We start from the raw sequence: 110,627 nt of genomic DNA on the forward strand, positions 1-110,627 counted from the left end.
CTTCCGTGTGTGGTGCTTCTCTGGCGCTGATGGATGCAGGCGTGCCAATCAAAGCCGCCGTTGCGGGTATCGCAATGGGCCTGGTGAAAGAAGGCGACAACTTCGTTGTTCTGTCTGACATTCTGGGTGACGAAGACCACCTGGGCGATATGGACTTCAAAGTAGCGGGTTCCCGCGAAGGTATCTCTGCGCTGCAGATGGATATCAAAATTGAAGGTATCACCAAAGAGATCATGCAGGTTGCTCTGAACCAGGCTAAAGGTGCGCGTCTGCACATCCTGGGCGTGATGGAACAGGCGATTAACGCGCCGCGTGGCGACATTTCTCAGTTCGCTCCACGTATCCACACCATCAAGATCAACCCAGACAAGATCAAAGATGTTATCGGTAAGGGCGGTTCCGTAATCCGTGCGCTGACCGAAGAGACTGGCACCACGATCGAAATCGAAGATGACGGTACTGTGAAGATCGCAGCAACCGACGGCGAGAAAGCGAAATTCGCGATCCGTCGCATCGAAGAAATCACGGCAGAGATCGAAGTGGGCCGCGTCTACGCAGGTAAAGTGACCCGTATCGTTGACTTTGGCGCGTTCGTTGCCATCGGTGGCGGTAAAGAAGGCCTGGTTCATATCTCTCAGATCGCTGACAAGCGCGTTGAGAAAGTGACCGATTACCTGCAGATGGGTCAGGAAGTACCGGTGAAAGTTCTGGAAGTTGATCGCCAGGGCCGTATCCGTCTGAGCATTAAAGAAGCAACCGAGCAGTCTCAGCCAGCTGCTGCGCCAGAAGCACAGGCAGCAGAACAGCAAGGCGAATAAGTTGCCATTTGCCCTCCGCTTTGCGGAGGGCCTATTATCAGGCAGGACGCCTTGTTAAGCCGCCGGGGGACAGGACGTTCATCCAATAGTTGTCTTCGGGAGTGGGAAATGAAGCCTTTTTTGCGCTGGTGTTTCGTTGCGACAGCTTTAACGCTGGCAGGATGCAGCAACTCTGCCTGGCGTAAGAGCGAAGTCCTCGCAGTGCCATTGCAACCGACTTTGCAGCAGGAAGTGATTCTGGCACGCATGGAACAAATACTTGCCAGTCGGGCTTTAACCGATGAAGAACGCGCACAGCTTTTATATGAGCGCGGAGTGTTGTATGATAGTCTCGGTCTGAGGGCATTGGCGCGAAATGATTTTTCACAAGCGCTGGCTATCCGACCTGATATGCCTGAAGTATTCAATTACTTAGGCATTTATTTAACGCAGGCAGGCAATTTTGATGCTGCCTATGAAGCGTTTGATTCTGTACTTGAGCTTGATCCAACTTACAACTACGCGCACTTGAATCGCGGTATCGCATTGTATTACGGCGGTCGTGATAAGTTAGCGCAAGATGATCTGCTGGCGTTTTATCAAGACGATCCTAATGATCCTTTCCGTAGCCTGTGGCTTTACATCGTTGAGCGGAAGCTCGATCAGAAGCAGGCAAAAGAGGCACTGAAACAGCGCTTCGATAAATCGGACAAGGAACAGTGGGGATGGAACATTGTCGAGTTCTACCTGGGCAACATTAGCGAAGCAACGCTGATGGAACGCCTCAAGGCGGACGCAACGGATAACACCTCGCTCGCTGAGCATCTCAGTGAAACCAACTTCTATTTAGGTAAGTACTACCTAAGTCTGGGGGATATGGACAGCGCTACGGCACTGTTCAAATTAGCGGTTGCTAACAACGTACACAACTTCGTTGAGCACCGTTATGCATTGTTGGAATTATCGCTCTTGGGCCAGGAGCATGACGACCTGGCAGAATCGGACCAGCAATAGCTGACGACATAAACATCAGCCCGTAATCTTTTGATTGCCATCACCTTAACTGGTGAGGGCGTTGTTGTTCGTCAATACACCTACTTTGAGCCGGTTCACACTTTTCAATGAAAATTGCTAATCATTTTCACGATGAGCTAAGTAGACTGGCCGCCATTAATATCGAGGCACTTGTACTACATGGCTGAATTCGAAACCACTTTTGCAGATCTGGGCCTGAAGGCTCCTATCCTTGAAGCCCTTAACGATCTGGGTTACGAAAAACCATCTCCGATCCAGGCTGAGTGTATCCCACACCTGCTTTCTGGTCGTGACGTGCTGGGCATGGCCCAGACTGGTAGCGGTAAAACTGCAGCATTCTCGCTGCCGCTGCTGAACAACATTGATCCGGACCTGCGTGCACCGCAGATCCTCGTCCTGGCTCCAACCCGTGAACTGGCTGTTCAGGTTGCAGAAGCCATGACGGAATTCTCTAAACATATGCGCGGCGTAAACGTGGTAGCCCTGTACGGCGGCCAGCGTTATGACGTGCAGTTACGCGCCCTGCGCCAGGGCCCACAGATTGTTGTCGGTACGCCGGGCCGTCTGCTGGATCACCTGAAGCGCGGTACTCTGGACCTCTCTAAACTGAGCGGCCTGGTACTGGATGAAGCAGATGAAATGCTGCGTATGGGCTTCATCGAAGACGTCGAAACCATCATGGCGCAGATCCCGGACGGTCATCAGACCGCGCTGTTCTCTGCCACCATGCCAGAAGCGATCCGTCGTATCACCAAGCGCTTCATGAAAGATCCTCAGGAAGTGCGTATTCAGTCCAGCGTAACCACTCGCCCGGACATCAGCCAGAGCTACTGGTCTGTGTACGGCATGCGCAAAAACGAAGCGCTGGTACGTTTCCTGGAAGCGGAAGATTTTGATGCGGCGATTATCTTCGTGCGTACCAAAAACGCGACTCTGGAAGTGGCTGAAGCCCTGGAGCGTAGCGGCTATAACAGCGCAGCGCTGAACGGCGACATGAACCAGGCCCTGCGTGAGCAGACTCTGGAGCGTCTGAAAGACGGTCGTCTGGATATCCTGATTGCAACCGACGTGGCAGCACGTGGTCTGGACGTTGAACGTATCAGCCTGGTTGTAAACTACGACATCCCGATGGATTCCGAGTCTTACGTTCACCGTATCGGCCGTACCGGCCGTGCGGGTCGCGCGGGTCGTGCGCTGCTGTTCGTTGAGAACCGCGAGCGTCGTCTGCTGCGTAACATTGAACGCACCATGAAGCTGACCATTCCAGAAGCTGACCTGCCAAACGCAGATCTGCTGGGCAAACGCCGCCTGGAAAAATTCGCCGCGAAAGTACAGCAGCAGCTGGAAAGCAGCGATCTGGACCAGTACCGTGCGCTGCTGTCGCAGATTCAGCCTGTTGCTGAAGGCGAAGAGCTGGACATGGAAACCCTGGCTGCAGCACTGCTGAAAATGGCTCAGGGCGAACGTAGCCTGATCGTGCCACCAGATGCGCCGATGCGTCCTAAGCGTGAATTCCGTGACCGTGACGATCGCTTCGAACGTCGTGGCGACCGTAATGACCGCAATGACCGTGGCCCACGTGGTGACCGTCCAGAGCGTGGTGGTGAAGACCGTCCACGTCGTGAACGTCGTGACGCGGGTGATATGGAACTGTACCGCATTGAAGTGGGCCGTGATGACGGCGTTGAAGTTCGTCACATCGTTGGCGCGATCGCTAACGAAGGCGACATCAGCAGCCGTTACATCGGTAACATCAAGCTGTTCGCATCCCACTCTACCATCGAGCTGCCAAAAGGCATGCCGGGCGAAGTGCTGCAGCACTTTACGCGTACCCGCATCCTGAACAAACCGATGAACATGCAGCTGATGGGCGATGCACAGCCACGTCCAGACCGCGGTGGTGAACGTCGTGGCGGTGGTCGCAGCTTCGGTGGCGAGCGTCGTGAAGGCGGCCGCAGCGAAGGTCGCGGTGGTGAAGGTCGTCGTTTCTCCGGCGAGCGTCGCGAAAACCGCGGCCCACGTCGTGAAGAAGGCACCAGCCGTCGCCGTTTCGGTGACGCGTAAGCCTCACTCTTCTGACGTAAAGTAAAATATACAGCCCCGATACACGCTATCGGGGCTTTTTTTATTCCTTTTGTACTCTTGTACTGGTACAGTGCGTCACATTAAAATGCAGAACCGCATGATTGACTGGAGAAAAGGCTGTATGGCGACACTAACCACCACCCAAACGTCACCTTCGCTGCTTGGCGGCGTGGTGATCATCGGCGGAACCATCATTGGTGCCGGGATGTTTTCCCTGCCAGTGGTCATGTCCGGTGCGTGGTTCTTCTGGTCGCTGGCGGCGCTGGTCTTTACCTGGTTCTGCATGCTCCATTCCGGGCTGATGATCCTTGAAGCAAACCTGAACTACCGCATTGGCTCCAGCTTCGACACCATCACCAAAGATCTGCTGGGCAAAGGCTGGAACCTGGTGAACGGCCTGTCCATCGCGTTTGTGCTCTATATCCTGACCTACGCGTATATTTCGGCGAGCGGCTCGATTCTGCATCACACCTTCTCGGAGATGTCGCTGAACGTTCCGGCGCGTCTGGCAGGGTTATGTTTTGCGCTGGCTGTGGCGTTTATCGTCTGGATGAGTACCAAAGCGGTGAGCCGCATGACGGCGATCGTATTAGGCGCGAAGGTCATCACTTTCTTCCTGACCTTCGGCAGCCTGCTGGGGCACGTGACGCCCGCCACGCTGTTTAACGTCGCCGAAGTGAACACCTCCTACACGCCGTACCTGCTGATGACGCTGCCGTTCTGTCTGGCGTCGTTTGGCTACCACGGTAACGTGCCGAGCCTGATGAAGTACTACGGCAAAGATCCCCGCACCATTGTGAAGTGTCTGGTCTACGGCACGCTGCTGGCGCTGGGTCTGTATGTGATTTGGCTGCTGGGGACGATGGGCAACATCCCGCGTCCGGAATTTATCGGCATTGCCCAGAAGGGCGGAAACATCGACGTGCTGGTGCAGGCGCTGAGCGGCGTGCTGAACAGCCGCAGTCTGGACCTACTGCTGGTTATCTTCTCTAACTTTGCGGTGGCAAGCTCTTTCCTGGGCGTGACGCTGGGCCTGTTTGACTATCTGGCGGATCTGTTCGGCTTTGATGATTCTGCGATGGGGCGTTTAAAAACCGCGCTGCTGACCTTCCTGCCGCCGATTGTGGGCGGCCTGCTGTGGCCGAACGGCTTCCTGTACGCCATCGGCTATGCAGGGCTGGCGGCTACTATCTGGGCGGCAATTGTGCCGGCGCTGCTGGCGCGCAAATCACGTAAACGCTTCGGTAGCCCAAAATTCCGCGTCTGGGGCGGCAAGCCGATGATTGCGCTGATTCTGGTATTCGGCGTTGGTAACGCACTGGTACACGTGCTGTCGAGTTTTAACCTGTTGCCCGTTTATCAGTAAAACGAGGGGTTGAACCCCTCACGCCGGCCCTCTCCCATAGGGAGAGGGAGAAAAGCAAAAAACTACCCCACCAGCTCCTCTTTCACCTGCATCGCCAGTTCAAACGAATGCAAACGCGCCTGGTGATCGAAAATCTGGCCGTTAACCATAATCTCATCCGCCTGCGTTTCGCGCAGCACCGCGTCCAGCCCGTGGCGCACTTTCGCCTTATCGCCTACCAGCGACATGCTCAGCGCCTGCTGCACGCCATACTGTTCGGAGGCGGACCACAGCTGATGCATATTCTCCACCGGTGGTGGAAGCTGGCCCGTCTCACCGCGGCGCAGCTTCACAAACGCCTGCTGCATTGAGGTAAACAGGAATTCCGCGTCGCGATTGCTGTCGGCGGCAATGATGTTAATGCACACCATCGCGTACGGCTTCTCCAGACGCTCGGACGGTTTAAAGTTCGTGCGGTAAAGATGCAGCGCCTGATGCAGCATATCCGGCGCGAAGTGCGAGGCGAAGGCAAACGGCAGCCCCAGCTGTGCGGCGAGCTGTGCGCTGTAGAGGCTTGAGCCTAACAGCCACACCGGGATCTTCTCACCGTAGCCCGGTACCGGGCGCACGTGCGGGTTCGGATCGCGCGCGTCGAACCAGTCCACCAGCTCGGCCACGTCGCGCGGGAAGTTGTCGATATCACCGCTCATATGGCGGCGCAGGGCGCGCATGGTCGGCTGATCGCTGCCGGGCGCACGACCAAGCCCTAAATCTATACGGCCCGGGTAGAGCGTATTCAGGGTGCCAAACTGCTCGGCAATCACCAGCGGGGCGTGGTTCGGCAGCATTACGCCACCGGAGCCCAGGTGCAGGGTGGTGGTATTTGCTGCCAGATAGCCAATCAGTACCGAGGTCGCGGCGCTGGCGATGCCCACCATGTTGTGGTGTTCGGCCAGCCAGTAGCGGTGATAGCCACGCTTCTCGGCCAGCTGAGCCAGATCCAGAGAGTGCGAAAAGGCTTCTCTTGCCGAGGAGCCTTGTGGGATCGGCGCCAGATCCAGCACCGAAAACGGAATGGTTTTGTCAGTCATAACAGCTCACTTTGTCGACGGTCAATCTTTAATACTGCATTAAATAATGATAACCGTTGTTAACAAAGTGAGCCTTTTTTACGCCTGCAGCTCCAGCCCGGCGAGCCGTCTCCAGTAGCCGTTGCAGTCGCTGTTTGCCGTCAGCGGCAGCGGCGCGGCGCCGTCTTCATTGGCGCGGAAGGCGTCCAGCATCGCGAACACGCCGGTATCCAGCGGCGACAGCCGAACCATATCCACCAGCCCGTCCATCGACGCCAGCTCGTTGCCGAGGTTATAGACATAGCCGCTCATGGTCTGAATACCGTTGAGGACAAACACCTGCTGATTCTCCTGCGACAGCATGCTGCGTCCGTTCGGGTACTTGATGCAGCAGGTTTCGCATTCGTCTTTCGGGCGGTCTTCCGAGCGCGCGGTGAAGCAGCGGGCGGAGTAGGCCAGCGGCAGATGGCCGTAGCTCAGCACTTCCACTTCAAACTGATTGCGAATGCCCAGCTCGTCGCACTGGTTAAGCAGGTTTGCCAGCCAGTCGCGCGAGAGTTCCACCGGCATGCACCAGCGCGTCATTCCCTGTTTGAGCAGCAGGCGCAGGGTGACGGCGTTGTAGCAGTTGAGGGCATGACCCGCGACGAACGGCAGCCTGCGTTCAGCGCACATGTTCACCACGCCCAGATCGCTCGCTTCCAGCAGGAACTCACCGTTTTCAACGTAGCGCTTCAGCTCGCCCAGTTCGGAAGACGCCTGCACCAGCGCGAGCGTGGAGAGCACCACCTGCTTGCCGCTGCCGGCAAGGCTCTTTGCCATATCCAGCCAGTCGCCCACTTTGGTGGCGCGGCGCTTGCTGCACACCGCTTCGCCGAGGTAAATCACGTCGGCGCTGCTGGTCGCGGCCTGTTGGTAAAAATCTTCCAGCGTCTCTTTTGGCCAGTAGTAGAGCACCGGTCCTAATGAATATTTCATGATTTTCTCACTGCCATTTACGGTGATACGCGCCAAGCGTGGTTTGCGTGCCTTCGGACATCGAACCGAGCGTTTCCATCCAGGCCTGCTGTGGAGCGTAGTTCTGCGGGTCCGCCATGCAGCGGTCGATGGCCTGACGCCACACTTTCGCTACCTGGCTCACATAGGCCGGGCTGCGCTGACGTCCTTCAATTTTCACCGAGGCAATATTGGCCGCCAGCAGTTCCGGCAGCAGCTCCAGCGTGTTGAGGCTGGTCGGCTCCTCCAGCGCGTGATAGCGCTCGCCGTCGACCAGATAGCGGCCTTTACACAGGGTGGGATAACCGGCGTTTTCCCCGTCCTGGTAGCGGTCAATCAGCACCTCATTCAGGCGAGACTCCAGCCCCTGCGGGGTCTGCTGCCAGCGAACAAAGCGGGCAGGGGAACAGGCCCCGACGGTATTCGGCGATTCTCCGGTTAAATAAGAGGAAAGATAGCAGCGGCCTTCGGCCATGATGCACAGGCTGCCAAAGGCAAAAACTTCCAGCGGCACTGGCGTGACGCGCGCGAGTTGCTTAACCTGATGAATAGAGAGCACGCGCGGCAGCACCACGCGGGCCACGTCAAAGTGTTGATGATAAAAACGCACCGCCTCTTCGTTGGTGGCAGATGCCTGAACAGAGACGTGGCGCTCAATATGGGGATAGCGTTCTGCCGCATACTCAAGCATGGCGAGGTCGGCCAGGATCAGCGCATCGGCCCCCAGCTGTGCCGCCATATCCACCGCGCGCTGCCAGCGGGCGTAGCCGTCAGGATGAGCAAAGGTATTGATGGCGATATGCAGCTTGCGGCGGTGCTGGTGAACGAAGTTAACGGCTTCCTGAAGCTTTTTCTCCGTAAAGTTGAGGCCAGCAAAATGGCGGGCGTTGGTGTCATCTTTCAGCCCGATATAGACCGCATCGGCCCCATTTTCGATGGCCGCCTTAAGCGCCGGAAGGTTTCCGGCAGGGCAGAGCAGCTCCATAATTTATCCTGATGTAGTCGATCGCAAAATTGTTAACGAGCTGGGATTTTAATTAACCCATACGCGACAATTTTTGATTTAAGGCAGCTAATGGCGTATTGATGACACCAATAATGAGGTACGGCTGACGACGGTTTGTTGATTTACGCCGCTATGTTGCGCTTCGGATATGGCAAAATAGCAGGACTATAGATATCAGGGAGTAAAGCTCGTGCTGGATAAACTGCGTTCACGTCTCGTACAATTTGGTCCATCAATGCTGAGCGTGCCGGTCAAGCTGGCACCGTTCGCGCTTAAACGCCAGGTGCTGGAGCAGGTCCTGAGCTGGCAGTTCCGCCAGGCGCTGCAGGACGGCGAGCTGGAGTTCCTGGAAGGCCGCTGGTTAAGCATTGAGGTGCGTGACATCGGGCTGCGCTGGTTTACCTCCGTTGAGAATGACCAGCTGATCGTACGCGAATCCGCCGACGCGGATGTGAGCTTTAGCGCCAACGCCAGCGATCTGCTGATGATCGCCGCGCGCAAGCAGGATCCGGATACGCTCTTCTTCCAGCGCCGTCTGGTAATTGAAGGCGACACGGAGCTGGGCCTGTACGTGAAGAATTTAATGGATGCCATTGAGCTGGAGCAGATGCCAAAAGCGCTGCGCGTGATGTTAATGCAAATGGCAGATTTCGTTGAGGCCGGGCTGAAAACCCCGCCGGACGGTAAACACACTTCAGTAGGTGAGCCATGCTGATTCGAGTCGAAATTGGGATTGATGCGCCGGGGATCGATGCGTTGTTACGCCGCGCCTTTGCGAGCGATGCCGAAGCCCAACTGGTCCACGACCTCCGCGAAGACGGCCTGATTACGCTGGGGCTGGTTGCCACCGATGACGAAGGTCAGGTGGTGGGCTATGTTGCCTTCAGTCCGGTCATCGTCCAGGGCGAAGAGCTGCAGTGGGTAGGCATGGCGCCGCTGGCGGTAGATGAAAGCTATCGCGGGCAAGGTCTGGCGCGCCAGCTGGTCTATGAAGGGCTGGACTCGCTCAACGAGTTTGGCTATGCCGCCGTGGTCACGCTGGGCGATCCGGCGTTCTATGGCCGTTTAGGCTTTGAGCAGGCCGCGCATTACGATCTGCGCTGTCGCTGGCCGGGTACGGAATCTGCTTTCCAGGTCCATCGACTGGCGGACGACGCGCTCAACGGCGTCAATGGCCTGGTCGAGTATCACGACCATTTCAATCGCTTTTAATCAGGCTCTCGCGCAGCGCCTCAAAGGAGCCGTCTCCGTTCACGAGGCGCTCTTTCTGGCGCTTCGTCAGCTGCTTGATACGGTATTCCAGCCTGAGCGCCAGCGATCGGTCGCCGACGGCCGCTGAGAAGGCGAGCTGTAATTCCCCTTTCCCCCGCAGCGCTTTTGCCCCTTTCCCCGTTTGATGTTGTAAAAAACGCCGCGCCACATCGGTGGTGATCCCGGTGTAGAGGGCGTTATCAGCGGTTCGGACAAGATAGAGAAACCAGCACACGGTAAACGGATTCAGTATGTTAAGGTGAACGCACCATAGCATGAGAGAGAACGAAAATGGAAACACTGGCCGCCATTAACCGCTGGCTGGCGAAGCAGCATGTTGTCACCTGGTGCGTCTGTGACGAGGGTGAGATGTGGTGCGCAAATGCGTTTTACTACTATGACCCTGAGCGCGTGGCTTTTTATGTCATGAGTGAAGACAAAACGCGTCATGCGCAGATGACCGGCCAGCAGGCAAAGGTGGCAGGCACGGTAAACGGCCAGCCGAAAACGGTCGCGCTGATCCGCGGCGTGCAGTTTAAAGGGGAGATCCGTCGTCTGGATGGTGAAGAGAGCGACGCGCGCCGTAAGCTCTACACGCGCCGCTTTCCCGTTGCCGCTGCGCTAAAAGCCCCGGTGTGGGAAATCCGCCTCGATGAGCTGAAATTTACCGACAACACCCTGGGCTTTGGCAAGAAGCTGCACTGGTTACGCGCCGAGGAGGCGTAGCGCTTCGCGGTTAAACGCCGGGAGATCGTCCGGGGTTCGGCTGGTGATCAGCTGGTCTTTGTCGTTGACCACCTCCTGATCGTAAAACTCGGCCCCCGCGTTTTTCAGATCGATAACGATCGGTTTCACGGCGGTAAGCTTTCGCCCGCGGACCACTTCTGCGCTGATGAGCAGCTGCGGGCCGTGGCAGATGGCAAAGACCGGTTTGCCGGTCGAGACAAAATCCCGCGTGAAGGTCACGAAGCGCTCGTCCCCGCGCAGGGAATCCGGGGAATGGCCGCCGGGTAACAGCAGAGCGTCGAAATCTGAGGGGCTAACGTTATCGATGGTTTCATCGATGGTCACGGTCGCTTCGCCCTTATGGCCTGTCACCGTTTTGCCCGCCTCTTTCTCAATGGTGATGACCTCATGTCCCGCCTTGCGGAACGCCTCTGCTGGAGAGGTGAATTCTGAATCTTCAAACTCGTCGGTAATCAAGACTGCGATTTTCTTGCCCATGCTTCCTCCGTTGTTTTGGCTTCAGACTGATTTTTCTCCGCTTGTGGTAAATACTTACCTGTAACAGACTTCTAAGTGTGGTCGACGACGCTGAGTTCGCAAACGGACAATTCTGTAAAGGGGAAAAGATGAGTCAGGTATTGATTACGGGTGCTACCGGGTTAGTGGGCGATCATCTGCTGCGGCTGCTGATTCAGGATCGCCGCGTGAACTATATCGCCGCCCCGACGCGTCGACCGCTGGCGGACTTATCCGGCGTCTTTAATCCGCACGATCCTCAGCTGACCGACGCGCTGGCGCAGGTGCAGGATCCCATTGATATCGCCTTTTGCTGTCTGGGCACCACGCGGCGGGAGGCGGGCAGCAAAGAGGCCTTTATCCACGCCGACTATACGCTGGTGGTGGATACCGCACTCACGGCGAAAAAGCTGGGCGCCAAACATTTTCTGGTGGTCAGCGCGCTGGGCGCCAGTGCCGGATCGCCTTTCTTCTACAACAAGGTGAAGGGCAAGATGGAGGATGCGCTGATAGCGCAGAAATGGGAACAGCTGACGATTGTGCGCCCTTCGATGCTGATCGGCCACCGGGATGAACGCCGGTTTAACGAGTCGATATTTGCCCCGCTGTTTCGCATTCTTCCCGGCAACTGGAAATCCATCGAGGCGCGGGACGTCGCGCGCGCGATGCTAAAAGAGGGGCTGGCCCCGTCGAAAGCGGGTGTTAACATTATCCCTTCGGCAAAACTGCGTGAAATCGCGCAGGGCGAGGCGTAAACTCCCCCGGCTAATAACCTAATACTCTCCGGGGAATGCTATGACTGGTCAGTCTTCATCTCAGGCGGCAACACCTGTCCAATGGTGGAAGCCCGCACTCTTCTTTCTCGTGGTCATTGTTGGCCTCTGGTACGTGAAATGGCAGCCGTACTACGGCAAAGCCTTCACTGCCGCCGAAACGCACAGCATCGGTAAATCTATTCTCGCACAGGCTGATTCCAGCCCGCTGCAGGCGGCGTGGGACTATGCCATGGTCTACTTCCTTGCCGTCTGGAAGGCCGCCGTTTTAGGCGTCATTCTGGGCTCGCTGATTCAGGTGCTTATCCCTCGTAACTGGCTGGTGAAAACCCTTGGGCAGCCGCGCTTTCAGGGCACGCTGCTGGGGACGATTTTCTCCCTGCCGGGCATGATGTGTTCCTGCTGCGCCGCGCCCGTGGCCGCAGGGATGCGTCGTCAGCGCGTATCGATGGGCGGCGCGCTGGCGTTCTGGATGGGGAACCCGCTGCTCAACCCGGCAACGCTGGTATTTATGGGCTTTGTGCTGGGCTGGCATTTCGCGTTCATCCGCCTGGTCGCCGGGCTGCTGACCGTGCTGGTGGTGGCGACGCTGGTGCAAAAACTGGTGAAGGATACTGCCGCAGAACCCGCAGCCGTTGAGCTGGACGTCAGCGAGCCGCAGGGGGGCTTCTTTGCGCGCTGGGGCAGGGCGCTATGGCAGCTTTTCTGGAGCACCATCCCGGTCTATATCCTGGCGGTACTGGTGCTGGGGGCGGCGCGCGTCTGGCTCTTCCCGCATGCGGATGGCGCTATCGACAACACGCTGATGTGGGTCATTGCGATGGCCGTTGCGGGCTGCCTGTTTGTGATCCCAACGGCGGCGGAAATCCCGATTGTTCAGACCATGATGCTGGCCGGTATGGGCACCGCGCCGGCGCTGGCGCTGCTGATTACGCTGCCGGCGATAAGCCTGCCGTCGCTTATCATGCTGCGTAAGTCGTTCCCGGCGAAAGCGCTGTGGCTGACCGCAGGGCTGGTGGCGTTGAGCGGGGTGATTGTGGGCAGTATTGCGTTGATGTAAAAAAAGCCCGGTGGTGCTGGCGCTTACCGGGCCTACAAAAAAATCCCCTCAAGCGAGGGGATTTTTTTTATTTGATGTAAGTAAACGCGGTGGTGACGTGCTTCACGCCGCTCACACGGCTGGCGATATCCGCCGCCGCTTTCCCTTCACGGTCGGTCACCAGACCCAGCAGGAACACTTCGCCGTTTTCAGTCGTCACTTTCACGTTGGAGGATTTCACCTGGTCCGAGCCCAGCAGCTGGGAACGCACTTTGGTGGTGATCCAGGTATCGGAAGAGGCGTCACCCAGGCCAATTGGCTTGCCCTGGCGCACTTCGTTAAACACCTCTGTGGTCCCTTCGACGCCCATCGCAATCTGTTTCGCGCGAGAGGCGAGCTCCAGATTCGGCGCCTGGCCTGCCAGCAGCACTTTGCCCTGATAAGCCGTCACGTTGATACGCGCTTCTTTCTTGATTTGTTCGTCTTTCGACAGCGCACTGTTGACGCGCAGCTCCAGCGTACCGTCATCCACCTGTGTCCCCACGGTGCGTGGATCGGTTGCCGCTTTGGTGCCTACCGCGGCGGTACCCACAACGGCCGCAGCGATACATCCCTGAAGCAGTAATGCAGACATAAGGACTGCGAGGGTCGATAAAGCCTTCATAAGAACTCCTTAATCATCCTGGTGAGGGAAAAGCGTGTTATCGATCAAATCACATAAGCAGTTCACCGTAAGCATATGCATCTCCTGAATACGCGCGCTTCGGTGAGAAGGAATGCGGATTTCCACATCCTGCGGCCCAAGCAGACCCGCCAGCTCACCACCGTCATAGCCGGTTAAGGCCACGATTGTCATGTCGCGGGTGACGGCGGCTTCAACGGCTTTGACAATGTCCCGGCTGTTGCCGCGCGTGGAGATGGCCAGCAGCACATCTCCCGCATGACCCAGGGCTCGCACCTGCTTTGCGTAAATTTCGTCATGCAGACGATCGTTAGCAATCGCCGTTAAGACCACATTATCGGTATTAAGTGCAATGGCGGGTAAACTCGGGCGTTCTGTTTCAAAGCGATTGATCATGCTGGCAGCAAAATGCTGTGCGTTGGCGGCTGACGTGCCGTTGCCACAACAGAGGATTTTGTTGCCATTAAGCAGGGATTGCACCAGCGTCATTGCGGCACGCGAGATAGCATCCGGAAGGGCTTCCGCCGCGGCAATCTGAGTCTGGATGCTTTCTGTGAAGCACACTTTAATTCTTTCGAGCACGTTATCCCTTTTAAATCTTAATTATGCGTCTTCGCCAAAAGCGTTTTTAAGCCATTCGATCTCATTTCCGGTGAAGGCTATCACATCGAACCGGCAATCCACAGTATCAAAGCTCCCATTATGGCGGGCAAGCCACAAGTGGGCAGTCTGTAATAATTTATGTTGTTTGGCGAGCGTCACGCTGGCGGCAGCACCGCCAAAACGGGAGGACTGTCGAAAACGGACTTCTACAAACACGATGACCTGACCCTCTTTCATGATCAGATCAATTTCGCCGCTGCGCCCGCGGACGTTAGCGGCGATAAAGCGCAGTCCTTTGCCTTCGAGCCAGCGACGCGCCTTTAACTCCCACGCATCGCCGGTCTCTTTACGGCTTAACTGGCCGGGACGATTTGCCCCTGCTGGTATTTGAGCCATGATAACTTCCTGTTGATCACGCAATCCTGAGTCGCGGTCAGATCGCCGGTGTTGCCGTTAAGCTCAAAGCCCGGCACCTGACGCATCTGGGTAAAGTGGTTCGCCAGCGCCCATGCATCGACACCCATCGCATACAGACGCGCCAGCGAATAATCGTTACGTACGGTACTCAGCGCCTGCTGCATCAGCGCCGGGTTGCTGCCTGCCAGCATCGGAATTTCGCTGTACTGCAGACCGTCCATTTCCAGACGGAAATCCGGGCCTGCGGTGCCCTGCGCGCTGCGCGAGCTGGCGTAGAGCGTTGCGCCGCTCTGGCTGCCGTTACGCATCGCGATCATCGGTTTGATAAAGGCGATCTCCTGCGGCGTGGCAACGATATAGGCCGCATCCACTTTACCGCCACCGCTAATCTGCGCGTCGGTAGGCGGGGCAGGGATCGTCAGGCCGCCAATCGTCACGCCCTGCTGCTGCGGCATGCTCGCGGTGACAGGACTGCCGTTAAGCGCGATACCCGCTCCACCGTTTACGCCCGCGCGCAGTTCAGAGACGGAACCGAATTTCTGCTGCAGCACCACGCCGCCGCCCAGCTTCTGCCACTCATCGGCAAAGGCGTTAGCCACGCGATCGCCCAGCGCGCTGCGTGGGATGAGCAGCAGCGGAGCCTGCTTACCCTGCTCGTGAATATGGCGCGCCGCATCGCGGGCTTCATCTTCAGGGGAAAGCGCGAAGTAGCAAATATTGGCCCGGTTCTGAACCTGCTCAGGCTGGTTGAGCGCCAGCACGTTCAGCGTGGTATTGCTCTTCATCAGCTCTTCCACGTTGTTTTTCAGCAGCGGACCGACAACGATGCTCGCCCCGTCCTGCTGAACCTGCGCCAGAACCTGGTCAAGCGGCTGCGAGCTGGTGTCGTAAATTTTCACCTCAGCGCCCGGGTTGGCGCTGGTGGTTGCCACGGTCTGCGGCTGCGCAGCAGGCTGGGCCGCGGGTTGTGCAGGCTGCGGTTGAGGCTGTTCTGCTGTCGCTTCAGGTGCTGGTGCCGCTTGCGTCTCGGCCGGAGCCTGAGTAGCTGGGGCTGCCGCAGCAGGTGCTGCTGTAGCCGGAGGCGTCGTCGGGGCCGTCACCGGGTTTTGCATCGTACCCTGCGCCGGCGCTTGCGCCGTGGTCAGATCGCTGGTCTCCGCTGCGGACGGGCTGACCACATCATTCACGTTAGCCGCCTGGGCCGCCTGCGCGGGAACCGCGCTGCCGGTTACCGAAGTGGTACCGTTTTTCGCGGCTTCAAAGCCCTGCTGAATGGTACGGCCAAACACCGCCGCCTGGCCGTTGAGCGGCAGAAGCAGGGCGATTTTGCTGGTGGACGCTGGCTTAAAGTTCTGCACGTTTACCAGCTGGGTTGGCAGCATTTTCGCCCCCGGGTTTTGCGGGTAGCGCGTCTGCCAGTCCGTAATACCGGCTTTCAGCATCTTTGGATCGCTGCGGTTGTTAAACCACATCTGCTGCAGATCCAACCAGCCCTGAAGGACGTTTTCATCGGCGTTGATGACCAGCGCCTGCGCCTGTTCCTGGGTCATCGAGGCAAGCGCTTGCCAGGTGGCATCAATATTTTTTTGCTTATCGGCACCGCCGAGCAGCGGCTCTTGCGCGACGAGGGCGCGGAGCAGCGTGAGAGAAGGGCGCCCCTGCTCAGCGGTAATGCCCGCCTGCCAGAAGCGAGCCTGCTGATTTTTATCCAGCGCGCTCACGTCAATGTCACCGAGGATCTTCTTCGCGGCGGCGTAATCTTTCAGCGCGACCTTCAGCTCGGCAGAGAGCAGGCTCTGCTCACGACGCTGGGCGTCGTTAAGATCTTTTGGCAACTGGTTAAACAGTTCGGCTGCCTGCTGGGTTTTACCCTCTTTCAGCAGTGCACGAATGGCGAGTAATTGCCAGTTGGTCTTGGTATCATTTGAACTCTGCGACATTTGTTGCAGATAAAAGCCAGAATCAGCCTGAGCAGACCCCTGAAGATGGGTGGTGCTCTGGTCAGGTGCCTGGGTGCCACAGCCTGCAAAGATCAGGGCTGCCAGCAGAAGCGGCACGCTGCGCGTGGCTTTTTTTCGAAGAAACGTTAACGGTACCATACTGTATCCAGTGATTTTTTTTACGCAATGCTCAATATTAAATCGGCAATACGGACGAAACAATGAAACAACACGAAACGGCAGATAATTCTCAAGGCCAGCTTTATATTGTACCTACTCCTATCGGGAATTTGTCTGATATTACCCAACGTGCGCTCACTGTACTGCAAGCTGTTGATTTAATTGCTGCTGAAGATACCCGCCACACCGGCCTGCTGCTGCAACATTTCGCGATTAACGCCCGTCTGTTTGCTCTGCACGATCACAATGAGCAACAAAAAGCCGAAACGCTGGTGGCGAAGCTGAAAGAGGGGCAGAACATTGCCCTGGTCTCCGACGCCGGTACGCCGCTGATCAACGATCCCGGCTATCACCTGGTGCGTACCTGTCGTGAAGCCGGTATTCGCGTTGTGCCGCTGCCGGGGCCGTGCGCTGCCATTGCTGCGCTGAGCGCCGCGGGTCTGCCGTCTGACCGTTTCTGCTATGAAGGCTTCCTGCCTGCCAAATCCAAAGGCCGCCGTGACGTGTTAAAAGATCTGGAAGCGGAACCGCGCACCCTGATTTTCTACGAATCCACGCACCGCCTGCTGGAAAGCCTGGAAGATATGGTGACCGTCTGGGGAGAAGCCCGCTACGTGGTGCTGGCGCGCGAGCTGACCAAAACCTGGGAAACGATCCACGGCGCGCCGGTGGGTGAACTGCTGGCGTGGGTGAAGGAAGACGAAAACCGCCGCAAGGGTGAAATGGTGCTGATTGTCGAAGGGCATAAGGCGCAGGAAGACGCGCTCCCTGCCGATGCGCTGCGCACGCTGGCGCTGCTGCAGGCGGAACTACCGCTGAAGAAGGCCGCTGCGCTGGCGGCGGAGATTCACGGCGTGAAGAAAAATGCGCTGTACAAGCATGCGCTGGAGCAGCAGGGGGAGTAAGCCCCTGCCGCCTGTTTTGCCGGGTGGCGGCTGAGCCTAACCCGGCCTGCAGATCGTTATGCGTCATTTAGCCAACAGGTATCGCCTCAACCTGGAAGGTTTGCGGCGTGTCCGGCGGGTTACCTAAATGCGGGATAGATGTGGTGCGAAAAATCACGTCACCGGTGCCGGGTTAAACACCGCCAGCTGATTATGCAGCCCCCACTGGTCGGAGAAGGTTTTCTTCCGCCCGCTTGCGACATCCAGAATGAAGTGGAACAGTTTCCAGCCCACGTCCTCAATGCTCTCTTCTCCGGTGGCGATGGTGCCCGCGTTGATGTCCATTAAGTCATACCAGCGGTTTGCCAGCTCGGTACGGGTCGCCATCTTGATCACCGGCACCGCCATCAGGCCGTACGGCGTGCCGCGCCCGGTGGTAAAGACCTGTACCGTAATGCCGGACGCCACCTGCTGCGTGCCGCAGACGAAATCGCTGGCCGGCGTTGCCGCGTAGATCAGGCCGCGTTTGGTCGGGCGCTGGCCCGGAGAGAGCACTTCCACAATCGCGCTCTGGCCGGATTTGGCAATCGAACCAAGGGCTTTTTCCACCACGTTCGCGAGGCCGCCTTTTTTGTTCCCCGGAGACGGGTTGGCGCTGCGGTCGGTTTTGCCCATATCGAGATAGCTATCGTACCAGGCCATTTCCTCAAGCAGGCGCTTGCCGACCTCTTCATTAACGGTGCGTGGCGTGAGCAGATGGATGGCGTCACGCACTTCGGTCACCTCGGAGAACATCACCGTGGCGCCGCAGCGAACAAGCAGATCGGACGCATAGCCCACCGCCGGGTTGGCCGTCACGCCGGAGAAGGCATCGCTGCCGCCGCACTGTGTTCCCACTACCAAATCAGACGCCGGGCAGGTTTCGCGCTGGCGCTTGTTGAGCTTGTCCAGATGGCGTTCAGCCACCTGCAGGATATCGTCGACCATTGAGCGGAAACCCACGTGGCGTTCGTCCTGCAGGCGCACGATGCTGGCCTCGTCTGCCGGAATGGCTTTCACATCTTCGGTGCCCTGCAGCAGGCGCTCTGGCTGCAATTTTTCACACCCCAGACCAATTACCATCACCTCGCCGCCAAAGTTCGGGTTGAGGGCAATATTGTGAATGGTGCGGATCGGCACTACCGCAGCGGGTGCGTTAATCGCCACGCCGCAGCCGTAGAGGTGGTTCAGGCCCACCACGCCGTCGACGTTCGGGTATTTCGGCAGCAGATCGCGTTCGATGATTTTCACCACGTAATCCACTACGCCCGCCACGCAGTGCACGCTGGTGGTAATGCCGAGCAGATTCTTGGTGCCGACGCTGCCGTCCGCGTTGCGGTAGCCTTCGAAGGTATAGCCCTCCAGCGGAGGAAGCGGTTCCGGCACGCGGGTCGCCAGCGGAAGCGTGTTCAGCGGCGGCGCTTCCGGCAGCGCCACCAGCGACTCCTCAACCCAGCTGCCCTGCGGTATAGAGCGAACGGCATAGCCGATGACTTCACCGTAACGTACGATTTCGCTGTTAGCAGGGATATCCACCAGGGCGACCTTATGTCCCTGCGGAATATGCTCAATCAGTTCCAGCCCGTCCGGAAAGCGGGTGCCCGCTTTTAAGCCATTGTCGTTGACAATTATCGCCACATTATCGGTGTCGTGGACTTTTATATAAAACGCCGTCGGCGATGCCTGTCGAATTTCAATGTCGGCCATTGTTCAGTATTCTCCAGCAAAGTGTCTGATAATAAATTCAGCCAATTTTCTAATGGTAGAAATAAATACGCGGCTTTCAGAATTAAAGCATGTCAGCATAGGGGATATGAAAATGTGATCGCGATCGCTCCAGAACCGGTAATGCCTGATTCTGTGCATTAGCGCCCAGCGCCTTGTGCATATGCAAAAAAATTCTTTGAAATGTTACGCAATGCTTGAGCATTAAAACAATGTGCGGTCGTGGGTTGCGTTTTATACTGAATGACGATTTTATAACGCCAAAATACGTCAGAATAATAAATATAATGCTGGTGCGGTGTCTGGATAAATAAAATGATGCTGATATAGGCTGCGAATTAAAAAGGTAAATACGATGAGTAACGATATCTTCCCGAATAAGTTTAAAGCGGCCCTCGCGGCACACCAGATTCAGATTGGCTGCTGGTCCGCGCTGGCAAACCCTATCAGCACCGAAGTGCTGGGCCTGGCCGGTTTTGACTGGCTGGTGCTGGACGGCGAACATGCGCCGAACGATATCAGCACCTTTATTCCGCAGCTGATGGCGCTGAAAGGCAGCCCCAGCGCCCCGATAGTGCGCGTGCCAACTAACGAGCCGGTAATTATCAAGCGCCTGCTGGATATCGGTTTCTACAACTTCCTGATCCCGTTTGTGGAGACGAAAGAACAAGCGGCCCTGGCCGTAGCCTCAACGCGCTATCCGCCAGAAGGGATCCGCGGCGTTTCCGTTTCGCATCGCGCCAATATGTTTGGCACCGTGCCGGACTACTTCACGCAGTCGAATAACAACATCACTATTCTGGTTCAGATCGAGAGCCAGCAGGGCGTTGATAACGTTGACGCGATTGCAGCCACAAACGGCGTGGACGGTATCTTCGTCGGCCCGAGCGATCTGGCGGCCGCCTTTGGCCATCTGGGTAATGCCAGCCGCCCTGACGTGCAGCGCGCGATCCAGCACATCTTTGCCCGCGCTAAAGCTCACGGCAAACCGTGCGGCATTCTGGCGCCGGTTGAGGCTGACGCCCGTCGCTATCTGGAGTGGGGAGCCACGTTTGTTGCCGTCGGCAGCGACCTCGGGGTCTTCCGCTCGGCCACGCAGAAATTAGCCGACGCTTTTAAAAAATAACCATCATTGAGGAAACAGATTATGACGCTGAAAGTGGGTTTTATTGGCCTGGGGATCATGGGTAAACCAATGAGTAAGAACCTCATCAAAGCGGGTTACTCACTGGTGGTATCCGATCACAATCCGCAGGCCGTGGCAGAGGTGATAGCGGCGGGCGCTGAAACGGCCACCACCGCGAAGGCCATTGCCGAGCAGTGCGATGTCATCATCACCATGCTGCCCAACTCCCCGCATGTTAAAGAGGTTGCGCTGGGTGAGAACGGCATTATCGACGGTGCGAAGCCGGGCCTGGTGCTGATTGATATGAGTTCTATTGCGCCGCTTGCAAGCCGTGAAATCAGCGAGGCGTTAAAAGCGAAGGGCGTCGATATGCTGGATGCGCCGGTCAGCGGCGGTGAGCCGAAAGCGATCGACGGCACGCTGTCGGTGATGGTCGGCGGAGATAAAGCCGTTTTCGATAGATACTACGACCTGATGAAAGCCATGGCGGGCTCGGTGGTGCATACCGGAGACATCGGGGCGGGTAACGTGACCAAGCTGGCCAACCAGGTGATTGTGGCGCTGAACATTGCCGCCATGTCCGAAGCGCTGACGCTGGCAACCAAAGCGGGCGTTAATCCGGACCTGGTCTATCAGGCCATTCGCGGCGGTCTGGCGGGCAGTACCGTACTGGATGCCAAAGCGCCGATGGTGATGGATCGTAATTTCAAACCCGGTTTCCGCATCGACCTGCACATTAAAGATCTGGCGAACGCGCTGGATACGTCACACGGCGTAGGCGCGCAGCTGCCGCTGACCGCGGCGGTCATGGAGATGATGCAGGCGCTGCGTGCGGATGGCCTGGGCACGGCCGATCACAGCGCGATTGCGTGCTACTACGAAAAACTGGCAAAGGTGGAAGTGGCGCGTTAATCACGCCTTGCCCACACCTGAGGGTGACAGCGGCGCGCAAACCCTCTATACTGCGCGCCGAAGCTGACCAGACAGTCGCCGCTTCGTCGTCGTCCCTTTCGGGGGAGACGGGCGGAGGGGAGGAAAGTCCGGGCTCCATAGGGCAGGGTGCCAGGTAACGCCTGGGGGGGAAACCCACGACCAGTGCAACAGAGAGCAAACCGCCGATGGCCCGCGCAAGCGGGATCAGGTAAGGGTGAAAGGGTGCGGTAAGAGCGCACCGCGCGGCTGGTAACAGTCCGTGGCACGGTAAACTCCACCCGGAGCAAGGCCAAATAGGGGTTCACATGGTACGGCCCGTACTGAACCCGGGTAGGCTGCTTGAGCCAGTGAGCGATTGCTGGCCTAGATGAATGACTGTCCACGACAGAACCCGGCTTATCGGTCAGCTTCAACTTCTTAAAAAAACCCGCCTCGGCGGGTTTTTTGCTTTCCGGGTGTTGCTGACCGGGTAAGCGCAGCGCCGGACAAACGACATCAATTCTCATATTTGCGACATTAAGCACATTTCACTGCTTTTATACCTTTCGTATCGTTCCTGTACCTGTAGACGATCGCCATCACAAAATTTCGCGCTAAAAAACACACGATTTTTAGTATTGATAATTTGTTATGTTTGTTACCTATATGATCGAGAATCTTTTCTCGTTTGATATGCATATATTGAAATCAAATACATTTCTCCCGTGAATATGTGACGCATTCCACTCTTTTCCGCAAACCTGAAAATTCGCATCGGAAAAATTTAATAAACTGAAAGAATGTTTCAAACAAATAGCGGTTATTTATTGGTCTTTAATTGCCTGAAAGATCGTCTTTATTGATTTTTTTAACGCAGGAAAATTTATCAAGGTTATCGCCATAAAATAAATTTATTACTACTGATTTTATTGATCGATATCAGCGTAATGGTGTGGCCTTACTTATTCATCTTATTGATAATAAATATGTTTTTTGGTTGTCATTGTTCCTGTAAAACGTGCGGAAAAGCAAATTGTGAGTGACAGCACATACCCCCTTAAACACTATTAGGTAGAATTCTCTCCGTCATAGGGAAATAAGCGCAGAATATTATGAACACTATTATTCTACCGAAAACACAGCACCTCGTGGTATTTCAGGAAGTCATTAAAAGTGGCTCCATAGGTTCTGCAGCAAGACAGCTTGGCCTGACGCAACCCGCCGTCAGCAAAATCATCAGCGATATTGAATCCTACTTCGGCGTGGAAGTGATGGTGCGTAAAAACACCGGCGTAAAACTCACTGCCGCGGGCCAGGTCCTGCTCTCGTACTCAGAGTCGATCACCCGCGAAATGAAAAACATGGTGAGTGAGATTAACAGCCTGAGCTTCAGTACCGTCATGGACGTCTCCTTTGGCTACCCGTCGCTGATCGGCTTTACCTTCCTGTCCGAGATGATCAAAAAATTCAAGGAAGTGTTCCCGAAAGCACGCGTCTCGATGTATGAAGCCCAGCTCTCCTCTTTCCTTCCGGCTATTCGCGACGGTCGTCTGGATTTCGCTATCGGCACGCTGAGTGATGAAATGCTGCTGCAGGATCTGCACGTCGAACCGCTGTTTGAGTCCGAGTTTGTGCTGGTCGCCAGCAAAACGCGAACGTGCACCGGCCCGACGACACTGGCATCGCTCACGCACGAGCAGTGGGTGATGCCGCAAACCGATATGGGCTACTACAAAGAACTTCTGACCACCCTGCAAGACAACCACATCAGCATCGAAAACATCGTCCAGACCGATTCTGTCGTCACCATTTATAACCTTGTCCTGAATGCCGATTATCTGACGGTGATTCCCCGCGACATGATTGCACCGTTCGGTTCTGACCAGTTTATTGTGCTGCCCGTAGAAGATGAATTACCCGTGGCACGTTATGCCGCCGTGTGGTCAAAAAATTACAGGATTAAAAAATCGGCGTCAGTATTAGTTGAGCTGGCAAAACAGTATTCGTCGATGAATATCGAAAGACGACGATGAATAATAAGTAATCATTTTAAAAACACCCAGAGCTTATCTCTGTAACGCTCTGATACCCTGACTTTGCCTGAAAAGAATGAATTATTATAACGAGGATATTATGCATATTACCTACGATCTCCCGGTAACGATTGAAGATATTCAGGACGCCAGAAAACGACTGGCAGGAAAAATATATAAAACAGGTATGCCGCGCTCTAATTATCTTAGCGAACGCTGCAAGGGCGAAATATTCCTGAAGTTTGAGAACATGCAGCGTACCGGCTCGTTTAAGATCCGCGGCGCGTTTAACAAATTAAGCTCGCTGACCGACGCTGAAAAACGCAAAGGCGTTGTCGCCTGCTCCGCGGGAAACCACGCGCAGGGTGTGTCCCTCTCCTGCGCGATGCTTGGCATCGACGGCAAAGTGGTGATGCCGATGGGCGCGCCGAAGTCTAAAGTGGCCGCGACGCGGGACTACTCGGCGGAAGTTGTGCTGCACGGCGAGAACTTCAACGACACCATCGCTAAAGTCAGCGAAATCGTCGAGATGGAAGGGCGTATTTTTATTCCGCCGTACGATGACGCCAAAGTGATTGCCGGGCAGGGCACCATCGGTCTGGAAATTCTCGAAGATTTATACGACGTGGATAACGTTATTGTGCCTATCGGCGGCGGCGGTTTAATTGCCGGGATTGCGACGGCAATTAAATCCATCAACCCCACCATTAATATCATCGGCGTGCAGTCAGAAAATGTTCACGGCATGGCGGCATCGTACCAGGCCGGGGAAATAATGAGCCATCGCGTTACCGGCACGCTGGCCGACGGCTGTGATGTTTCTCGTCCCGGTAATTTACCGTTCGAAATTGTTCGCGAACTGGTTGATGACATTGTGCTGGTCAGCGAAGACAACATTCGCGACAGCATGATTGCGCTTATTCAGCGAAATAAAGTGGTGACGGAAGGCGCCGGCGCGCTGGCCTGTGCCGCGTTATTAAGCGGCAAGCTTGACCACTATATTCAGGGTCGTAAAACCGTCTGCATTATTTCCGGCGGCAATATCGATCTCTCCCGTGTTTCCCAAATTACCGGCTTCGTTGACGCATAAAGGTGACCTATGAGCAACACTGAAAGCATTATCGTTGGCCAGACAAAAACGTCCTCCTGGCGTAAGTCTGATACCACATGGACGCTCGGCCTGTTTGGTACCGCCATTGGCGCAGGCGTGCTGTTCTTCCCCATTCGTGCAGGCTTTGGTGGATTGATCCCTATCCTGCTGATGCTGGTTCTCGCGTTCCCGATTGCGTTTTACTGCCACCGCGCGCTGGCGCGTTTGTGCCTCTCCGGCAGCAACGTCTCCGGCAACATCACCGAAACGGTGGAAGAGCACTTTGGCAAAACCGGTGGGGTGGTGATCACCTTCCTCTACTTCTTCGCCATTTGCCCGCTGCTTTGGATTTACGGCGTCACCATTACCAACACCTTTATGACCTTCTGGGAAAACCAGCTCCAGCTGCCTGCGCTGAACCGCGGCGTGGTGGCGCTGTTCCTGCTGCTGCTGATGGCCTTTGTTATCTGGTTTGGTAAAGACCTGATGGTGAAGGTCATGAGCTTCCTGGTGTTCCCGTTTATCGCCAGCCTGGTGCTGATTTCCCTGTCGCTGATCCCTTACTGGAACTCGGCGGTGATCGACCAGGTCAACCTGAGCGATATCGCCTTTACCGGTCATGACGGCATTCTGGTAACGGTGTGGCTGGGTATCTCCATCATGGTCTTCTCCTTCAACTTCTCGCCTATCGTCTCCTCGTTTGTGGTCTCCAAGCGCGAAGAGTACGAGCCGGAGTTCGGGAAAGCGTTCACCGAGCAGAAATGTTCCAAAATCATCGGTCGCGCCAGCATGCTGATGGTGGCCGTGGTGATGTTCTTCGCCTTTAGCTGCCTGTTTACGCTCTCTCCGCAGAACATGGCGGACGCCAAGGCGCAGAACATTCCGGTGCTCTCCTACCTGGCGAACCACTTTGCGTCAATGTCAGGAACCAAATCGACGTTCGCAACGGTACTGGAATACGGTGCCTCCATCATCGCGCTGGTGGCTATCTTCAAATCCTTCTTCGGTCACTACCTGGGCACGCTGGAAGGGCTGAACGGCCTGATCCTTAAGTTCGGCTACAAGGGCGATAAGAAGAAAGTTTCTGTTGGCAAACTGAACACCATCAGCATGGTGTTCATCATGGGCTCCACCTGGGTTGTGGCCTATGCCAACCCGAACATTCTGGACCTTATTGAAGCCATGGGGGCGCCAATCATTGCCTCTCTGCTGTGCCTGCTGCCGATGTATGCCATCCGCAAAGCACCGGCGCTGGCGAAGTACAAAGGGCGTACCGAGAACATCTTCGTTATCGCGGTCGGCCTGCTGACCATTCTGAATATCGTTTACAAACTGTTCTAACCCATTGCTCAGGAAGAGCGGAGTCACATGATGATTGAGTTTCCGGTTGTACTGGTTATTAACTGCGGATCGTCCTCTGTTAAGTTTTCGGTGCTCGACGCCAGCAGCTGCGATGCCCTGATGACGGGCATTGCAGACGGGATCAACACCGAGAAGGCCTTTATTTCCGTGAACGGGGGTGAGCCAGCCAGACTGGCTCACCAGGACTACGAAGGGGCGCTGGCTGCCATCGCCCTGGAGCTGGAGAAGCGTAACCTGATGAGCAGCGTGGCCTTAATTGGCCACCGCATTGCGCATGGGGGAAATCTCTTCAGCGAGTCGACCCTGATCACGGAAGAGGCGATCGCGCAGATTCGCCAGGTCTCCCCGCTGGCACCGCTGCATAACTACGCCAACCTGAGCGGCGTGGAAGCGGCAGAGCGCCTGTTCCCGGGCGTGCAGCAGGTCGCGGTATTTGATACCAGCTTCCACCAGACGCTGCCGCCGCAGGCGTATCTGTACGGATTGCCGTACCGCTATTTTGAAGAGCTGGGCGTGCGCCGCTACGGCTTCCACGGCACCTCTCACCGCTACGTGGCCGCACAGGCGCATACGCTTCTCGGGCTGTCCCCCGACGACAGCGGCCTGGTGATTGCCCATCTCGGCAACGGGGCGTCCATCTGCGCGGTGCGCAACGGCGAAAGCGTCGACACCTCGATGGGGATGACGCCGCTGGAAGGGCTGGTGATGGGTACGCGTTGCGGCGACGTGGACTTCGGCGCGATGGCGTGGATTGCCCAGCAGACCGGCCAGTCGTTCGAGGATCTGGAGCGCGTGGTCAATAAAGAGTCCGGGCTGCTGGGGATCTCCGGCATCTCCTCCGATTTACGCGCGCTGGAGAAAGCCTGGCACGAAGGCAATGAGCGGGCACAGCTGGCAATACACACCTTTGTTCACCGCATTGCGCGACATATCGCCGGGCACGCGGCGTCGCTGCACCGCCTGGATGGGGTGGTCTTTACCGGCGGCATTGGCGAAAACTCGAAGCTTGTCCGCGCGCTGGTGGCGGAACATCTGAAAGTGTTCGGCATCCGCCTCGACGACGCCAAAAATGCCCTGCCTGGCAGCGCGGGTGAGCGCGTGATCTCCACCGAGTCGTCCCGCGTGGCCTGCGCGGTTATCCCTACCAACGAAGAAAAAATGATCGCGCTGGACGCCCTCCGTCTTGGAAAGGTTACCCCGGCCGCGGCTTACGCCTGATAAAGCGAGAAACACATGAAAGTAACTATCGATACGGGCGTCGCGCCCTACAGCGACGCATGGGCCGGGTTTCGCGGTGAAGAATGGAAAAACGCCGTCAACGTCCGCGATTTTATTCAGCATAACTACACCCCTTATGAAGGCGATGAAGCTTTCCTCGCGCAGGCGACGCCAGCAACGACGGCGCTGTGGCAGAAGGTAATGGTCGGCATTCGCCAGGAGAATGCCACCCACGCCCCGGTGGATTTCGACACCAACATCGCCACCACGATTACGGCCCACGGGCCGGGCTATATCGACCAGGATCTGGAGACGATCGTCGGCCTGCAAACCGATAAGCCGCTCAAGCGCGCGCTGCATCCTTATGGCGGGATCAACATGATCCGCAGCTCGTTCGAAGCCTATGGCCGGGAGATGGATCCGCAGTTCGAATACCTGTTTACCGACCTGCGCAAAACCCACAACCAGGGCGTGTTTGACGTCTACTCCCCGGAGATGATGCGCTGCCGTAAATCCGGCGTGCTGACCGGTTTGCCGGACGGCTACGGGCGCGGACGCATCATCGGTGACTATCGCCGCGTGGCGCTATACGGGATCGCTTATCTGGTGCGCGAGCGCGAACTGCAGTTTGCCGATCTGCAGGGCAGGCTGGAGCGCGGTGAAGATCTGGAGGCGACGATCCGCCTGCGTGAAGAGCTGGCGGAGCACAGGCGCGCGCTGCTGCAGATCCAGCAGATGGCGGCGAACTATGGCTTTGATATTTCACGTCCGGCGATGAACGCCCAGGAAGCGGTGCAGTGGGTCTATTTTGCCTATCTTGCAGCGGTGAAATCCCAGAACGGCGGGGCGATGTCGCTGGGGCGCACGGCCTCGTTCCTCGATATCTACATTGAACGCGACATGCAGGCAGGAAGGCTGAATGAAGTCCAGGCGCAGGAGCTGATTGACCACTTCATCATGAAGATCCGCATGGTGCGCTTCCTGCGCACGCCGGAGTTCGACACGCTCTTCTCCGGCGATCCAATCTGGGCGACGGAAGTGATCGGCGGCATGGGGCTGGACGGGCGCACGCTGGTGACCAAAAACAGCTTCCGCTATCTGCATACCCTGCACACCATGGGGCCTGCGCCGGAGCCGAACCTGACGATCCTCTGGTCTGAACAACTGCCGATCGCGTTCAAGAAATACGCCGCGCAGGTGTCGATCGTCACCTCTTCGCTGCAGTATGAGAACGACGATCTGATGCGTGCGGACTTCAACAGCGACGACTACGCCATTGCCTGCTGCGTCAGCCCGATGGTGATCGGCAAGCAGATGCAGTTCTTTGGCGCGCGCGCCAACCTCGCCAAAACGCTGCTGTACGCGATCAACGGCGGGGTGGACGAGAAGCTGAAGATCCAGGTCGGCCCGAAAACCGAGCCGCTGCTGGACGACGTGCTGGATTACGATACCGTGATGGCGAGCCTCGATCACTTTATGGACTGGCTGGCGGTGCAGTACATCAGCGCCCTGAACCTCATTCACTACATGCATGATAAGTACAGCTACGAAGCCTCGCTGATGGCGCTGCACGACCGCGACGTCTATCGCACCATGGCCTGCGGCATTGCCGGGCTGTCGGTGGCGGCGGATTCCCTGTCGGCCATTAAATACGCCACGGTGAAGCCGGTGCGCGACCACACCGGTCTGGCGGTCGATTTCGTGATTGAAGGGGACTATCCGCAGTACGGCAATAACGACGACCGCGTGGACAGCATCGCCTGCGACCTGGTGGAGCGCTTTATGAAGAAAATTCAGGCGCTGCCAACCTACCGCAACGCGGTGCCAACCCAGTCGATTCTGACTATCACCTCCAACGTGGTTTACGGCCAGAAGACCGGGAACACGCCGGACGGACGCCGCGGCGGCACGCCGTTTGCCCCTGGTGCGAACCCGATGCACGGCCGCGACAGAAAAGGGGCCGTGGCCTCGCTAACGTCGGTGGCCAAGCTGCCGTTCACCTACGCGAAAGACGGGATCTCCTACACCTTCTCCATCGTGCCGCAGGCGCTGGGCAAGGACGAGCTGGTGCGCAAAACCAACCTGGTGGGGCTGCTGGACGGGTACTTCCATCACGAAGCGTCCATTGAGGGCGGGCAGCATCTGAACGTCAACGTCATGAACCGGGAAATGCTCCTCGATGCCATCGCGCATCCCGAGAATTACCCGAACCTGACGATCCGCGTTTCAGGCTATGCGGTGCGTTTTAACGCCCTGACGCGCGAGCAGCAGCAGGATGTGATTTCGAGGACGTTTACCCACTCTATCTAATCGCGAGTGCTCATGCCCCCTCACCCTGGGGGCATTTTTTTGCCCGCTAAACATACAAAATTGTTTATATAATTACTCACACATATTCATCCGCTCTTGAAAAACAATACGCCTGCTTTTCCCTATCACAGCATGTAAGGACAGTAAGATGATGAAAATGACCCGTATTGCGCTGGTCGCCGCCTCGCTGGCAGCGTGCAGTTTTACGGCACAGGCCGCGAACGTTGAGGCTGCCCCGTCTCCCTCGCAGGATCCGCTGGTACAGCACCTGAAGCTCAGCAATGAGCAGGTTAAAAAGATTGAAGATCTGCATAAGCAGCTGGAACAAAATGTCAGCAAGATCCCGATGACGGGGGTGAAGGACGGCGCGCTGATCGACATGTTCCAGGCGGATAAATGGGACGAAAGCACGGTGAAAAGCCAGCTTACCGCCTTTAGCAAAATTGAAGAGCAGACCCGTTATTACCGCGTGAAATATTACTTCGACGTCAGCCAGGTGTTGACGCCGGAACAGCGTAAGCAGATTAGAACCGATATGGCTAACGCGCTGGCAGAGTGATTTCGTACGTCGCGAACGGCGCCGGATGATTCTGGCGTGGATCGATCGGTTCCCTCTCCCATTGGGAGAGGGTTAGGGTGAGAGCATTCTCTAAACCGGCAAATCAATCAGCAGCGCGCGAAGCGGCGTATCTGCCACCAGGGTGATGTTCGCTTCATCACGAATAAACGCCCCGTCGCCGCAGGTGAGCGCTTCTTTCTCTTCCGTGTGCGTCACCGCATGTACCGTACCGTGAATAGACTGTAAATAGGCGCGCGGACCATGAAGCTGGAAGCTCGCCTGTTCACCTTTCTTCAGTTCGATATGGTGCAGCCACACCTGCTGGCGCAGCTGCAGGCTACCTTTACTGCCGTCCGGCGATGCAATCAGCTGCTGCTTATCGCCCGTTAAATCTAACTTCTGTACCAGCGGATTTTCCCGCTCGGGGCAGGCGTCCAGCCACAGCTGCATACGGGTCAGCGTTTTGTCTTTGCTGAGGTTATGCTCGCTGTAGCTGATGCCCGGCTGAGTGGAAATTAACAACGCTTCGCCAGCCTTTGCCTGGACATGATTGCCCTCGCTATCGCGGTATTCTGCCTCGCCTTCCAGGATCAGGTTCAGGATATCGACTTTCGGGTACGTACGCGGCTGGAAGGAGGCGCCCGGGGCGAGCACTTCCTGGTTTAGCACGCGCAGTGAAGCGTAACCGAGGAGTTTAGGGTCAAAGTAGTGTCCAAAGGAAAAGGTGTAGCGGGCCTGCAGCCAACCGAAATCGGCTTGTCCGCACTGTTTAGCTGTTCTTGTCGTAATCATAAACTTGACCTCTCTTTACACTAAAACAATGGTAAAGGTATGGACGCTGCATTGTTAGCCAGATATTCTGCCCGGTATGTTCAAATTTCCTGAATGAGAACGAGATGGCTAAAGAGAGAGCATTGACGCTTGAGGCGCTTCGCGTCATGGACGCGATTGACCGGCGCGGCAGTTTTGCGGCGGCGGCAGATGAGCTGGGGCGCGTTCCGTCTGCGCTAAGCTACACCATGCAGAAGCTGGAGGAAGAGCTGGACGTGGTGCTGTTTGACCGCTCCGGTCATCGAACAAAATTCACCAACGTGGGGCGAATGCTGCTGGAGCGCGGCCGCGTGCTGCTGGAAGCGGCGGACAAGCTCACGACGGACGCCGAAGCGCTGGCGCGCGGCTGGGAAACCCATCTGACGTTAGTTACCGAAGCGCTGGTGCCGACTGAAGCGCTGTTCCCGCTGGTGGACCGCCTGGCGGCAAAGGCCAATACGCAGCTGTCAATCATCACCGAAGTGCTGGCAGGCGCGTGGGAACGTCTGGAAACGGGCAGGGCGGATATTGTGATTGCGCCGGACATGCACTTCCGTTCCTCATCGGAAATCAACTCGCGCAAGCTCTACAGCGTGATGAACGTCTATGTTGCCGCACCCAATCACCCGATTCACCATGAGCCGGAGCCGCTCTCTGAAGTGACGCGCGTGAAGTATCGCGGCGTGGCGGTAGCGGATACCGCGCGCGAGCGTCCGGTGCTGACGGTGCAGCTGCTGGATAAACAGCCTCGTCTGACGGTGACCTCGCTGGAAGACAAACGGCAGGCGCTATTGGCCGGTCTGGGCGTGGCGACCATGCCGTACCCGTTTGTCGAAAAAGACATTGCAGAAGGGCGGCTGCGCGTTGTCAGCCCTGAATATAGCCACGAGGTGGATATCATTATGGCGTGGCGCCGTGACAGCATGGGCGAAGCCAAATCATGGTGTTTACGCGAAATTCCGAAGCTTTTCACGCAATACAATAAATAAAATCTTAATTGGTAGGCCCGGTAAGCGAAGCGCCACCGGGCTTTTTTTATGCACCGATCTTAGGATCCGGACCAAAGCGGTTTTCGCCCGGCGTCCCGCTCTGGCAGTTGAAGATCAAAATCACGATCCAGCCAATAATCGGGATCAACAGCAGCAATAACCACCACGCTGAACGATCGGTGTCGTGTAGTCGACGGAACAGCACCGCCCACGATGGCAGCAGGACTAACAGGCCATAAATGGTGGTCAGCACGCCTTCACCGCCAGCCCGCTCCCAGCCAAGAATTTTATCCACAATACCCAGCACCATAATGAGAATGAAGTTCACCAGAACGAACATCCAGTACTCTTTGCGGCGGGCACGGCCACCAAATCCAATGTAGTTACGCAGTACTTTTAAATACCAGTCCATTTTCCTTGCCTCATTAGTCAGTCAATCACTTGTTTTCTAAGCGATCGAGGTAAGGATAGATGGAGATTGTGAATTAAAAAAGGGCATCTGGTGATGCCCTTCGTATTTATCCAAATCGGACGTCGCGCCCGTGAGGTTCATCCAGATTCTGCCACGGCCCAATGGAGATAATACCCGTCGGGTTGATGGTTTTATGGCTGCGGAAATAGTGGGTGCGAATATGGTCGAAGTCGACCGTGTCGGCAATACCCGGCATCTGGTAGATGTCACGCAGGAAACCATGCAGGTTCAGGTAATCGCTGATGCGGTGCTTGTCGCACTTAAAGTGGGTGACATAGACCGGATCGAAGCGAACCAGCGTGGTCCACAGGCGGATGTCCGCTTCCGTCAGGCGATCGCCCGTCAGGTAGCGATGCTGCCCCAGGATCTGCTCCAGACGCTCAAGCGATTCAAACACCTTTCCAACCGCTTCGTCATACGCTTCCTGGCTGGTGGCGAAACCGGCCTTGTAGACACCGTTGTTGACGTTGTCGTAAATCCAGCCGTTCAGCTCGTCAATTTTCTCACGCAGCTCAGCCGGATAGTAATCTCCGGCACGGGCGCCGTGCGCGTCAAACGCGGTATTGAACATGCGGATGATTTCCGCAGACTCATTGCTGACAATCGTCTGGTTTTTCTTGTCCCACAGCACCGGCACGGTAACGCGTCCGGTGTAGTGAGGATCGGCGCGAAGATAGAGCTGGTAAAGGAAATCGTGGTGGTAGAGATCGTCGCCGGTCGCCGCGGGGAAATCACTGTCAAACGTCCAGCCGTTTTCCAGCATCAGCGGGTTCACGACCGAAACCGGAATTAAGGATTCGAGACCTTTAAGCTTGCGCACAATCAGCGTGCGGTGTGCCCACGGGCAGGCAAGCGAAACATAAAGATGATAACGGTCTTTCTCAGCCGCGAAGCCGCCTTCGCCGCTCGGGCCTGGCGCGCCGTCGGCGGTCAGCCAGTTACGGAAGGCCGAAACTGAGCGCTTGAAGCGACCTCCGGTGGATTTGGTGTCATACCAGACATCCTGCCATACGCCGTCTACGAGTTGTCCCATTTTTTCTCCTCCGTCAGATAGCAAAAGCGAGGAGATGTCTCCTCGCTTTGTGTTCATTCAGTATAGCGTGCTTACCACTTCTTATTCAGAACGCGGTCGATGCTGTATGCGCCCGGACCAGTGACGGCCAGCAGCAGGAAGCCACCCGCGATGGTCAGGTTTTTCATGAACATCAGAGAGTTCACGCCTTCCGCAAAGTTGCTGTGGAAGATGAACGCTGTCAGCACGGTGAAGCCTGCGGTAAACAGCGCGGTAGTACGGGTCAGGAAGCCGAACAGTACCGCCAGGCCGCCGCCGAACTCAAGAAGAATGGTCAGCGGCAGCAGGAACCCCGGAACGCCCATGGCTTCCATATACTGCTGGGTACCCGCATAACCGGTGATTTTTCCCCAACCTGCCACGATGAACAGAATTGGCATCAGAATACGCGCGACCAGTACACCAACATCTTCTAATTTTTTCATTTTACTCTCCAGGAAACCACATGAGCGGCTGAACATTATTTGTCTGCAATTCCGGGTAGATACCGCGGCGTTGCTGTCGATGGAGAGGATAATAAACGGGGCGGGTGGTAATTGTTAGCAAGGAAAACTGTCAATCTTCTTCAAAGATATTGAGTAAGGGGGCGTGCGCGCTGGTGCCCTGATCCCAACCCTCTCCCGCAGAGAGAGGCCGCAAAAACAAAAAACGGTAACCAGGGTTACCGTTTTGCTTTTATCACCGCTGCTGCTGCTGCTGCTGCTGCTGCTGCTGCTGCTGCTGCCGTAACGTGGCTTTCACCAGACGCCAGGCGCTCCAGGCGCCGAATCCACGACGAGCCCAGCGGATCAGCATGTTCGGATGACGAACCGTCCAGATCGCCATCACGCTGCTGCCGACCAGCGCCCACGAACGCAGGCTCAGAACGGTATTCCAGCCCCGGTCAAACCGTCGCGTCGCGTCAATCCAGTCGCGACGACTGGCCGACAGATCCAGCCGTTGCTGCTGGATCTGGCTTAACAGGTACGCTTTTCGCTTTTGACGTTCGGCTTTATCGCTCACGGCTAGTCATCCTCCAGCAGAGCGCGATCGTTCGCCAGCTCCTGACGCGTATGGCGCAGGAAAGTGGACTTGCGCGCTTTACGCAGCGTCCAGATACCGCCTATCAACGCGGCGACCAGCAGAACGACGGTGGTGGCAATCATCGCGTTAAGACGATACTGCGGATCGATGGCCCAGATGATTAACACCATCAGGCTCATCAGACCAAACGCGGCAAAGAGCATGGTCAGCCCGAGCATTAGCAGCATCTGGAAGAGGTTCGCTTTCTCCTCTTCCAGCTCCACCACTGCCAGCCGGACGCGCGTTTCGGCAATCCCGACCAGCGTCGTTAAAATACGCTGGCCGATGCCGAGGACGTTGTTAGCAGGCCCTTGTGCGTGACGAGGATCTTCCATATCAACGACGCGTCAGAAGGACACCCAGTACCACACCCACTGCGGCACCAATCCCTACACCCGTCCATGGATTATCACGCACATATTCGTCCGCGCGCGCAGCCGCTTCGCGGGTCTGTTTCGCCAGCGCATCACCGGTTTCACCCAGGCGATAGCGGCTCTCTTTCAGCGCCTGCTCCGCCTTGCTGCGCAGCTTGCTGACCTCTTCTTTTGACTTGTCAGCAGAGGAGTTCAGCACCTCTTCAAGGGTATCGGCCAGGGATTTCAGTTCAGCGCGCAGATGTTCAGACGTCGTATCTTTTGACATGATTCTCTCTCCTGTTGAGATTTCCGTTAACTCAATAATCGCGAGCTTCCAGCGCTTTCAGGTCATCCTGCGCTTCTTTCAACTTCTTCTCGCGCTTAGCAATTTTTTCCGCATCTCCTTTCTCTTTCGCTTCCTGCAGGTCGCGACGGCGCTCGGCTATCTCGTCCTTCTGTTCAGCGATTTTCTTCTTGTGGTCGGCACGAAGCTTGCTGTCTGAACAGTTCGCTTTCACTTCGCTCAGCGCTTTTTTAAGACCATCAACACGGTGCTGATTGTTATGCTTTTCGGCATAACCGATCTCACGCTGAATATCCTGTTCTTTCTCCTGACAGAGAGAGTTTGCGAAGGATGCTGTGCTTAAAGAAAAAAGGGCCAGAGCCAGAGTCATGCGGAATTTCATTATCGAAACCTTCCATTGTGTTGCGGCGTTAGCCGCTATCCAAAGTTATGCGGAGTACATCGAGGGGTGCTCCGCGTACTTAAGCATAGTAAGTAAACGGGGGATTCACCAAAGTGAGTGAAAAGATTCGGAATCCTGGAAGTTATCCAAACCGATGCGACGTATCGCGAATCAATGACAGCCAGGCTGCAGGCTGGCTGTCATCTTCCTGCTGGGCAATGATATACCCGTGCGGCAGGGTACGGTCGAGAACCACTTTCGCGGCGGCACTTTGCGCACGGGAATCAAACTTGATCAGTAAAACATCGTCCTGCGGGGTAATGCTCTTAAAGCGGATCCCGTTCGCGTCCAGATGATGCCAGACAGAAAAACCGTCAGGCACGCTGGCGCCCTGGTTTACCGGGCGAATAGCCAGCGTCGATTCCTGATGCGAAAGCGCGCTCCATGCCAGCAGCATGGCGCTGAGGACGATCAGCGTAATCACGGCAACGGCAAAACGGCGCAGGGCGAGCGGTGAGATAGCCATCGTTAGCCTCTGGCTCCGTATTTCTTCTTCCACAGGACAACCAGTGAGCCAATCAGGCCGAAGACCAGCAGAACCACAGGCAGCAGCATCAGGCAGGACATCAGCTGGTCTTCATATTTCATAAAGACCGGCGTTTTACCCAGCGCATAGCCGAGCGTCGTCAGAATAAGCACCCATAGCAGGCCGCTCATCCAGTTAAAGAACTGGAAGCGCGTGCTGCTCAACCCCGACAGACCGGCAATGGTCGGCAGCAGGGTGCGAACAAAGGCGATAAAGCGGCCAATCAGCAGCGCGGAAAGCCCGTGCTTGTGGAAAAGGTGGTGCGCCCGCTGGTGATAATGCGCGGGAAGATGAGAGAGCCAGTTCTGGACGATCCGGGTATTGCCCAGCCATCGTCCCTGGATATAACTCACCCAGCAGCCGAGGCTGGCCGCAACGGTCAGTAATAAAATGGTGTGTGGAAACGCCATCGCCCCTTTGGCACACAGCACGCCGACAAGCACCAGCAAACTGTCACCGGGCAGGAAGGCTGCAGGCAGCAAACCGTTCTCAAGGAACAGGATCATAAACAAGACGAAATAGAGCATGCCAATCATGGAAGGGTTGGCCAGCGTTTCAAAATCCTGCGCCCAGAGGGCATGCAGTAGTTGGGTCAAAAGTTCCATTCAGTGTTCCTGGAAATCGGTTAACGTCACGCCTGTTATCCGGGACAAACAGCACGGCGACATTGTTGTGATTTCATTATGGTCGCTCGCGGACACATTGCGGTGTGGCCAACACTGTTCCCTGTTAATTGGCTGGTTAGCAAGCACTAACTTACAAAATAAGGAATTGAATCCAATTGTAACAAAGCCCAACGTTCTGCGTCACAGAATTTGCAGGGGTGAGTTGATTTTGGCGTAAGCCCAGGAAGTGAGCGAGGGGATTTACAAAGGCTGACACTATATATGTTTTGCTTACTCCTGTAAGCCGGAAGGCGCGACGTAGCGCCTGCCAGCAGAAAGGTCATCTATTTTGTGGCACTGGAAGCCGTATCGAGATGAACAACCGGATTATCGGCAAAAAGATAGCGGTCAGCGTTAAATTCGAAGTCATCGCTGGTTTCGTTGAACAGCATCTGCTTGGTGTTTTCCAGGTGCTGCCACATCGCCAGCTTGGCGGCATGCGGATCTTTACGAATCAGCGCCTTAAGGATTTGGTCGTGATCGTCGCACCAGTTGTCGACGGTACGGGAATCGATATGGTCGTGCAGTTTTTTCCAGTACGGGTTGTGAACGCGCTGAGTCCACATTTTTTCAACGATTGCCGCCAGCGCCGTATTTTGGGTTGCCAGGGCGACCTGAACGTGGAACTGCAGATCCCACTCTGAATCGCGGAAACATTTTTCCTTACGGGCATTCTCCTGGATCTCCATCAGCTTCATGATGTCCTGCTTGGTCACCTGCGTCGCCGCAAACTCAGCAATATTGCTTTCGATCAGCTGGCGAGCCTGGAGCAGCTCAAACGGGCCATAGCTGGCGAATTCCAGACTTTCGTCCGCGACGGGAGAGTGTTTCGGCAGATTAGAAATCACGTGAATGCCGGAGCCTTTGCGTACCTCAACGTAGCCTTCCACTTCCAGCATGATAATCGCTTCACGCACCACCGTGCGGCTGACGCTTTTTTCATCCGCGATAAAGCGCTCGGCGGGAAGTTTATCACCGACAAGATAGACCCCTTGCTCGATGCGATCTTTCAGCTCCGCAGCAAGTTGTTGATACAAACGACGTGGTTCGGTGATTTCCATATGCGCTCCAGGCAGGGTACGGCAGATGATTTGTTATACCACTTTTGCGTGCCACTCTCCAGATTTTGCCATTAAAAAAGCCGCCCGGAGGCGGCTTCGGCGAAACGTATTTTCGCTAACTCTGCGTCGCCGGTTTCCCGAGGGACTCTTTCGCCAGCTCTTCTGCGGATTTGCTTTTCAGCACCGTCCAGATAACCACCGCACCCATCAGGTCGAAGATCGCCAGCACCGCGAACAGCGGGCTGAAGCCGATGGTATCCGCCAGCGCGCCGACCACCAGTGCAAACATGGTGCTCGCGGTCCAGGCGGCCATACCGGTCAGGCCGTTGGCGGTTGCCACTTCGTTACGACCAAAGACGTCAGACGAGAGCGTAATCAGCGCGCCGGACAGGGACTGGTGCGCAAAGCCACCGATGCACAGCAGGGCAATGGCAACGTACGGGCTGGTGAACAGGCCGATCATGCCAGGGCCGATCATCAGCAGCGCGCCCATGGTCACCACCATCTTACGGGAAACGATCAGGTTCACGCCAAACCAGCGCTGGAACAGCGGTGGCAGGTAGCCGCCCACGATACAGCCCAGGTCAGCGAACAGCATGGGCATCCAGGCGAACATCGCGATCTCTTTCAGGTTAAAGCCGTAAACTTTAAACATGAACAGGGGGATCCACGCGTTAAAGGTACCCCAGGCCGGTTCAGCCAGGAAACGCGGCAGGGCGATACCCCAGAACTGACGGGTGCCCAGGATCTGCCAGACGGTCATTTTTTTGCCGTTGTTGGTCTGATGCTGCGCTTCCTGACCGCCAATGATGTATTCACGTTCTTCTTCGGAGAGTTTTTTCTGATCGCGCGGGTGTTTGTAGAAAATCAGCCACGCCATCGCCCAGGCGAAGCTCAGCACGCCTGATATGATGAACGCCATCTGCCAGCTGTGCATCACGATGGCCCACACCACCAGCGGCGGCGCTATCATCGCCCCAATGGACGAGCCCACGTTGAAGTAGCCGACGGCAATGGAACGCTCTTTCGCCGGGAACCACTCGGAGCTGGCCTTGAGGCCCGCCGGGATCATCGCGGCTTCAGCCGCACCGACCGCACCGCGCGCCAGCGCCAGTCCACCCCAGCTGCCTGCCAGCGCGGTTGCACCGCAGAACACCGCCCAGGCGATGGCGAAGAAGGCATAACCGATTTTGGTACCGAGAATATCCAGCACGTAGCCCGCCACAGGCTGCATGATGGTATACGCCGCGGAATAGGCGGCAATGATGTAGGAGTATTGCTGCGTGGAGATATGCAGCTCTTCCATCAACGTTGGCGCTGCTGCTGCCACGGTGTTACGCGTCAGGTAGCCCAGCACGGTGCCTAACGTCACCAGTGCGATCATATACCAACGTAACCCTTTAATTTTACGCATCTAAAACCTCATCGTTATGTTATTTCCGCGCCAGAGCACGGCAACCTCTCAACCGTTTCCGGGAGCAGTTGTGTAACGGGAGGGGCGTAACCAGGAGCATGTCCCGGAACGGCCCGAACCTTGCCATAAGTAAGCGTGCATAAGTCGGTATCCGTACCGTTAAACCCGATGTCTCTCACACCGGTAATGCATTCCGTCGGCTGAGTGTTTGCGACGGCGAAAAGATAACTTGTCATACAACTTTAAAAGGTGAGTGACATCACAAATGTATGATTCTTTGTGGGGACATTAATCGTCGCCCGCAAAGCCAGTATTGGCGCGGCCTGCAGAAGGGTTTGCTTCATTGAGGGTAATTTATTTGTTGGCGTTTATTGATCTCACTCACGAAAAAAGCTTCGGTTGGTGGAAATTGGTGTGATAACTTTGCAGCATATGAACATACGCTTTCTGCGCTCCCGTAATGAGGAAGACGATAATGACGCCGTTTATGACCGAAGATTTTCTGTTAGATACCGAATTTGCTCGCCGCCTGTACCACGACTACGCAAAAGACCAGCCGATTTTCGACTACCACTGCCATTTACCGCCGCAGCAGGTTGCCGAAAATTATCGCTTCAAAAACCTGTATGACATCTGGCTGAAGGGTGACCACTACAAATGGCGTGCCATGCGCACCAACGGCGTGGCGGAGCGTCTGTGTACCGGCGATGCGACCGACCGCGAGAAGTTTGATGCCTGGGCGGCAACCGTTCCGCACACCATCGGCAACCCGCTCTACCACTGGACCCATCTTGAGCTCCGCCGTCCGTTTGGCATCACCGGCAAGTTGCTTTCCCCAACGACCGCGGATGAAATCTGGGATCGCTGCAACGCGCTGCTGGCGCAGGATAACTTCTCCGCGCGCGGCATCATGAAGCAGATGAACGTGAAGATGGTGGGCACTACCGACGATCCGATCGACTCCCTGGAGCATCATGCCGTTGTCGCGAAAGACACCTCTTTTGATATCAAAGTGCTGCCAAGCTGGCGCCCGGACAAAGCCTTCAACATTGAGCAGGCCACCTTCACCGACTACATGGCGAAGCTGGCGGAAGTGTCGGATACCGACATCCGTCGTTTCGCTGACCTGCAAACCGCGCTGACCAAACGTCTGGATCACTTCGCGGCGCACGGCTGTAAAGTGTCTGACCACGCGCTGGACGTGGTGCTGTTTGCGGAATCAAACGAAGCCGAGCTGGACAGCATTCTGGCGCGTCGTCTCTCTGGTGAAGGCTTAAGCGAACACGAAGTGGCGCAGTTTAAAACGGCGGTGCTGGTATTCCTCGGTGCGGAATACGCGCGTCGCGGCTGGGTACAGCAGTACCATATCGGCGCGCTACGCAATAATAACCAGCGCCAGTTCAAACTGCTCGGTGCTGACGTGGGCTTCGACTCCATCAACGATCGTCCGCTGGCGGAAGAGCTGTCAAAACTGCTGAGCAAACAGAACGAACAAAACCTGCTGCCTAAAACCATCCTGTACTGCCTGAACCCGCGCGATAACGAAGTGCTGGGTACCATGGTCGGTAACTTCCAGGGCGAAGGGATGCCGGGCAAGATGCAGTTCGGTTCCGGCTGGTGGTTTAACGATCAGAAAGATGGCATGGAGCGTCAGATGACGCAGCTCGCGCAGCTGGGCCTGCTGAGCCGCTTTGTCGGCATGCTGACCGACAGCCGCAGCTTCCTGTCCTATACCCGTCATGAATATTTCCGCCGCATTCTGTGCCAGATGATTGGCCGCTGGGTACACGCGGGCGAAGCGCCAGCGGATATCCAGCTGCTGGGCGAAATGGTGAGAAACATCTGCTTTAACAATGCGCGTGACTACTTCGCCATTGAACTGAACTAAGGCCGTTTGAGGTTGATATGCAATACATCAAAATCCATCCGCTGGATAACGTGGCCGTCGCGCTGACGGATCTCGCTGAAGGCGACGTGGTGACCGTTGATAACCAGAGCGTCACCCTGCGTCAGGCGATCGTCCGTGGACACAAGTTTGCCCTGATCCCCATTGCGAAAGGGGAGAACGTGGTGAAGTACGGTTTGCCCATCGGCCATGCGCTGGCGGATATTGCGCCGGGTGAATACATTCACTCACACAATACCCGCACCAATCTGAGCGATCTGGACGAGTACAGCTATCAACCTGATTTACCGGCGGAAGAGCGTCAGGCGGCGGATCGTGAGGTGCAGATCTACCGTCGCGCCAACGGTGCCGTGGGGATCCGCAACGAGCTGTGGATCCTCCCGACCGTCGGCTGCGTCAACGGAATTGCGCGCCAGATCCAGACGCGCTTCCTGAAAGAGACCAACAACGCCGAAGGGACTGACGGCGTGCATCTGTTCAGCCACACCTACGGCTGTTCCCAGCTCGGTGACGACCACATTAACACCCGCACCATGCTGCAAAACATGGTGCGTCATCCGAATGCGGGCGCGGTGCTGGTGATTGGCCTGGGCTGCGAGAACAATCAGGTGGACGCCTTCCGCGACACGCTGGGCGAGTTCGATCCTGAGCGCGTGCATTTTATGGTGTGCCAGCATCAGGACGATGAAGTGGAAGCGGGCGTTGAACAGCTTCACCAGCTTTATGAGGTGATGCGCCACGACAGGCGCGAGCCGGGCAAGCTGAGCGAGCTGAAGTTTGGGCTGGAGTGCGGCGGGTCAGATGGCCTTTCCGGCATTACCGCTAACCCGATGCTGGGCCGCTTCTCGGATTACGTGATTGCCAACGGCGGCACGACGGTGTTGACCGAAGTGCCGGAAATGTTCGGCGCGGAGCGTATTCTGATGAGCCACTGCCGCGACGAAGAAACCTTTGAGAAGACCGTCACCATGGTGAACGACTTCAAACAGTACTTCATCGCCCACAATCAGCCGATTTACGAGAACCCGTCGCCGGGCAACAAAGCGGGCGGGATCACCACGCTGGAAGAGAAATCCCTCGGCTGCACTCAGAAAGCGGGCGCGAGCCAGGTGGTCGACGTTCTGCGCTACGGCGAGCGCCTGAAAACCCACGGTCTGAACCTGCTGAGCGCACCGGGCAACGATGCGGTCGCCACCAGCGCGCTGGCGGGTGCTGGCTGTCATATGGTGCTGTTCAGTACCGGTCGCGGCACGCCGTACGGTGGTTTTGTGCCGACGGTGAAAATCGCTACCAACAGCGAGCTGGCGGCAAAGAAAAAGCATTGGATCGACTTTGATGCGGGCCAGCTGATTCACGGCAAAGCGATGCCGCAGCTGCTGACGGAGTTCGTGGATACTATCGTGGAATTTGCTAACGGCAGGCAGACCTGTAACGAGAAGAACGACTTCCGCGAGCTGGCGATCTTTAAGAGTGGTGTGACGCTTTAATCGGTGCGGCCTGATGCCCTCACCCTGACCCTCTCCCACGGGGAGAGGGTACAAACACTAAAAACGGCAACCGTTGGTTGCCGTTTTGCATTTACCCTGTAGGCCCGGTAAGGCGTAGCCGCCACCGGGCTTTTGTTGTTAACTGCGCAGGGCGTTCTTCGCTAAACGCGCGTCTTCCGCCTGACAGGCCGCTGCGGTAAACAGCACGTCGGTAGAGGAGTTCAGCGCGGTTTCGCAGGAGTCCTGCAGCACGCCGATGATAAAGCCGACGGCCACAACCTGCATCGCAATCTCGTTCGGGATGCCGAACATATTACACGCCAGCGGGATCAGCAGCAGCGAACCGCCCGCTACGCCGGATGCGCCACAGGCACACAGTGACGCCACCACGCTCAGCAGCAATGCGGTTGGCAGATCCACCGGAATGCCCAGCGTATGCACCGCCGCCAGGGTCAGAACGGTAATGGTGATTGCCGCGCCCGCCATGTTCACGGTTGCGCCCAGTGGGATCGACACGGAATAGGTATCGCGGTCCAGGTTCAGCTTCTCCGCCAGCGCCATGTTAACCGGAATGTTCGCCGCAGAGCTGCGGGTGAAGAAGGCATACACGCCGCTTTCGCGCAGGCAGGTCAGCACCAGCGGATACGGGTTGCGGCGGATCTGCCAGAACACCAGCAGCGGGTTGATCACCAGCGCCACCAGCAGCATACAGCCGACCAGTACAACCAGCAGCTGCGCGTAGCCCCACAGCGCGTCGAAACCGGTGGTTGCAAGCGTAGAGGAGACCAGCCCGAAAATACCGATTGGCGCAAAGCGAATCACCAGCTTCACCATAAAGGTCACGGCGTTGGACAGATCGTTGACCAGGTTTTTCGTGGTGTCGTTACCGTGACGCAGCGCGAAGCCCAGACCAATCGCCCAGACCAGGATGCCAATGTAGTTTCCGCTCATCAGCGCGGTGATGGGGTTAGAAACCATGCTCATCAGCAGTCCGCGAAGCACTTCGACAATGCCGGATGGCGGCGTGATGTCACCGGCCGCGCTGGTCAGGTGCAGCGTGGACGGGAACAGGAAGCTAAACACCACGGCCGTTAAGGCAGCCGAGAAGGTTCCCAGCAGATACAGGAACAGAATGGGGCGAATGTTGGTTTTTTGTCCGTGCTGGTGGTTGGCAATTGACGCCATGACCAGCATCAGAACCAGTACCGGTGCCACGGCCTTCAGTGCGCCAACGAAAAGGGTCCCGAGCAGCCCCGTAGCCTCCGCAGCAGGTTTTGACACCATCGCCAGCAGAATACCCAGCACCAGCCCGACCAGAATTTGTTTAACGAGGCTGCCCTGCGCCAGGCGCGCGAACAGTCCGCTTGATTGTGTGCTCATACGTATTTCCTGAGTGAAATTGCGTTCCATCCCGGATGTGCTCTTAGTCACATTTATGTCCGGATGTAAGTAAATGTTTGCCTGGTCGAGTATAGGGAATGCGCGAAAGGAAGGAAGCGTAAAATGCTGGATTTTACGTGTTGCGTCATGTTTTTTAACTATTGATTAACGAAAATGCCGGGTGGCGCTACGCTTACCCGCCTACATTGCATTTCCCCCTCTCCCTGTGGGAGAGGGGCGGGGTGAGGGCATCAGTCCGCACCGAACGTTTTACTCCACCTGCTGCTTCTTATCGTGCTGGCGGTTAACCCAGGTATTGATAATCAGCGTCACGATCAGAATGCCAAACACCACGCCGAGCGAAATGGCGATCGGGATATGGTAGAAATCGACGATCAACATCTTGATACCGATAAACACCAGGATCACCGACAGACCGTACTTCAGCATCGAGAAGCGCTCCGCCGCGCCTGCCAGCAGGAAGTACATCGCACGCAGGCCGAGAATGGCGAACAGGTTAGACGTCAGGACGATGAACGGGTCGGTGGTCACCGCGAAGATCGCCGGAATACTGTCCACCGCGAAAATCACGTCGCTCAGCTCAACCAGAATCAGTACCAGCAGCAGCGGGGTGGCGAACAGCAGGCCGTTCTTGCGCACGAAGAAGTGCTCGCTCTCGATCTTGTCGGTCATGCGAAGATGCCCACGGATCCACTTCACCAGCGGGCGATCGCCAATCGCGGAGCCGTCTTCTTTCGCCAGCGCCATTTTGACCCCGGTGAACAGCAGGAACGCGCCAAAGACGTACAGCAGCCATTCGAACTGGGTAATCAGCCAGCTGCCAGCGAAGATCATGATGGTACGCAGGATAATCGCGCCCAGCACGCCATACACCAGCACGCTTCGCTGCAGGGCAGCAGGCACGGCAAAGTAGCTGAACAGCATCAGCCAGACGAAGACGTTATCAACCGCCAGGGCTTTTTCAATCAGATAACCGGTGAGGAAGGCGAGCGCCTGAGGGTCGGCCACCGCGCGGCCTTCGGTCGAGGCCAGGTACCACCAGAAGGCGGCACAAAACAGCAGGGAGAGGGTGACCCACACCAGAGACCAGGCCGCAGCCTGTTTGATGCTCATGCCGTGCGCGCCGCGACGGCCCTGCAAAAAGAGGTCGATCGCCAGCATGATGAGCACGACAACCGCGAATCCGCCCCACAACATTGGAGTGCCGACAGAATGCATACTATTTTCCTTACACATAAAAAACAAAAACGGCCATGGTCAGAAGACGATAGCCGTTAGCTTTTTATGCATAGACCTCGCCTTCCGGCAAGGTCTCACTTACAACCACGAAGGTTGCCCGGCGACCGGATGCGTGTTTAACGCATCGTAATGACGATCCACCGGCGAAGAAGTTACTCCCCTTTGCAGGTAACAAAATATGTCAGACCATTGGTTTCGTCAATGGTCTGCGCCGTTTCATTACACAGCTTTACGCGATCGCTTCCGCGCTCACGCCGTCTGCCGGGAATACCACGCCGGTCTGGCGACGGATCTCCGTTTGCAGCTTCGCCGTGGTGCGGCTCACCGCGAGGCCGGGGTGATTCACTTCGTTGTCTTCCACCAGACGGGCGAAGACCTCTGCCTCATAGAGCATAGTGTTAATATGCTGAGGCTGCGTCAGCTCCTGCGCTTTGCCGCCGCGCGGCACAAAGCTCACTTTCTGGCACTCGGAGATCTTCTCAATAACCAGCGAGCCCGCTTCGCCCTGAATTTCGCTCGGCAGCACGGAATCGCTCACCTTGGAGTGCTGCAGCGTGACGCTGAAATCACCGTAATCCAGCACCGCTACACCGTGCGCATCCACGCCGCTCTCCAGCAGGCTGGCGGTGGCGCTGACGCCGTGCGGTTCGCCCCACAGGGCCACGGCAGAGGCCAGGCAATAGAAACCGATATCCATAATCGAGCCGTTCGAAAACGCCGGGTTAAAGGTGTTCGGGTTCTCGCCGTCCAGATAGCGCTGATAGCGCGACGAGTACTGGCAGTAGTTAATAAAGGCTTTACGCACCTTGCCAATTTTCGGCAGGGACTGCTGCAGCAGCAGGAAATTCGGCAGGCTGGCGGTTTTGAACGCTTCGAACAGCACCACCTGGTTTTCGCGGGCAAGCGCAATGGCCGCTTCCACTTCCTCAATATTTGACGCCAGCGGCTTCTCGCAAATCACATGCTTTTTATGACTGAGGAACAGCTTCGTTTGCGGGAAGTGCAGGGAGTTCGGGCTGGCGATATACACCGCGTCAATGGCGTCGCTTTGCGCCATGTCATCAAGCGAAGTGAAGAGATGCTCAACGAGGTAATCGTTGGCAAAACTCTGCGCCTGCTCAAGGCTGCGGGAATAGACTGCGGTAAGCTTAAGTTTGCCGGTTTCGTGGGCGGCGTCGACGAACTGGCGCGTGATCCAGTTCGTACCAATGACTGCGAAACGTATCATAAACGTTTACGTACTCCGTAGCGGGGAACCTTTAGCCACTGTAGCACGTCATCATGACAATTCGCGTGCGCTATTCCGCATTACCATTTAACGATAAATGCGTAAGCCACAGGCGGGTATCAAACTCCAGCTGGTGGTACTGCGGCTCCATGTGGCAGCACAGGGAATAGAACGCTTTGTCGTGCTCTTTCTCTTTCAGGTGTGCCAGCTCGTGGACGACGATCATCCGCAGAAAGGCTTCCGGCGCGTTACGGAAAACCGTCGCGACGCGGATTTCGGCCTTCGCTTTCAGCTTGCCACCCTGTACGCGGGAGATGGCGGTGTGCAGGCCGAGCGCGTTTTTCAGCACGTGGATCTTGTTGTCGTACATCACCTTGTTGATCGGCGGCGCGCTCTTCAGATACCGGCTTTTCAGATCCTGCGTATACTGCCAGAGGGCCTTATCGGTCGCGAAATCGTGCGTACCGGGATAGCGTTTTTCCAGCACCGCGCCGAGCTTCTGCTCGGCAATCAGGCTGCGAACCTGAGTCAGTAAATGCTCCGGATAGCCCTGGAGATAAGTAAGTTGGTTCATCAAAAGCCCAAATTAATGCGAAAACGGGTATACTCACGCACCCTTTTCAGGGATACGCCAAATTTTACCATTCAGGAGGGCCGATGAGCCACTTAGACAACGGTTTCCGTTCACTCAACCTTAAACGTTTCCCGGAAACGGACGACGTTAACCCGCTCATGGCGTGGGAAGCGGCAGATGAATATCTGCTGCAGCAGTTGGATGAGACTGAAATCCGCGGCCCGGTTTTGATCCTGAATGACGCCTTTGGCGCGCTGGGCTGCGCCCTGGCGGAGCACACGCCATACAGCATCGGCGATTCCTACCTGAGCGAGCTGGCGACGCGTGAAAACCTGCGCCATAACGACATCGAAGAGTCCAGCGTGAAGTTCCTTGACAGCACCGCGGACTACCCGCAGGCGCCGGGCGTGGTGCTGATCAAAGTGCCAAAAACCATGGCGCTGCTGGAGCAACAGCTGCGCGCGCTGCGTAAGGTCGTGACGCCGGAAACGCGCATTATCGCGGGCGCTAAAGCGCGCGATATTCACACCTCGACGCTCGAGCTGTTCGAGAAAGTCCTCGGCCCGACCACCACGACGCTGGCCTGGAAAAAAGCGCGCCTGATCAACTGCACCTTCAGCGCGCCGGAGCTGGCCGACGCGCCGGAGACGCTGAGCTGGAAGCTGGAAGGCACCGACTGGACCATCCACAACCATGCGAACGTCTTCTCCCGCACCGGGCTGGATATCGGGGCGCGTTTCTTTATGGAACATCTGCCGGAAAATCTGGAAGGTGAGATTGTCGATCTGGGCTGCGGTAACGGCGTGATTGGCCTGACGCTGCTGGCGAAGAACCCGGACGCCAGCGTGGTGTTCAGCGACGAGTCGCCAATGGCGGTGGCCTCCAGCCGTCTGAACGTGGAAACCAACATGCCTGAAGCGCTGGACCGCTGCGAGTTTATGATCAACAACGCGCTGTCCGGCGTAGAGCCGTTCCGCTTCAACGCCGTGTTCTGCAACCCGCCGTTCCACCAGAAGCACGCCCTGACGGATAACGTCGCGTGGGAGATGTTCCACCACGCGCGCCGCTGCCTGAAAATCAACGGCGAGCTGTACATCGTGGCGAACCGCCACCTGGACTACTTCCACAAGCTGAAGAAGATTTTCGGCAACTGCGTCACCGTTGCGACGAACAATAAATTCGTGGTGCTGAAGGCGGTGAAGCTGGGACGTCGTCGTTAAGATTGGGGATGTGCGGCCTGATGCCCTCACCCCGGCCCTCTCCCACAGGGAGAGGGAGCAAACGCTAAAAACGGCAACTGGGTTGCCGTTTTGCTTTTACCCTGCCGCCCGGCAATGTCCTAGATCGCCAGAGCCAGCTTCGTCCCCTGCGCAATTGCCCGCCGCGCGTCCAGCTCCATCGCCACATCGCACCCGCCAATCAAATGCACCGTTTTACCGGCTTCGCGCAGCGGATCCGCCAGATCGCGCTTTGGCTCCTGCCCGGCGCATAAAATGACGTGATCCACGCGCAGCAGCTGCGGCTCGCCGCCGATCGTGACGTGCAGACCCTCGTCGTCGATCTTCTGGTAGCTCACCGCCGGGATCATCTTCACCCCGCGCGAGAGCAGGGTGGCGCGGTGGATCCAGCCCGTGGTTTTGCCCAGCCCTTCGCCCGGCTTGCTGGCCTTGCGCTGCAGCATCACGATCTGGCGCGGGCTTTTCGGCAGCTGCGGCCCTTCCGGGCGTAGCCCGCCGGACTGGTTCAGGCTGGTGTCGATACCCCATTCCACACAAAACTCGGCAATGTTCTGGCTGGTGGCCTCGCCCGGCTGGCTTAAGTACATGGCGGTATCAAAGCCGATCCCGCCGCAGCCGATAATCGCCACCTTCTCGCCGACCGGCGTTTTGTCTCGCAATACATCCAGATAGCTCAACACCTTCGGATGATCGATACCCTCGATCGCCGGCAGGCGCGGTACGATCCCGCTCGCCAGGATCACCTCGTCGAAACCGATCAGATCCGCCGCGCTGACAAACTGATTAAGCCGCAGCTCGACGCCCGTCAGGTCGATCATCCGGCGGTAGTAGCGCAGGGTTTCATAGAACTCCTCTTTGCCGGGGATCTGTTTGGCGATATTAAACTGCCCGCCAATCTCCGCCAGCGCATCAAACAGCGTCACGCTGTGCCCGCGCGAGGCGGCATTCACCGCAAACGCCAGGCCCGCGGGGCCCGCGCCCACCACGGCCAGACGTTTTTTATTAACCGCCGGAACGATCGGCATTTTGGTTTCATGGCAGGCGCGCGGGTTAACCAGGCAAGAGGTGACCTTGCCGACGAAGATCTGATCCAGACAGGCCTGGTTACAGCCGATGCAGGTGTTGATCTCGTCCGCACGGCCGCTTTGCGCTTTGGAGAGCAGTTCGGCATCGGCCAGGAACGGGCGCGCCATCGACACCATGTCGGCGTCGCCGCGTGAAATCACATCGTCCGCTACCTGCGGATCGTTAATGCGGTTGGTGGTGACCAGTGGAACAGAGACTTTGCCTTTCAGCTTCCGTGTTACCCAGCTGAACGCCGCGCGCGGCACCGGCGTGGCGATGGTCGGGATGCGCGCCTCGTGCCAGCCAATCCCGGTGTTGATAATCGTGGCACCGGCGGCTTCAATCGCCTGCGCCAGCTGCACGGTTTCGTCGAACGTGCCGCCGCCTTCCACCAGGTCGAGCATCGACAGGCGGAAGACGATAATAAAGTCTGCGCCCGCACGTTCGCGCACCGCGCGCACCACCTCCACGGCAAAGCGCATCCGGCGGGCATAGTCGCCGCCCCATTCGTCGTCGCGCTGGTTGGTGCGGGCCGCGAGGAACTCGTTAATCAGATAGCCTTCAGAGCCCATCACCTCCACGCCGTCATAGCCCGCCTCGCGCGCCAGCGCCGCGCAGCGGGCAAAGTCGTCGATCAGCGCCAGGATCTCTTCGTGGCTGAGGGCGTAAGGTTTAAAGCGGTTGATTGGCGCCTGAATGGCCGACGGCGCGACCAGGTTCGGCTGATAGCTGTAGCGTCCAGTGTGCAGGATTTGCAGGGCGATTTTACCGCCCTCGCGGTGTACCGCGTCGGTCACAATGCGGTGGTGCGGCAGCTGTGACGCATCGTTCAGGACCGCGCCGCCCTCCATGCCCACGCCGGAAAGAGCAGGGGCCACGCCGCCGGTGACAATCAGCGCCACCCCGTGGCGGGCGCGCTCGGCATAGAAGGCTGCCAGACGCTCGGCCCCGTCCGGATGCTCCTCCAGCCCGGTGTGCATCGAGCCCATCAACACGCGGTTTTTGAGTGTGGTGAACCCCAGATCGAGGGGGGCGAATAACGACGGGTAGCGGCTCATAGTCTCTTCCAGTGTAAAATTATTGTTATGTGGTCGGATGAGTTACTAATTTAGCCAGCGGGAGCGGAAAGGTAAAAGCGGGATCGAATGATTGTGATAGATCTCAAAGAACTTCGCCCCTCACCCTAACCCTCTCCCCTGAGGGGAGAGGGGACTGGCTGGTGCGGTCTCAAAGAATTGGCTCGATCTGGTTTTTTCCCTCTCCCCTCAGGGGAGAGGGGCAGGGTGAGGGGTGTGGGTTTTTACTAAGCCCGGTGCCTGCCACATCGACGTCGTCAGCCCGCTGTCCACCAGCCCGAGCTGGTCCGCGTACACCGCCTGCCATTTCTGCATCATGCCGTCGTACAGCTCGCGGTGCTGCGGGTTCGGCGTGAACTCGCGGCTCCACTTCACCAGCCGCTCGCCCGTCGAGGCCATATCCGCAAACAGCCCCGCGCCCGCACCTGCGGCAATCGCGCAGCCGAGCGCCGTCGCCTCTTTCACTTCCGGCACGCGCACCGGCAGCCCGGTGACGTCGCTTAAAATTTGGCTCCACAGGGCGCCTTTGGCCCCGCCGCCCGCAAACACCAGGCTTTCAAACGTCACGCCGGAGAAGCGCGAGATCTGCGCCAGGTTGCAGGCCGAGACAATCGCCGCGTTCTCCTCAAGGGCGCGGAACAGCGTCGCTTTATTGCATTTTTCCGGATCGATGGAGAGGTTAATAAACGACGGCGCGGCGTGGTACCACTGCTTGAAATGCATCGCATCGGAAAATATCGGCATCACCCCGTGGGAGCCTGCCGGTACGCGGCTCGCCATCTCTTCCAGCAGGGAATAGGTGTCCATCCCCATCCGCTCGGCAATCAGCTTTTCCTCGGCGCAGAAGGCGTCGCGGAACCAGCGCATGGTCAGCCCGGTAAAGAAGCTGATCGACTCCGCCTGCGCCATGCCGGGGATAACGTGCGGGTTCACGCGGATGTTCATCTCGGGGTCGGTGCGCACCTGCGGCAGGTTGACCACCTGCTGCCAGAAGGTACCGCCCAGCACCGCCGTCTGTCCGGCGCGGACCACGCCCAGCCCCAGGCAGCCCAGCTGCACGTCGCCGCCGCCCATCACCACCGGGGTGCCTTCGCGCAGGCCGCACTGCTGCGCGGCCTCTTTGGTAATCGTGCCCAGCACGGTGCCGGTCTCTTTCACCGGGGAGAGAATATCGGCGCGCAGCCCGGCCATGTCGAGCAGCGCCGGACGCCAGTCGCGGGAAAAGAGATCCAGCATGCCGGTGGTGCCCGCGTTAGACGGGTCGACCGCCAGCTCGCCGGAGAGCTTCGCCGCCAGCCAGTCGCTGATCATGGTGATGGTCGCGGCCTTGCGGTAAATATCCGGGCGATGGTGCGCCAGCCACAGCAGGCGCGGCATGGCGCTCAGCGCCAGCGTCTGGCCGGAAACCTCATACACTTCGGATTCAAAACGGTCGTCGTGGATCTCTTTGAGTTCGGCCACCTCGCGGCTGGCGCGGGCGTCGACGTTGGCGCAGGCCCAGATGGCCTCGCCGTCGCGGTCGTAAAGCACGATCCCTTCGCGCATCGAGCAGCAGGCGACGGACTGAATGTCCGCCGCGCTCAGGCGCGCACGCTCCAGCGCCTGATGAATGCACCGGCAGGCCAGCTGCCAGTTGGTCTCCAGATCGAACTCCATCGATCCCGGCACGTTCTCCACGCTCAGGTGCTTCCACTCGGCCTGACCGACGGCAATCTGGTTGCCCTGTAAATCGAAAATCACGGCGCGAACGCTGCCTGTCCCTGCATCTAACGCTAAAAGGTAACTCATGAGCTTGCCTCGTTGTTAGCGCAGGGCCTGCCCGTTACGTCAGGGCCAGCACCGCGCGGGCTGTCGTCTCCTCCGTCACCAGGCCATTGATACGGCGACCCTTCAGTGCGGCATAAATCGCATCGGCTTTCTCTTCTCCTCCGGCCACGCCAACGATGGTGGGCAGCTGCGCCAGTTCATCGAGCGTGACGCCCAGCAGTTCTTTGTGGATCTCCAGCTCCTCGACGCATTCCCCTTCGGCATTGAGGAAATAACCGAGAATGTCGCCGACCGCCCCTTTGCGGGCGTACATCAGCTGTTCACCTTCGCTGATATAGCCGGATCGCAGTATCGTGGCGTCACGGCGCTGGTTCACTGAACCAATGCCGACCACCGCCACGTCGGCGGCGGTCGCGGCGAGGATCACGTCCCGCACGCTGGTCTCGCGTTTTAAGATCCCGGCCACCTCTGCGGATGACACGCGAAGCGGGGCGGGGATCATGCTGACGCTGCAGGCCGCGTCCAGCTGGCCAATACCGGTCATGTACGGCCCGACGCCGCCGGAGAGCGTCACCAGGCGGATCTGCTGCGAGCTGATAAAGCCGCTCAGGTGCTGCAGGCAGCTCATGGTGGTTTCACCAAACCCCACCGCTAATAGCTGGCCGGGCTCCAGTACGCCCATCAGCGACTGCGCCGCGCCAATGCCGAGCCGCACGTTCATCGGCGGCGTATTTAACGCGGGCATCACGCGCACCAGCTTCAGGCCAAAGCGCTGCTGTAGCTCGGTCTCCAGCGCCAGACAGCCCTCGTAGCGGGAGTTGATCTGCACGCGGATCACCCCGGACTGACGGCCTTTTTCCAGCAGGCGGGAGATCTTCAGGCGCGGCAGCCCGAGCCGCTCGCCGATGTCGTTCTGGGTCAGCCCGTCGTGGTAGTAGCACCAGGCTACGCGCGCCACCAGCTCCTCTTCCGCCAGTGCCAGCCCGGCAAACCTTACTTCTTCCGCAGTGCGTTTATCGCTCATAGTTGAACTCTTATAAAAATTTAGATCATATGTTCGTGATGGCGCGAAGGGAAAGTGTGAGCCACGCGACAAAACGGAGCTTTTAGATCGTTTCTGGTTTATCTGTATCTCAATCGATAAAACTGTGATCCCTGCACGGTTGTAAATATAGTTCACCGTCTACGCTTTTGAACATTATTAAATCTAAAAATCATTTGTTCAATAGCGGAGCGATGATGACACCACTTCTCGACGCGCAGAATATCAGCAAGCAGTTCTCAGGCGTGCCGGTCTTAAAAGGCATTGATTTCACGCTGCTTGCGGGCCAGGTGCACGCCCTGATGGGCGGAAACGGCGCGGGAAAATCGACGCTGATGAAGATCATCGCCGGGGTCGAAACGCCGGACGGCGGTGAACTTTCTGTCGAGGGGCAGTCATATGCGCGGCTCACGCCCGCTCAGGCGCACGGGTTAGGCATTTATCTGGTGCCGCAGGAGCCGCTGCTGTTCCCCAACCTGACGGTGCGGGAAAACATCCTGTTTCGCCTGCCGCGCGAACGCGATCTGGAAAAGCGGCTGGCGGAGAAGCTCCAGCAGCTCCAGTGCCAGCTTAACCTCGACGCCGCCGCCAGCACCCTGGAAGTGGCGGATCAGCAGATGGTGGAGATCCTGCGCGGGCTGATGCGCAACGCCAGGATCCTGATCCTCGACGAACCCACGGCCTCCCTCACGCCGGGCGAAACCGAGCGGCTGTTCCGCCAGATCCGCGCCCTGCAGGCGCTCGGCGTCGGGATTGTCTTTATCTCGCACAAGCTGCCGGAGATTCGCCAGCTGGCAAGCCACGTCTCGGTGATGCGCGACGGCGCGGTGGTGCTGAGCGGTGAAACCGCGCAGTTTGACGACAGCGCCCTGATCGCCGCCATGACGCCGGTAAGCCGGGAGAAATCCCTCAGCGATACGCAAAAGCTGTGGCTGGCGCTGCCGGGCAACCGCCGCACCCAGCCGCAGGATTTCCCGGTGCTGCGGGTGGAGGATCTCACCGGGGAAGGCTTTATCGATCTCAGCCTTGAGATCTTCGCCGGAGAGATCGTCGGCCTGGCCGGGCTGGTGGGATCCGGGCGCACCGAGCTTGCAGAAACGCTCTACGGCCTGCGGCCGGTACGCGGCGGACGCGTCTGGCTGGAGAATCAGGACATTACCGCCGAGCCGGTAAGTTCACGCCTGGAAAAAGGGCTGGTCTACCTGCCGGAAGACAGGCAGGTGTACGGCCTGTTCCTCGACGCGCCGATCCGCTGGAACACCGTGGCGCTGAACGAGCCGTCTCTCTGGCAGCAGCGCAAGCGGGAGTCTGCGGTGGTGGAGCGCTATCACCGGGCGCTGGGGATCAAGCTCAACCATGCGGATCAAACCGTGCGCACGCTCTCCGGCGGCAACCAGCAGAAGGTGCTGCTGGCGCGCTGTCTGGAGGCCAACCCCTTATTGCTGATCGTCGATGAACCGACGCGCGGGGTGGACGTCTCGGCGCGCGCCGACATCTACCAGCTGATAAAAAGCGTGGCGGCGCAGAACTTGGCGGTGCTGATGATCTCAAGCGATCTTGACGAGTTCCCGGGCCTTGCGGACCGCGTGCTGGTGATGCATCAGGGCGTGCTCAGCGGCGAGCTGCCGCGCCACGCCGTCAGCCTCGACAGGATGATGGCGCTGGCATTCGGAGGGCAGTCATGAAGACCTTGCTGAAAAACCGCGAGCTGAGCGCGTTCCTCGCCATTCTGGCGCTGTTCGCCGTGCTGGTGGCGCTGAATCCGTCCTACCTGAGTTTACAGACGCTCGGGATGATTTTCGCCAGCTCGCAGATCCTGATCCTGCTGGCCATCGGCGCTGCGCTGGTGATGCTGACCCGCAATATCGACGTGTCCGTTGGCTCAACCGTCGGGCTGTCCGCCATTGCCGTCGGCGTGGCGCTGAACAGCGGCTACAGCCTGCCCGTTTCCATTCTCTTCGCCCTGTCTACTGGCGCGCTGGCCGGTGCATTCAACGGGTTTCTGGTGGTGGGGCTGCGCATCCCGGCGATTGTCGCCACCCTCGGCACGCTGGGGCTGTACCGTGGCGCGATGCTGCTCTGGACCGGCGGAAAGTGGATTGAAGGACTGCCACCCGGGCTGAAATCCCTCTCTGAGCCTGCCGCCATCGGCATTTCGCCGCTCGGCATGCTGGTGTTGATTATCGCGGTCACGGGCGCGTGGACGCTCTCGCGCACCGCGTTCGGGCGTGATTTCTACGCGGTGGGGGATAACCTCGCCGCCGCGCGCCAGCTGGGCGTGGCGGTGAACCGCACCCGCATGATCGCCTTTACCCTCAACGGCATGCTGGCGGCCTGCGCCGGGATCGTCTTTGCCGCGCAGATTGGCTTTGTGCCCAACCAGACCGGCAGCGGGCTGGAGATGAAGGCCATCGCCGCCTGCGTGCTCGGCGGTATTTCGCTGCTGGGCGGCACGGGCACGCTGATTGGCGCGCTGCTCGGCGCCTTCTTCCTGACCCAAATCGACACCGTGCTGGTGCTGTTCAGGCTCCCGGCGTGGTGGAACGACTTTATCGCCGGGCTGGTGCTGCTGGGCGTGCTGGTGCTCGACGGGCGTCTGCGCCAGGCGCTGGCGCGCCATCAGCGGGCGCTGAAGTACGGCCGCTTCCAGCCGGGTAACAAAGGGGGAAAGCACGTCACCCCGTTTCCCAAACGCAAAAAAGAGGTGGCGTAAATGAGGCTTAACTGGGAAAGCGCGCTGCTGATTTTACTGGTGCTGGAGATCCTTCTCTTTGGCGCCATCAACCCGCGCATGCTCGACGTCAACATGCTGCTTTTCAGCACCAGCGACTTCATCTGCATCGGTATCGTGGCGCTGCCGCTCACGCTGGTCATCATCAGCGGCGGGATCGACATCTCCCTCGGTTCAACCATCGGCCTGTGCGCCATCGCGCTGGGCGTGATGATGCAGGCGGGGTGGCCGATGGCGGTCGCTATTCCATTGACGCTGCTGCTCGGCCTGCTGTGCGGGCTGCTGAATGCGGCGCTGATCCACTACACCGGCATTAGTCCTTTAGTCATCACCCTCGGCACGCTTTACCTCTACGGCGGCGGCGCGCTGCTGCTCTCCGGCATGGCGGGCGCGACGGGCTACGAGGGCATCGGCGGTTTCCCGGACGGCTTCACGGCGTTCGCTAACCTCACGGTGCTGGGCCTGCCGATCCCGCTGGTGCTGTTCGCGGTGATTACGGTTTTCTTCTGGCTGATTACCCACCGCGGGCGCTTTGGTCGTCATCTGTTTTTGATTGGGCAAAACCCGCGCGCGGCGCGCTATGCGGCGCTGTCGGTGAACGGCATGCCCTACGCGCTGTACGGCCTGGTGGGCGTGGCCTCGGCGATTGCCGCGCTGGTGATGGTCTCCTATTTCGGCTCCGCGCGTTCGGATCTGGGGCGCGATTTGCTGATGCCTGCGCTCACCGCCGCCGTGCTCGGCGGGGCCAATATCTACGGCGGGTCAGGTTCGGTTGTCGGTACGGCGCTGGCGGCGCTGCTGGTGGGGTATCTGCAGCAGGGTTTACAGATGGTCGGCATCCCTAACCAGGTGTCGAGCGCGCTGTCAGGGGCGCTGCTGGTTGTGGTGGTGATGGGACGTTCGCTGAGTCTGCACCGCGAGTGGGTGCGTTCTCTCTTTAGAAAACTATCCGGAGCGTAAGATGAAAACAAAACTGATAGTCCTGGCAATGGCCCTCAGCTTCGCCTCGGCGCAGGCGGCGGACCGCATCGCCTTTATCCCGAAGCTGGTGGGCGTGGGGTTCTTCACCAGCGGCGGCAACGGCGCGAAAGAGGCGGGGAAAGATCTCGGCGTGGACGTGACCTACGACGGCCCAACCGAGCCGAGCGTCTCCGGGCAGGTGCAGCTCATCAATAACTTCGTTAACCAGGGCTATAACGCCATTATCGTCTCCGCCGTGTCGCCGGACGGCCTCTGCCCGGCGCTCAAGCGCGCGATGCAGCGCGGCGTCAAGGTCCTGACCTGGGATTCCGACACCAAACCGGAGTGCCGCAGCATCTACATCAACCAGGGGACGCCGGAGCAGCTTGGCGGCCTGCTGGTGGAGATGGCGGGCAAACAGGTCACCAAACCGAACGCTAAAGTGGCGTTCTTCTACTCAAGCCCGACCGTCACCGACCAGAACCAGTGGGTGAAAGAGGCGAAGGCCAAAATCGAGAAAGATCACCCCCAGTGGCAGGTCGTGACGACCCAGTTTGGCTATAACGACGCCACCAAATCCCTGCAAACCGCCGAAGGGATCTTAAAAGCGTATCCGGATCTGGATGCGATCATCGCCCCGGACGCCAACGCGCTTCCAGCGGCGGCGCAGGCGGCGGAAAACCTGAAGCGGGAAGGGGTGGCGATTGTCGGCTTCAGCACGCCGAACGTGATGCGCCCGTACGTTGAGCGCGGCACGGTGAAAGCCTTCGGCCTGTGGGATGTAGTACAACAGGGCAAAATTGCGGTCAACGTCGCCGATCGCCTGCTGAAAAAAGGCGATCTTAACGTCGGCGACAGCGTGGACGTAAAAAATATCGGCGCGCTGAAGGTCGAGCCGAACAGCGTGCAGGGCTACCAGTATGAGGCGAAGGGCAACGGCATCGTGCTGCTGCCGGAGCGCGTGGTGTTCACCAAAGAGAACATCAGCAAATACGATTTCTGACGGGGGAGCAAATGGCTGATTTAGACGACATCAAAGACGGCAAGGATTTTGGCATCGGCACGGCGCAGCAGAATGTGCCGTACACCCTGAAGGGCTGCGGCTCGCTGGACTGGGGCATGCAGTCCAGGCTTGCGCGCATCTTCAACCCGCAGAGCAACCGCACGGTGATGCTGGCCTTTGACCACGGCTACTTTCAGGGGCCGACCACCGGGCTTGAGCGTATCGACCTCTCCATCACGCCGCTATTTGGCGAAACCGACGTGCTGATGTGCACCCGCGGCATCCTCAGGAGTCAGGTGCCAGCCGCCACGAACAAACCGGTGGTGCTGCGCGCCTCGGGCGGTAACTCGATTCTGGGCGAACTGTCGAACGAGTGCGTGGCGGTGGCGATGGAGGACGCGCTGCGCCTGAACGTCTGCGCGGTGGCGGCGCAGGTGTATATCGGCAGCGAGTTTGAGCATCAGTCGATCAACAACATCATCAAGCTTGTCGATGCGGGCGCGCGCTACGGTATGCCGACGCTGGCGGTGACGGGCGTGGGGAAAGAGATGGCGCGCGACGCGCGCTATTTCTCGCTCGCCAGCCGCATCGCGGCCGAAATGGGGGCGCAGTTCGTCAAAACCTACTACGTGGACGAGGGCTTTGAAAAAGTGACCGCCAGCTGCCCGGTGCCGATCGTTATCGCCGGGGGCAAAAAGCTGCCGGAGCACGAGGCGCTGGAGATGTGCTGGCGCGCGATTGACCAGGGCGCGTCCGGTGTGGACATGGGGCGCAACATCTTCCAGTCCAGCGCGCCGCTCTCCATGCTGAAGGCGGTGAAAAAAGTGGTTCACGAGAACTGGAATGCCCGCGATGCGTTCCAGTTCTGGCAGGAAGAGAAACAGGGAGAAGCAAAATGAACGTGACGCTGGTGGAGATCAACATCAAGCCCGAGCGGGTAGACGAGTTTCTGGAGGTGTTTCGCGCCAACCACGAGGGGGCAATCCAGGAGCCGGGAAACCTGCGTTTTGACGTATTGCAGGATCCGAGGGTGAAAACCCGGTTCTTTATCTACGAAGCCTATAAAGACGAAGAGGCGGTGCTGGCGCACAAGCAAACCCCGCACTATCTGGCGTGCGTGGATAAGCTCGAAGAGCTGATGTCGGAGCCGCGCAAGAAACGCAGTTTTGTGGGGCTGTTGCCGGAGTAACAGCGTTATAAAGGTTTTGTAGGCCGGGTAAGCGCTAGCGCCACCCGGCGTTGTTCAAGCCAGCGCCAGATCCGCAAGTATCGTAGCAAGCGCTTCGCGCGGCTCACCCTGAAGAGCCTGAAGGGGGAAGGGTAGCGCGGGTGTTTCCACTTTCCCCAGCATTTCTGCCGCTGCCGCTACCACCCGCAAACTACCATAATGGCGGAACAGCGCCCAAAGCGGCTCCAGCCGCTCGGATTGTGCCGACTCTTTCGAACGGGCAATCGCCAGCGCTGTTTGCGGAAACAACCCGCCGACCACCGAGTACCAGACGTCAAACCCGGCCTGCAGGGCGGAGGCCGCTCGCCAGTCACCGGCGATGCCCAGCGTGACGGTATCAGGTAGACGAGCGCGTACCTGCAACAGGTCCTCCGGCACGCGGCCAAGCTTAATGGACCCTATATTCGGCAGGGCCGCGGCGGCAAATAACAGTTCATCGCTAAACGAAAAACCGGTTGTGGCGGGATTATCGTAAATGCACAGCGGTACTGAGAGCTGGCGGGTCACCGTTTCATACAGATTAAATACTTCGTCTTCCGTTAATCGCTGGTACGACACGGGTGCCAGCAGCACGCCGGAGACACCTGCCGATTGCGCGTCGTCAGCTAGACGCAGAATATCGTCCAGCCGCAATGCGCCGATGCTGACGATGACCGGAATGTCATCAGCATGCGCCACCGCGCAGCGTGCGATCCGACCGCGCTCTTCAACGGTCAGATAGGCGTAACTTCCCGTTGAGCCCAAAATGCCCAGTGAATCCATACCAGCGTCGACCACGGGGCGCAGAAGATTGATGAAGGAGTGCTCGTCAAACGTCCCCTCTTTCAGGGGGGTTAACGGAAACGCGCTTAACCCGTGAAACATCGTGTTGTCCTCCTACAGCGTCAGCAGCTGAACCCGAGCCGTGGCTCCCGGCATCAGCCGCTGCAGGTTGTTGACCAGTTCTTCTCCTGCCTCTTCCAGTGCCGCAAGGGGCATCGACGGCAGGCTTTCAAGAATAAACCACATGGATTGCGCCTGGCTGTCCAGACGGGTACGCACCCCCTGGCGCCAGTTCCAGCGGCGGCAGGTGACGCCGAGATCGTCGCGCCAGATAACCTCGCCCGGTTCCGGATGTTCCATCACTGGTTGTCCCTCTTTGAAGGTATCAAACGGCTCGCTGCCGTCGGCCAGCGTCAGACGCGGCACACCCGAATACGCCGCGAGATTTTCCCCGCCCACCGGAATGGCATAGCGAATACTCACCGCGTTATAGATATCTACGACCGGATCCAGCGACGTCAGCGAACCGTCTTTCAGTACCCGCTTGCGCAGGGCAGATGCCGAGCAGGGCGTGCGCTTCGGTTTCGCGCCGAAGGCTTTATACACCTCATCCCAGTCTGAAAGGTGTGCATCAGCCCATGGCACATCATCATTCAACATCTGCTGGCAGGCCTGCGCCAGCGCGGCGGGCGCAACCTCCGGGTGGGTTATCGGCGCAGCTTCAACCAGAATGCTCAGCGCCCGAAAGCCCGGGGCAATCCCGGTAAGATGCGAATCTATTGACGGCGTAACGAGAGACATAAATAATCCTGTATTGACTGTTTTATACCATGGTAGTGACCAATGACTGATAAAGTCAATATAATGACTTCGCAGGGTGCCGATGTTGCCCTGGTAAGCCTGGCCGTGGCAAACCGCATACGCAACTGGCGCAAAGAGAAAAAGCTGTCTCTGGACGAGTTGTCCCGCCGGGCAAGCGTTAGCAAAGGCATGCTGGTGGAGATCGAAAAGGGCGCAGCCAACCCCAGTATCGCCATCTTGTGCAAGCTGGCCGCCGCGCTCGGCATCTCCGTAGCGGATATCGTCAACGTATCCAGCGAGCCGCTGGTGCACGTTATCGAAGAGGCCGCGATTCCGGTGCTGTGGCAGGGCGCACAGGGTGGACGCGCCAGACTGCTGGCGGGAACCGCAGGCCCGGATATGATTGAGCTATGGCAGTGGGAGATGCAGCCGGGAGAGCGCTTTACCTCTCCGGGGCACCCGGCGGGAACCTTTGAGCTGCTGCACGTGAACGAAGGCGTTTTAACGTTGACGGTGGATGAGACGGTGACCCAGGTTAACGCTGGCGCATCGGCGGTGGCGAAAACGGAAGCGGCGCACGGATATGCGAACGAAGGCGATACCGTGCTTCGCTTCACCATGACGGTGGCGGAATTTCACCGATAAAAAGCAGCCCGGTGGCGCTACGCTTACCGGGCCTGCATGCAGTATTTTGTAGGCCGGGTTAGCGTAGCGCCACCCGGCGTTGATTACGCCTCTTCCACACTTATTCGCAGCGCTGCCAGCGCTTTACGCGCCGCTTTCAGCACCTGCTCGCACTGCTCAATCGTCAGCGTCAGCGGCGGTTCGATGCGGATGGTTTTCGAGTTGTTGAGCGTTCCGGCGACCAGCACCCGCTGGCGGAACATCTCGCTCGCGAAGCTATAGCCGGTTTCGTTGTCGACAAATTCAATCGCCATCAGCATCCCTTTCCCACGCGCGTCCTGCACCAGGTCCGGATACTCCCGGCCTAGCTGACGGAAGCCGTCCAGCAGCATGTCGCCTTTCTGCTCCGCCTGCGCGGGCAGGTTTTGCTCCAGCAGCACATTGATGGTTGCCAGCGCGGCCGCGCAGGCCAGCGGGTTACCGCCAAAGGTGGTGGTATGCAGGAACGGGTTGTCGAACAGCACCGAGAACACCTCTTCAGTCGCAACCGTCGCACCAATCGGCATCACGCCGCCGCCGAGCGCCTTAGCCAGGCACAGGATGTCCGGCTGCACGTTTTCGTGCTCGCAGGCAAACATTTTGCCGGTGCGCCCCATCCCGGTCTGGACTTCGTCGAGGATCAGCAGCGCGCCAAACTCATCGCACAGCTGACGCACGGCGGGCAGATAGCCCTGCGGAGGGAGGATCACGCCGCCTTCACCCTGAATCGGCTCCAGGATCACCGCCGCCACGTCATCGCCGGTTTTACGGCATTCGCTCAGCACGGTGCGCATGGCGTTAATGTCGCCGAACGGCACGTGGCGGAAGCCCGGCAGCAGCGGCATAAACGGTTTGCGGAAGGTGGATTTGGCGGTAGCAGACAGTGCGCCCAGAGATTTACCGTGGAACGCGCCGCTGGTGGCGATAAAGGTGAATTTCCCGCGCGGCGACTGGTACGCTTTGGCGAGTTTAATCGCCGCTTCGACCGATTCCGTGCCGCTGTTGCTAAAGAAGCTGTACTTCAGTTTGCCGGGCGTTAAGGCCGCCAGCGTTTTCGCGAGCATAGCGCGAAGCGGGTCGAGCAGTTCCTGGCTATGGAGAGGTTGTTTCGCAAGTTGATTCTGTACGGCGGAAACCACAACTGGATTACGGTGCCCCACGTTGAAGATACCAAAACCACCCAGGCAATCGATAAACTCCTGTCCCTGGGTGTCGACAAGCGTGTTAAGACTCCCCGCTTGCCACTCTACGGCTCCGTAATCCCCGCCGGCGGTAACAGATTTGCGATACTCCAGAAAACCTGGATTGACGTGCTCTTTAAAGTAATCGATGACCTCTCGGTTAAGTTGTTTCATCTCCTCATGATCGAGCGTTCGCTTCTCAATGAGATTCAGTGCGTGCGCGGTACAGGCAAGAGCCGAGGCGCTGGAAGGTAACCTGTTCAAAATGTGCTCCCGGGGATCGCGTATCACATGATACTGGTTTAAGTATTGCAGGGATTACGCCACTTCAGATGACTTAACGAAAATCGGGATAAACGCCAGGTTAAAATAATGTTGCACAATATTTAATCATGCCGGAGCAACCGAAACGGGATTTAGCGGTACAGGACAAAAAGGGTAAATGAGGCGGAAAAGCGCATCTGCACTAAAGAAGTGCATTGGCTGCAACTTAAGTGGGCATTAACTGGTCATGCTTTATAGGTAATTTCTTTACGAAAGTATTTGAAATCAATGAATTATAAAATCGTACAAAAAGTATGGTTTAAGTGAAATCTGAGATCTACATCAAGTTTAACAACTAAAGATAAATTGTTTACCGCCGAAAAAACATTGACCCACAAAATTAACATTCAAATAACCTGCAAGGGATGCCCACAATGTCCTCTCCAACCTATGTCACCCAGAATGAATATTCTCTGGACGATGACACCACCTTAATGTCTACCACAGACGTCCACAGCTACATCACACACGCCAACGACACCTTTGTGCAGGTGAGCGGCTACCAGCTCGATGAGCTGACGGGCCAGCCGCACAATCTGGTCCGCCACCCCGACATGCCAAAAGCCGCGTTTGCCGATATGTGGTACACGCTGCAGCAGGGCGAGCCGTGGAGCGGAATTGTCAAAAACCGGCGCAAAAACGGCGACCACTACTGGGTGCGTGCGAATGCGGTGCCGATGGTGCGCCGCGGGCAGGTGACGGGCTATATGTCCATTCGCACCAAAGCCACAGCCGAAGAGATTGCGGCCGTGGAGCCGCTCTACCGGGCGCTGAACGACGGGAGCTGTAAGAAACGTGTGCACAAGGGGCTGGTGGTTGGAAAAGGCTGGCTGGGCAAACTGCCGGCAATGCCGCTGCGCTGGCGCGTGCGCAGCGTGATGGCGGCGCTTTTAGCCGTTCTCGCCGCCACGCTGATCGCGACTTCCGCCGGGTGGATGCCGCTCGTTGCTGCCGCGGTGGTGATGCTGCTGGGGACGCTGCTGTTTGAGCAACAGATTGTCCGCCCGGTAGAGAATGTGGCGCAACAGGCGCTGAAGGTCGCAACCGGTGAGCGCAACAGCGTGCAGCATCTGAACCGCAGCGACGAACTGGGGCTGACGCTGCGCGCGGTCGGGCAGCTGGGCCTGATGTGCCGCTGGTTAATCAATGACGTCTCGAGCCAGGTGGTGAGCGTCCGTGACGGCAGCGACAGGCTGGCACAGGGAAATGAAGATCTGAACGATCGCACGCGTCAGACCGTGGCGAACGTGCAGCAGACCGTCGCAACAATGAACCAGATGGCCGCTTCCGTTCAGAGTAACTCTGAAACCGCCGCCGAGGTGGATAAACTCTCCGTGGCCGCGAGCAGCGCGGCGACGAAAGGGGGCAACGCGATGCAGACCGTCGTTAAAACCATGGATGACATTGCCGACAGCACGCAGCGGATTGGCTCGATTACCTCCCTGATTAACGACATCGCTTTCCAGACCAATATTCTGGCGCTGAACGCGGCGGTTGAAGCGGCAAGGGCAGGAGAGCAGGGAAAAGGTTTTGCCGTGGTCGCGGGCGAAGTTCGCCATCTCGCCAGCCGCAGCGCCAGTGCCGCCAATGATATTCGTAAACTCATTGATGCCAGCGCCAGCAAGGTGCAGTCCGGCTCTGAGCAGGTTCACGCCGCAGGCCGCACGATGGATGATATCGTGGTGCAGGTGAAAAACGTGACGCAGCTTATCGCCCAGATCAGCCACGCGACATCCGAGCAGGCCACCGGGCTGTCAGAGTTGACCCGCGCGGTGGCTGAACTCGACAGCATCACGCAGAAAAATGCCGACCTGGTCGAGGAGAGCGCCCACATTTCTGCAATGGTGAAGCACCGCGCCGGACGCCTCAAGGATGCGGTGACTGTGCTCCACTAAGTCAGTAATGTTCCAAAAAAGCCGTTTATTCCGTAAGGAATAAGCGGCGTTTTATTTTTCTGATTGTGACTATTAATGTGGTTTATTGTTAATTTAATATTAAATAACTAAAGAAATTGCCTCAGTTATTTATTCCTGCCTAAGTCAGTTCTTCAGAATGCTATTTCGAAAATACCCCGTTTGACGGTCTGGTAACGATCGATGAGGCTATATTAATAGCCTGCACCTATGCATTGCGGGGGTTATGAAATAAAAAAACGATCAAACTCATAAAGTTAGCGAAATCGTTACCGATAACAGCGATCGTCTGAGAAATAATCACATCGATGGAGAAAATATGTTCTTACATGACGTAAAGATCGGCACGAAATTATTTCTGGCGTTCGGGTTCTTTATTGTCCTGATGGCCATCAGTGCGAGCCTGTCTCTGCTGAGCCTGAACCGGGCTAATAACGGGATGCAATCGATTATTACCAGTGATTATCCGACCACGGTAAAAGCGAACCAGTTAATCGATAACTTCCAGGAATTTATTAGCACTCAACAGCTGATGCTGCTGGACGAGCAGGGCACCTATACGGGGCAATCTCAGCAGCGCCTGAAAGAGATCAGCGAGCACATCACGGTGATCCTGGGCGAGCTGAACAACGCGTTGCAGGATCAAAAGTCTCAGCAGGTTCTGGCGGAGATCCGCAGCGTGCGCCAGCAGTATCTGGACTCGCGCTACCGCATTCTGCAGGCGGTGCAGAACAACAATCGTGCGGGCGCTATTCAGGAGATGATGACCACCACCCTCGCCGTGCAGCAGGCTTATAAAGCGAAGGTGAAGGAGCTGATTACCATTCAAAACAGCGAGATGCAGAGTGCCGGCGCGCAGGTGGAAGGGGATTTCAGGTCTAACCGCCTGCTGCTGATCCTGCTCACGCTTTTTAGCGTTGCGGCAGGCAGCCTGATTGGCTGGTTTATCGTGCGCGCTATCACTCGTCCGCTCGGCGAGGCGGTGCATTTTGCAAAAGCCATTTCTGAGGGCGATCTGACGGGCAGCATCACGCCACATGGTAAAGACGAAACGGGTCTGCTGCTGCATGCGCTGATGGAGATGAAAACGCGACTGCTGGACATCGTGCAGCAGGTGCAAACCGGCTCGGAGAATATCTCCAGCGCAGCCGCGCAGATTGTCGCCGGGAACCAGGATCTGGCCGCGCGCACGGAAGAGCAGGCAAGTTCTGTAGAACAGACCGCCGCCTCGATGGAGCAGATCACCGCGACGGTGAAAAATACCGCCTCGCATACCGGGGAAGCGACCAACCTCTCGGCGGATGCCGCCACGGTGGTCAAAAACAACGGCGAGATGATGAAGCAGGTGACCAGCAAAATGCGCCTGATTAACGAGACGTCGAACCGGATGTCCGACATTATCGACCTGATCGACGCTATTGCTTTCCAGACCAATATTCTGGCGCTGAACGCGGCGGTGGAAGCGGCGCGCGCCGGCGAGCACGGTCGCGGCTTTGCGGTGGTGGCGGGTGAAGTTCGCCAGCTTGCCCAGAAGAGCGCGTCGTCTGCCAGCGAAATCCGCGAGCTGATTGAGAGCTCTACCAGCCAGACCCAGGACGGGATGAACCTGGTTGAAAAAGCGAGTGCGTTGATCAACGGGATGGTCGGCAACGTGGAAGAGATGGACGTGATCCTGCGCGAAATCCGCCAGGCCAGCCACGAGCAGACGGAAGGTATCTCGCAGATTAACAGCGCGATTGGCCTGATTGACGCCACCACCCAGCAGAACTCCGCGCTGGTGGAGGAGTCTGTGGCGGCGGCAGCATCGCTTAACGAACAGGCGATGCACCTGAAGGAGCTGGTACGCGTCTTCCGCGTGAACGAGCACGCTCCGGCTTAGTCCAGCTGGGAGATCTCGAGCGCCGCGCGGTCAATAACGCCGATAATCTGCTTGAGCTGCGCGTCGCTGAGCTCTCCCTGATTCACCTTCAGGTCTAACACCGCTTTGAAGTTATCCAGCGCCCGCTTCATCTGCGGGTTTTTGCGCAGCTGAAAACCGACGGAACGCGCTTTGATACGCACCTGGATCTGTTCCAGCTGTTCCCGGTTTTCGTCCAGCCAGCGTTGTCCTTCAGCGGTAATCGTAATCGTCTTACGACCGTTCTCTTCTTCCGTAATGGTGATAAAGGTTTGATCCTGAAGATAATCCAGGGTCGGGTAGATCACTCCTGGGCTCGGGGTGTAGTTCCCCTGGGTCAGATTCTCGATCTCTTTGATCAGCTCGTAGCCGTGGCTCGCGCTGCGGGTCAGGATATCCAGAATCACCAGCCGCAGATCGCCGTGGCCGAAAAAGCGCGGTCGGCGCCCGCCGCTGTCGTGTTCGTGTCGCATAGTAGTTCTCTTAATTTGATATATCTAAACTATATCTAAGATATATTCAGATGCAATCTAAAAGATCTTGCATTTTTACTTACTAGTAATCATTATCATTTGGATAATTGATTTAGATATATCGTATTCACCAGAGAAGGGGCTAAAAATGGCATCTACCCGTTACCCACAGCGTGTTCGTAATGACCTGCGCTTTCGCGAGCTGACGGTGCTCCGCGTTGAGCGCGCCAGCGCGGGTTTCCAGCGCATTGTTTTAGGCGGCGAGCAGCTGGAGGGCTTTAGCTCCCGCGGTTTCGACGACCATACCAAAGTCTTTTTCCCGGCCCCGGGGGCAGTGTTTGTGCCGCCGGTGGTCACCGATGAAGGCATCGACTGGGGCGACGGCGTACGTCCTCAGACGCGCGACTATACGCCGCTGTACGACGAGGCAAACCATGAGCTGGTACTCGATTTCTTCATTCACGACGGCGGCATTGCCAGCCGCTGGGCGGTCGAGGCGAAAGCGGGAGACAGGCTGACCATCGGCGGCCCGCGCGGTTCGCTGGTGGTGCCGGAGGATTACGCCTGGCAGCTGTACGTGTGCGACGAGTCCGGCATGCCCGCGCTGCGCCGACGCCTGGAGAGCATTGCTAAACTGCCGGTTCGCCCGGAAATTCATGCGGTTGTGACGGTCGGAGACGATTCTTATAAGGCGTATCTGGCGCACCTGAGTGAATTCAACATCACCTGGGTGGTGGGCCACAGCGAGCAGGCGGTAGCGGACCATCTGGCGGCGCTGACCGTTCCAGAGGAAGATTACTTCATCTGGCTGACCGGGGAAGGGAAGGTGGTGAAGACGCTGAGCCGTCAGTTTGAAACCGACGCGATTGACCAGCAACTGGTGCGTGCCAGCGCATACTGGCACGCCAAATAATCAGGCGGCGGAATCCAGCTGCGCTTCGCTCACCTGATGTTCGAGCGAGGCGCGGACCTCGTGCAGCGCTTTCTCCTGCTGAGCGAAGTACGCTTCCATATTGTTCAGCGACGAGACCAGAAGCCAGGACTCCTCTTTCTCCAGCTCCGCCAGCTCGTTCACTAAAATGTCGATTTGCTCGCGAACCTGCGCCATTTTTTTGCGGATACGTTCCAGATCGTTCAGCCTGTCGCTTGCCATCAATGGCTCAAAGCCCTGCTGCAGCCGGGCCACCAGTGAGCGAATGGTTTTAACGTCGCCACGCTGCTTTGCCTGGTTGAGCTGGACCATCATCGCGTTAGCTTCCTCTTTCAGGTCGTCCGCCACCAGATCCGGATGGCAGAGCTTGCTCGCCTGCCGCCAGAGGCGCTTGAGCTCGTTCCGATCCTCTTCCGAAAGATCCTTACCCTTGCGCAGCCGCACTTCGGCATCGTGATGCTGCTCGCGATACTTCTCGTACTCTTCGTTAGCGTCGTCGCGCGCCTGACGCGCAGGCTCCTCTTCGCGCGTTAAGCCGCTCTCCAGCTCCAGCGCTTCGGCCAGCAGGTTGGCAATCAGATTGCTTTGCTGTTCCAGATGCTTACGCGCCTCAGCGGCCTGCACGGAGTCGGCCGGGAGATCGCGCCAGCGCTGGGTGAGCGTCGCCAGCACCTCTACCGCCTGCGCCATATAGCGCTGGCAGCGACGGTAATCTTCCTCGCGACGACGCGCTTCCGCCTGCTGACGGCGCAGATTGAGCTCGGCCAGCGTTTTACGCAGGGCGAGGATCTGCTGCATCAGCGGCCCGAGGCGAGAAAAATAGAGATCGTTGAACTCATCAAGCTGCTGCACCCGGGCGTTGCGCCGGTCAATCAGATCGCGCAGACGCTCTTCCAGTGCCTTTAGCTCCAGCTTGCTGGCGGCCACCTGCGGATCTCGCCACTGGGTCACGGCGCGCTGGCCCTGCAGCCAGGCGGTAATTGCCGCCATCGCAGCGGTGTAGTTCTTCTCCTCAAGCGCCACGACGATTGCCTGTAGCTCATCGTCAAACGCTTCATTTTTCAGGCGTGTCAGCTGGCTCTGGATGATGTCGTCATCTTCCAGTTCAATGGCATTTTTAATGATTTCTAGCCGTTTGATCGGTGTGCTCATGATGCCTTTCGCTTTGGCGCTTAAGTATTTGAGTTAAGGTTAGTTGTTGTAAAAGCTACAGGAAATAATACACACGGATGATGATCGGCGCGATGGGGGATTTCTTTAATGAGTTGATGTGTGGTGCTCTCATTATGGGGTAAACCCGATAGAGCGACATGCCACACCTTCACCAGCCCTGTTAATGTGCGTCGATCCTCTTTTTCCCCTGCCTCGGTTTTTTCCGTGTCCTACCCGAAAGCGAGCGCCCCACCTTTGGTGGCGAATGCATCCGACCCACCCTCAATTAACCTCGCTGTAAATCCCCACTACGCGACCCACCGTTTTTATCTCGTCGATACCGCATTCAAACGGAACCTTGCCGCCCGCCACGTGGAGTTTTTTACCCGGCAGCAGCGTGAGGTCGCGGATGCTGGCGGTGCCTTCAATCTCAACCAGCCACAGGCCGTCGGTTAACGATGCTTCTTTTTCAATAAAGTGCAGCTTTCCCTCCGCCCGAACGGCGATGCCGCGAGCCAGCGGTTTGCTAAAGAAACCAGAGTCAATACTCAAAGTGGTATTTTCTTCCAGCTTTCCATCACTCAGTGTGAATGTGGAAACCGAAACCGGATCGCCCGGTGCGGGGTGACCTTCAAACTGTGCACCTTGTCCGGTCATCAGCCAGCGAAGGCTGGCACCGGTGTCCAGCGCGCACTGAACCGCAAAGTCGTAAGAGACGGTACCGCGCGCGTAGCGGTTCTGAAGCGAGCTGGCGGCGATATTAAAGTGCCGGGCCAGCTGGATTTTCTGCGTGAAACCATATACCTGACAGATTCTATCGAGTAACTCTTCATTATTCACTTGAGAATCTAAAATCAAAATATATTCCTTTGGGTGTTTACTAATACTCACTTGGGTATTAGTATCATTACAAATTCGGGCAATCAGCGGCAGGCGTTGGCAAACAAAGGCTAATGATTGCAGACATTATCAAAATGGGAATCATGCAGCATGGCATCTGAAATCGCAATCATCAAACGGCGGAAAAAACCGTGCTGTGCCCGTTTTCAGCGCACTAGCGTGCGTGAGTTTACGCGAGGGGAGATATGGCGATAGAAGCTGCCCGTGCAAGGGTTCCACTTAGCGTGGGAGCTCGCCTTAGCGGGCTTAACCACATCGCTGAACTGCGCGCCCGATACGGGAGCGATAGCGGAAAAGAGCTGGCGCGGTTTATGGCTGAGCTGCGCGATAAGCGCGATCCCTGTTTTGAGGAGAACAGCAGGGCGCTGGCCGCCCTCTTTTTCCTGGCGAGATTGCCCGTCGCCCGTCATGAGTGCGAGCTCAGTGAGCTAACCACAGAGGAGAAAAGGGCGCTGATTAACGCCATGAATCATTTTCGTGCTGTCGTGAGTTTATTTCCTGAACGGCTGACCATGCCGATATAACCCAACCCAAAAACTAATGGCGTAAACCCGCCGGGCATCCTTTTGCCTGAATTTAAGGAGAACGCGTGATGCGAAACAGTGAAAACCGCCCTTATCCGACCGGAAGTGAAGAACTGAAGCGCCTGCTGGCAGAGGCAAAAACAGAGGAACGATGCGCGCGAGCCCTCGCGGTCTCCCTGCGTCTGGAGGCGCTGGCGAGCCATATCTACAAAACCGGCATGAGCGGAGAAGACGTTGCCGAACTGCTGTGCCACGAGGCGGCTCGCTACGAGCGTGAATCCCAGGAGCTGCACTGATGGCCGATTTTATCGATCTTGCGCAGGCGCGCGAGCAGGAAGACAGAGAGCGATACATTAATCGCGCCCGCAGACGACCCGCATCGCCTTCGCGTTTCCTCTGCGAGGACTGCGAGGCGCCGATACCGGAGGCGCGCCGAATAGCGGTGCCCGGCGTAGCCCTGTGCGTGACCTGCCAGGAGATCGCGGAGATGAAAAATAAACACGTCCGGGGAGGATAAGTTGGCTACGTCATTTGCTTATCCGTGGAATGCCCCACGGTCGGCCATTGCCAGCCCTTATCTCACCCACGCCCAACAGCAGCGCCGCGATCGCCTTTTCGCGGCGCTGCAGCAGGCAAGAATTTCCCTCTCACAGCAGCCTGACTGCGTACGCTTCGAGGTCTGGCGCACGGTTGACGCCCTCGAACAGCATCGGGGCAGCCCGCAGGCTAACGCCTTTTTGATCCGCTTCTGCAAAAGGATGTTACCCCGTCTGAGGCGGGTCTCTGATCGCTATTCCTGCACAGGCCTGCACGACGAGGTCTCGAGGGCCATGTTTGACGGCCATTTCGACACTCAGCTTCTGCAATACCTCGCCTCGCGGATGGTCGAACTGGTGGCCCGCTATAACCGCCTTACGGATATGTCCCGCGCGGACCTCGACCTGCTGGCCGCAGATATCGCCAGCTTTATTCGCGGCGAGCTGGCGAATATTAACGATGCTGAGATGGGTGAATACCAGACGCTGTACGTCTGGTATCAGCGCGCCGGACTGATCGCCCGACAGTTCAACGTGTCGCCTCCGCACTGGGAGCGGGTGTCGAAGACGTTTTTCAACAAAGATGACGTTGCCGCGGCGGTGATCCGCATGTTTTCCGAGGCGTGGTGGCGCGGGCGCCTGCGTCGGGTCGCGGCTGCCTGGCGCGAGCATTTGCAGATTGCCCTCGGCAACGTCAGCAAACGGAGAACGGCGTATGCGAGCAAACGCTGCGTGACCGAGTGGCGCGAGCAGAAGCGCCGCACGCGCGAATTTCTCAAGGGCATGGAGCTGGAAGATGAAGAGGGCAACCGCATCAGCCTGATTGAAAAATACGACAGCTCGGCGGCCAACCCGGCGATACGTCGCTGTGAACTGATGACCCGCATCCGCGGGTTTGAAAATATCTGTGAGGCGCTGGGCTACGTGGGCGAGTTCTATACCTTAACCGCGCCCGCGCAGTATCACGCGACGCTGAAATCAGGCTTCCCCAACGCGAAGTGGAACGGGGCCAGCCCGGCGGATACGCAAATCTACTTTACCCGCCTGTGGGCGCGTATCCGGGCAAAACTGCACCGGGACGGGCGCCGTATCTTTGGTATCCGCGTTGCGGAACCCCATCACGACGGTACGCCCCACTGGCACATGCTGATGTTTATGCTGCCGGAAGACGTCGAATGCGTTCGCCGGATTATCGGGGATTACGCCCGGCAGGAGGATGGCGCTGAGCTGCAGAGCGAAGACGCCAGACAGGCGCGCTTTCACGCGGACGCGATCGATCCGCAGAAAGGCAGTGCTACCGGCTATATCGCCAAATACATCTCAAAGAATATCGACGGCTATGCGCTCGATGGCGAGACCGATAGCGAAAGCGGTGGTCTGCTGAAGGAGACGGCGTCCGCCGTGTCGGCCTGGGCAGGGCGCTGGCACATTCGCCAGTTTCAGTTCATCGGCGGCGCGCCGGTAACGGTCTACCGCGAGCTGCGGCGTCTGGTGGATGCCGAGGCCGCGCGCGGTCTGAGCGTTGAGTTTGCTGCCGTCCAGGAGGCTGCCGACGCCGGGGACTGGGCGGGTTACGTTACTGCGCAGGGCGGGCCGTTTGTGCGTCGCGATGATTTACAGGTGCGCACGCTGTATGAGCCGCGCGCCGGGTTTAACCAGTACGGCGAGGAAACGGTCCGCATCCGCGGCGTGTACGATTCTGCCGTTGGCGCGGGCAGCCCAGTTTTAACCCGGCTCACGCAGTGGAAAATTGTGCCGAAGCGGGCCGCGGATCTTAAGGACGCGCCCGTATCCTCTCGGAGTTCTGTCAATAACTGTACGCAGACCGATCTTTCTCAACCCCTCAGCCGACGTGCGAGGCGGGCGTTAACCGAACGCATCAAATTCATCCGCCCTGGCGCGACAGCGCCCGTCGTCTTCGCGAGCGACCCGCAGAACGGCGTGCCGGAGAAGGTGATCGATGAGATACGGCTCGCCACCGGGATAGCCATCAGCCGGGCAGAAGCCCTGCATCTGATGGCGGGAGGCATCAGCCGCTTTAACGATAAATGGTGCAGGGGTGCAGCCGACGGATCGCTATTTCCGGCACCGTGTTCTTACCAGCAAAAGGCGCGGAAAATCCTTGAACGTATTGGGTATTTAACGGATCTCTTCGCTCAGAGAACCCGCTAATCTCCATCCATATCATGTACATACCGTGAAGGGTTCTGATTTTTCGCTTCACTCTTTTTATGAATACGTGCTACTGTATGTTTATACAGTATCTCGTGGTGGAGGTTGTGTGGACAGAGAGTTGAACGAGCAGGTCATGATTGAACGAGTCGAGCTGATTGCGCGACTGACGACGGAAGGAACGTGTCAGGAAAGAGATCGTGAGATTGCCCTGAATTTGATTGCTGAGATTGCGCGGGGAAATTTAATTAAGAACAACGCATTTACCGTTGTGTTCTCAGCATCGCCTGTTCCGGAACGAATCAAAAAAGAGGGCAACGTTCGGGTGAACATTACTCTCGATAAAGATCAGCAGATCGATCATGCCGTCGTTGAGGCCTTTCAGTGCGAACTGACCCGCAGAATACGATCCCTGTTTCCGTCATCGCGGGTGAACGTGAAAATAGGATCGGTGACGGGTGTCGAGCTCCAGGGGCTTGAAAAAGAAGCCGATCGCGAGGCGCTGGACGCTATCCTCCGGGAAGTCTGGGAAGACGAGAGCTGGCGCTAGCCCCGGCGTCATAACCCGTACCAACACCCTCATTCCTGTTTTGCGCTTCCGTTGAACCACGCTTCGCCGCTCGCGGACGATCTGTTGTGCCCGCGATTGTCCATCCGTCAGCGATAGCGAAAAGCCTGCTGGCCCGGGAAACTCTACAGTACCTGGAAACCGGATGTTGGGAGCGTCTGATGAAAATCTATGCAATGCAGGGGGACACGCTTGATGCCGTTTGCGCCCGCTTTTATGGGCGCACGGCTGGCGTCGTTGAAGCCGTTCTGAAGGCCAATCCTGGCCTCGCGGAGTTAGGCGTTATCTTGCCTCACGGCACGCCGGTAGAGATGCCGGAGGTGAATAGCGCCCCCACAAAAGAATCCGTAAACCTATGGGACTGAGCCTGGAGAAAATCACCACGTTTATCGCCTACTGGCTGGCCGTGGCGCTGGCCTGGTTCGGGGCGATGTCTCCTGAAAAAGTCGCGCTGTACGTCGGGAGTCTTTGCGCCATTTTTACCGCATTAACGAATTACTGGTTTAAGCGAAAAACCTGGCGCTATCTCCAGTCTCTTGGCCTCGATAAGAAGAGCATTCGTGAACTCAATCATTAAGCGTTGCAGCGTCGCCGGCGTGCTGGCCCTGGCGGTGCTGATGCCTGACTTTCGATTACTGAAAACGTCCCCGGAAGGATTGGCGTTGATTGCCGATCTCGAAGGATGTCGCCTCTCGCCCTACCGGTGTAGCGCCGGCGTATGGACGTCCGGCATTGGCCACACGGCAAACGTTGTGCCGACGCGGGACATTACCGAGCGTGAGGCCGCGGTAAATCTGGTCGCTGATGTGCTCAATGTTGAGCGGCGTCTGGCGGCGTGTGCGCCAGTAGAGATGCCGCCCCGGGTCTATGACGCGCTGGTGAGTTTTACCTTTAATGTCGGCGCAGGCGCCGCCTGCCGTTCGACGCTGGTGTCCTTTATCAAACGTAAACAGTGGGTGCAGGCATGCGGGCAGCTTACCCGCTGGGTGTACGTCAACGGCGTAAAAAATGCCGGGCTGGAAAACCGTCGCGTCCGCGAGAAGGCCTGGTGCATGAAGGGGCTGTCGTGAGAACGCTCATGCTGGCGCTGGCCGGGCTGCTGGCCATCGCGCTGTGGCTTCGTCATGACAACCTGAACCTGTCCCGTTCCTTAGCCGCGGCCAACCGGGTCGCCAGCGAGCAAAAAACCGCCCTCGCCACGCTTAATCAGCAGCTGTCCCTGTCGCAGCGGATGGCCAGAGCAAATGAAAACGCCCAGGTCAGGCTCCGTGAGGAGCTTGTCACCGCGGGCGAGGAGAGGGCAAGACGGGAAGCGACTATCGGGAGATTACTCAATGAAAATGAAGCGTTACGCCGCTGGTATACCGCTCAGCTGCCTGATGCTGTCCGCAGGCTGCACACCCGCACCGCCTGCGCCTCTGCAGCCCATTGTTTACAACGCCTGCCCGAAGGTGAGCCTTTGCCCGATGCCGGGAAGCGAACCCGCCACTAACGGCGATCTCAGCGCGGATATTCGCAGGCTGGAATACGCCCTTATCGCCTGCGCGCTGCAGGTTGAAACCATTAAAGACTGTCAGGATAAACTCGATGCACAAACTCAAGAGCCTGCGTCAGGCATTAATTGACGCGATCCCCCAACTCAATGCCAACCCGGAGCGCCTGCAGATGTCGGTCGGAGGCGGCAATATTGACGCCCGCCAGGCCTCCTCGCTCTCCTTTGAAAAGCGGTATGCGCTGAACGCGAAGGTTAGCGGCTTCACCGGCGACAGCGAGGGATTTTTCGTCCCGGTGCTGGCCTGGCTTCGGGTAAACCAGCCGGATATTTTTACCCTCGATGAAGGCCGCAAAAACGGTTACACCTTCGCGATCGTCTTAAACGATGACGATACGATGGATATCACCATCAGCGTGCAATTAACCGAGCGTATTCTTGTTTCCCAGGAGCAGGGCGCTCTGCACGCGACGTATTCCCCCGAGCCGCCGCTGCCGGAGCCCGTCACGCGTCCGAAGGCGCTGTACGTTAACGGCGAGCTGGTCAGCCAGTGGGAGGAGTAATTTCCCCGCGCTGAAGGCCGCCATCCGACTGCCGTCTGGACCGCTTGTTGTATCATCCCGCAGAAAACCCCGTCTCGTTGCTGCCGTTCCTCCTGAACGGCATTCTCTTCTCATGAATACATTAACTTCCATGAACGGCATCGCTCGCGCGATCCGCAATCTTATTCGTATCGGTGTTGTGACCGATGTTGACCTCAGCAGAGGGCTTTGTCGTGTCCAGACCGGCGGGATGAAAACCACCTGGCTGAACTGGCTCACCTGTCGTGCGGGACGTTCACGCGTCTGGTGGGCCCCTTCCGAGGGAGAGCAGGTGCTGCTGCTGGCCATCGGCGGCGAGCTTGATACCGCCTTTGTGCTGCCCGGCATTTTCTCTGACGACCATCCGGCGCCGTCCGGGTCGCCTGATGCGTTCCACGTCTCGTTTCCTGACGGGGCGGTCATCGAGTACGAACCCGGTCACGGGGCGCTGACGGTTACAGGCATTAAAACGGCCGATATTACCGCCTCTGAATCGCTGACCGCCACCGTGCCGGAGGTGAGGGTGACGTCAACGTCCCGCATCACGCTGGATACGCCTGAAGTGGTGTGCACTAACAAGTTAATTACTGCCTCTCTTGAAGTGCAGAAGGGCGGTGTGATGGCCGGAAATATTGAGCATTCCGGCGGTAAATTCACCTCCAACGGGGTGCAGGTGGATAACCACGCGCACGGCAGTGTGCAAAGCGGCGGAAGCTGGACTAAGGGGACACAATGACGGTGCGTTACAGGGGGATGAACAGGCAGACCGGGCTTAGCCTTTCAGAGGCGGAACACATCCGGCAAAGCGTGCGCGACATTCTGGTTACGCCGATTGGCTCGCGGGTCATGCGGCGGGATTACGGCTCGCTGCTGGCGGCGATGATCGACAGGCCGCAGAGCCCGGCGCTGCGTCTGCAAATCATGGCCGCCTGTTATTCCGCCATCCAGAAATGGGAGCCGCGAATAAGCCTGACGGCCATCACTTTCGAGCGTTCGGAGAACGACGGGACGTTGTATGTCGATATCACCGGCACGCGCCCCACCTCCGGGCAATCCTTTTCTATCACTATTTCACTGAGTTAAACGCTATGGCTATTGTTGATCTGAGCCAGCTCGCCGCGCCTGATGTCGTGGAGGAGGTGGATTATGAAACGCTGTTGGCAGAACGAAAGGCCACCTTTGTCTCCCTCTATCCGGAAGAGGAGCGAGAGGCGATTGCACGGACGCTGACGCTGGAATCCGAGCCGATTGTGAAGCTGCTGCAGGAGAATGCCTACCGGGAAGTTATCTGGCGCCAGCGGGTTAATGAGGCTGCGCTGGCCGTGACGCTGGCCTATTCTTCCGGTCACGATCTGGACGTTATTGCGGGAAACAATAATACCGAACGCCTGACCATCACCCCGGGCGATGACACTACCATTCCGCCAACGGCTGCCGTCATGGAGTCTGATGCTGACCTGCGACTGCGTGCGCAGCAGGCCTTTGAAGGGTTGAGCGTCGCGGGGCCGGTTGGAGCCTATGAATATCATGGTCGAAGTGCCGACGGGCGGGTCGCTGACGTTTCGGTTGAAAGCCCTCAGCCCGCATACGTGACGATTTCGGTGTTATCCCGTGAGGGGGATGGTACCGCTCGTCCTGAACTACTGGCGGTTGTTGAAAAAGCGCTTAACGCTGAAACCGTCCGCCCGGTCGGCGATCGTGTAACTGTCCAGTCAGCAGAAATTGTGCCTTACAAGATAAACGCAACGCTCTACGTTTATCCCGGACCAGAAGCTGAACCCATCAGGCAAGCTGCAGAGCAGAAGCTGCGGAATTATATCAGCGCGCAGCATCGCCTTGGACGCGATATCCGTCTCTCGGCCATCTATGCAGCACTTCACGTTGAAGGCGTGCAGCGCGTGGAACTGGAATCTCCCCACTCTGACATTGTACTGAGTAAGTCGCAGGCCTCGAACTGTACCTCGTATCAGATAGCGATCGGGGGTTCGGATGAGTGAAAGGCTGTTACCCGTTGGATCCTCGCCGCTGGAAGTCGCCGCTGCCGCTGCGCTCTCGAATATTGAACGAGTGCCGGTACCGCTACGCACCTTATGGAACCCCAGCGCGTGCCCGGTGAATTTACTTCCCTACCTGGCATGGGCGCTGTCGGTAGACCGTTGGGATGAGGCGTGGCCGGAGAGCACGAAGCGCAGCGTCATTATGTCCTCGTTTTTCGTCCATCAGCACAAAGGAACCATCAGCGCATTGCGTCGTGTGGTGGAACCGCTTGGCTTTTTGATTGAGGTGCGCGAGTGGTGGCAGCTCGGTGAGGAGCCTGGCACATTCCGTCTGGTTGTCGGTGTGCTTGATAACGGCATCACTGACGAAATGTATCAGGAGCTTGAACGGCTCATTGAGGATGCCAAACCGGCAAGTAGACACATGACCGGGCTGGCTATCAGCCTGAGCTCAACGGGAGAGTTTTATGTTGGCGCAGGATGCTATCACGGCGATGCGCTGGCTGTTTACCCCTATACCACTGAGGAACTTATTGTCTGTGGTGATTATTACCCGGCCTCGGCCATCCATTTGATTGATAACCTGAGAGTGAACGCATGACCGCAAAATATTTTGCCATACTGACGAATCAGGGCGCGGCGCGGCTAGCTAACGCGACGGCACTTGGTACGCAACTCAACCTGACGCAAATGGCGGTAGGCGACGCCAACGGAACGTTGCCAACCCCCGACCCGGCGCAGACGAAGCTCGTCAACCAAAAACGCATAGCGCCGCTGAACCTGCTCGCTGTTGACCCAAACAATACCAGCCAGATCATCGCTGAACAGATTATTCCCGAGAATGAGGGCGGTTTCTGGATCCGAGAGATCGGTCTCTATGACGACGACGGCATTCTGATCGCCGTGGCTAACTGCCCGGAGACATATAAGCCTCAGCTGCAGGAAGGCAGTGGCCGCACGCAGACCATCCGCATGATTCTTATTGTGTCGAGCACATCGTCAATTTCCCTGAAAATTGATCCGTCGGTTGTGCTGGCAACGCGTCAGTACGTTGACGATAAAGTTATTGAGGTAAAGGGCTACGCTGATGATCAGATGAAAAAGCATATTGCTGCTGATAATCCGCATAAACAGTACCCTTTAATCGCCAATGCGTTAAAAGAAATTGCCGATGCAGGGTTGAGCGCTGAGGTTCTCAAAAACCTTGGTTTGGGAGAAGGCTCTGCTTTGCCGGTGGGTGTACCCGTTCCATGGACATCAGCAACTCCACCGACGGGGTGGCTTAAATGCAACGGAGCGGCGTTTACAGCCTCCCAGTACCCTAAATTGGCTCTGGCTTATCCTGCACTCAGATTACCTGATTTACGCGGTGAGTTTATCCGAGGCTGGGATGATGTACGTGGCATTGATGCTGGTCGAACGCTGCTTTCTCTGCAGCTCGATGCCCTTCAAAAAATGACTGGTTCAGCAAGTAATGGTGCTGCAACTGGCTTCGTGAATAGCAGCACGTCTAATGTTAGCGGGGTTTTTAAACGCGGAAGCTCTATTTACCCAAATACTAACGGACAGAATTCCGATTATCAGGGGGTCGATCTTGTCTTTGATTCATCCCTTGTCGCGCGTTCTGCAGCAGAAACTCGTCCGCGCAACATCGCATTTAACTACATCGTGAGGGCCGCATAATGGCGAAGGCAAAATTAAACAATGAGCTTATTGCTACAGTGACCGGTGATATAACTGTTTTTAACTACGATGGTGAGACGCGCGAATATCTTTCCTCCTCGGTTGAATATTTGCCGGTCGGCGTCGGCATTCCGGCTAAATCATGCATTGACTCTCCGGGCGAAGACAAAGAGGGATTTACCATATGCCGGAAGGCAGATTTTACAGCTTGGGAATATATGGCTGATCACCGTGGTGAAACGGTATACAGCACTGAAACAGGCGAAGCGATTGTCATCACAGCACCGGGGGATTACCCTGACGGCACTACCACGCTGGCACCTGCGACATATCATGACACGTGGAATGGTAATGAGTGGGTGATTGATACTAAAGCGCAGCACGCGGCGGACGTGAAAGCGGCGGAGCAACAAAAAGTTGCGTTACTTTCAGAGGCGCAAACAACGATCAATATATGGCAGACCGAACTACAGTTAGGCATTATTAGTGATAAAGATAAGGCCAGCCTGATACTCTGGCTGACCTACATAAAGGAATTGCACGCGGTCGTTCCTGACGCTGCGCCAAATATTAAATGGCCTACACCGCCGGTTTAACAGGCCAGCTAACATCAGGAGCCGTCGACGTATCGACGGCTTTCACTTCCTTCTTATAGTCCATCCATGATGATAATTTTGCTTTGTCCTCATTGCTGATATCACCCAGCATTAACTCAACTCGCCAGTCTGCCGTAACATTATCAGCCGTTGCCAGCAATTGCGCGCGCTGATTCTCTGCCTGTGCAATATGGTCAACTTTGGGCGATACAAGAATTGGATATCCATCATCATCTGATTCGATAACCTTCCCATCATTTTGCTGTCCCGCCATTAGGGCGTTGTATAAATCAGCGTTAATTTCGACGATATCAGCAGGCATATTGTCGTTTATGCTGTCCAGGAAAAAGCCATTTGACGACTTGGAAAAATAAATCATTTTGTCTCCTATATACCAACAGCGAACCAGTAACAGGCGCGTTCGTATTCAATCATTGCACCCTGGCTAACTTTCCCAACAACGATATAGAACTGAGATGTACCCAAATCAGAGCAGTTTGCTACGCCTACTGAGGTAACTCCTGCCGCTGAAGTTGTATGTGGGATTGCCATTAACATGAGTGTCCTTATGGGGAAGCTCACTGGAAAAGTAACTGTATAGCTTGAGCCTCCGCTAACGATGCCCCACTGTAGGATCAAACCAGAAGGTAGCTTTTGAAAGCCCGGCGAACTCTGTGAACTGGAGAATGATGCCATATCTGGAATCTGGTTAGCGCCAGTCCCAACATCCCTTTTAGCCGCTTCTTTCAAACCAAGGTTTTTGAAAATGCGTGTTTATCCATTAAATGGCATGATTTCCGGTTTTGACGGAGAGAAATACCATGCTTATTGGCTACGTACGCGTGTCAACAAATGAACAAAACACCGCCTTACAGCGTGACGCGCTGCAGCGTTCAGGATGTGAGCTCATTTTTGAAGATAAAATCAGCGGTAAATCGACAAACAGACCGGGACTCAATCGAGCTCTCAGACAACTTAATGCGGGCGATACTCTCGTTGTATGGAAACTTGATCGGCTCGGGCGCAGTATGCGCCACCTCGTTTCAATGACCGAGGAACTACGCCAGCGAAGCATTAACTTCCGCAGTTTGACTGATAGCATTGATACCTCAACGCCAATGGGTCGTTTCTTCTTCCATATCATGGGGGCGCTTGCTGAAATGGAGCGTGAACTCATTGTCGAGAGGACGTGCGCCGGGCTGGCCGCAGCGCGAGAACAGGGACGAATTGGTGGCCGACGCCCTAAATTGACGCAGGAGGAATGGGCTCAGGCTGGCAGGCTGATTGCTTCCGGGGAATCCCGACAGCGCGTTGCGTTAATTTTTGATGTAGGTATTTCCACGCTTTATAAAAAATTCCCCGCCACGATAGTCGGAAAATCGTTGTGCCAGCGGCCGCTGGACAGGGATGGTTAGCTCATAGCAAGCCCAGCCGCGACAATATCACTCACCAACTAACCAAGGAGTTAAACGGATGAGTGATTTTCACCACGGCGTGGAAGTTATCGAAATCAACGATGGCACCCGCACCATTTCCACTGTCTCGACGGCAATCATCGGCATGGTCTGTACGGCCAGCGATGCTGACGACAAGACATTTCCTTTAAACGAGCCCGTGCTCATTACCAACGTGCAAAACGCGATTGCGAAAGCCGGCAAGGCGGGGACGCTGTCCGCTTCTCTGCAGGCGATCGCCGACCAGTGCAAACCGGTTGTCGTGGTTGTTCGCGTGGCCGAAGGCACCGCTGAAACCCCGGAAGAGGCGCGCAAGCAGACCGTTTCCAACATCATCGGTACTACCGATGAAAACGGTAAATATACCGGTCTGAAGGCGCTTCTCACGGCGAAAACGGTAACCGGCGTCAAGCCACGTATTCTCGGCGTGCCGGGGCTGGATTCTCAGGAAGTGGCGACCGCACTGGCCGCCATGTGCCAGAGCCTGCGCGCGTTCGGCTATGTCAGCGCATGGGGATGTAAAACCATTTCTGAAGCGATTAATTATCGCAAAAACTTCAGCCAGCGCGAGCTGATGGTTATCCATCCTGATTTTCTGGCATGGGATACCACCACGAACGCAACGACAACGGCCTGGGCGACCGCCCGCGCGCTTGGCCTGCGCGCCAAAATCGACCAGACCATGGGCTGGCATAAAACCCTGTCAAACGTTGGCGTCAACGGCGTTACTGGCGTAAGCGCTTCTGTCTCCTGGGATCTGCAGGAACAGGCTACCGACGCGAACCTGCTCAACCAGGCTGGCGTCACCACGCTGATTCGCAACGACGGCTTTAAATTCTGGGGTAACCGTACCTGCTCAGACGATCCGTTATTCGTCTTTGAAAACTACACCCGTACCGCACAGGTGCTGGCCGATACCATGGCGGAAGCGCACGCGTGGGCGATGGATAAACCCATCACGCCAACGCTTATTCGCGACATCGTTTCCGGTATTAACGCCAAGTTCCGCGAGCTGAAAACCAACGGCTATATCGTCGACGGCTCCTGCTGGTATGACCCTGAGTCGAACGATGCAACCACCCTGAAAGCGGGGAAACTGTATATCGATTACGACTACACCCCTGTCCCGCCGCTGGAAAATCTGACCCTGCGCCAGCGCATCACCGATACCTATCTGGCAGACCTGTCAGATTCGGTTAACAGCTAAGGAGCTGAAGCATGGCGTTACCACGCAAACTTAAGTACCTAAATATGTTCAACGATGGCCTGAGCTATATGGGCGTTGTCGAGTCCGTGACCCTACCGAAGCTTACCCGCAAGCTGGAGAAGTATCGCGGCGGCGGTATGCCGGGCTCGGTCTCTGTCGACCTCGGCCTGGACGATGATGCCCTGGCGCTGGAGTGGACCGTCGGCGGTCTGCCGGACGCCGCGCTGTGGGCGCAGTACGCCTCTCCGGGCGCGGACAGCGTGCCGCTGCGCTTTACCGGCTCTTATCAGCGCGATGATACCGGCGAAATCTCCGCCGTCGAAATCGTCATGCGCGGCCGTCATAAAGAGTTTGATGGCGGTGAAAACAAGCAGGGCGAGAGCGGCACCACCAAGATGTCCACCGAGTGCGCTTACTATCAGCTGACCATTGATGGCAAAGAGATCATCGAAATCGACATCATCAATATGGTGCTCAAAGTCGATGGCGTCGATCGCCTGGCAGAACACCGTAAGGCCATCGGCCTGTAACCCTTTAACCGGCCGGGATGACCGGCCGGTGAGTTAACTTTCAGAAGAGTAACGAAATGGAAAATATCAACGAGACCGCCATGAACGAAAGTGAAAACCCACATATCGTCACGCTTGATAGCCCCGTTCAGCGCGGCGAGCAAAAAATCGAAAAGGTGACCGTCGCAAAACCCAATGCGGGGACCCTGCGCGGCGTATCGCTGGCGTCGCTGGCGCAATCTGACGTTGATGCGCTGATTAAGGTGCTGCCGCGAATGACCTCCCCAGCGCTGACCGAGCATGAGGTTGCACGCCTGGATGCCTGCGATCTGCTCTCTTTTGCAGGTAAGGTGATCGGTTTTTTGTCACCGGCTTCGGCTCGCTAAAATTTCCCGAAAATGTGTCGGTCGACGATCTGATGGCGGATATCGCGGTGATTTTTCACTGGCCGCCGTCAGAACTGTACTCCCTTAGCGTGACCGAACTCCTCTTATGGCGCGAAAAAGCGCTGCAGCGAAGCGGAAACCACCATGAGTAATAATGTCAGTCTTCAGGAGCTGCTTAAGGCAGTCGACCGGGCAACCCGACCGCTTAACGCTCTCCAGAACGCCAGCCTCACTCTCGCGAGCGATATCCGCGATGCGCAGACGGCGCTGGGGGCGCTCGATGAGCAGGCGGGGCGCATTAACGGCTTCAGAAAAGCAAATGCCCGGCTCGCCACGACGGAGCAGTCGCTTGCTCAGGCGAAACAGCAGGCCGCGGCGCTGGCGGTACAGTTTAAAAACACGCAAAACCCCACCCAGGCGCAGGCTGATGCGCTGACTGCGGCCCGAAAATCGGCAGTCGACCTGAAGCATGAGTACAACAGCTTACGCTACTCGGTGCAGCGTCAGCGCACTGAACTCGCTCAGGCGGGAGTGAACACGCGCACGCTCTCGTCGGATGAACGTCGTTTAAAAAGTCACATCAGTGAAAAAACGCAGCAGCTTAACCGACAGCGGGATGCGCTGGCCCGCGTCAATCAGCAGCAGGAGCGGCTGAGTGCCGTTCAGAATCGCTACGAGTCAGGCAAACGCGTTACCGCGCGGGTGCGTCAGCTTGCGAATGCGGGCGCGGGCATGGCAAAAGCGGGATTTGACCAGACGTCCCGGTTTATGGCGCCAGGCATCAGCTTTGAAAAGCAGATGTCGGCCATTCAGGCAAACCTTGGCCTGGCGAAGGGGGATCCCCGGCTTGAGGCGATTCGCCAGCAGGCGCGGGAGGTCAGTGCCGGGACTGGAGTACCTGCAGATACGGTCCTCCGGGCACAAACCGAACTGGCTCGTTCAGGGTATGACGCCGATGGGCTGCTTGCGGCCACCGCGCCAACGGTCAACCTCAGCCTCGCGGGGAGTGTCGACGCGGCTAAAGCGGCCGATATGATCGCCAGCACGCAGGCCGCGTATAGCCTGGCCGATACGGATGCGGGACGCATCGCAGATGTGCTTATGCGCGGTTCTACCTCTTCGAATTCCAGCCTCGCTGAGATGGTGGCGGCCGTCACCTCTGCTGCGCCCGCTGCGGGTGCATCCGGTATGGGGCTTGAAGAGACCACCGCGCTGCTTGGCGTTCTGGCGGAAAAAGGAATGAAAGGTGCCGCCGCCGGGGATGCGCTCAGCGCGATGTTGCGCCACGTTCAGACTCCGGATGCCATAAAAGCTGCGGGGGCGGTGGCTTCCGCTGCGGGTGATGGATCGCTTGATGAAAAACGCCAGCAGTTGCAGGGGGCAAAGGGCAGTACCGCGCTCGCGGCTTCCGTGCAGACCGATAATCTTGACGGCGATATCAACCGATTCCAGGCCGCGTGGAACGGGTTGAAGATTGATGTATTTGATCAAGCGGATGGCGCTCTGCGCAACCTGATAACAACCGCAACCGGCTGGCTTGGCACGGCCTCCCTTTGGGTGAATGCCAACCCTGAGCTGACGCAGACCCTCGCCAGCATTGTTGTCGGCGCGCAGGCGTTTGCTGGCGTACTGGGTGGCGTAGGCACGGTTATCGGCCCGGTTCTGACGGGCGTCAATATGGTTATTACCGCGGCCGGGATGTTGGGAACGGTATTCAGCGTGGTGGGAGGCGCCATCATGACGGTGCTGGGCGCGCTTAGCTGGCCGGTGATTGCCCTTGGCGCGGCGATTGCTGCCGGTGCTTTACTGATTTTTAAATACTGGGAGCCCATCAGCGCCTTCTTTGGCGGGGTGATGGAAGGGCTTTCGACGGCTTTCGCACCGCTGGGGGCGCTGTTCTCACCGGTGATGGCAGTATTTGACGCTATCTCGGAGAAGCTGGGTGGTATCTGGCAATGGTTCACCGACTTGATTACGCCGATCAAGGCAACGCAGGAAACGCTGGATGGCTGTAAAAACGCTGGCGTGATTTTTGGTCAGGCGCTGGGCGATGCGTTAATGGCACCGCTTGATCTCTTTAATAGCCTGAGCGGCAAGGCCAGCTGGCTGCTGGAGAAGCTCGGTCTTATCAAAAACGAGTCGGGCGATCTCGACGCCGCTGCGGCAAAAGCAGAAGCGGCATCCTCACCGGCGGGCAGCGCTTATATTCCGGGCGCGGGGATTTCTGGCGGCAGCCTGGGGTATCAGCCGACCATCGCTACTGGAGGACGCTCTTACGTCGATCAGAGTAAAAGCGAATATAACATCACGCTGCAGGGGAGCACGGCCTCCGGAACGGATCTGACGCGTCAAATCCGGGAGACGATAGATAGCATTGAACAGGATAAAGCGAGACGGCAGCAATCCAGCTTTATGTATGGTTGAGGAGAGAAAAAATGTTAATGGTGCTGGGTCTGTTTGTCTTTGAACGACGAACCTTACCGTATCAGTCAATGATATTCACAAAAGACTACCGCTGGGCATCCAGCGCTCGCATCGGGAAACCCAAAGCCTGGCAGTACCTTGGCGAAGGTGAGACATCCTTTAGCCTCTCCGGCTTACTTTACCCGGAACTCACGGGAGGGCGGCTTTCCCTCAAGGCGGTTGAGCTGATGGCAAATGAGGGGCGGGCATGGCCGTTGATAGACGGTACCGGCATCATTCACGGCATGTTTGTCATTGAGAAAGTCACGCACACGCATTCGGATTTTTACAGTGACGGTACCGCCCGAAAAATTGAGTTTACCCTGTCGCTAAAACGCGTGGACGAATCGCTGATGACGACGTTTGGCGACCTGCGAACGCAGGCCTCAGAGCTGGTGGAAAGCGCACGGAATAGCATTGGAGGGCTGGTGGGATGATCGCCGAAATGAATATCCGGGCGGGTGGAAAAATCGCCCCTGATTTTATGCTTAAGCTTGACGATCGTGATATCACGCAAAATTTCAGCCATCGTCTTATCAGCCTGACCATGACCGACAAACGGGGGCTGGAAGCCGATCAGCTGGATATTCTGCTGGATGATTCCGACGGGCTGCTGGACTTGCCTGCCCGGGGGGCAAGGCTGTCCTTATGGCTGGGATGGGAGGGAACCCCGCTCGAGGAGAAAGGGGACTTTACGATTGATGCGATTCATTTCCGGGGCGCGCCGGACACGCTGACCATCCAGGGATTCAGCGCAGATTTTCGTGGAAAGCTAAACGTGCGGCGCGAACAGTCGTGGCATGACACGACGATTGGCGCGATAGTCGATACCATCGCTCAGCGTAACCAGTTGACCGCCAGCGTCGCGTCGGGGCTTGCATCCATCGCCATCTCTCATATTGACCAGTCTCAGGAGACAGACGCGGCCTTCCTCTCCCGCCTTGCTGAACGTAATGGAGCATTTGTTTCAATCAAAGCCGGGAAGATTATCTTTATGAAAGCGGGCCAGGCCGTGACGGCCAGCGGCACTCCGCTTTCCTTAATGATGATTGAACGTGGGGATGGAGATAAGCACCTTTTTTCCATAGCTGACCGTGAAAATTATTCCGGCGTAACGGCCAAATGGCTGCAAACGCGTGACCCCAAACAACAAAATCCTCAATTGAGTATTGCTCGTCAGTCCGGAGGGCAGCAGACAGAAGCACTGCAGCACCCGGATGCCGCCGCACTGGTAGCGGGAGCAGCAGGCAAGGAGCAGAAACCGCAAGAGAGGCTGGTGGGATCGGCGGAAAACGTATTTGAGCTCACCACGGTTTATGCCTCTGAAGAGCAGGCGCTCAGGGCCGCAGAGGCGAAGTGGCGCGCGCTTCAGCGGGGAACCGTAGAGTTTTCCATCCAGCTTGCCCTGGGACGCGCCGATCTGTTCCCCGAAACGCCGGTACTGGTAAACGGTTTTAAACGCGTCATCGACGAGCAGGCGTGGATCATCAGCGAGGTGGTGCATACCCTCAACGATAGCGGATTTACCACGCAGCTTAAGCTTGAGCTGAACGTCAGCGACGAAAAATTTACTGTTGATAGTGAGTAATGTAGTTGCTATTGGTTTTATTTTGGGTATTATTGATTCACAAAATGTGAATCAAGTGGAGGGGTACATGTTTCATTGTCCTAAGTGCAAGCACTCTGCGCATGCGCGTACCAGTCGCTATCTAAGTGAAAATACCAAAGAGCGCTATCACCAGTGCACCAATGTAGACTGCAGCTGTACGTTCGTGACGATGGAGTCCGTGGAGCGCCTGATCGCGACCCCGGGCGCCTCTGAGCGTGTCCGAACGGCTTCGCTAAACCACGGTTAGCGGCTGCGTTGCCGGCTCAAAAAATCAATAAAAAAGCCACTCAATTGAGTGGCTTAATCATATGATTCTAAAACTAAAATTTGGTGGCCCCTGCTGGACTTGAACCAGCGACCAAGCGATTATGAGTCGCCTGCTCTAACCACTGAGCTAAGGGGCCGTGGCGGTGAATTATAAAGTAACTCCCCGCAGCAATCCAGCCATTCACACCTGCCTGCTGTTTTTATAAACAACGCATAATCAATCCTTTATACTTCCCTGACGATGTATCGATCGGGAGTAAAGATGATCAACGATATTCTGGCCCCTGGCCTGCGGGTGGTGTTCTGCGGAATCAACCCGGGTAAGTCCTCGGCGCACACCGGTTTTCACTTTGCCCATCCGGGTAATCGCTTCTGGAAGGTGATCTACCAGGCCGGGTTTACCGACAGGCTACTCAAGCCCGAAGAGGAGCAGCATCTGCTGGATACGCGCTGCGGGATCACCATGCTGGTCGAGCGGCCTACGGTGCAGGCAAGCGAGGTCAACCTGCATGAGCTGCGCAGCGGCGGGCGGGAGCTGATCAAGAAGATAGAGGATTATCAGCCGGCCGCGCTGGCGATCCTCGGCAAGCAGGCCTACGAGCAGGCGTTTAGCCAGCGTGGAACGCAGTGGGGCAAGCAGAGCATCATGATTGGCGTTACGCAGGTTTGGGTGCTGCCGAACCCGAGCGGGCTCAACAGGGCGACGCTGGATAAGCTGGTGGAAGCGTATCGCGAGCTGGATGAGGCGCTGATGGTGCGGGGGCTGTAATCCTCTGAGGCCTGATGCCCTCACCCTTACCCTTTCCCATAGGGAGAGGGAATAAACAAAAAAAAAGCTCCCCGAAGGGAGCTTTTTCACTGTCAGGACCGATTAGTCGTCCAGGAAGCTACGCAGTACTTCAGAGCGGCTTGGATGACGCAGCTTACGCAGCGCCTTCGCTTCGATCTGACGGATACGTTCACGGGTAACGTCGAACTGTTTACCCACTTCTTCCAGCGTGTGGTCGGTGTTCATATCAATACCGAAACGCATACGCAGGACTTTTGCTTCACGGGCGGTCAGGCCAGCCAGAACGTCGTGCGTCGCAGCGCGCAGGCTCTCGGTGGTGGCAGAGTCCAGCGGCAGCTCGAGGGTGGTATCCTCGATGAAATCACCCAGATGCGAATCTTCATCATCACCGATTGGTGTTTCCATGGAGATTGGCTCTTTGGCGATCTTCAGCACTTTACGGATCTTGTCTTCCGGCATCAGCATGCGCTCGGCCAACTCTTCCGGCGTCGGCTCGCGGCCCATCTCCTGCAGCATCTGGCGGGAGATACGGTTGAGCTTGTTGATGGTCTCAATCATATGCACCGGGATACGGATGGTGCGCGCCTGATCCGCGATAGAGCGGGTGATAGCCTGACGGATCCACCAGGTTGCGTAGGTGGAGAACTTGTAACCACGACGGTATTCAAACTTATCTACCGCTTTCATCAGACCGATGTTGCCTTCCTGAATCAGATCCAGGAACTGCAGACCACGGTTGGTGTATTTCTTGGCGATAGAGATAACCAGACGCAAGTTCGCTTCAACCATCTCTTTCTTCGCACGGCGGGCTTTCGCTTCACCGATGGACATACGACGGTTGATGTCTTTAACCTGCTCGATGGTCAGGCCGGTCTCTTCTTCAATCTGATGCAGTTTCTGCAGGCCGCGATGCACATCGTCCTTCACGTCGTGCAGTTTTTCGGACCACGGCTTGTTCATCGCGATAGCCGCGTTGAACCAGGTTTCGCTGGTTTCGTTGCCGGTGAAGAGGGTAATGAAGTTCTTCTTCGGCATTTTGCACTGCTCAACGCACAGCTTCATGATGATGCGTTCCTGGGTACGTACGCGATCCATCATCACGCGCATGCTGTTCACCAGGTAGTCGAACTGTTTTGGCACCAGGCGGAACTGTTTGAAGACTTCAGACAGCTTCAGGATCTCTTCCTGAGCGGCGGCATGGCTGCGGCCTTTCGCTTTGATGGTGTCACGCGTCACTTCGTACTGGGTACGCAGCTCGGCAAACTTCTCACGCGCCAGCTCCGGGTCGATGCTGTTGTCATCGTCCGCGGTGTCGTCGTCGCTCTCTTCCTCATCTTCGTCTTCGTCATCATCCATCTCTTCCTGAGACAGTTCAGAACCGACGTGAGTGGCGGTAGGCGCCATATCTTCTTCAGCGTTCGGGTCGACAAAACCGGTGATCAGGTCAGACAGGCGCGCTTCTTCCGCTTCAACGCGATCGTACTGCTCCAGCAGATAGGTGATCGCTTCCGGGTACTCGGCAACGGAGCACTGAACCTGGTTGATCCCGTCTTCGATGCGTTTTGCGATGTCAATTTCGCCTTCGCGGGTCAACAGTTCAACGGTACCCATTTCACGCATGTACATGCGGACCGGGTCAGTGGTACGCCCGATTTCAGATTCCACGCTGGACAGTACCTGTGCAGCAGCTTCTTCCGCATCTTCGTCAGTGTTGTTGGAGGTTTCAGCCAGCAACAGATCATCGGCATCCGGTGCTTCTTCCATCACCTGAATGCCCATGTCATTGATCATTTGGATGATATCTTCGATTTGATCTGAATCGACGATATCTTCCGGCAGATGGTCATTGACCTCGGCATAGGTCAGATAGCCTTGCTCCTTACCACGTTGGACAAGAAGTTTCAGCTGTGACTGCGGGTTTTGCTCCATAAGACGGTATCCACACTTAATTCGTTTGATTGGTGTCGGCGATGGGGCTGCCAACCTTTAAAGCGAGGGCGTACTTATATTTTTGCCGCTGCCTCTCAGTGCGGCTGCCGGGGGCTTCCCGATCGATATTCGGCACTTAAGCCGTTAAATTTTTTATTTCTTCGCCAGTTCCTGGTTAATCATCCAGAGCTCCCGGCGTTCTTCGCTGCTTAAACCGTGTGTGCGCTCGCGAGCAATCAACTCTTCCTGGCGCAGCTCAAGCATCGAATCAAACATATGGTTGAGTGAGTCGGTGAACGTTTTTTCTGCAATGTCCTTATCTGCTATATCGTCCCACATCGACAATTTTTCAAGGGTAGCGGCCTCTTTTGTGCCGCGATAATGCTCTAAAAGTTGTCCGGTGGTCAGACCTGGCTGAGACAAACACGTGTTGACCAGTTCTGAAAATAAGCCAAGTCCGGGCAATTTTTCGTGGTTTAAACCCGCCAGAGATGGCACCTGCGGTGCGAGCTCGGGGTTTTGGACCAGCAACCCTATCAGTATACGCATGGTTGTGCGTTTTAGCTGAGGCGCGGGCCGAACCGCACCGTTTTCAGCCTGTTTTGGCAATAAACGTTCAAGCTGGCTGTCATCCAGAATGCCGAGCTTGTTGCCTAACTCCTGACGCAGATAGATGCGCAGCGTTTCGCCGGGCACCTGGCTGATTAACGGCAGCGCCAGCGTACTGAGCTGCGCGCGCCCGTCAGGGGTACTCAAATCGACCTGCGGCATCAGGCTGTTAAACAAAAACGTGGAGAGCGGCTGAGCCTGCTCCATCCGCGCTTCAAACGCCGCTTTGCCCTCTTTACGCACCAGCGTATCCGGGTCTTCACCGTCGGGCAGAAACATAAAGCGTAGCTGACGCCCGTCGGTCATATAGGGTAGCGCGGTTTCCAGCGCGCGCCAGGCGGCGTCGCGTCCTGCGCGGTCACCGTCGTAACAGCAGATGACGTTGTTGGTCACCCTGAACAGCAGTTGAATATGATCGGCGGTGGTGGACGTCCCTAACGACGCAACCGCGTAGTTGATGTCGTACTGCGCCAGGGCCACGACGTCCATATAGCCTTCGACGACCAGAAGACGCGGAGGTTCCGCATTATTCTGCTGCGCCTCATAAAGGCCGTACAGCTGGCGGCCCTTATGGAAAATATCGGTTTCCGGGGAGTTGAGGTATTTCGGCAGGGCATCACCCAGCACGCGACCACCAAAACCAATTACCCGGCCACGCTTGTCGCGGATCGGGAACATCACCCGTTCGCGGAAGCGGTCGTAGCTTCGTCCCTGGTCGTTGGTGACCAGCATGCCTGCATCGATGAGAGACTTACGATCTTCGCTATTGCCGCCAAAACGCTTTAACACGTTGTCCCAGCCGGGCGGGGCGTAACCAATAGCGAAACGCGCAATGACATCGTCGCTCAGTCCGCGCTTGTTCAGATACTGACGCGCAGGCTCAGCCGCAGAGTGCTTAAGAGACTGTTGGTAAAACGAATTCAGGCCATCCATCAGTTGATACAGCGTTTGCCGTTGATGGCGCTCGATCTGACTTGGCCCACTGCCTGCTTCATACGGCACTTCAAGGTTATGCATCGCCGCCAGCTCTTCGACGGTTTCAACGAACTCGAGCTTGTCGTAGTTCATCAAAAAATCGACGGCATTACCGTGTGCGCCACAGCCGAAGCAATGGTAGAACTGCTTTTCACCGTTTACGGTGAAGGAGGGGGTTTTTTCGTTATGGAACGGACAGCACGCATGGTAGTTCTTGCCCTGCTTTTTTAGCTTTACCCGCGCGTCGATGAGATCGACGATGTCGGTTCTGGCAAGCAGGTCATTGATGAAAACGCGTGGGATTCTTCCGGCCATATGCCCCGTTATTTTTAGTGACTCATAAACGAAAACAAGCCGCGCATTCCTTCCGGAAGCACGGCCTTACGACTATTACTCTGTCTGTCAATTGAGGGCTGAGGCCCTCAACCAATTAGTACAGACGAGTACGGCGTGCGTTTTCGCGAGCCAGTTTCTTCGCGTGACGTTTCACAGCGGAAGCTTTAGCGCGCTTACGTTCGGTCGTTGGTTTTTCATAAAACTCACGACGACGAACTTCAGCCAGAACACCTGCTTTCTCGCATGAACGTTTGAAGCGACGCAGTGCTACGTCGAACGGCTCGTTTTCACGTACTTTAATTACCGGCATGTAACTCTCACCTTTAATAAATTCGGTTTGCCGCTGGCATCAACGCCAGCTTATTTCAAAATGGTGCGGAATTTTACTGCAAATGCTGCTGCTTTGTAAAGCACCGATGCGATTTTGAAAGGGACTTTAATAAGGGTGAGGAGTATACACGAGCCTTCTTCCTGGGGCGAACAAAGTTTTACATCAACCCGCCCAGGCTCTACACTGCGCGGTATTGAAACGAGGTAAAACAAGTCATGCGTGTACTGGGTATTGAAACATCCTGCGATGAAACCGGCATCGCCATTTACGACGACGAAAAAGGGCTTCTGGCCAACCAGCTGTATAGTCAGGTGAAATTGCACGCTGACTACGGCGGCGTCGTACCTGAACTGGCCTCTCGTGACCACGTGCGTAAAACGGTTCCCCTGATTCAGGCGGCGCTGAAAGAGGCCGGGTTGAGTTCAAACGATATCGACGCTGTGGCCTATACCGCAGGCCCGGGCCTGGTCGGCGCGCTGCTGGTCGGCGCGACGGTTGGCCGTTCGCTGGCGTTTGCGTGGGATGTGCCGGCGATCCCGGTTCACCATATGGAAGGGCATCTTCTGGCGCCGATGCTGGAAGAGAATCCGCCTGAGTTCCCGTTTGTGGCGCTGCTGGTCTCCGGCGGTCATACGCAGCTGATTAGCGTAACGGGGATTGGCAAGTACGAGCTGCTGGGCGAGTCGATCGACGACGCCGCCGGTGAAGCGTTCGATAAAACCGCCAAGCTGCTGGGTCTGGATTATCCGGGCGGCCCGATGCTGTCGAAAATGGCGTCGCAGGGAACGGAAGGGCGCTTTGTCTTCCCGCGTCCGATGACCGACCGTCCAGGGCTGGATTTCAGCTTCTCCGGGCTGAAAACCTTCGCGGCGAATACGATTCGCAATAACGATGACAGCGAGCAGACCCGCGCCGATATCGCCCGCGCGTTCGAAGATGCGGTGGTGGACACGCTGATGATCAAGTGCAAGCGCGCGCTGGATCAGACCGGCTTTAAGCGTCTGGTGATGGCGGGTGGCGTGAGCGCTAACCGCACGCTGCGCGCGAAGCTCGCCGAGATGATGCAAAAGCGTCGCGGGGAAGTGTTCTATGCCCGTCCGGAATTCTGCACCGACAACGGCGCGATGATCGCTTACGCCGGAATGGTGCGCCTGAACGCGGGCGCAACGTCCGACCTGAGCGTGTCCGTGCGTCCGCGCTGGCCGCTGGCGGAACTGCCGGAGGCGTAATCCCTCACCCTAACCCTCTCCCACAGGGAGAGGGTATTATGGCCCTACACCCGCAACATCCCTTTCTCTTCCAGAAACGCAATAATCGTCGCCAGACCGTCGCCCGCTTTCAGGTTGGTAAAGGTCCACGGGCGCTCGCCGCGCATGCGGTTGGTGTCGCGCTCCATCACCTCCAGCGACGCGCCGACGTACGGCGCGAGGTCGGTTTTATTGATCACCAGAAAATCGGATTTGGTGATCCCCGGCCCGCCCTTGCGCGGGATTTTTTCCCCTTCGGCCACGTCGATCACGTAGATGGTCAGATCCGCCAGCTCCGGGCTGAACGTCGCGCTCAGGTTGTCTCCGCCACTTTCCACGAAGATCAGATCCAGATTGCCGAACTTCTCGCTTAACGCCTCCACTGCCGCCAGGTTCATCGACGCATCTTCACGAATGGCGGTATGCGGGCAGCCGCCCGTTTCCACGCCGACGATGCGCTCTGGCTCCAGCGCGCCTGCCTCGGTGAGGATGCGCTGATCCTCTTTGGTGTAGATATCGTTCGTGACCACCGCCAGGTGATACGTGTCGCGCATCGCCTTGCAGAGCGCTTCCAGCAGCGCGGTTTTGCCCGATCCTACCGGGCCGCCCACGCCTACGCGCAGGGGATGTTTGTAATCAGCCATGTTGACTCCTCAGGAACGGAATAGTCGTGAATATTGGGTTTCGTGGCGCGCGGAGGCGATGGCGGACAGCGGCGTTGCTGCCCCCAGCGCGTCGTCGCTGCGCAAAAATGCCTGTTCAAGCCCGGCGGCGTAATGGTCGCCCAGTTCGATAATCAGCTGCTGCGCGGCCTGTTGCCCAAACGGCACCAGCTTGACGCCCGCCATCACCGCGCTCTCCATCCAGCTGTAGCCGAGGCTCAGCGCCAGCTCGCGCGCGCTAATGCCCCAGCGCACGCCGAGCCAGGCCATGCCGCAGAGCTGGCTTTGCATAAACAGCGGCAGCCATTCGGGCGGACAGTCAGGTTCCCAGCTCTTAATCAGCCGCGTAAACGCCGCTCCACGGTTGCACTCCTCTTCGCGCAGCTCGCGCGTTTCCCGGCAGGCGAGAAGGTATGCCGTCCAGCGTTTTGCATTAGTAAGAGAGCGTTGCTCACAGGCCTGATAAAGACGGATAAACAGCGGCAGATCGACGCAGAAAAAGCTCTGCTCCATCTGCTGGATTTGCCAGCGTTTGAACGCGTCGGCGTTGGTGACCCAGCCTGCCTCAACGGCCCACTCCAGCCCCTGCGACCAGGTAAACGACCCGACCGGCAGGCTGCTGCTGGAGAGCTGCATCAGGCGCAGCCTCTGGCGGGCGTGCTCCATCAGCTCATCAGCGCCAGCAGGGCAGAGACGATCAGCCCGCCGCCGAAGGTTTTACGCAGGCCGTCGTGACGGCGCAGCAGCAGCCCTGCGGCAAAGCTGGCGCACAGCACCGTGGCGCTGGCGAGCATAAAGCCGCTGGTGAAGAGCCAGAAGCTGTGGCCGGACATCTCCACGCCGTGCGCCCAGCCGTGGAACATCGCCAGGGCAGGCACCGCCAGCAGCAGGCGGTTTTCAGTTTTAAACATCATCACGCCGGATACCGCCAGCGAGGCGATAATCAGCATCTCCATGCCGCTGAAGCCGCCGAGCAGGCTGCCCGCAATGGCGCCGACAAGCATCATCCCGAGGGTGGCAAACGGCAGCAGGAGTTTGCGGCCGCTCAGGGCCGAGAGCACGCCAGCACCGGTGAGCATCAGCAGGTGATCGAGCCCTGTCAGCGGGTGGAGAAAACCGGCCTGAAAGCTGTCGGTACCGTGGCCGGGATGCGCGAGCGCGGGAACGGAAAAAGCCAGCAGTAACAGCGGTAAATACTTGCGCATGATGGATCCTTAATGTGAATGAGCGTGAGAATGGCTGTGGCTGTGGGCATCGCTGGCGTAAGCGCCCGCTTCCGGTTCAAACGGCAGGCTGGCGTAGGTCACGTCCAGACCGAACTGGCGCAGCATGTCGTCGAGAACGTGGTCGTGGTGATAGCGCAGCTCGCCGGGCATGATCTGCAGCGGCACGTGGCGGTTGCCCAGGTGATAGCAGGCGCGGGCGAGCAGGAACGGATCGGCGCAGCGCACCACGGAAACTGACTCCGGCGCGGCGATCACTTCGATGACCTCGCTGCCGTCGTCGGTCGTCAGCATGTCGCCCCCGCGCAGCAGCAGGCCGCGCGGCAGCATCAGCCCGGCTTCGCGGCCGTCGTTCAGCGCCACGCGGGCGCGGCTTTTCACCCGCACGTCAATCGGCAGCGTGACGCTGGCGGTAATCGGATGCGCGTGGTCCAGGCGTTGGGTTAAATAGATCATCATCACTCCTCAAAACAGGAAATAGCGTTGCGCCATCGGCAGAACGTCAGCCGGTTCGCTGGTTATCAGTTCACCGTCGACGCGCACCTCGTAGGTTTGCGAGTCCACGGTGATATTCGGCTGCAGGCCGTTGTGGATCATGTCCGCCTTTTTCACCGTCCGGCAGCCTTTCACCACCGCAATGGCGCTCTGCAGGTTGAGCTGCTGCGGGATGCCGTTCGCACTGGCGGCCTGCGAGATAAACGTCAGTCGGGTAGCGTGGCGCGCGGCGCCCAGCGATCCAAACATTGGACGGTAATGCACCGGCTGCGGCGTGGGGATCGAGGCGTTGATATCTCCCATTGGCGCGCAGGCGATCATTCCGCCCTTGACGATGGTGGCAGGCTTCACGCCGAAGAACGCCGGGGACCAGACCACCAGATCCGCAAGCTTGCCCGCCTCAATCGAACCGACTTCATGGGCGATGCCGTGGGTGAGCGCCGGGTTAATGGTGTATTTGGCGACGTAGCGCTTTACGCGGAAGTTGTCGTTATCGCCGGTCTCTTCCGGCAGGGCGCCGCGCTGGACCTTCATGCGGTGCGCCACCTGCCAGGTGCGGATAATCACTTCCCCGACGCGGCCCATGGCCTGAGAATCAGACGACGTGAGCGAGAACGCGCCGATATCGTGCAGCACGTCTTCCGCAGCGATGGTTTCACGACGAATGCGGGATTCGGCAAACGCCACGTCCTCGGCGATATCCGGATCGAGGTGATGGCAAACCATCAGCATGTCGAGATGCTCGTCGATGGTGTTCACCGTGTAGGGCAAGGTCGGGTTGGTGGAAGAGGGCAGAATATTCGGATGCGCGCAGGCGGTGATGATATCCGGCGCGTGGCCGCCGCCCGCGCCTTCGGTGTGGAAAGTGTGGATTGTGCGTCCGGCGATGGCCGCCAGCGTGTCTTCGACAAACCCGGACTCGTTCAGCGTGTCGCTGTGCAGCGCCACCTGAATATCCATCTCGTCAGCCACCTCCAGCGAGCAGTTAATTGCCGCGGGCGTCGCGCCCCAGTCTTCGTGGATCTTCAGCCCGATGGCGCCCGCGGCAATCTGCTCGCGCAGGGCGTCCGGGCTGGAGCCGTTACCCTTGCCGAGCAGGCCAATATTCACCGGCAGCGTATCGGCAGCCTGCAGCATGCGGGCGATATACCATGGCCCCGGCGTGCAGGTGGTGGCGTTGGTGCCCGCCGCCGGTCCGGTGCCGCCGCCGATCATGGTGGTGACGCCGGAAACCAGCGCCTCTTCCGCCTGCTGCGGGCAGATCCAGTGGATGTGGGTGTCGATCCCGCCGGCGGTAACGATCTTCCCCTCGGCGGCAATCACTTCCGTTGCCGCGCCAATGGGGATCGTCACGCCGGGCTGAATGTCCGGGTTCCCGGCTTTGCCGACGGCGAAGATCCGTCCGTCCTTGACGCCGATATCGGCTTTTACGATCCCCCAGTGATCGACGATCAGCGCGTTGGTAAGAACCAGATCCACGCAGCCGTCAGCGGTCATCTGCCCCTGGCCCATGCCGTCGCGGATCACCTTTCCGCCGCCGAACTTGACCTCTTCGCCATAGACCGTGAGATCGTCTTCCACTTCGATCCACAGCTCGCTGTCGGCAAGCCGCACTTTATCTCCGGTGGTGGGGCCGAACATATCGGCATACACCCGGCGCGAAATCTCAGCCATGTTTCACCTCGCCCATCACCTCGCCGCGAAAGCCGAAAATGCGCTGCGCCCCCGTGACCTGAACCAGCGTCACTTCCCGCTTCTGGCCGGGCTCGAAGCGTACGGCGGTGCCCGCCGGGATGTTCAGTCGGTAGCCTTTGGTGGCTTCCCGATCGAACTTCAGCGCCGGGTTGACCTCGTAAAAGTGGTAGTGCGATCCGACCTGGATCGGCCTGTCGCCGTGATTTTCGACAACCACGCGTTGGGTTTCACGCCCGACGTTGAGGGCAATCGTTCCGGGCTGGATCTGGTATTCACCTGGGATCATCACGCGCTCCTTAGACGATCGGGTTGTGGACGGTGACGAGCTTCGATCCGTCCGGGAAGGTGGCTTCGACTTGAATATCCGGGATCATCTCCGGGACGCCCTCCATTACCTGGTCGCGCCTCAGGACGTGGCGGCCCGCTTCCATCAGCGAGGCGACGGTTTCGCCATCGCGCGCGCCCTCCATAATGAAGGCGCTGATCAGCGCGACCGATTCCGGGTAATTGAGCTTTACCCCGCGCGCAAGGCGGCGTTCGGCAACCAGCGCGGCGGTGAACAGCAACAGCTTGTCTTTTTCTCTGGGGGTCAGTTCCATAACGTTTCTCTTATGTCTGCCAGATACGCGGCGAACAGGCGGTTTTGGTGGTGAGAAGCGGGCGAAGCGACTGCCAGATGTCGCGCATCACCCGCTGGCAAATCAGGTTGTCGTTGGAGAGAAAGCGCACCGACAGCAGATCGTCAACGAGTGTTGCACCTGCATAATTTTCCAGCGGGGCGAGCCGTTCGCGCACCGCGTCGAGATGTTCTTCTTTGGCCGGATAGAACAGCAGCGTGCCGAGCCACGGACGTCCGGCGACGGGCGTGAGATCGCCGTCGCTAAGATGCTGACGCTCGATCAGGCGCGGTTCGTCTTCAACCCAGATTTCAAGGCGGCTTTCCAGCGTGCCGTGGCTAAAGGTCTCACCGATCACCGGACGCCCCAGGCAGTACAGCTCCCACGCCAGCAGCGTGCTGGAGGCCTTCAGGTGGAAGACGGAGCGCAGCGCGGCATTCGCGCCGGGGAAGATAATGGTGTCCTGCGGCAGCCACTCCAGGGTGGAATCTTCCTCGAGGTAAAAATACTGGTTCAGACGCGCCTGCGGGCCGCTGCTGCGATAGAACTTGCTCGCCCCGGGCATGGTGATGAGCGCGTGGCTTTTGGCGTCCAGCCGAACGGAAATGTCCAGCGTATCGCCGCCCACAATCCCGCCTGGCGGGTGCAGCAGGTAAAGGTGGCAGGTTTCCCCTTCGGGGTAAAACGGGCGTTGAACGGTGAGCGGCCCGACGTGGTGGGCGGAGTGCAGGAGGGTTTTCTCAGGGGTGTGACAAAACTGCAGGGCAAGCGACGCCTGCCAGCCTTTATACGTATTATCAGTGACCTGAGCTGCTAACATGCTGCATCCATTTCCACACCATCGGGATACGTTTCAGTATGCCCTGGCGGAAATGAAGGCTGTCATACGAGTCGCTTATGGATGGCCAGGCAGGAGAAATACAAAAGCACGGCCGGGGCCGTGCTCTGTATAAGCAATGACGATCCTACTTCAGGTGTTCATGCAACGCTGCACCTGCCTGCTCAAGGGCAACTTTCACCGTTGGCTCCTGGCTCAGCGGGTTAAGCAGGCCGTAGTCGTGGATCATGCCGTTATAGCGCGTGACGGTCACCGGGACGCCAGCCGCATCCAGTTTACGCCCGAATGCTTCACCTTCATCCCGCAGAACGTCCAGCTCCGCTGTCTGGATCAGCGTTTCGGGGAAGCCTTTCAACTGCGCGGTGCTGGCGCGAAGCGGAGAGGCAAGAATATTGTTGCGATCGGCAGCGCTGGTGGTGTAGTTATCCCAGAACCATTTCATCATGTTTTTCGACAGGAAATAGCCATTTTCGAACTGGTTATACGAGGCAGTATCAAAGTTCGCATCGGTAACCGGCCAGAGCATGACGTTGTAGCGAATTTTTGGCCCATTGAACTGTTTGGCCTGCAGCGCCACCGAAGCCACCATGTTGCCGCCCACGCTGTTACCCACCAGACCCAGACGGCTACCGTCCACGCCAATTTCCTGACCGTGCCCGGCGACCCATTTTGTCGCTTCATAGGCCTGATTAATTGCTACCGGGAAATGGGCCTCAGGTGACGGAGTGTAATCGACGTAAACCGCAGCGGCACCCGAAGCGCGAACGAGGTCGCGGATTAAGCGTTCGTGGGTAGGGAAGTCACCCAGCACCCAGCCGCCGCCGTGAAAGAACATAAAAGCGGGGAGCGTGCCGCTGGCGTTTTCAGGTTTCACTATTTTCAGTTTTATCGCCTGGCCATTTACCTGGATCGTTTTTTCAGAAACCTGAGCGGGCGGCAGTTTTGCGCCTTGCTGTGCGCCAATCAGTACCTGGCGGGCCTCCTGCGGGGTCATCTGTTCCATTGGCTTACCCTTGCCGGAGTTCAAAACATTCAGAAATGCCTGTACGCCTGCGGTCGGGGCTGGGGTATTGGTGGTTTGAGCGGATGCCGCAGCTGACGCGAAGACTGAAGAAACCAGGATGGCGGTTAGTGTTTTCATGGTAGTGCCTCTTTAAGCGTATTTGATCGGATGAGATAACTATGTAGCGCGCTACTTAGTTGTTGGTATAATACTTGCGCGCAAGATACTTTTAGTCAAACATTATTTATAATTTTTTCAGGAAACCGATTCGGAGTTGATAGAAAAATGAAAGAAAACAAAACGCTAGACGATTTACTTTGCTTCTCGCTGTACTCGGTCACCAACGCGTTCGTTCGCCAGTATCGCCCTTTACTGCAAGAGATGGATCTGACCTATCCGCAATTCGTTGTTTTGATGGCGCTTTATGAGAAAGATAACATCCCACTTCGCGATCTCAGCGATAAGACATTTTTTGATTCGGGCACATTGACCCCGCTTGTACAAAAGCTTGAGGCAAAAGGATTTCTCAACCGTATCGCGGTTGTAGGTGATGAAAGGATGAAAAATGTCGTACTGACCGATAAGGCCAAAGACCTGAAGAAACGGGTGATGGCTTTGCCGGACCAGATTCGCTGCAGCATGCGGATGAATGACGATGAGCTTGAGACGCTAAAAAAACTCTCCCGGACGCTGCTGGACGATTTATAAGAACCCTTCGGCGGGGTGAACCTACCGAAGTGATGTGTCGTTACCGGTAGTCCTCCGCATCCACGTCATACCCGGACGGCTCCCAGCGGATCGCCAGCAGCGACGCCAGGCCGATAAACGGCGCCAGCGCAATCACCCAGAAGACGGCGGTATCCAGCGACGCCACCAGCAGCGGGAACAGAAACAGCGACAGCGTCGAGCTGCTGCGCATCAGCGTCTGGTTGAGGCCCACGCCCACGCCGCGCAGCGAGGTCGGGTAGCTCAGGGAGGCGAACGTCATGGTATGCGCGCCCGGGCCGAAGCCCTGACCGAACAGGAACAGCGCCAGCATCGCCACAGCAAGCACGCCTTCAGAGACACCTTCCGGTCGGCCAATCAGCGCCAGGCCAAGCAATGCGACAAGCTGGCAGGCATAACCCGCAAGCGACATCCGCCAGGCGCCGAAGCGTGGTACGTAGCGTACCGCCAGCAGTCCGCCGACGAAGGCAAACAGCAGGTTAAGCGCCAGAGAAATGAGAATGGTGGTGAGCATCGACTGGACAAAGAAGCTGGAGATGATCACCGGCAGACCAAACGCCACGGCGTTATAGGCAAACGACGAGACGACGGAAAGCAGCGTAGCGAGCGTCGTGCGGCGCAAGTAGATGCCGCGGAACAGGTTCAGATAATTTGACCATTTCGCTTTATTCACGACAGGTGCGGGCTGGCCGAGCGCGTCCTGCGGCACGTGGGCATTGATGTTATACGACTGGCGTAAAATCGACGCCGCCTCTTTCAGGTTGCCCTGATTCGCCGCCCAGACCGGAGATTCGCTCATATAGCGGCTGCGGATGGCGATAATCACCAGCGCGGGCACCGCGCCAAAGCCGAGAATCAAACGCCACAGCCAGTCGCTGTGGCTCTCCGGCAGCACGGCGTAGAAGAAAAGCACCAGCAGGTAGGAGATGCTGATGGCGGCATACCAGGTGGGGCACCACATCGCGACGCTGGAGGCCTTATTTCCGGGCCCTTTCAGCCTGGCGAACTCGCTTAAAAACGCCATCGCCACGGGAAGGTCGATCCCGACCCCCAGCCCCATCACAAAGCGGGCGCCCGCGAGCACATATTCGTTCGGGGCCAGCGCACAGGCGATCGCTGCCACCACGAAGAACACCATATCAGCCATAAAAACGCGGTAGCGCCCGATTTTATCCGTGAGGTAACCGCCGAGCAGCGCCCCGACAATGGCGCCAAAGGTAATGGCCGAGGCCACCATGCCGGTACCGGCGGGCGTCAGGTTAAATTCGCGGGTGATGTCTTTAATGCCGAACGCCAGCGCGCCCAGATCGTAGGCATCGAGAAAAATGCCGCCCAAAGCGATTCCGACCACGATACGGGCGTTTGTCCGGCCCTGAGAACCGTCATTAACGAGGCGTGATACATCCGACGCGCTGCGCACCCACTGGATGTCGCCATCCGGGGTGCTTCCTGCCGTTGAAAGGGGAGTTGGTTCTGTGATTTCTGCCATTTTTCTTTTTGTGTGGTTGTGTTGTGTCTCTAACAGTTACCACAGGCAGAAGGTGACCAAAATCACATTTGGCTATAAGGCATAACTAACCCTTCGGAGCGTCTTTTTTCTTTCTCTTGAGCTTCGTCCAGATTTTGGTCTCCTGACGACGCCACAGGCGCTGGATATTGTCGTGATGACGCAGCAGGATAAGACAGGAGAGCATCGACACCGGGAAGGTGAACTGGGGTTTGAACCACCAGACGTAGAACGGAGCGATCAGCGCGCTGACGATGGCGCCCAGCGACGAATAGCCGCTCAGAAGAATGGTGAGCAGCCAGGTCCCGGCCATTACGCCGGTGAGATCCCAGCCGATAGGCGCAATGGCGCCAAAGGCCGTCGCAACGCCTTTGCCGCCTTTAAAACCGAAGAATACGGGCCAGATGTGGCCGACGCAGGCGGCAATAGCAATGAGCCCCAGCCAGAACGGCGTAACGCCCAGCGCATAGGCGCCCCAGACGGGCAGCATCCCTTTCAGAACATCAAAAATCAAAACCGCTACGGCCGCTCCCTTGCCGCCAATTCGTAGTACGTTGGTCGCCCCCGGATTCCCGGAACCATTTTCACGCGGGTCAGGTAACCCGGCAATGCGGCAGACCAGAATGGCGCTGGAGATTGAGCCGCAAAGATAGGCGAGGAGGATCATTCCAGGCGCGATTGCACTCATAACGCTGTTCCGTTTTGAAAATGTATCTGTATTCTCAGCATCTGTGGATAATACGCATAATTCGCCGGAAGTGGTATCCGGTTTAGCCAAAAAGCAGGCAGGTCGTGATGGATATTGTATTTATAGAGCAACTTTCGGTAATCACCACAATTGGTGTTTACGACTGGGAACAGACCATCGAGCAGAAGCTGGTGTTCGATATCGAAATGGGATGGGATAACCGCAAATCGGCAAAAAGCGATGACGTGAACGACTGTCTGAGCTATGCCGACATCAGTGAAACGGTCATCGCCCACGTTGAAGGGCAACGTTTTGCGCTGGTCGAACGGGTGGCGGAAGAAGTCGCAGAATTGCTGTTGAAAAAATTCAATTCACCGTGGGTGCGCATCAAGCTGAGCAAGCCGGGAGCGGTGGCGCGCGCCGCCAACGTTGGCGTCATTATTGAGCGTGGCACAAATCTGAAAGGCAAGAATTAACGTCATAATTGCTAAACCATTTTAGGTTATACCGGTCTTAAAGCTGTATCTTTCACGGTAGCCGTTGGGGCGACCGTTTTTTTATATCTTTTTTAGGGGTTTATAGATGAGCGATATGCACTCGCTGCTGGTGGCGGCAATACTGGGTGTGGTCGAAGGATTGACGGAGTTTTTGCCGGTCTCCAGTACGGGCCATATGATTATCGTTGGCCATCTGCTGGGCTTTGAAGGCGATACCGCAAAAACGTTTGAAGTGGTGATCCAGCTGGGGTCTATTCTGGCGGTGGTCGTAATGTTCTGGCGTCGCCTGTTTGGCCTGATCGGCATCCATTTTGGCCGTCCGCCTCAGCACGAGGGGGCCAGTAAAGGTCGTCTGTCACTGATCCATATTCTGCTTGGGATGATCCCTGCGGTGGTGCTGGGCCTGGTGTTCCACGACGCCATCAAATCGCTGTTTAACCCGATTAACGTAATGTACGCGCTGGTGGTGGGGGGCTTCCTGCTGATCGCCGCGGAAGTGCTGAAGCCAAAAACGCCGCGGGCGGAAGGTCTGGACGATATGACGTATCGTCAGGCGTTTATCATTGGTTGCTTCCAGTGTCTGGCGCTGTGGCCGGGCTTCTCGCGTTCAGGCGCAACCATCTCCGGCGGGATGCTGATGGGCGTAAGCCGTTACGCCGCGTCAGAGTTCTCGTTCCTGCTGGCGGTGCCGATGATGATGGGCGCCACCGTACTCGACGTCTATAAGAGCTATCACTTCCTGACGGCTGGCGACATTCCGATGTTCGCCGTCGGCTTCATCACCGCGTTTATCGTGGCGCTGATTGCGATTAAAACCTTCCTGCAGCTGATTAAGCGTATCTCGTTTATTCCGTTCGCGATCTATCGCTTTATCGTGGCGGCTGCGGTGTACGTAGTCTTCTTCTGACCGATGGCCCTCAGTCTTTCGGCTGAGGGCAATGCTTTTCCTTCCAGTCCGACACCGCCTGAATTCGCCGTTTCGTGAGTTCTTCGCGAATTTCCGGCCCTTTGAATCCCGCTTCGACAACGTCCTTCGTGGGCACCGCTTTCGCTACATCCCAGGCTTTGCGTAGTAAACGTCCCTGCGGGTAATCGCACGCTTCAAACCCGGTACGACCGCGCACGTCAGCTTCGCTGGTGAGCGCGATTTGCTCGACGCGCTGGGGTTTGCGCCAGGCGTCGATGTTATCGAAAAGCTTAACGATGGTGGCCGGTTTCAGGATAGGGAAGGTGTGGATCAGATCGTGGAACTCGGCCACCAGTTTCGCCAGATCGCGGATCTCGTTCGGCACGCGCAGACGCTGGCACAGCCCCTCGACCAGCTTCACCCCCGCCGGGCCGTGCCCGTGGTGGCGAGGCCAGAATTCTTTTGGCGTTAAGCCTTTGCCGAGATCGTGGCACAGGGTGGAAAAGCGCACGTCCACGTCAGGGCTGAGCATGGCGGCCATGCTCAGGGTCATCAGCGTGTGCACGCCGGTATCAATTTCCGGGTGCCATTTTGCCGGGGCAGGTACGCCAAACAGCGCGTCTATTTCCGGGAACAGCACCTTCAGCGCGCCGCAGTCGCGCAGGACCTGGAAAAAGACCTGCGGGTTGCGCGTGGTGAGGGCATTTTCCGTCTCTTTCCAGACGCGCTCTGGCGTCAGGTGTTCAAGCTCGCCCGCCTCGGTCATGGCGGTCATCAGCGCCATTGTCTCATCGGCAATACGGAAGCTGAGATGGGCGTAACGCGCGGCAAAGCGCGCCACGCGGAGCACGCGGAGCGGATCTTCAGAAAACGCCGGGGAGACGTGACGTAAAAGGCGGTTGCGCAGATCGTCCTGACCGCCATAGGCGTCAACGATCTGCCCGTCCTCGTCCTGCGCCAGCGCGTTGATGGTGAGATCGCGGCGCAGGAGATCTTGCTCCAGCGTGACGTCCGGCGCGGCATAGCAGGTGAAGCCCGTATAGCCCGAGCCAGATTTCCGCTCGGTACGCGCCAGGGCATACTCTTCACGGCTTTTCGGGTGCAGGAACACGGGAAAATCGCGGCCTACCTGCTGGTAGCCCGCGTCGAGCATCTCTTCAGGGGTAGCGCCAACCACCACCCAGTCTTTATCTTTGACCGGCAGACCTAACAACGCATCACGTACCGCACCACCGACCAGATAACTCTTCACGCCCAACTCTCCCGTTTTCTCTTTTCCAGAATGATACGTAAGTCTGGCAGAGAAGACGAATTAGTTCATCCAGCGGTCTTTACGCTTGCGGCTTGGGATCAGATGCGGCAGCACCAGACCCAACACCAGACCCACGCCCAGCACGCCGCCGCCATACATAAACCACTGCATGATGATGGTGCGCTGTTTGTCGTCGAGCTGCAGATTAGCGGCATTCACTTTCTTCTGCGCGACAATCAGCTCGTTTTTCAGTTTCTGGTTCTCTTCTTTCAGACCGTTAATCACCCCGTCGCTTTGCGCCACTTTCTGCTGCATTTCAGCGGTGCGCTGGTTCCAGGTGCCGTCGATGTTGTTCAGCTTATCGGTCAGGGTCTTCACCTGGTTTTCCAGATCGGGAACGCGCGTGCGCAGGCTTGGCACGGTGCTCAGCTCTTTCAGCGGGATCCAGGACGTACGGCCGGTACTGTCGCGAACCTGACCGTAATTGGTGTCCGCGTTGGTCTGTAACAGGGTGACTTCCTCGCCGGCATTCACCGTGCCCACGAGGCGATAATTATCTCCAGGGCCACTGCGTACCCAGGTGTTCAGTTCGTCAGAAACGTAACGCTTCTCTTCAGCGTGCACTGCGTTTGCGGCGCTAAAAGCGAGTAAAGTAAGTCCAATCAGGCGTAATTTAAGCATCATTAGTCGTTATTTTCATAAATAGTGGAACGATAGTAGTGGCAACAGTGTCTCTACGCAAAGCATTCGTCAGCAATCAGAATCATCTGTGTCACGACTCTACAGATTTACACCCGACAAATTGCTCATTGCATGGCAATTTGGCGCAAAATACTATGTACTGACAAACAAATGGCGAGGAAGTTCGCCCTCATTGACGCGTCTGTGACGCACGCAAAAGTACAAGGCTATGGCACAAGAAATCGAATTAAAGTTTATCGTCGAAAAAGACAGCGTTGACGCACTCCGCCAGCATCTGCATACGCTTTCCGGCGAACACCATGCACCGGTACAACTGCTTAATATCTATTACGAAACGCCAGACAACTGGCTGCGTCGCCACGATATGGGGCTGCGCATCCGCGGCGCGAGCGGGCGCTACGAGATGACGATGAAAATTGCCGGCCGCGTGGTCGGCGGTTTACATCAGCGCCCGGAATACAATATCGACATCAGCAAGCCGGAACTTGAACTGGAACGTTTCCCGACGGAAGTCTGGCCGGATGGCGAGCTGCCTTCCACGCTGGCGGAACAGGTGCAGCCGCTGTTCAGCACTGATTTCTGGCGCGAAAAATGGCTGGTGACGGAAGGCAAAAGCCGCATCGAAATCGCCCTCGATCTTGGCGACGTGAAGGCGGGTGAGTCCCAGGAGCCGATTTGTGAACTCGAGCTTGAGCTGCTGGAAGGGGACGCGAATGACGTGCTGAAGCTGGCGCGCAGGCTGGTGAACCAGTCCGGACTGCGTCAGGGAAGCCTGAGTAAAGCCGCTCGGGGTTACCATCTGGCCGCCGGAAATGCGCCGCGCGTGCTGAAAGAGACGACCATCCTGCACGTTGCGCCGAAAGCCAGCGTTGAACAGGGCCTGGAAGCCGCGCTGGAGCTGGCGCTTTCTCAGTGGCAGTACCATGAAGAGCTGTGGGTGCGAAATGTGAAAAACGCGAAATCCCACGTGCTGGCGGCGATTGCCCTGGTGCGCCATACCCTGACGCTGTTCGGCGGTATTGTTCCTCGCAAAGCGAGCACTCACTTACGTGATCTGCTGACGCAAACCGAAACGCTGATGCTCTCCGACGTATCGGCGCAAACGGCGATCTACAGCCCGCAAGCCGCTTCGGCAAAACTGGCGCTGACCGAGTTTCTGGTGACGCGCGGCTGGCGCGCCTTCCTGGATGCGAAAGCGGAGACCAAAATCGCGGAAAACTTTAAGCGTTTCGCGGATATTCATCTTTCCCGTCATGCCGCCGAGCTGAAGAGCACCTTTGCGTATCCGCTCGGCGACCAGTATGGCGATCAGCTTCCCCGTCTGTCGCGCAACATCGACAGCATGCTGCTGCTTTCCGGCGCTTATGACGGCGTTAAAACCCAGGCCTGGCTGGAAAACTGGCAGGGGCTGAAGCATGCCATTGAAACCCGACAGCATATTGAGATTGAGCATTTCCGTAACGAGGCCATTTCGCAGGAGCCGTTCTGGCTGCACAGCGGAAAACGTTAACTCTGGCAAGGAACCCCTATAATGCCGCTTACTTCACCGTTACAGCAGCAGTGGCAGACCGTTTGCGAACGTCTGCCTGAGTCATTACCGGCGTCATCGTTAAGCGAGCAGGCGAAGAGCGTGCTCGCCTTCAGTGATTTTGTGCAGGAAAGCATCACCGCCAACCCGGACTGGCTGGCAGAGCTTGAGAACGCGCCGCCGCAGGCGGACGAGTGGCGGCAGTATGCCGGCTGGCTGCAAACCGCACTTGAAGACGTTGCGGATGAAGCCACGCTGATGCGCGTCCTGCGCCAGTTCCGCCGTCGGGTGATGGTGCGCATTGCCTGGGCTCAGGCGCTGGAGCTGGTGAGCGAAGAGAGTACGCTGCAGCAGTTAAGCGAGCTGGCGCAAACGCTGATTGTCGCCGCGCGCGACTGGCTCTACGCCGCCTGCTGTAAAGAGTGGGGCACGCCGTGCAGCGAGGAAGGGGTTCCTCAGCCGCTGTTGATTCTGGGGATGGGCAAGCTGGGCGGCTGCGAGCTGAACTTCTCCTCCGACATCGACCTGATTTTTGCCTGGCCCGAGAACGGCTCCACGCGCGGCGGCCGTCGCGAGCTGGACAACGCCCAGTTCTTTACCCGCCTCGGTCAGCGTCTGATTAAGGCACTGGATCAGCCGACGCAGGACGGTTTTGTTTACCGCGTGGACATGCGCCTGCGCCCGTTTGGCGACAGCGGACCGCTGGTGCTGAGCTTTGCCGCGCTGGAGGATTACTACCAGGAGCAGGGGCGCGACTGGGAGCGCTATGCGATGGTTAAAGCGCGGATTATGGGCGACAGCGACGACGCTTACGCCAACGAGCTGCGCGCCATGCTGCGCCCGTTCGTATTCCGTCGCTATATCGACTTCAGCGTGATCCAGTCCCTGCGTAATATGAAAGGGATGATCGCCCGTGAGGTGCGCCGTCGCGGGCTGAAAGACAACATCAAGCTCGGCGCGGGCGGCATCCGCGAAATCGAATTTATCGTTCAGGTCTTCCAGCTTATTCGCGGTGGCCGTGAGCCGTCCCTGCAGTCCCGCTCGCTGTTACCGACGCTGAGCGCCATCGAGCAGCTGCACCTGCTGCCGGACGGCGACGCGCAAACCCTGCGCGAGGCCTATCTTTTCCTGCGCCGTCTGGAAAACCTGCTGCAAAGCATCAACGACGAACAGACCCAGACCCTGCCGGGCGATGACCTTAACCGGGCGCGCCTGGCCTGGGGCATGCGTGTGGACGACTGGGCGGCGTTAACCGAACGGCTGGATGCCCATATGGCAGGCGTGCGCCGCATCTTTAACGAGCTGATCGGTGATGACGAAAGTGAATCACCGGACGATGCCCTTTCCGAGCACTGGCGCGAGCTGTGGCAGGATGCGCTCCAGGAAGATGACACCACGCCGGTGCTGACGCACTTAACCGACGACGCGCGCCATCGCGTGGTGGCGCTGATCGCTGATTTCCGTCTTGAGCTGAACAAACGCGCCATCGGCCCGCGAGGTCGTCAGGTGCTGGATCACCTGATGCCGCACCTGCTGAGCGAGGTCTGCTCGCGGGCGGACGCGCCGGTGCCGCTGTCGCGCATGATGCCGCTGCTGAGCGGGATCATCACGCGTACCACGTATCTGGAACTCCTGAGCGAGTTTCCGGGGGCACTGAAGCACCTGATTACGCTCTGCGCCGCGTCGCCGATGGTGGCCAACAAGCTGGCGCGTTACCCGCTGCTGCTGGATGAGCTGCTCGACCCGAACACGCTGTATCAGCCAACGGCGACGGATGCCTACCGGGACGAGCTGCGTCAGTATCTGCTGCGCGTGCCGGAAGAGGACGAAGAGCAACAGCTGGAGGCGCTGCGCCAGTTTAAGCAGGCGCAGATGCTGCGCGTGGCGGCGGCTGACATCGCCGGAACGCTGCCGGTGATGAAAGTGAGCGATCACTTAACCTGGCTTGCAGAGGCGATCATCGACGCCGTGGTCCATCAGGCGTGGGTGCAGATGGTGGCGCGCTACGGCCAGCCGAAACACCTGGCCGAACGTGAAGGACGCGGCTTTGCGGTCGTGGGGTACGGCAAGCTTGGCGGCTGGGAGCTGGGCTATAGCTCCGATCTGGATTTAATCTTCCTGCACGACTGCCCGGTTGACGTAATGACCGACGGCGAGCGTGAAATTGACGGGCGCCAGTTCTACCTTCGCCT

119 protein-coding genes, 1 tRNA gene and 1 other RNA gene (2 of these 121 only partly in view) are annotated in these 110,627 nt (G+C 57.4%); 67 read left to right on the top strand and 54 right to left on the bottom strand.

The features are described 5' to 3' along the window. From pnp to mtr, 5 genes are all read left to right on the top strand, one after another. Positions 1–818: the final stretch of a polyribonucleotide nucleotidyltransferase gene (gene pnp, locus UR289_RS08480; protein WP_024906369.1), read on the top strand. The gene continues 1,321 nt to the left of window position 1, outside the view; 818 of the gene's 2,139 nt are visible here — the last part of the coding sequence; its start codon lies beyond the left edge, outside the window; the stop codon is at positions 816–818. A 108-nt stretch (positions 819–926) separates the two neighbouring features. Further along, positions 927–1,811 carry a lipoprotein NlpI gene (gene nlpI, locus UR289_RS08485; RefSeq protein WP_320709729.1) on the top strand — a complete coding sequence of 295 codons (885 nt, stop codon included), beginning with the start codon at positions 927–929 and terminating at the stop codon, positions 1,809–1,811. A gap of 107 nt (positions 1,812–1,918) precedes the next feature. After that, positions 1,919–1,999: a protein YrbN gene (yrbN, locus tag UR289_RS08490; RefSeq protein WP_097397692.1), complete on the top strand. Its 81-nt coding sequence runs from the start codon at positions 1,919–1,921 to the stop codon at positions 1,997–1,999. After that, positions 1,992–3,896, top strand: a complete 1,905-nt coding sequence (locus UR289_RS08495; RefSeq protein ID WP_069303343.1) for a DEAD/DEAH family ATP-dependent RNA helicase — start codon at positions 1,992–1,994, stop codon at positions 3,894–3,896. Before yrbN ends, UR289_RS08495 begins: the two co-directional genes overlap by 8 nt. A 142-nt stretch (positions 3,897–4,038) precedes the next feature. Next, positions 4,039–5,283, top strand: a complete 1,245-nt coding sequence (mtr, locus tag UR289_RS08500; RefSeq protein WP_045355428.1) for a tryptophan permease — start codon at positions 4,039–4,041, stop codon at positions 5,281–5,283. Between the two features lie 62 nt (positions 5,284–5,345). On the opposite strand, the gene UR289_RS08505 is transcribed toward mtr, so the two are convergent. From UR289_RS08505 to ubiU, 3 genes are all read right to left on the bottom strand, one after another. Further along, the gene (locus UR289_RS08505) at positions 5,346–6,353 is read right to left on the bottom strand and encodes a luciferase-like monooxygenase (protein WP_047646424.1); all 1,008 of its coding nucleotides are present in this window, start codon (positions 6,351–6,353) and stop codon (positions 5,346–5,348) included. Positions 6,354–6,431: 78 nt separating this feature from the next. Continuing rightward, complete coding sequence (locus UR289_RS08510) at positions 6,432–7,310, bottom strand: U32 family peptidase (protein WP_087823234.1); 879 nt, start codon at positions 7,308–7,310, stop codon at positions 6,432–6,434. Positions 7,311–7,317: 7 nt separating this feature from the next. After that, on the bottom strand, positions 7,318–8,313 hold the full coding sequence (gene ubiU / locus UR289_RS08515) for a ubiquinone anaerobic biosynthesis protein UbiU (RefSeq protein ID WP_023309326.1): 996 nt from the start codon (positions 8,311–8,313) through the stop codon (positions 7,318–7,320). Positions 8,314–8,524: 211 nt separating this feature from the next. On the opposite strand from ubiU, the gene ubiT reads away from it, so the two are divergent. Together ubiT and UR289_RS08525 are read left to right on the top strand one after the other, a co-directional pair. After that, entirely contained in the window at positions 8,525–9,049 is a 525-nt protein-coding gene (gene ubiT, locus UR289_RS08520) for a ubiquinone anaerobic biosynthesis accessory factor UbiT (protein WP_029739636.1), read from the top strand. Beyond that, positions 9,043–9,546: a GNAT family N-acetyltransferase gene (locus tag UR289_RS08525; RefSeq protein WP_023309324.1), complete on the top strand. Its 504-nt coding sequence runs from the start codon at positions 9,043–9,045 to the stop codon at positions 9,544–9,546. The genes ubiT and UR289_RS08525 overlap by 7 nt, the downstream gene beginning before the upstream one ends. Here UR289_RS08525 and UR289_RS08530 read toward each other — a convergent pair. After that, complete coding sequence (locus UR289_RS08530) at positions 9,533–9,862, bottom strand: GIY-YIG nuclease family protein (RefSeq protein ID WP_112778141.1); 330 nt, start codon at positions 9,860–9,862, stop codon at positions 9,533–9,535. The two genes, UR289_RS08525 and UR289_RS08530, sit on opposite strands and share 14 nt — an antisense overlap. 14 nt (positions 9,863–9,876) lie before the next feature. Between UR289_RS08530 and UR289_RS08535 the strand changes: the two genes are divergently transcribed. After that, positions 9,877–10,311, top strand: coding sequence for a YhbP family protein (locus tag UR289_RS08535; RefSeq protein WP_048974680.1), 435 nt, complete (start codon positions 9,877–9,879; stop codon positions 10,309–10,311). Here UR289_RS08535 and UR289_RS08540 read toward each other — a convergent pair. Continuing rightward, positions 10,291–10,809 carry a type 1 glutamine amidotransferase domain-containing protein gene (locus UR289_RS08540; RefSeq protein WP_023333577.1) on the bottom strand — a complete coding sequence of 173 codons (519 nt, stop codon included), beginning with the start codon at positions 10,807–10,809 and terminating at the stop codon, positions 10,291–10,293. The two genes, UR289_RS08535 and UR289_RS08540, sit on opposite strands and share 21 nt — an antisense overlap. A gap of 128 nt (positions 10,810–10,937) precedes the next feature. Here UR289_RS08540 and UR289_RS08545 point away from each other — a divergent pair, with 128 nt between their 5' ends. Together UR289_RS08545 and UR289_RS08550 are read left to right on the top strand one after the other, a co-directional pair. Then, positions 10,938–11,582 (top strand): NAD(P)H-binding protein, encoded by a 645-nt coding sequence (locus tag UR289_RS08545; RefSeq protein ID WP_033146736.1) that lies wholly within the window; start codon positions 10,938–10,940, stop codon positions 11,580–11,582. Positions 11,583–11,622: 40 nt separating this feature from the next. Next, a complete protein-coding gene (locus UR289_RS08550) occupies positions 11,623–12,660 on the top strand; it encodes a permease (RefSeq protein WP_064673360.1) in 1,038 nt (345 codons plus the stop codon). Between the two features lie 67 nt (positions 12,661–12,727). On the opposite strand, the gene dolP is transcribed toward UR289_RS08550, so the two are convergent. The 4 genes from dolP to UR289_RS08570 are packed head-to-tail and all read right to left on the bottom strand — an operon-like array spanning position 12,728 to position 16,440. Then, entirely contained in the window at positions 12,728–13,303 is a 576-nt protein-coding gene (gene dolP, locus UR289_RS08555; RefSeq protein WP_029739641.1) for a division/outer membrane stress-associated lipid-binding lipoprotein, read from the bottom strand. A 9-nt stretch (positions 13,304–13,312) separates the two neighbouring features. Further along, the gene (gene diaA / locus UR289_RS08560; RefSeq protein WP_003861754.1) at positions 13,313–13,903 is read right to left on the bottom strand and encodes a DnaA initiator-associating protein DiaA; all 591 of its coding nucleotides are present in this window, start codon (positions 13,901–13,903) and stop codon (positions 13,313–13,315) included. A 21-nt stretch (positions 13,904–13,924) separates the two neighbouring features. Then, the gene (locus UR289_RS08565; protein ID WP_320709735.1) at positions 13,925–14,320 is read right to left on the bottom strand and encodes a YraN family protein; all 396 of its coding nucleotides are present in this window, start codon (positions 14,318–14,320) and stop codon (positions 13,925–13,927) included. Beyond that, positions 14,278–16,440, bottom strand: a complete 2,163-nt coding sequence (locus UR289_RS08570) for a penicillin-binding protein activator (RefSeq protein ID WP_320709736.1) — start codon at positions 16,438–16,440, stop codon at positions 14,278–14,280. The genes UR289_RS08565 and UR289_RS08570 overlap by 43 nt, the downstream gene beginning before the upstream one ends. A 62-nt stretch (positions 16,441–16,502) precedes the next feature. Between UR289_RS08570 and rsmI the strand changes: the two genes are divergently transcribed. Next, positions 16,503–17,366, top strand: a complete 864-nt coding sequence (gene rsmI, locus UR289_RS08575) for a 16S rRNA (cytidine(1402)-2'-O)-methyltransferase (RefSeq protein ID WP_023309315.1) — start codon at positions 16,503–16,505, stop codon at positions 17,364–17,366. Positions 17,367–17,519: 153 nt separating this feature from the next. On the opposite strand, the gene garD is transcribed toward rsmI, so the two are convergent. Further along, positions 17,520–19,091 carry a galactarate dehydratase gene (gene garD / locus UR289_RS08580; protein ID WP_033146732.1) on the bottom strand — a complete coding sequence of 524 codons (1,572 nt, stop codon included), beginning with the start codon at positions 19,089–19,091 and terminating at the stop codon, positions 17,520–17,522. 373 nt (positions 19,092–19,464) lie between these two features. Here garD and garL point away from each other — a divergent pair, with 373 nt between their 5' ends. From garL to UR289_RS08625, 9 genes are all read left to right on the top strand, one after another. Then, complete coding sequence (garL, locus tag UR289_RS08585) at positions 19,465–20,235, top strand: 2-dehydro-3-deoxyglucarate aldolase (protein WP_320709737.1); 771 nt, start codon at positions 19,465–19,467, stop codon at positions 20,233–20,235. A 21-nt stretch (positions 20,236–20,256) separates the two neighbouring features. Then, positions 20,257–21,147 carry a 2-hydroxy-3-oxopropionate reductase gene (gene garR, locus UR289_RS08590; protein ID WP_047060279.1) on the top strand — a complete coding sequence of 297 codons (891 nt, stop codon included), beginning with the start codon at positions 20,257–20,259 and terminating at the stop codon, positions 21,145–21,147. 59 nt (positions 21,148–21,206) lie between these two features. Beyond that, positions 21,207–21,583, top strand: an RNA gene (gene rnpB, locus UR289_RS08595) — RNase P RNA component class A. Positions 21,584–22,259: 676 nt separating this feature from the next. Further along, a complete protein-coding gene (tdcA, locus tag UR289_RS08600) occupies positions 22,260–23,180 on the top strand; it encodes a transcriptional regulator TdcA (protein WP_008501504.1) in 921 nt (306 codons plus the stop codon). Between the two features lie 100 nt (positions 23,181–23,280). Next, on the top strand, positions 23,281–24,270 hold the full coding sequence (gene tdcB, locus UR289_RS08605) for a bifunctional threonine ammonia-lyase/L-serine ammonia-lyase TdcB (protein ID WP_032640996.1): 990 nt from the start codon (positions 23,281–23,283) through the stop codon (positions 24,268–24,270). A gap of 9 nt (positions 24,271–24,279) precedes the next feature. Then, the gene (gene tdcC, locus UR289_RS08610) at positions 24,280–25,611 is read left to right on the top strand and encodes a threonine/serine transporter TdcC (protein WP_320709740.1); all 1,332 of its coding nucleotides are present in this window, start codon (positions 24,280–24,282) and stop codon (positions 25,609–25,611) included. 30 nt (positions 25,612–25,641) lie between these two features. Continuing rightward, positions 25,642–26,850, top strand: a complete 1,209-nt coding sequence (gene tdcD / locus UR289_RS08615) for a propionate kinase (protein WP_246948216.1) — start codon at positions 25,642–25,644, stop codon at positions 26,848–26,850. A 15-nt stretch (positions 26,851–26,865) separates the two neighbouring features. After that, entirely contained in the window at positions 26,866–29,160 is a 2,295-nt protein-coding gene (gene pflB, locus UR289_RS08620; RefSeq protein ID WP_217071858.1) for a formate C-acetyltransferase, read from the top strand. Positions 29,161–29,308: 148 nt separating this feature from the next. After that, entirely contained in the window at positions 29,309–29,719 is a 411-nt protein-coding gene (locus UR289_RS08625; RefSeq protein ID WP_320709743.1) for a Spy/CpxP family protein refolding chaperone, read from the top strand. A gap of 90 nt (positions 29,720–29,809) precedes the next feature. Here the strand turns inward: UR289_RS08625 and UR289_RS08630 are convergent, their stop codons facing one another. After that, entirely contained in the window at positions 29,810–30,511 is a 702-nt protein-coding gene (locus UR289_RS08630) for a pirin family protein (RefSeq protein ID WP_023309295.1), read from the bottom strand. A gap of 104 nt (positions 30,512–30,615) precedes the next feature. Here UR289_RS08630 and UR289_RS08635 point away from each other — a divergent pair, with 104 nt between their 5' ends. Continuing rightward, positions 30,616–31,518: a LysR family transcriptional regulator gene (locus tag UR289_RS08635; protein ID WP_236902202.1), complete on the top strand. Its 903-nt coding sequence runs from the start codon at positions 30,616–30,618 to the stop codon at positions 31,516–31,518. 46 nt (positions 31,519–31,564) lie between these two features. Here the strand turns inward: UR289_RS08635 and UR289_RS08640 are convergent, their stop codons facing one another. From UR289_RS08640 to UR289_RS08690, 11 genes are all read right to left on the bottom strand, one after another. Then, on the bottom strand, positions 31,565–31,930 hold the full coding sequence (locus UR289_RS08640; RefSeq protein WP_029739660.1) for a DUF805 domain-containing protein: 366 nt from the start codon (positions 31,928–31,930) through the stop codon (positions 31,565–31,567). A 106-nt stretch (positions 31,931–32,036) separates the two neighbouring features. Then, positions 32,037–33,023, bottom strand: coding sequence for a glutathione S-transferase family protein (locus tag UR289_RS08645; protein ID WP_320709745.1), 987 nt, complete (start codon positions 33,021–33,023; stop codon positions 32,037–32,039). Positions 33,024–33,094: 71 nt separating this feature from the next. Further along, a complete protein-coding gene (locus UR289_RS08650; protein WP_023309292.1) occupies positions 33,095–33,487 on the bottom strand; it encodes a DoxX family protein in 393 nt (130 codons plus the stop codon). A 253-nt stretch (positions 33,488–33,740) separates the two neighbouring features. After that, entirely contained in the window at positions 33,741–34,064 is a 324-nt protein-coding gene (locus UR289_RS08655) for a YqjK-like family protein (protein WP_320709747.1), read from the bottom strand. Between the two features lie 2 nt (positions 34,065–34,066). Next, the gene (locus UR289_RS08660) at positions 34,067–34,459 is read right to left on the bottom strand and encodes a phage holin family protein (protein WP_023333540.1); all 393 of its coding nucleotides are present in this window, start codon (positions 34,457–34,459) and stop codon (positions 34,067–34,069) included. A 1-nt stretch (position 34,460) separates the two neighbouring features. Beyond that, positions 34,461–34,766: a DUF883 family protein gene (locus UR289_RS08665; protein ID WP_008503141.1), complete on the bottom strand. Its 306-nt coding sequence runs from the start codon at positions 34,764–34,766 to the stop codon at positions 34,461–34,463. Between the two features lie 31 nt (positions 34,767–34,797). Next, positions 34,798–35,166 carry a DUF1090 domain-containing protein gene (locus tag UR289_RS08670; RefSeq protein ID WP_023309291.1) on the bottom strand — a complete coding sequence of 123 codons (369 nt, stop codon included), beginning with the start codon at positions 35,164–35,166 and terminating at the stop codon, positions 34,798–34,800. A gap of 142 nt (positions 35,167–35,308) precedes the next feature. Next, positions 35,309–35,692, bottom strand: a complete 384-nt coding sequence (gene mzrA, locus UR289_RS08675) for an EnvZ/OmpR regulon moderator MzrA (RefSeq protein ID WP_039260467.1) — start codon at positions 35,690–35,692, stop codon at positions 35,309–35,311. Positions 35,693–35,694: 2 nt separating this feature from the next. Beyond that, on the bottom strand, positions 35,695–36,357 hold the full coding sequence (gene yqjA / locus UR289_RS08680; RefSeq protein ID WP_024906405.1) for a DedA family general envelope maintenance protein YqjA: 663 nt from the start codon (positions 36,355–36,357) through the stop codon (positions 35,695–35,697). Between the two features lie 344 nt (positions 36,358–36,701). Further along, positions 36,702–37,478 carry a transcriptional regulator ExuR gene (gene exuR, locus UR289_RS08685; protein WP_320709751.1) on the bottom strand — a complete coding sequence of 259 codons (777 nt, stop codon included), beginning with the start codon at positions 37,476–37,478 and terminating at the stop codon, positions 36,702–36,704. 115 nt (positions 37,479–37,593) lie between these two features. Then, on the bottom strand, positions 37,594–38,892 hold the full coding sequence (locus UR289_RS08690; RefSeq protein ID WP_023333537.1) for an MFS transporter: 1,299 nt from the start codon (positions 38,890–38,892) through the stop codon (positions 37,594–37,596). Between the two features lie 475 nt (positions 38,893–39,367). On the opposite strand from UR289_RS08690, the gene uxaC reads away from it, so the two are divergent. Next, positions 39,368–40,780 (top strand): glucuronate isomerase, encoded by a 1,413-nt coding sequence (uxaC, locus tag UR289_RS08695; protein WP_047060289.1) that lies wholly within the window; start codon positions 39,368–39,370, stop codon positions 40,778–40,780. 17 nt (positions 40,781–40,797) lie between these two features. Further along, positions 40,798–42,285, top strand: a complete 1,488-nt coding sequence (locus UR289_RS08700) for an altronate dehydratase family protein (RefSeq protein WP_320709753.1) — start codon at positions 40,798–40,800, stop codon at positions 42,283–42,285. Positions 42,286–42,423: 138 nt separating this feature from the next. Here the strand turns inward: UR289_RS08700 and sstT are convergent, their stop codons facing one another. The 4 genes from sstT to UR289_RS08720 form a co-directional block, all read right to left on the bottom strand. Continuing rightward, the gene (sstT, locus tag UR289_RS08705; protein WP_029739668.1) at positions 42,424–43,665 is read right to left on the bottom strand and encodes a serine/threonine transporter SstT; all 1,242 of its coding nucleotides are present in this window, start codon (positions 43,663–43,665) and stop codon (positions 42,424–42,426) included. Between the two features lie 270 nt (positions 43,666–43,935). Beyond that, complete coding sequence (locus tag UR289_RS08710) at positions 43,936–44,904, bottom strand: TerC family protein (protein WP_320709755.1); 969 nt, start codon at positions 44,902–44,904, stop codon at positions 43,936–43,938. A 250-nt stretch (positions 44,905–45,154) separates the two neighbouring features. Continuing rightward, positions 45,155–46,153 (bottom strand): Gfo/Idh/MocA family protein, encoded by a 999-nt coding sequence (locus UR289_RS08715; protein WP_033146716.1) that lies wholly within the window; start codon positions 46,151–46,153, stop codon positions 45,155–45,157. A gap of 70 nt (positions 46,154–46,223) precedes the next feature. Then, positions 46,224–46,727 (bottom strand): YgjP-like metallopeptidase domain-containing protein, encoded by a 504-nt coding sequence (locus UR289_RS08720; RefSeq protein WP_023333531.1) that lies wholly within the window; start codon positions 46,725–46,727, stop codon positions 46,224–46,226. Between the two features lie 83 nt (positions 46,728–46,810). Here UR289_RS08720 and rlmG point away from each other — a divergent pair, with 83 nt between their 5' ends. Then, a complete protein-coding gene (rlmG, locus tag UR289_RS08725) occupies positions 46,811–47,947 on the top strand; it encodes a 23S rRNA (guanine(1835)-N(2))-methyltransferase RlmG (protein ID WP_010435862.1) in 1,137 nt (378 codons plus the stop codon). 119 nt (positions 47,948–48,066) lie between these two features. Here rlmG and UR289_RS08730 read toward each other — a convergent pair whose 3' ends face one another. From UR289_RS08730 to lsrR, 3 genes are all read right to left on the bottom strand, one after another. Continuing rightward, the gene (locus UR289_RS08730; protein WP_320709757.1) at positions 48,067–50,088 is read right to left on the bottom strand and encodes an NADPH-dependent 2,4-dienoyl-CoA reductase; all 2,022 of its coding nucleotides are present in this window, start codon (positions 50,086–50,088) and stop codon (positions 48,067–48,069) included. A 207-nt stretch (positions 50,089–50,295) separates the two neighbouring features. Further along, entirely contained in the window at positions 50,296–51,894 is a 1,599-nt protein-coding gene (lsrK, locus tag UR289_RS08735) for an autoinducer-2 kinase (RefSeq protein WP_320709759.1), read from the bottom strand. Positions 51,895–51,928: 34 nt separating this feature from the next. Beyond that, the gene (lsrR, locus tag UR289_RS08740) at positions 51,929–52,897 is read right to left on the bottom strand and encodes a transcriptional regulator LsrR (protein WP_167818707.1); all 969 of its coding nucleotides are present in this window, start codon (positions 52,895–52,897) and stop codon (positions 51,929–51,931) included. Positions 52,898–53,112: 215 nt separating this feature from the next. On the opposite strand from lsrR, the gene lsrA reads away from it, so the two are divergent. The 6 genes from lsrA to lsrG are packed head-to-tail and all read left to right on the top strand — an operon-like array spanning position 53,113 to position 58,798. Continuing rightward, positions 53,113–54,600, top strand: coding sequence for an autoinducer 2 ABC transporter ATP-binding protein LsrA (gene lsrA / locus UR289_RS08745; protein WP_320709926.1), 1,488 nt, complete (start codon positions 53,113–53,115; stop codon positions 54,598–54,600). After that, positions 54,597–55,628, top strand: coding sequence for an autoinducer 2 ABC transporter permease LsrC (lsrC, locus tag UR289_RS08750; RefSeq protein ID WP_045888065.1), 1,032 nt, complete (start codon positions 54,597–54,599; stop codon positions 55,626–55,628). Before lsrA ends, lsrC begins: the two co-directional genes overlap by 4 nt. Continuing rightward, positions 55,629–56,606: an autoinducer 2 ABC transporter permease LsrD gene (lsrD, locus tag UR289_RS08755; protein WP_048981228.1), complete on the top strand. Its 978-nt coding sequence runs from the start codon at positions 55,629–55,631 to the stop codon at positions 56,604–56,606. 1 nt (position 56,607) lies between these two features. Next, positions 56,608–57,609: an autoinducer 2 ABC transporter substrate-binding protein LsrB gene (lsrB, locus tag UR289_RS08760; RefSeq protein ID WP_033146708.1), complete on the top strand. Its 1,002-nt coding sequence runs from the start codon at positions 56,608–56,610 to the stop codon at positions 57,607–57,609. An 11-nt stretch (positions 57,610–57,620) separates the two neighbouring features. Next, positions 57,621–58,508 (top strand): 3-hydroxy-5-phosphonooxypentane-2,4-dione thiolase, encoded by an 888-nt coding sequence (gene lsrF / locus UR289_RS08765; RefSeq protein WP_320709763.1) that lies wholly within the window; start codon positions 57,621–57,623, stop codon positions 58,506–58,508. Then, positions 58,505–58,798 carry a (4S)-4-hydroxy-5-phosphonooxypentane-2,3-dione isomerase gene (gene lsrG, locus UR289_RS08770; protein WP_008503162.1) on the top strand — a complete coding sequence of 98 codons (294 nt, stop codon included), beginning with the start codon at positions 58,505–58,507 and terminating at the stop codon, positions 58,796–58,798. Before lsrF ends, lsrG begins: the two co-directional genes overlap by 4 nt. Before the next feature lie 54 nt (positions 58,799–58,852). Here the strand turns inward: lsrG and UR289_RS08775 are convergent, their stop codons facing one another. Together UR289_RS08775 and UR289_RS08780 are read right to left on the bottom strand one after the other, a co-directional pair. After that, on the bottom strand, positions 58,853–59,701 hold the full coding sequence (locus tag UR289_RS08775; protein ID WP_033146705.1) for a dihydrodipicolinate synthase family protein: 849 nt from the start codon (positions 59,699–59,701) through the stop codon (positions 58,853–58,855). A 12-nt stretch (positions 59,702–59,713) separates the two neighbouring features. Next, positions 59,714–60,400, bottom strand: a complete 687-nt coding sequence (locus tag UR289_RS08780) for a B3/4 domain-containing protein (protein ID WP_320709766.1) — start codon at positions 60,398–60,400, stop codon at positions 59,714–59,716. A gap of 42 nt (positions 60,401–60,442) precedes the next feature. Between UR289_RS08780 and UR289_RS08785 the strand changes: the two genes are divergently transcribed. Next, entirely contained in the window at positions 60,443–61,045 is a 603-nt protein-coding gene (locus UR289_RS08785) for a helix-turn-helix domain-containing protein (protein ID WP_039260488.1), read from the top strand. Positions 61,046–61,128: 83 nt separating this feature from the next. Here UR289_RS08785 and ygjG read toward each other — a convergent pair whose 3' ends face one another. Next, positions 61,129–62,508 carry a putrescine aminotransferase gene (gene ygjG / locus UR289_RS08790; RefSeq protein WP_023309267.1) on the bottom strand — a complete coding sequence of 460 codons (1,380 nt, stop codon included), beginning with the start codon at positions 62,506–62,508 and terminating at the stop codon, positions 61,129–61,131. A gap of 434 nt (positions 62,509–62,942) precedes the next feature. Here ygjG and UR289_RS08795 point away from each other — a divergent pair, with 434 nt between their 5' ends. Together UR289_RS08795 and UR289_RS08800 are read left to right on the top strand one after the other, a co-directional pair. Then, the gene (locus UR289_RS08795) at positions 62,943–64,463 is read left to right on the top strand and encodes a methyl-accepting chemotaxis protein (RefSeq protein ID WP_320709768.1); all 1,521 of its coding nucleotides are present in this window, start codon (positions 62,943–62,945) and stop codon (positions 64,461–64,463) included. A 337-nt stretch (positions 64,464–64,800) separates the two neighbouring features. Beyond that, entirely contained in the window at positions 64,801–66,360 is a 1,560-nt protein-coding gene (locus UR289_RS08800) for a methyl-accepting chemotaxis protein (RefSeq protein ID WP_033146700.1), read from the top strand. On the opposite strand, the gene UR289_RS08805 is transcribed toward UR289_RS08800, so the two are convergent. Continuing rightward, positions 66,357–66,851 carry a PadR family transcriptional regulator gene (locus UR289_RS08805; RefSeq protein ID WP_029741394.1) on the bottom strand — a complete coding sequence of 165 codons (495 nt, stop codon included), beginning with the start codon at positions 66,849–66,851 and terminating at the stop codon, positions 66,357–66,359. The two genes, UR289_RS08800 and UR289_RS08805, sit on opposite strands and share 4 nt — an antisense overlap. 148 nt (positions 66,852–66,999) lie before the next feature. On the opposite strand from UR289_RS08805, the gene UR289_RS08810 reads away from it, so the two are divergent. Then, on the top strand, positions 67,000–67,764 hold the full coding sequence (locus UR289_RS08810) for a siderophore-interacting protein (protein ID WP_143346455.1): 765 nt from the start codon (positions 67,000–67,002) through the stop codon (positions 67,762–67,764). On the opposite strand, the gene UR289_RS08815 is transcribed toward UR289_RS08810, so the two are convergent. Together UR289_RS08815 and UR289_RS08820 are read right to left on the bottom strand one after the other, a co-directional pair. Next, entirely contained in the window at positions 67,765–68,934 is a 1,170-nt protein-coding gene (locus UR289_RS08815; RefSeq protein WP_033146698.1) for a DNA repair protein, read from the bottom strand. A gap of 282 nt (positions 68,935–69,216) precedes the next feature. Next, positions 69,217–69,792 carry a phage repressor protein CI gene (locus UR289_RS08820; RefSeq protein ID WP_047060318.1) on the bottom strand — a complete coding sequence of 192 codons (576 nt, stop codon included), beginning with the start codon at positions 69,790–69,792 and terminating at the stop codon, positions 69,217–69,219. Between the two features lie 227 nt (positions 69,793–70,019). Between UR289_RS08820 and UR289_RS08825 the strand changes: the two genes are divergently transcribed. From UR289_RS08825 to UR289_RS08905, 17 genes are all read left to right on the top strand, one after another. Next, entirely contained in the window at positions 70,020–70,358 is a 339-nt protein-coding gene (locus UR289_RS08825) for a DUF5347 domain-containing protein (RefSeq protein ID WP_033146696.1), read from the top strand. 68 nt (positions 70,359–70,426) lie between these two features. Continuing rightward, positions 70,427–70,654, top strand: a complete 228-nt coding sequence (locus UR289_RS08830) for a DUF2732 family protein (RefSeq protein ID WP_029741400.1) — start codon at positions 70,427–70,429, stop codon at positions 70,652–70,654. After that, on the top strand, positions 70,654–70,875 hold the full coding sequence (locus tag UR289_RS08835) for a TraR/DksA family transcriptional regulator (RefSeq protein ID WP_045404086.1): 222 nt from the start codon (positions 70,654–70,656) through the stop codon (positions 70,873–70,875). Before UR289_RS08830 ends, UR289_RS08835 begins: the two co-directional genes overlap by 1 nt. A 1-nt stretch (position 70,876) precedes the next feature. Then, complete coding sequence (locus UR289_RS08840; RefSeq protein ID WP_320709773.1) at positions 70,877–73,066, top strand: replication endonuclease; 2,190 nt, start codon at positions 70,877–70,879, stop codon at positions 73,064–73,066. Between the two features lie 109 nt (positions 73,067–73,175). Further along, positions 73,176–73,616 carry a DinI-like family protein gene (locus UR289_RS08845; RefSeq protein WP_033146693.1) on the top strand — a complete coding sequence of 147 codons (441 nt, stop codon included), beginning with the start codon at positions 73,176–73,178 and terminating at the stop codon, positions 73,614–73,616. Between the two features lie 179 nt (positions 73,617–73,795). Continuing rightward, the gene (locus UR289_RS08850; RefSeq protein ID WP_023309248.1) at positions 73,796–73,999 is read left to right on the top strand and encodes a tail protein X; all 204 of its coding nucleotides are present in this window, start codon (positions 73,796–73,798) and stop codon (positions 73,997–73,999) included. Further along, positions 73,990–74,211, top strand: coding sequence for an HP1 family phage holin (locus tag UR289_RS08855; protein WP_029741404.1), 222 nt, complete (start codon positions 73,990–73,992; stop codon positions 74,209–74,211). The genes UR289_RS08850 and UR289_RS08855 overlap by 10 nt, the downstream gene beginning before the upstream one ends. After that, the gene (locus tag UR289_RS08860) at positions 74,195–74,704 is read left to right on the top strand and encodes a lysozyme (protein ID WP_047060325.1); all 510 of its coding nucleotides are present in this window, start codon (positions 74,195–74,197) and stop codon (positions 74,702–74,704) included. The genes UR289_RS08855 and UR289_RS08860 overlap by 17 nt, the downstream gene beginning before the upstream one ends. 8 nt (positions 74,705–74,712) lie before the next feature. Further along, positions 74,713–75,126, top strand: a complete 414-nt coding sequence (gene lysB / locus UR289_RS08865; protein WP_412730883.1) for an Rz-like lysis system protein LysB — start codon at positions 74,713–74,715, stop codon at positions 75,124–75,126. Beyond that, complete coding sequence (lysC, locus tag UR289_RS08870; protein WP_320709778.1) at positions 75,014–75,259, top strand: Rz1-like lysis system protein LysC; 246 nt, start codon at positions 75,014–75,016, stop codon at positions 75,257–75,259. The genes lysB and lysC overlap by 113 nt, the downstream gene beginning before the upstream one ends. Then, positions 75,222–75,689 carry a phage tail protein gene (locus UR289_RS08875; RefSeq protein WP_033146690.1) on the top strand — a complete coding sequence of 156 codons (468 nt, stop codon included), beginning with the start codon at positions 75,222–75,224 and terminating at the stop codon, positions 75,687–75,689. Before lysC ends, UR289_RS08875 begins: the two co-directional genes overlap by 38 nt. A 112-nt stretch (positions 75,690–75,801) precedes the next feature. Continuing rightward, a complete protein-coding gene (locus UR289_RS08880; RefSeq protein WP_033146689.1) occupies positions 75,802–76,443 on the top strand; it encodes a phage baseplate assembly protein V in 642 nt (213 codons plus the stop codon). Further along, the gene (locus tag UR289_RS08885; RefSeq protein WP_033146688.1) at positions 76,440–76,790 is read left to right on the top strand and encodes a GPW/gp25 family protein; all 351 of its coding nucleotides are present in this window, start codon (positions 76,440–76,442) and stop codon (positions 76,788–76,790) included. The genes UR289_RS08880 and UR289_RS08885 overlap by 4 nt, the downstream gene beginning before the upstream one ends. A 5-nt stretch (positions 76,791–76,795) precedes the next feature. Further along, the gene (locus tag UR289_RS08890; protein WP_039260509.1) at positions 76,796–77,704 is read left to right on the top strand and encodes a baseplate assembly protein; all 909 of its coding nucleotides are present in this window, start codon (positions 76,796–76,798) and stop codon (positions 77,702–77,704) included. Beyond that, the gene (locus UR289_RS08895) at positions 77,697–78,305 is read left to right on the top strand and encodes a phage tail protein I (RefSeq protein WP_064673336.1); all 609 of its coding nucleotides are present in this window, start codon (positions 77,697–77,699) and stop codon (positions 78,303–78,305) included. Before UR289_RS08890 ends, UR289_RS08895 begins: the two co-directional genes overlap by 8 nt. After that, a complete protein-coding gene (locus UR289_RS08900; protein WP_320709781.1) occupies positions 78,302–79,387 on the top strand; it encodes a phage tail protein in 1,086 nt (361 codons plus the stop codon). The genes UR289_RS08895 and UR289_RS08900 overlap by 4 nt, the downstream gene beginning before the upstream one ends. Further along, positions 79,387–79,983 carry a tail fiber assembly protein gene (locus UR289_RS08905; RefSeq protein WP_320709783.1) on the top strand — a complete coding sequence of 199 codons (597 nt, stop codon included), beginning with the start codon at positions 79,387–79,389 and terminating at the stop codon, positions 79,981–79,983. The genes UR289_RS08900 and UR289_RS08905 overlap by 1 nt, the downstream gene beginning before the upstream one ends. Here UR289_RS08905 and UR289_RS08910 read toward each other — a convergent pair. Together UR289_RS08910 and UR289_RS21865 are read right to left on the bottom strand one after the other, a co-directional pair. Further along, the gene (locus tag UR289_RS08910; RefSeq protein ID WP_029742197.1) at positions 79,967–80,362 is read right to left on the bottom strand and encodes a tail fiber assembly protein; all 396 of its coding nucleotides are present in this window, start codon (positions 80,360–80,362) and stop codon (positions 79,967–79,969) included. The genes UR289_RS08905 and UR289_RS08910 overlap by 17 nt on opposite strands. An 8-nt stretch (positions 80,363–80,370) precedes the next feature. Further along, positions 80,371–80,679, bottom strand: a complete 309-nt coding sequence (locus UR289_RS21865; RefSeq protein WP_396349935.1) for a gp53-like domain-containing protein — start codon at positions 80,677–80,679, stop codon at positions 80,371–80,373. 125 nt (positions 80,680–80,804) lie between these two features. Between UR289_RS21865 and UR289_RS08915 the strand changes: the two genes are divergently transcribed. The 9 genes from UR289_RS08915 to UR289_RS08955 all read left to right on the top strand — a co-directional run bounded on the left by UR289_RS08915 (position 80,805) and on the right by UR289_RS08955 (position 87,858). Then, on the top strand, positions 80,805–81,398 hold the full coding sequence (locus UR289_RS08915) for a recombinase family protein (protein WP_320709784.1): 594 nt from the start codon (positions 80,805–80,807) through the stop codon (positions 81,396–81,398). 58 nt (positions 81,399–81,456) lie between these two features. Next, complete coding sequence (locus tag UR289_RS08920) at positions 81,457–82,644, top strand: phage tail sheath protein (RefSeq protein WP_047060339.1); 1,188 nt, start codon at positions 81,457–81,459, stop codon at positions 82,642–82,644. Positions 82,645–82,655: 11 nt separating this feature from the next. Then, positions 82,656–83,174, top strand: coding sequence for a phage major tail tube protein (locus UR289_RS08925; RefSeq protein WP_023309235.1), 519 nt, complete (start codon positions 82,656–82,658; stop codon positions 83,172–83,174). A 56-nt stretch (positions 83,175–83,230) separates the two neighbouring features. Continuing rightward, a complete protein-coding gene (locus UR289_RS08930) occupies positions 83,231–83,539 on the top strand; it encodes a phage tail assembly protein (protein ID WP_023309234.1) in 309 nt (102 codons plus the stop codon). Positions 83,540–83,571: 32 nt separating this feature from the next. Beyond that, positions 83,572–83,691: a GpE family phage tail protein gene (locus UR289_RS08935; RefSeq protein ID WP_023616176.1), complete on the top strand. Its 120-nt coding sequence runs from the start codon at positions 83,572–83,574 to the stop codon at positions 83,689–83,691. Then, the gene (locus UR289_RS08940; RefSeq protein ID WP_246946676.1) at positions 83,684–85,963 is read left to right on the top strand and encodes a phage tail tape measure protein; all 2,280 of its coding nucleotides are present in this window, start codon (positions 83,684–83,686) and stop codon (positions 85,961–85,963) included. Before UR289_RS08935 ends, UR289_RS08940 begins: the two co-directional genes overlap by 8 nt. An 11-nt stretch (positions 85,964–85,974) precedes the next feature. After that, the gene (locus UR289_RS08945; protein ID WP_023309232.1) at positions 85,975–86,439 is read left to right on the top strand and encodes a phage tail protein; all 465 of its coding nucleotides are present in this window, start codon (positions 85,975–85,977) and stop codon (positions 86,437–86,439) included. Beyond that, the gene (locus tag UR289_RS08950; RefSeq protein ID WP_320709786.1) at positions 86,436–87,590 is read left to right on the top strand and encodes a phage late control D family protein; all 1,155 of its coding nucleotides are present in this window, start codon (positions 86,436–86,438) and stop codon (positions 87,588–87,590) included. The genes UR289_RS08945 and UR289_RS08950 overlap by 4 nt, the downstream gene beginning before the upstream one ends. A 67-nt stretch (positions 87,591–87,657) precedes the next feature. Then, on the top strand, positions 87,658–87,858 hold the full coding sequence (locus tag UR289_RS08955) for an ogr/Delta-like zinc finger family protein (RefSeq protein WP_029741756.1): 201 nt from the start codon (positions 87,658–87,660) through the stop codon (positions 87,856–87,858). A gap of 81 nt (positions 87,859–87,939) precedes the next feature. Here UR289_RS08955 and UR289_RS08960 read toward each other — a convergent pair. After that, positions 87,940–88,015, bottom strand: a tRNA-Ile gene (locus UR289_RS08960). A 125-nt stretch (positions 88,016–88,140) separates the two neighbouring features. Here UR289_RS08960 and mug point away from each other — a divergent pair. Continuing rightward, the gene (gene mug / locus UR289_RS08965; protein ID WP_029741755.1) at positions 88,141–88,647 is read left to right on the top strand and encodes a G/U mismatch-specific DNA glycosylase; all 507 of its coding nucleotides are present in this window, start codon (positions 88,141–88,143) and stop codon (positions 88,645–88,647) included. Between the two features lie 102 nt (positions 88,648–88,749). On the opposite strand, the gene rpoD is transcribed toward mug, so the two are convergent. From rpoD to rpsU, 3 genes are all read right to left on the bottom strand, one after another. Further along, positions 88,750–90,597 carry an RNA polymerase sigma factor RpoD gene (gene rpoD, locus UR289_RS08970; RefSeq protein ID WP_023309228.1) on the bottom strand — a complete coding sequence of 616 codons (1,848 nt, stop codon included), beginning with the start codon at positions 90,595–90,597 and terminating at the stop codon, positions 88,750–88,752. A 153-nt stretch (positions 90,598–90,750) separates the two neighbouring features. Continuing rightward, positions 90,751–92,496 carry a DNA primase gene (gene dnaG / locus UR289_RS08975; protein ID WP_182931221.1) on the bottom strand — a complete coding sequence of 582 codons (1,746 nt, stop codon included), beginning with the start codon at positions 92,494–92,496 and terminating at the stop codon, positions 90,751–90,753. Positions 92,497–92,611: 115 nt separating this feature from the next. Continuing rightward, entirely contained in the window at positions 92,612–92,827 is a 216-nt protein-coding gene (gene rpsU / locus UR289_RS08980; protein WP_001144069.1) for a 30S ribosomal protein S21, read from the bottom strand. Positions 92,828–93,063: 236 nt separating this feature from the next. Between rpsU and tsaD the strand changes: the two genes are divergently transcribed. After that, positions 93,064–94,077, top strand: a complete 1,014-nt coding sequence (gene tsaD / locus UR289_RS08985; protein WP_029741753.1) for a tRNA (adenosine(37)-N6)-threonylcarbamoyltransferase complex transferase subunit TsaD — start codon at positions 93,064–93,066, stop codon at positions 94,075–94,077. A 44-nt stretch (positions 94,078–94,121) separates the two neighbouring features. On the opposite strand, the gene ureG is transcribed toward tsaD, so the two are convergent. The 9 genes from ureG to UR289_RS09030 form a co-directional block, all read right to left on the bottom strand. Beyond that, complete coding sequence (gene ureG, locus UR289_RS08990) at positions 94,122–94,739, bottom strand: urease accessory protein UreG (RefSeq protein ID WP_014071813.1); 618 nt, start codon at positions 94,737–94,739, stop codon at positions 94,122–94,124. Between the two features lie 9 nt (positions 94,740–94,748). Next, positions 94,749–95,423 (bottom strand): urease accessory protein UreF, encoded by a 675-nt coding sequence (locus tag UR289_RS08995; protein ID WP_320709790.1) that lies wholly within the window; start codon positions 95,421–95,423, stop codon positions 94,749–94,751. Then, positions 95,423–95,962: a HupE/UreJ family protein gene (locus UR289_RS09000; RefSeq protein WP_029741751.1), complete on the bottom strand. Its 540-nt coding sequence runs from the start codon at positions 95,960–95,962 to the stop codon at positions 95,423–95,425. The genes UR289_RS08995 and UR289_RS09000 overlap by 1 nt, the downstream gene beginning before the upstream one ends. A 9-nt stretch (positions 95,963–95,971) precedes the next feature. Continuing rightward, complete coding sequence (gene ureE, locus UR289_RS09005) at positions 95,972–96,436, bottom strand: urease accessory protein UreE (RefSeq protein ID WP_232938761.1); 465 nt, start codon at positions 96,434–96,436, stop codon at positions 95,972–95,974. A 9-nt stretch (positions 96,437–96,445) separates the two neighbouring features. Next, a complete protein-coding gene (gene ureC / locus UR289_RS09010; protein ID WP_320709792.1) occupies positions 96,446–98,149 on the bottom strand; it encodes an urease subunit alpha in 1,704 nt (567 codons plus the stop codon). Then, the gene (locus UR289_RS09015) at positions 98,142–98,456 is read right to left on the bottom strand and encodes an urease subunit beta (RefSeq protein WP_033146674.1); all 315 of its coding nucleotides are present in this window, start codon (positions 98,454–98,456) and stop codon (positions 98,142–98,144) included. Before UR289_RS09015 ends, ureC begins: the two co-directional genes overlap by 8 nt. A gap of 10 nt (positions 98,457–98,466) precedes the next feature. Continuing rightward, complete coding sequence (locus UR289_RS09020) at positions 98,467–98,769, bottom strand: urease subunit gamma (RefSeq protein WP_006811999.1); 303 nt, start codon at positions 98,767–98,769, stop codon at positions 98,467–98,469. Positions 98,770–98,779: 10 nt separating this feature from the next. Next, entirely contained in the window at positions 98,780–99,607 is an 828-nt protein-coding gene (locus UR289_RS09025; protein WP_320709794.1) for an urease accessory protein UreD, read from the bottom strand. A 145-nt stretch (positions 99,608–99,752) separates the two neighbouring features. After that, the gene (locus tag UR289_RS09030) at positions 99,753–100,766 is read right to left on the bottom strand and encodes an alpha/beta hydrolase (RefSeq protein WP_064673324.1); all 1,014 of its coding nucleotides are present in this window, start codon (positions 100,764–100,766) and stop codon (positions 99,753–99,755) included. A 147-nt stretch (positions 100,767–100,913) separates the two neighbouring features. Here UR289_RS09030 and UR289_RS09035 point away from each other — a divergent pair, with 147 nt between their 5' ends. Continuing rightward, entirely contained in the window at positions 100,914–101,336 is a 423-nt protein-coding gene (locus UR289_RS09035) for a MarR family winged helix-turn-helix transcriptional regulator (RefSeq protein WP_045356087.1), read from the top strand. A gap of 40 nt (positions 101,337–101,376) precedes the next feature. Here UR289_RS09035 and UR289_RS09040 read toward each other — a convergent pair whose 3' ends face one another. Together UR289_RS09040 and plsY are read right to left on the bottom strand one after the other, a co-directional pair. Continuing rightward, positions 101,377–102,843, bottom strand: coding sequence for an MFS transporter (locus tag UR289_RS09040; RefSeq protein WP_047060359.1), 1,467 nt, complete (start codon positions 102,841–102,843; stop codon positions 101,377–101,379). An 85-nt stretch (positions 102,844–102,928) separates the two neighbouring features. After that, complete coding sequence (plsY, locus tag UR289_RS09045; protein WP_023309216.1) at positions 102,929–103,549, bottom strand: glycerol-3-phosphate 1-O-acyltransferase PlsY; 621 nt, start codon at positions 103,547–103,549, stop codon at positions 102,929–102,931. Between the two features lie 107 nt (positions 103,550–103,656). On the opposite strand from plsY, the gene folB reads away from it, so the two are divergent. Both folB and bacA read left to right on the top strand, forming a co-directional pair. After that, on the top strand, positions 103,657–104,025 hold the full coding sequence (gene folB, locus UR289_RS09050) for a bifunctional dihydroneopterin aldolase/7,8-dihydroneopterin epimerase (RefSeq protein WP_023333447.1): 369 nt from the start codon (positions 103,657–103,659) through the stop codon (positions 104,023–104,025). Positions 104,026–104,131: 106 nt separating this feature from the next. Then, positions 104,132–104,953 carry an undecaprenyl-diphosphate phosphatase gene (bacA, locus tag UR289_RS09055; RefSeq protein WP_033146670.1) on the top strand — a complete coding sequence of 274 codons (822 nt, stop codon included), beginning with the start codon at positions 104,132–104,134 and terminating at the stop codon, positions 104,951–104,953. Positions 104,954–104,963: 10 nt separating this feature from the next. Here the strand turns inward: bacA and UR289_RS09060 are convergent, their stop codons facing one another. Both UR289_RS09060 and UR289_RS09065 read right to left on the bottom strand, forming a co-directional pair. Further along, positions 104,964–106,205, bottom strand: a complete 1,242-nt coding sequence (locus UR289_RS09060; protein WP_023309213.1) for a multifunctional CCA addition/repair protein — start codon at positions 106,203–106,205, stop codon at positions 104,964–104,966. A 60-nt stretch (positions 106,206–106,265) separates the two neighbouring features. Continuing rightward, positions 106,266–106,886 carry a TIGR04211 family SH3 domain-containing protein gene (locus UR289_RS09065; protein ID WP_221702997.1) on the bottom strand — a complete coding sequence of 207 codons (621 nt, stop codon included), beginning with the start codon at positions 106,884–106,886 and terminating at the stop codon, positions 106,266–106,268. 229 nt (positions 106,887–107,115) lie between these two features. On the opposite strand from UR289_RS09065, the gene UR289_RS09070 reads away from it, so the two are divergent. Both UR289_RS09070 and glnE read left to right on the top strand, forming a co-directional pair. Then, positions 107,116–108,417, top strand: a complete 1,302-nt coding sequence (locus UR289_RS09070) for an inorganic triphosphatase (protein WP_320709798.1) — start codon at positions 107,116–107,118, stop codon at positions 108,415–108,417. 21 nt (positions 108,418–108,438) lie between these two features. Beyond that, positions 108,439–110,627, top strand: partial view of a bifunctional [glutamate--ammonia ligase]-adenylyl-L-tyrosine phosphorylase/[glutamate--ammonia-ligase] adenylyltransferase gene (gene glnE, locus UR289_RS09075; protein WP_320709800.1) — the 5' portion only. It continues 667 nt past the right edge of the window; the window shows 2,189 of its 2,856 coding nt (coding positions 1–2,189); its start codon is at positions 108,439–108,441; its stop codon lies off the right edge, out of view.

Source organism: Enterobacter sp. 302C9, assembly GCF_034106085.1.
Lineage (GTDB): Bacteria > Pseudomonadota > Gammaproteobacteria > Enterobacterales > Enterobacteriaceae > Enterobacter > Enterobacter asburiae_B.

Excerpts from the sequence above, each read along its gene's own strand:
- yrbN (WP_097397692.1), top strand. The coding sequence starts at position 1,919 with ATGAAAATTGCTAATCATTTTCACGATGAGCTAAGTAGACTGGCCGCC.
- UR289_RS08855 (WP_029741404.1), top strand. The coding sequence starts at position 73,990 with ATGGGACTGAGCCTGGAGAAAATCACCACGTTTATCGCCTACTGGCTG.
- UR289_RS08720 (WP_023333531.1), bottom strand. The coding sequence starts at position 46,727 with ATGAACCAACTTACTTATCTCCAGGGCTATCCGGAGCATTTACTGACT.
- UR289_RS08880 (WP_033146689.1), top strand. The coding sequence starts at position 75,802 with ATGAATACATTAACTTCCATGAACGGCATCGCTCGCGCGATCCGCAAT.
- dolP (WP_029739641.1), bottom strand. The coding sequence starts at position 13,303 with ATGAAGGCTTTATCGACCCTCGCAGTCCTTATGTCTGCATTACTGCTT.
- UR289_RS08565 (WP_320709735.1), bottom strand. The coding sequence starts at position 14,320 with ATGGCTCAAATACCAGCAGGGGCAAATCGTCCCGGCCAGTTAAGCCGT.
- UR289_RS08915 (WP_320709784.1), top strand. The coding sequence starts at position 80,805 with ATGCTTATTGGCTACGTACGCGTGTCAACAAATGAACAAAACACCGCC.
- dnaG (WP_182931221.1), bottom strand. The coding sequence starts at position 92,496 with ATGGCCGGAAGAATCCCACGCGTTTTCATCAATGACCTGCTTGCCAGA.
- UR289_RS08815 (WP_033146698.1), bottom strand. The coding sequence starts at position 68,934 with ATGAGCACACCGATCAAACGGCTAGAAATCATTAAAAATGCCATTGAA.
- UR289_RS08715 (WP_033146716.1), bottom strand. The coding sequence starts at position 46,153 with ATGATACGTTTCGCAGTCATTGGTACGAACTGGATCACGCGCCAGTTC.
- UR289_RS08535 (WP_048974680.1), top strand. The coding sequence starts at position 9,877 with ATGGAAACACTGGCCGCCATTAACCGCTGGCTGGCGAAGCAGCATGTT.
- UR289_RS08885 (WP_033146688.1), top strand. The coding sequence starts at position 76,440 with ATGACGGTGCGTTACAGGGGGATGAACAGGCAGACCGGGCTTAGCCTT.
- UR289_RS08785 (WP_039260488.1), top strand. The coding sequence starts at position 60,443 with ATGACTGATAAAGTCAATATAATGACTTCGCAGGGTGCCGATGTTGCC.
- UR289_RS08775 (WP_033146705.1), bottom strand. The coding sequence starts at position 59,701 with ATGTTTCACGGGTTAAGCGCGTTTCCGTTAACCCCCCTGAAAGAGGGG.
- folB (WP_023333447.1), top strand. The coding sequence starts at position 103,657 with ATGGATATTGTATTTATAGAGCAACTTTCGGTAATCACCACAATTGGT.
- UR289_RS08830 (WP_029741400.1), top strand. The coding sequence starts at position 70,427 with ATGCGAAACAGTGAAAACCGCCCTTATCCGACCGGAAGTGAAGAACTG.
- lsrD (WP_048981228.1), top strand. The coding sequence starts at position 55,629 with ATGAGGCTTAACTGGGAAAGCGCGCTGCTGATTTTACTGGTGCTGGAG.
- UR289_RS08640 (WP_029739660.1), bottom strand. The coding sequence starts at position 31,930 with ATGGACTGGTATTTAAAAGTACTGCGTAACTACATTGGATTTGGTGGC.
- UR289_RS08835 (WP_045404086.1), top strand. The coding sequence starts at position 70,654 with ATGGCCGATTTTATCGATCTTGCGCAGGCGCGCGAGCAGGAAGACAGA.
- mtr (WP_045355428.1), top strand. The coding sequence starts at position 4,039 with ATGGCGACACTAACCACCACCCAAACGTCACCTTCGCTGCTTGGCGGC.
- UR289_RS08810 (WP_143346455.1), top strand. The coding sequence starts at position 67,000 with ATGGCATCTACCCGTTACCCACAGCGTGTTCGTAATGACCTGCGCTTT.
- tsaD (WP_029741753.1), top strand. The coding sequence starts at position 93,064 with ATGCGTGTACTGGGTATTGAAACATCCTGCGATGAAACCGGCATCGCC.
- lsrF (WP_320709763.1), top strand. The coding sequence starts at position 57,621 with ATGGCTGATTTAGACGACATCAAAGACGGCAAGGATTTTGGCATCGGC.
- UR289_RS08795 (WP_320709768.1), top strand. The coding sequence starts at position 62,943 with ATGTCCTCTCCAACCTATGTCACCCAGAATGAATATTCTCTGGACGAT.
- UR289_RS08550 (WP_064673360.1), top strand. The coding sequence starts at position 11,623 with ATGACTGGTCAGTCTTCATCTCAGGCGGCAACACCTGTCCAATGGTGG.
- UR289_RS08800 (WP_033146700.1), top strand. The coding sequence starts at position 64,801 with ATGTTCTTACATGACGTAAAGATCGGCACGAAATTATTTCTGGCGTTC.
- rsmI (WP_023309315.1), top strand. The coding sequence starts at position 16,503 with ATGAAACAACACGAAACGGCAGATAATTCTCAAGGCCAGCTTTATATT.
- UR289_RS08895 (WP_064673336.1), top strand. The coding sequence starts at position 77,697 with ATGAGTGAAAGGCTGTTACCCGTTGGATCCTCGCCGCTGGAAGTCGCC.
- UR289_RS09030 (WP_064673324.1), bottom strand. The coding sequence starts at position 100,766 with ATGAAAACACTAACCGCCATCCTGGTTTCTTCAGTCTTCGCGTCAGCT.
- UR289_RS08850 (WP_023309248.1), top strand. The coding sequence starts at position 73,796 with ATGAAAATCTATGCAATGCAGGGGGACACGCTTGATGCCGTTTGCGCC.
- UR289_RS08645 (WP_320709745.1), bottom strand. The coding sequence starts at position 33,023 with ATGGGACAACTCGTAGACGGCGTATGGCAGGATGTCTGGTATGACACC.
- mug (WP_029741755.1), top strand. The coding sequence starts at position 88,141 with ATGATCAACGATATTCTGGCCCCTGGCCTGCGGGTGGTGTTCTGCGGA.
- yqjA (WP_024906405.1), bottom strand. The coding sequence starts at position 36,357 with ATGGAACTTTTGACCCAACTACTGCATGCCCTCTGGGCGCAGGATTTT.
- pflB (WP_217071858.1), top strand. The coding sequence starts at position 26,866 with ATGAAAGTAACTATCGATACGGGCGTCGCGCCCTACAGCGACGCATGG.
- UR289_RS08900 (WP_320709781.1), top strand. The coding sequence starts at position 78,302 with ATGACCGCAAAATATTTTGCCATACTGACGAATCAGGGCGCGGCGCGG.
- UR289_RS08540 (WP_023333577.1), bottom strand. The coding sequence starts at position 10,809 with ATGGGCAAGAAAATCGCAGTCTTGATTACCGACGAGTTTGAAGATTCA.
- UR289_RS08690 (WP_023333537.1), bottom strand. The coding sequence starts at position 38,892 with ATGCGTAAAATTAAAGGGTTACGTTGGTATATGATCGCACTGGTGACG.
- UR289_RS08940 (WP_246946676.1), top strand. The coding sequence starts at position 83,684 with ATGAGTAATAATGTCAGTCTTCAGGAGCTGCTTAAGGCAGTCGACCGG.
- UR289_RS08505 (WP_047646424.1), bottom strand. The coding sequence starts at position 6,353 with ATGACTGACAAAACCATTCCGTTTTCGGTGCTGGATCTGGCGCCGATC.
- tdcB (WP_032640996.1), top strand. The coding sequence starts at position 23,281 with ATGCATATTACCTACGATCTCCCGGTAACGATTGAAGATATTCAGGAC.
- UR289_RS08670 (WP_023309291.1), bottom strand. The coding sequence starts at position 35,166 with ATGAAATTCCGCATGACTCTGGCTCTGGCCCTTTTTTCTTTAAGCACA.
- UR289_RS08700 (WP_320709753.1), top strand. The coding sequence starts at position 40,798 with ATGCAATACATCAAAATCCATCCGCTGGATAACGTGGCCGTCGCGCTG.
- UR289_RS08955 (WP_029741756.1), top strand. The coding sequence starts at position 87,658 with ATGTTTCATTGTCCTAAGTGCAAGCACTCTGCGCATGCGCGTACCAGT.
- UR289_RS08825 (WP_033146696.1), top strand. The coding sequence starts at position 70,020 with ATGGCGATAGAAGCTGCCCGTGCAAGGGTTCCACTTAGCGTGGGAGCT.
- UR289_RS08875 (WP_033146690.1), top strand. The coding sequence starts at position 75,222 with ATGCACAAACTCAAGAGCCTGCGTCAGGCATTAATTGACGCGATCCCC.
- UR289_RS08950 (WP_320709786.1), top strand. The coding sequence starts at position 86,436 with ATGATCGCCGAAATGAATATCCGGGCGGGTGGAAAAATCGCCCCTGAT.
- UR289_RS09035 (WP_045356087.1), top strand. The coding sequence starts at position 100,914 with ATGAAAGAAAACAAAACGCTAGACGATTTACTTTGCTTCTCGCTGTAC.
- UR289_RS08495 (WP_069303343.1), top strand. The coding sequence starts at position 1,992 with ATGGCTGAATTCGAAACCACTTTTGCAGATCTGGGCCTGAAGGCTCCT.
- exuR (WP_320709751.1), bottom strand. The coding sequence starts at position 37,478 with ATGGAAATCACCGAACCACGTCGTTTGTATCAACAACTTGCTGCGGAG.
- UR289_RS08650 (WP_023309292.1), bottom strand. The coding sequence starts at position 33,487 with ATGAAAAAATTAGAAGATGTTGGTGTACTGGTCGCGCGTATTCTGATG.
- lsrA (WP_320709926.1), top strand. The coding sequence starts at position 53,113 with ATGACACCACTTCTCGACGCGCAGAATATCAGCAAGCAGTTCTCAGGC.
- lsrB (WP_033146708.1), top strand. The coding sequence starts at position 56,608 with ATGAAAACAAAACTGATAGTCCTGGCAATGGCCCTCAGCTTCGCCTCG.
- UR289_RS08635 (WP_236902202.1), top strand. The coding sequence starts at position 30,616 with ATGGCTAAAGAGAGAGCATTGACGCTTGAGGCGCTTCGCGTCATGGAC.
- ubiU (WP_023309326.1), bottom strand. The coding sequence starts at position 8,313 with ATGGAGCTGCTCTGCCCTGCCGGAAACCTTCCGGCGCTTAAGGCGGCC.
- UR289_RS08710 (WP_320709755.1), bottom strand. The coding sequence starts at position 44,904 with ATGCATTCTGTCGGCACTCCAATGTTGTGGGGCGGATTCGCGGTTGTC.
- lysB (WP_412730883.1), top strand. The coding sequence starts at position 74,713 with ATGCTGGCGCTGGCCGGGCTGCTGGCCATCGCGCTGTGGCTTCGTCAT.
- bacA (WP_033146670.1), top strand. The coding sequence starts at position 104,132 with ATGAGCGATATGCACTCGCTGCTGGTGGCGGCAATACTGGGTGTGGTC.
- lysC (WP_320709778.1), top strand. The coding sequence starts at position 75,014 with ATGCTGTCCGCAGGCTGCACACCCGCACCGCCTGCGCCTCTGCAGCCC.
- ureE (WP_232938761.1), bottom strand. The coding sequence starts at position 96,436 with ATGATCTATTTAACCCAACGCCTGGACCACGCGCATCCGATTACCGCC.
- UR289_RS08805 (WP_029741394.1), bottom strand. The coding sequence starts at position 66,851 with ATGCGACACGAACACGACAGCGGCGGGCGCCGACCGCGCTTTTTCGGC.
- garD (WP_033146732.1), bottom strand. The coding sequence starts at position 19,091 with ATGGCCGACATTGAAATTCGACAGGCATCGCCGACGGCGTTTTATATA.
- rpoD (WP_023309228.1), bottom strand. The coding sequence starts at position 90,597 with ATGGAGCAAAACCCGCAGTCACAGCTGAAACTTCTTGTCCAACGTGGT.
- lsrC (WP_045888065.1), top strand. The coding sequence starts at position 54,597 with ATGAAGACCTTGCTGAAAAACCGCGAGCTGAGCGCGTTCCTCGCCATT.
- UR289_RS08510 (WP_087823234.1), bottom strand. The coding sequence starts at position 7,310 with ATGAAATATTCATTAGGACCGGTGCTCTACTACTGGCCAAAAGAGACG.
- UR289_RS09015 (WP_033146674.1), bottom strand. The coding sequence starts at position 98,456 with ATGATCCCAGGTGAATACCAGATCCAGCCCGGAACGATTGCCCTCAAC.
- ureG (WP_014071813.1), bottom strand. The coding sequence starts at position 94,739 with ATGGCTGATTACAAACATCCCCTGCGCGTAGGCGTGGGCGGCCCGGTA.
- UR289_RS09025 (WP_320709794.1), bottom strand. The coding sequence starts at position 99,607 with ATGTTAGCAGCTCAGGTCACTGATAATACGTATAAAGGCTGGCAGGCG.
- UR289_RS08570 (WP_320709736.1), bottom strand. The coding sequence starts at position 16,440 with ATGGTACCGTTAACGTTTCTTCGAAAAAAAGCCACGCGCAGCGTGCCG.
- tdcA (WP_008501504.1), top strand. The coding sequence starts at position 22,260 with ATGAACACTATTATTCTACCGAAAACACAGCACCTCGTGGTATTTCAG.
- UR289_RS08625 (WP_320709743.1), top strand. The coding sequence starts at position 29,309 with ATGATGAAAATGACCCGTATTGCGCTGGTCGCCGCCTCGCTGGCAGCG.
- UR289_RS08930 (WP_023309234.1), top strand. The coding sequence starts at position 83,231 with ATGGAAAATATCAACGAGACCGCCATGAACGAAAGTGAAAACCCACAT.
- UR289_RS08905 (WP_320709783.1), top strand. The coding sequence starts at position 79,387 with ATGGCGAAGGCAAAATTAAACAATGAGCTTATTGCTACAGTGACCGGT.
- UR289_RS09065 (WP_221702997.1), bottom strand. The coding sequence starts at position 106,886 with ATGCTTAAATTACGCCTGATTGGACTTACTTTACTCGCTTTTAGCGCC.
- UR289_RS08660 (WP_023333540.1), bottom strand. The coding sequence starts at position 34,459 with ATGGAAGATCCTCGTCACGCACAAGGGCCTGCTAACAACGTCCTCGGC.
- ureC (WP_320709792.1), bottom strand. The coding sequence starts at position 98,149 with ATGGCTGAGATTTCGCGCCGGGTGTATGCCGATATGTTCGGCCCCACC.
- plsY (WP_023309216.1), bottom strand. The coding sequence starts at position 103,549 with ATGAGTGCAATCGCGCCTGGAATGATCCTCCTCGCCTATCTTTGCGGC.
- UR289_RS09070 (WP_320709798.1), top strand. The coding sequence starts at position 107,116 with ATGGCACAAGAAATCGAATTAAAGTTTATCGTCGAAAAAGACAGCGTT.
- UR289_RS08545 (WP_033146736.1), top strand. The coding sequence starts at position 10,938 with ATGAGTCAGGTATTGATTACGGGTGCTACCGGGTTAGTGGGCGATCAT.
- UR289_RS08925 (WP_023309235.1), top strand. The coding sequence starts at position 82,656 with ATGGCGTTACCACGCAAACTTAAGTACCTAAATATGTTCAACGATGGC.
- sstT (WP_029739668.1), bottom strand. The coding sequence starts at position 43,665 with ATGAGCACACAATCAAGCGGACTGTTCGCGCGCCTGGCGCAGGGCAGC.
- uxaC (WP_047060289.1), top strand. The coding sequence starts at position 39,368 with ATGACGCCGTTTATGACCGAAGATTTTCTGTTAGATACCGAATTTGCT.
- garL (WP_320709737.1), top strand. The coding sequence starts at position 19,465 with ATGAGTAACGATATCTTCCCGAATAAGTTTAAAGCGGCCCTCGCGGCA.
- UR289_RS08730 (WP_320709757.1), bottom strand. The coding sequence starts at position 50,088 with ATGAGCCGCTACCCGTCGTTATTCGCCCCCCTCGATCTGGGGTTCACC.
- UR289_RS09000 (WP_029741751.1), bottom strand. The coding sequence starts at position 95,962 with ATGCGCAAGTATTTACCGCTGTTACTGCTGGCTTTTTCCGTTCCCGCG.
- UR289_RS08935 (WP_023616176.1), top strand. The coding sequence starts at position 83,572 with ATGGCGGATATCGCGGTGATTTTTCACTGGCCGCCGTCAGAACTGTAC.
- UR289_RS09020 (WP_006811999.1), bottom strand. The coding sequence starts at position 98,769 with ATGGAACTGACCCCCAGAGAAAAAGACAAGCTGTTGCTGTTCACCGCC.
- lsrG (WP_008503162.1), top strand. The coding sequence starts at position 58,505 with ATGAACGTGACGCTGGTGGAGATCAACATCAAGCCCGAGCGGGTAGAC.
- UR289_RS08525 (WP_023309324.1), top strand. The coding sequence starts at position 9,043 with ATGCTGATTCGAGTCGAAATTGGGATTGATGCGCCGGGGATCGATGCG.
- UR289_RS08995 (WP_320709790.1), bottom strand. The coding sequence starts at position 95,423 with ATGGAGCACGCCCGCCAGAGGCTGCGCCTGATGCAGCTCTCCAGCAGC.
- UR289_RS09040 (WP_047060359.1), bottom strand. The coding sequence starts at position 102,843 with ATGGCAGAAATCACAGAACCAACTCCCCTTTCAACGGCAGGAAGCACC.
- UR289_RS21865 (WP_396349935.1), bottom strand. The coding sequence starts at position 80,679 with ATGGCATCATTCTCCAGTTCACAGAGTTCGCCGGGCTTTCAAAAGCTA.
- UR289_RS08665 (WP_008503141.1), bottom strand. The coding sequence starts at position 34,766 with ATGTCAAAAGATACGACGTCTGAACATCTGCGCGCTGAACTGAAATCC.
- garR (WP_047060279.1), top strand. The coding sequence starts at position 20,257 with ATGACGCTGAAAGTGGGTTTTATTGGCCTGGGGATCATGGGTAAACCA.
- tdcC (WP_320709740.1), top strand. The coding sequence starts at position 24,280 with ATGAGCAACACTGAAAGCATTATCGTTGGCCAGACAAAAACGTCCTCC.
- mzrA (WP_039260467.1), bottom strand. The coding sequence starts at position 35,692 with ATGGCTATCTCACCGCTCGCCCTGCGCCGTTTTGCCGTTGCCGTGATT.
- rpsU (WP_001144069.1), bottom strand. The coding sequence starts at position 92,827 with ATGCCGGTAATTAAAGTACGTGAAAACGAGCCGTTCGACGTAGCACTG.
- UR289_RS08780 (WP_320709766.1), bottom strand. The coding sequence starts at position 60,400 with ATGTCTCTCGTTACGCCGTCAATAGATTCGCATCTTACCGGGATTGCC.
- rlmG (WP_010435862.1), top strand. The coding sequence starts at position 46,811 with ATGAGCCACTTAGACAACGGTTTCCGTTCACTCAACCTTAAACGTTTC.
- UR289_RS08920 (WP_047060339.1), top strand. The coding sequence starts at position 81,457 with ATGAGTGATTTTCACCACGGCGTGGAAGTTATCGAAATCAACGATGGC.
- UR289_RS08910 (WP_029742197.1), bottom strand. The coding sequence starts at position 80,362 with ATGATTTATTTTTCCAAGTCGTCAAATGGCTTTTTCCTGGACAGCATA.
- tdcD (WP_246948216.1), top strand. The coding sequence starts at position 25,642 with ATGATTGAGTTTCCGGTTGTACTGGTTATTAACTGCGGATCGTCCTCT.
- lsrR (WP_167818707.1), bottom strand. The coding sequence starts at position 52,897 with ATGAGCGATAAACGCACTGCGGAAGAAGTAAGGTTTGCCGGGCTGGCA.
- lsrK (WP_320709759.1), bottom strand. The coding sequence starts at position 51,894 with ATGAGTTACCTTTTAGCGTTAGATGCAGGGACAGGCAGCGTTCGCGCC.
- UR289_RS08945 (WP_023309232.1), top strand. The coding sequence starts at position 85,975 with ATGTTAATGGTGCTGGGTCTGTTTGTCTTTGAACGACGAACCTTACCG.
- UR289_RS08630 (WP_023309295.1), bottom strand. The coding sequence starts at position 30,511 with ATGATTACGACAAGAACAGCTAAACAGTGCGGACAAGCCGATTTCGGT.
- UR289_RS08530 (WP_112778141.1), bottom strand. The coding sequence starts at position 9,862 with ATGCTATGGTGCGTTCACCTTAACATACTGAATCCGTTTACCGTGTGC.
- UR289_RS08890 (WP_039260509.1), top strand. The coding sequence starts at position 76,796 with ATGGCTATTGTTGATCTGAGCCAGCTCGCCGCGCCTGATGTCGTGGAG.
- nlpI (WP_320709729.1), top strand. The coding sequence starts at position 927 with ATGAAGCCTTTTTTGCGCTGGTGTTTCGTTGCGACAGCTTTAACGCTG.